The sequence below is a fragment of the Clostridium sp. 19966 genome (assembly GCF_032335695.1).
In the GTDB taxonomy this organism is placed as follows: Bacteria; Bacillota; Clostridia; order Clostridiales; family Clostridiaceae; genus JACTOJ01.
Window position 1 is genome coordinate 1 of record NZ_JACTOJ010000005.1, and the last position, 115,343, is coordinate 115,343.

The 115,343-nt window shown below is 30.1% G+C and carries 111 protein-coding genes, 1 riboswitch and 1 other annotated feature (1 of these 113 running past the window's edge); of the genes, 78 read left to right on the top strand and 33 right to left on the bottom strand.

The genetic code is table 11. The annotated features are described in order from the left end of the window. Nucleotides 1–118 precede the first annotated feature (118 nt). The 6 genes from IAI10_RS06245 (at nt 119) to IAI10_RS06270 (ending at nt 7,848) form a co-directional block, all read left to right on the top strand. Nucleotides 119–2,317, top strand: coding sequence for a bifunctional (p)ppGpp synthetase/guanosine-3',5'-bis(diphosphate) 3'-pyrophosphohydrolase (locus IAI10_RS06245; protein WP_315672432.1), 2,199 nt, complete (start codon nt 119–121; stop codon nt 2,315–2,317). Between the two features lie 24 nt (nt 2,318–2,341). Then, entirely contained in the window at nt 2,342–2,953 is a 612-nt protein-coding gene (locus IAI10_RS06250) for an MBL fold metallo-hydrolase (protein ID WP_315672433.1), read from the top strand. 13 nt (nt 2,954–2,966) lie between these two features. Beyond that, on the top strand, nt 2,967–4,400 hold the full coding sequence (locus tag IAI10_RS06255; protein ID WP_315672434.1) for a coproporphyrinogen III oxidase: 1,434 nt from the start codon (nt 2,967–2,969) through the stop codon (nt 4,398–4,400). Between the two features lie 27 nt (nt 4,401–4,427). Beyond that, the gene (gene hisS, locus IAI10_RS06260; protein ID WP_315672435.1) at nt 4,428–5,678 is read left to right on the top strand and encodes a histidine--tRNA ligase; all 1,251 of its coding nucleotides are present in this window, start codon (nt 4,428–4,430) and stop codon (nt 5,676–5,678) included. 32 nt (nt 5,679–5,710) lie between these two features. Continuing rightward, complete coding sequence (aspS, locus tag IAI10_RS06265; RefSeq protein ID WP_315672436.1) at nt 5,711–7,492, top strand: aspartate--tRNA ligase; 1,782 nt, start codon at nt 5,711–5,713, stop codon at nt 7,490–7,492. Between the two features lie 89 nt (nt 7,493–7,581). Continuing rightward, nucleotides 7,582–7,848 carry a metal-sensitive transcriptional regulator gene (locus IAI10_RS06270; protein WP_315672437.1) on the top strand — a complete coding sequence of 89 codons (267 nt, stop codon included), beginning with the start codon at nt 7,582–7,584 and terminating at the stop codon, nt 7,846–7,848. A gap of 20 nt (nt 7,849–7,868) precedes the next feature. Here the strand turns inward: IAI10_RS06270 and IAI10_RS06275 are convergent, their stop codons facing one another. Then, complete coding sequence (locus IAI10_RS06275; protein ID WP_315672438.1) at nt 7,869–8,303, bottom strand: threonine/serine exporter family protein; 435 nt, start codon at nt 8,301–8,303, stop codon at nt 7,869–7,871. After that, nucleotides 8,303–9,073: a threonine/serine exporter family protein gene (locus tag IAI10_RS06280; protein ID WP_315672439.1), complete on the bottom strand. Its 771-nt coding sequence runs from the start codon at nt 9,071–9,073 to the stop codon at nt 8,303–8,305. The genes IAI10_RS06275 and IAI10_RS06280 overlap by 1 nt, the downstream gene beginning before the upstream one ends. Nucleotides 9,074–9,225: 152 nt before the next feature. On the opposite strand from IAI10_RS06280, the gene glyA reads away from it, so the two are divergent. The 27 genes from glyA to IAI10_RS06415 all read left to right on the top strand — a co-directional run bounded on the left by glyA (nt 9,226) and on the right by IAI10_RS06415 (nt 36,927). Next, nucleotides 9,226–10,461 carry a serine hydroxymethyltransferase gene (gene glyA, locus IAI10_RS06285; RefSeq protein WP_315672440.1) on the top strand — a complete coding sequence of 412 codons (1,236 nt, stop codon included), beginning with the start codon at nt 9,226–9,228 and terminating at the stop codon, nt 10,459–10,461. Nucleotides 10,462–10,556: 95 nt separating this feature from the next. Continuing rightward, nucleotides 10,557–11,321, top strand: a complete 765-nt coding sequence (locus IAI10_RS06290) for a histidinol phosphate phosphatase (RefSeq protein WP_315672441.1) — start codon at nt 10,557–10,559, stop codon at nt 11,319–11,321. A gap of 201 nt (nt 11,322–11,522) precedes the next feature. Continuing rightward, complete coding sequence (locus tag IAI10_RS06295; protein ID WP_315672442.1) at nt 11,523–11,975, top strand: MarR family transcriptional regulator; 453 nt, start codon at nt 11,523–11,525, stop codon at nt 11,973–11,975. Nucleotides 11,976–11,987: 12 nt separating this feature from the next. After that, nucleotides 11,988–12,968 carry a beta-ketoacyl-ACP synthase III gene (locus IAI10_RS06300; protein WP_315672443.1) on the top strand — a complete coding sequence of 327 codons (981 nt, stop codon included), beginning with the start codon at nt 11,988–11,990 and terminating at the stop codon, nt 12,966–12,968. Nucleotides 12,969–12,992: 24 nt separating this feature from the next. Then, a complete protein-coding gene (locus IAI10_RS06305; RefSeq protein WP_315672444.1) occupies nt 12,993–13,211 on the top strand; it encodes an acyl carrier protein in 219 nt (72 codons plus the stop codon). A gap of 45 nt (nt 13,212–13,256) precedes the next feature. Beyond that, nucleotides 13,257–14,198 (top strand): enoyl-[acyl-carrier-protein] reductase FabK, encoded by a 942-nt coding sequence (fabK, locus tag IAI10_RS06310; protein ID WP_315672445.1) that lies wholly within the window; start codon nt 13,257–13,259, stop codon nt 14,196–14,198. A 2-nt stretch (nt 14,199–14,200) separates the two neighbouring features. Next, a complete protein-coding gene (gene fabD / locus IAI10_RS06315; RefSeq protein ID WP_315672446.1) occupies nt 14,201–15,133 on the top strand; it encodes an ACP S-malonyltransferase in 933 nt (310 codons plus the stop codon). 14 nt (nt 15,134–15,147) lie between these two features. After that, complete coding sequence (gene fabG / locus IAI10_RS06320; protein WP_315672447.1) at nt 15,148–15,888, top strand: 3-oxoacyl-[acyl-carrier-protein] reductase; 741 nt, start codon at nt 15,148–15,150, stop codon at nt 15,886–15,888. Between the two features lie 18 nt (nt 15,889–15,906). Beyond that, nucleotides 15,907–17,139 carry a beta-ketoacyl-ACP synthase II gene (gene fabF / locus IAI10_RS06325; protein ID WP_315672448.1) on the top strand — a complete coding sequence of 411 codons (1,233 nt, stop codon included), beginning with the start codon at nt 15,907–15,909 and terminating at the stop codon, nt 17,137–17,139. Nucleotides 17,140–17,158: 19 nt separating this feature from the next. Then, nucleotides 17,159–17,629 (top strand): acetyl-CoA carboxylase biotin carboxyl carrier protein, encoded by a 471-nt coding sequence (accB, locus tag IAI10_RS06330; RefSeq protein ID WP_315672449.1) that lies wholly within the window; start codon nt 17,159–17,161, stop codon nt 17,627–17,629. 9 nt (nt 17,630–17,638) lie between these two features. Next, nucleotides 17,639–18,064 carry a 3-hydroxyacyl-ACP dehydratase FabZ gene (fabZ, locus tag IAI10_RS06335; RefSeq protein WP_315672450.1) on the top strand — a complete coding sequence of 142 codons (426 nt, stop codon included), beginning with the start codon at nt 17,639–17,641 and terminating at the stop codon, nt 18,062–18,064. A gap of 31 nt (nt 18,065–18,095) precedes the next feature. Next, nucleotides 18,096–19,442, top strand: a complete 1,347-nt coding sequence (locus tag IAI10_RS06340; RefSeq protein ID WP_315672451.1) for an acetyl-CoA carboxylase biotin carboxylase subunit — start codon at nt 18,096–18,098, stop codon at nt 19,440–19,442. Continuing rightward, entirely contained in the window at nt 19,442–20,311 is an 870-nt protein-coding gene (gene accD, locus IAI10_RS06345) for an acetyl-CoA carboxylase, carboxyltransferase subunit beta (RefSeq protein ID WP_315672452.1), read from the top strand. The genes IAI10_RS06340 and accD overlap by 1 nt, the downstream gene beginning before the upstream one ends. Beyond that, nucleotides 20,311–21,117 (top strand): acetyl-CoA carboxylase carboxyltransferase subunit alpha, encoded by an 807-nt coding sequence (locus IAI10_RS06350; protein ID WP_315672453.1) that lies wholly within the window; start codon nt 20,311–20,313, stop codon nt 21,115–21,117. Before accD ends, IAI10_RS06350 begins: the two co-directional genes overlap by 1 nt. A gap of 121 nt (nt 21,118–21,238) precedes the next feature. Continuing rightward, entirely contained in the window at nt 21,239–22,222 is a 984-nt protein-coding gene (argF, locus tag IAI10_RS06355; protein WP_315672454.1) for an ornithine carbamoyltransferase, read from the top strand. A gap of 106 nt (nt 22,223–22,328) precedes the next feature. Continuing rightward, on the top strand, nt 22,329–23,582 hold the full coding sequence (locus IAI10_RS06360; RefSeq protein WP_315672455.1) for a replication-associated recombination protein A: 1,254 nt from the start codon (nt 22,329–22,331) through the stop codon (nt 23,580–23,582). Nucleotides 23,583–23,614: 32 nt separating this feature from the next. Further along, nucleotides 23,615–24,439 carry a PRD domain-containing protein gene (locus tag IAI10_RS06365; protein ID WP_315672456.1) on the top strand — a complete coding sequence of 275 codons (825 nt, stop codon included), beginning with the start codon at nt 23,615–23,617 and terminating at the stop codon, nt 24,437–24,439. Between the two features lie 136 nt (nt 24,440–24,575). Further along, nucleotides 24,576–26,579 (top strand): glucose PTS transporter subunit IIA, encoded by a 2,004-nt coding sequence (locus tag IAI10_RS06370; RefSeq protein ID WP_315672457.1) that lies wholly within the window; start codon nt 24,576–24,578, stop codon nt 26,577–26,579. Between the two features lie 267 nt (nt 26,580–26,846). Beyond that, a complete protein-coding gene (locus IAI10_RS06375; protein ID WP_315672458.1) occupies nt 26,847–28,493 on the top strand; it encodes an OPT/YSL family transporter in 1,647 nt (548 codons plus the stop codon). Between the two features lie 18 nt (nt 28,494–28,511). Then, nucleotides 28,512–29,354, top strand: a complete 843-nt coding sequence (coaW, locus tag IAI10_RS06380; protein WP_315672459.1) for a type II pantothenate kinase — start codon at nt 28,512–28,514, stop codon at nt 29,352–29,354. 178 nt (nt 29,355–29,532) lie between these two features. Further along, nucleotides 29,533–30,291, top strand: a complete 759-nt coding sequence (locus tag IAI10_RS06385; protein WP_315672460.1) for a PilZ domain-containing protein — start codon at nt 29,533–29,535, stop codon at nt 30,289–30,291. Nucleotides 30,292–30,409: 118 nt separating this feature from the next. Continuing rightward, nucleotides 30,410–31,702: an SPFH domain-containing protein gene (locus tag IAI10_RS06390; RefSeq protein ID WP_315672461.1), complete on the top strand. Its 1,293-nt coding sequence runs from the start codon at nt 30,410–30,412 to the stop codon at nt 31,700–31,702. A gap of 21 nt (nt 31,703–31,723) precedes the next feature. After that, entirely contained in the window at nt 31,724–32,077 is a 354-nt protein-coding gene (locus IAI10_RS06395; RefSeq protein ID WP_315672462.1) for a hypothetical protein, read from the top strand. A gap of 12 nt (nt 32,078–32,089) precedes the next feature. Further along, complete coding sequence (locus IAI10_RS06400; protein ID WP_315672463.1) at nt 32,090–32,641, top strand: hypothetical protein; 552 nt, start codon at nt 32,090–32,092, stop codon at nt 32,639–32,641. Between the two features lie 41 nt (nt 32,642–32,682). After that, nucleotides 32,683–32,920, top strand: a binding site (T-box leader). 51 nt (nt 32,921–32,971) lie between these two features. Next, nucleotides 32,972–33,994 (top strand): tryptophan--tRNA ligase, encoded by a 1,023-nt coding sequence (trpS, locus tag IAI10_RS06405; RefSeq protein ID WP_315672464.1) that lies wholly within the window; start codon nt 32,972–32,974, stop codon nt 33,992–33,994. Nucleotides 33,995–34,039: 45 nt separating this feature from the next. Continuing rightward, the gene (locus IAI10_RS06410) at nt 34,040–34,321 is read left to right on the top strand and encodes a metalloregulator ArsR/SmtB family transcription factor (protein ID WP_315672465.1); all 282 of its coding nucleotides are present in this window, start codon (nt 34,040–34,042) and stop codon (nt 34,319–34,321) included. Nucleotides 34,322–34,482: 161 nt separating this feature from the next. Beyond that, nucleotides 34,483–36,927, top strand: coding sequence for a DsrE/DsrF/DrsH-like family protein (locus IAI10_RS06415; protein WP_315672466.1), 2,445 nt, complete (start codon nt 34,483–34,485; stop codon nt 36,925–36,927). 130 nt (nt 36,928–37,057) lie between these two features. On the opposite strand, the gene IAI10_RS06420 is transcribed toward IAI10_RS06415, so the two are convergent. Beyond that, nucleotides 37,058–37,765 carry an HD domain-containing phosphohydrolase gene (locus IAI10_RS06420; protein ID WP_315672467.1) on the bottom strand — a complete coding sequence of 236 codons (708 nt, stop codon included), beginning with the start codon at nt 37,763–37,765 and terminating at the stop codon, nt 37,058–37,060. 1 nt (nt 37,766) lies between these two features. Further along, complete coding sequence (locus IAI10_RS06425) at nt 37,767–38,864, bottom strand: LysM peptidoglycan-binding domain-containing protein (RefSeq protein ID WP_315672468.1); 1,098 nt, start codon at nt 38,862–38,864, stop codon at nt 37,767–37,769. 238 nt (nt 38,865–39,102) lie between these two features. On the opposite strand from IAI10_RS06425, the gene IAI10_RS06430 reads away from it, so the two are divergent. From IAI10_RS06430 to IAI10_RS06465, 8 genes are all read left to right on the top strand, one after another. Continuing rightward, a complete protein-coding gene (locus tag IAI10_RS06430; protein ID WP_315672469.1) occupies nt 39,103–39,825 on the top strand; it encodes a lysophospholipid acyltransferase family protein in 723 nt (240 codons plus the stop codon). 465 nt (nt 39,826–40,290) lie between these two features. Then, entirely contained in the window at nt 40,291–42,273 is a 1,983-nt protein-coding gene (tkt, locus tag IAI10_RS06435) for a transketolase (RefSeq protein ID WP_315672470.1), read from the top strand. A gap of 151 nt (nt 42,274–42,424) precedes the next feature. Further along, the gene (locus IAI10_RS06440) at nt 42,425–42,985 is read left to right on the top strand and encodes a guanylate kinase (RefSeq protein WP_315672471.1); all 561 of its coding nucleotides are present in this window, start codon (nt 42,425–42,427) and stop codon (nt 42,983–42,985) included. A gap of 26 nt (nt 42,986–43,011) precedes the next feature. Beyond that, nucleotides 43,012–44,178: a DNA repair exonuclease gene (locus IAI10_RS06445; RefSeq protein ID WP_315672472.1), complete on the top strand. Its 1,167-nt coding sequence runs from the start codon at nt 43,012–43,014 to the stop codon at nt 44,176–44,178. Next, nucleotides 44,175–46,631, top strand: coding sequence for an AAA family ATPase (locus IAI10_RS06450; protein ID WP_315672473.1), 2,457 nt, complete (start codon nt 44,175–44,177; stop codon nt 46,629–46,631). The genes IAI10_RS06445 and IAI10_RS06450 overlap by 4 nt, the downstream gene beginning before the upstream one ends. Before the next feature lie 44 nt (nt 46,632–46,675). Continuing rightward, on the top strand, nt 46,676–47,338 hold the full coding sequence (locus IAI10_RS06455) for a Bax inhibitor-1/YccA family protein (RefSeq protein WP_315672474.1): 663 nt from the start codon (nt 46,676–46,678) through the stop codon (nt 47,336–47,338). 160 nt (nt 47,339–47,498) lie between these two features. Then, nucleotides 47,499–48,086 carry a flavin reductase family protein gene (locus IAI10_RS06460; RefSeq protein WP_315672475.1) on the top strand — a complete coding sequence of 196 codons (588 nt, stop codon included), beginning with the start codon at nt 47,499–47,501 and terminating at the stop codon, nt 48,084–48,086. Between the two features lie 106 nt (nt 48,087–48,192). After that, nucleotides 48,193–49,212, top strand: coding sequence for a polysaccharide deacetylase family protein (locus tag IAI10_RS06465; RefSeq protein WP_315672476.1), 1,020 nt, complete (start codon nt 48,193–48,195; stop codon nt 49,210–49,212). A 141-nt stretch (nt 49,213–49,353) separates the two neighbouring features. Here IAI10_RS06465 and IAI10_RS06470 read toward each other — a convergent pair whose 3' ends face one another. Beyond that, nucleotides 49,354–50,586 (bottom strand): class I SAM-dependent methyltransferase, encoded by a 1,233-nt coding sequence (locus tag IAI10_RS06470; RefSeq protein ID WP_315672477.1) that lies wholly within the window; start codon nt 50,584–50,586, stop codon nt 49,354–49,356. 254 nt (nt 50,587–50,840) lie between these two features. Here IAI10_RS06470 and IAI10_RS06475 point away from each other — a divergent pair, with 254 nt between their 5' ends. Then, a complete protein-coding gene (locus tag IAI10_RS06475) occupies nt 50,841–51,503 on the top strand; it encodes a DUF6483 family protein (protein WP_315672478.1) in 663 nt (220 codons plus the stop codon). A gap of 52 nt (nt 51,504–51,555) precedes the next feature. Here IAI10_RS06475 and IAI10_RS06480 read toward each other — a convergent pair whose 3' ends face one another. Then, complete coding sequence (locus IAI10_RS06480) at nt 51,556–52,584, bottom strand: 3-deoxy-7-phosphoheptulonate synthase (RefSeq protein WP_315672479.1); 1,029 nt, start codon at nt 52,582–52,584, stop codon at nt 51,556–51,558. A 190-nt stretch (nt 52,585–52,774) separates the two neighbouring features. Between IAI10_RS06480 and IAI10_RS06485 the strand changes: the two genes are divergently transcribed. Next, nucleotides 52,775–53,215, top strand: coding sequence for a hypothetical protein (locus IAI10_RS06485; RefSeq protein WP_315672480.1), 441 nt, complete (start codon nt 52,775–52,777; stop codon nt 53,213–53,215). A 58-nt stretch (nt 53,216–53,273) separates the two neighbouring features. Here IAI10_RS06485 and IAI10_RS06490 read toward each other — a convergent pair whose 3' ends face one another. The 3 genes from IAI10_RS06490 to IAI10_RS06500 all read right to left on the bottom strand — a co-directional run bounded on the left by IAI10_RS06490 (nt 53,274) and on the right by IAI10_RS06500 (nt 55,524). Beyond that, complete coding sequence (locus IAI10_RS06490) at nt 53,274–53,867, bottom strand: protein kinase (protein WP_315672481.1); 594 nt, start codon at nt 53,865–53,867, stop codon at nt 53,274–53,276. A 78-nt stretch (nt 53,868–53,945) separates the two neighbouring features. Then, a complete protein-coding gene (locus tag IAI10_RS06495) occupies nt 53,946–54,581 on the bottom strand; it encodes a hemolysin III family protein (RefSeq protein WP_315672482.1) in 636 nt (211 codons plus the stop codon). A gap of 22 nt (nt 54,582–54,603) precedes the next feature. After that, nucleotides 54,604–55,524: a 2-oxo acid dehydrogenase subunit E2 gene (locus tag IAI10_RS06500; protein WP_315672483.1), complete on the bottom strand. Its 921-nt coding sequence runs from the start codon at nt 55,522–55,524 to the stop codon at nt 54,604–54,606. A 451-nt stretch (nt 55,525–55,975) separates the two neighbouring features. Between IAI10_RS06500 and IAI10_RS06505 the strand changes: the two genes are divergently transcribed. Next, complete coding sequence (locus IAI10_RS06505; protein ID WP_315672484.1) at nt 55,976–56,131, top strand: hypothetical protein; 156 nt, start codon at nt 55,976–55,978, stop codon at nt 56,129–56,131. A gap of 59 nt (nt 56,132–56,190) precedes the next feature. Here the strand turns inward: IAI10_RS06505 and IAI10_RS06510 are convergent, their stop codons facing one another. Continuing rightward, nucleotides 56,191–57,216: a branched-chain amino acid aminotransferase gene (locus IAI10_RS06510; RefSeq protein ID WP_315672485.1), complete on the bottom strand. Its 1,026-nt coding sequence runs from the start codon at nt 57,214–57,216 to the stop codon at nt 56,191–56,193. A 189-nt stretch (nt 57,217–57,405) separates the two neighbouring features. Between IAI10_RS06510 and IAI10_RS06515 the strand changes: the two genes are divergently transcribed. Further along, on the top strand, nt 57,406–57,897 hold the full coding sequence (locus tag IAI10_RS06515; protein WP_315672486.1) for a TspO/MBR family protein: 492 nt from the start codon (nt 57,406–57,408) through the stop codon (nt 57,895–57,897). A 109-nt stretch (nt 57,898–58,006) separates the two neighbouring features. On the opposite strand, the gene IAI10_RS06520 is transcribed toward IAI10_RS06515, so the two are convergent. Then, nucleotides 58,007–58,480 carry a hypothetical protein gene (locus IAI10_RS06520; RefSeq protein WP_315672487.1) on the bottom strand — a complete coding sequence of 158 codons (474 nt, stop codon included), beginning with the start codon at nt 58,478–58,480 and terminating at the stop codon, nt 58,007–58,009. A gap of 129 nt (nt 58,481–58,609) precedes the next feature. Here IAI10_RS06520 and IAI10_RS06525 point away from each other — a divergent pair, with 129 nt between their 5' ends. Further along, complete coding sequence (locus IAI10_RS06525) at nt 58,610–58,879, top strand: hypothetical protein (RefSeq protein ID WP_315672488.1); 270 nt, start codon at nt 58,610–58,612, stop codon at nt 58,877–58,879. 3 nt (nt 58,880–58,882) lie between these two features. Here IAI10_RS06525 and IAI10_RS06530 read toward each other — a convergent pair whose 3' ends face one another. After that, a complete protein-coding gene (locus IAI10_RS06530; RefSeq protein ID WP_315672489.1) occupies nt 58,883–59,248 on the bottom strand; it encodes a L,D-transpeptidase in 366 nt (121 codons plus the stop codon). 134 nt (nt 59,249–59,382) lie between these two features. Here IAI10_RS06530 and mnmA point away from each other — a divergent pair, with 134 nt between their 5' ends. Continuing rightward, nucleotides 59,383–60,534 carry a tRNA 2-thiouridine(34) synthase MnmA gene (mnmA, locus tag IAI10_RS06535; protein ID WP_315672490.1) on the top strand — a complete coding sequence of 384 codons (1,152 nt, stop codon included), beginning with the start codon at nt 59,383–59,385 and terminating at the stop codon, nt 60,532–60,534. A 53-nt stretch (nt 60,535–60,587) separates the two neighbouring features. On the opposite strand, the gene IAI10_RS06540 is transcribed toward mnmA, so the two are convergent. The 4 genes from IAI10_RS06540 to IAI10_RS06555 all read right to left on the bottom strand — a co-directional run bounded on the left by IAI10_RS06540 (nt 60,588) and on the right by IAI10_RS06555 (nt 65,905). Then, complete coding sequence (locus IAI10_RS06540; protein WP_315672491.1) at nt 60,588–62,075, bottom strand: DnaJ domain-containing protein; 1,488 nt, start codon at nt 62,073–62,075, stop codon at nt 60,588–60,590. A 21-nt stretch (nt 62,076–62,096) separates the two neighbouring features. Continuing rightward, nucleotides 62,097–63,818, bottom strand: coding sequence for an Hsp70 family protein (locus IAI10_RS06545; RefSeq protein WP_315672492.1), 1,722 nt, complete (start codon nt 63,816–63,818; stop codon nt 62,097–62,099). A gap of 44 nt (nt 63,819–63,862) precedes the next feature. Beyond that, nucleotides 63,863–64,360 carry a nucleotide exchange factor GrpE gene (locus tag IAI10_RS06550; RefSeq protein WP_315672493.1) on the bottom strand — a complete coding sequence of 166 codons (498 nt, stop codon included), beginning with the start codon at nt 64,358–64,360 and terminating at the stop codon, nt 63,863–63,865. A gap of 204 nt (nt 64,361–64,564) precedes the next feature. Further along, a complete protein-coding gene (locus IAI10_RS06555; protein WP_315672494.1) occupies nt 64,565–65,905 on the bottom strand; it encodes an aspartate kinase in 1,341 nt (446 codons plus the stop codon). Nucleotides 65,906–66,086: 181 nt separating this feature from the next. On the opposite strand from IAI10_RS06555, the gene IAI10_RS06560 reads away from it, so the two are divergent. Together IAI10_RS06560 and IAI10_RS06565 are read left to right on the top strand one after the other, a co-directional pair. Beyond that, the gene (locus tag IAI10_RS06560; RefSeq protein ID WP_315672495.1) at nt 66,087–67,046 is read left to right on the top strand and encodes a D-2-hydroxyacid dehydrogenase; all 960 of its coding nucleotides are present in this window, start codon (nt 66,087–66,089) and stop codon (nt 67,044–67,046) included. A 181-nt stretch (nt 67,047–67,227) separates the two neighbouring features. Continuing rightward, a complete protein-coding gene (locus IAI10_RS06565; protein WP_315672496.1) occupies nt 67,228–68,157 on the top strand; it encodes a glycosyltransferase family 2 protein in 930 nt (309 codons plus the stop codon). 27 nt (nt 68,158–68,184) lie between these two features. Here IAI10_RS06565 and IAI10_RS06570 read toward each other — a convergent pair whose 3' ends face one another. Then, entirely contained in the window at nt 68,185–69,474 is a 1,290-nt protein-coding gene (locus IAI10_RS06570) for a glycosyltransferase family 39 protein (RefSeq protein WP_315672497.1), read from the bottom strand. 255 nt (nt 69,475–69,729) lie between these two features. Here IAI10_RS06570 and IAI10_RS06575 point away from each other — a divergent pair, with 255 nt between their 5' ends. The 7 genes from IAI10_RS06575 to spoVAE all read left to right on the top strand — a co-directional run bounded on the left by IAI10_RS06575 (nt 69,730) and on the right by spoVAE (nt 75,571). Further along, nucleotides 69,730–70,392 carry a hypothetical protein gene (locus IAI10_RS06575; RefSeq protein ID WP_315672498.1) on the top strand — a complete coding sequence of 221 codons (663 nt, stop codon included), beginning with the start codon at nt 69,730–69,732 and terminating at the stop codon, nt 70,390–70,392. 16 nt (nt 70,393–70,408) lie between these two features. Further along, nucleotides 70,409–71,554, top strand: coding sequence for an AAA family ATPase (locus IAI10_RS06580; protein ID WP_315672499.1), 1,146 nt, complete (start codon nt 70,409–70,411; stop codon nt 71,552–71,554). A gap of 4 nt (nt 71,555–71,558) precedes the next feature. Beyond that, a complete protein-coding gene (locus IAI10_RS06585) occupies nt 71,559–72,935 on the top strand; it encodes a VWA-like domain-containing protein (protein ID WP_315672500.1) in 1,377 nt (458 codons plus the stop codon). Nucleotides 72,936–72,970: 35 nt separating this feature from the next. Beyond that, nucleotides 72,971–73,594 (top strand): NUDIX domain-containing protein, encoded by a 624-nt coding sequence (locus tag IAI10_RS06590; RefSeq protein WP_315672501.1) that lies wholly within the window; start codon nt 72,971–72,973, stop codon nt 73,592–73,594. Nucleotides 73,595–73,752: 158 nt separating this feature from the next. Further along, nucleotides 73,753–74,205: a stage V sporulation protein AC gene (spoVAC, locus tag IAI10_RS06595; protein WP_315672502.1), complete on the top strand. Its 453-nt coding sequence runs from the start codon at nt 73,753–73,755 to the stop codon at nt 74,203–74,205. Continuing rightward, nucleotides 74,206–75,207 carry a stage V sporulation protein AD gene (gene spoVAD, locus IAI10_RS06600; protein ID WP_315672503.1) on the top strand — a complete coding sequence of 334 codons (1,002 nt, stop codon included), beginning with the start codon at nt 74,206–74,208 and terminating at the stop codon, nt 75,205–75,207. It begins immediately after the preceding gene. 10 nt (nt 75,208–75,217) lie between these two features. After that, nucleotides 75,218–75,571, top strand: a complete 354-nt coding sequence (gene spoVAE, locus IAI10_RS06605) for a stage V sporulation protein AE (protein ID WP_315672678.1) — start codon at nt 75,218–75,220, stop codon at nt 75,569–75,571. A gap of 40 nt (nt 75,572–75,611) precedes the next feature. On the opposite strand, the gene pflA is transcribed toward spoVAE, so the two are convergent. Further along, nucleotides 75,612–76,358, bottom strand: coding sequence for a pyruvate formate-lyase-activating protein (gene pflA / locus IAI10_RS06610; protein ID WP_315672504.1), 747 nt, complete (start codon nt 76,356–76,358; stop codon nt 75,612–75,614). Nucleotides 76,359–76,417: 59 nt separating this feature from the next. Further along, nucleotides 76,418–78,643 (bottom strand): formate C-acetyltransferase, encoded by a 2,226-nt coding sequence (gene pflB, locus IAI10_RS06615; RefSeq protein WP_315672505.1) that lies wholly within the window; start codon nt 78,641–78,643, stop codon nt 76,418–76,420. Between the two features lie 288 nt (nt 78,644–78,931). On the opposite strand from pflB, the gene IAI10_RS06620 reads away from it, so the two are divergent. Continuing rightward, complete coding sequence (locus IAI10_RS06620; RefSeq protein ID WP_315672506.1) at nt 78,932–79,891, top strand: hypothetical protein; 960 nt, start codon at nt 78,932–78,934, stop codon at nt 79,889–79,891. Between the two features lie 75 nt (nt 79,892–79,966). Beyond that, on the top strand, nt 79,967–80,386 hold the full coding sequence (locus IAI10_RS06625) for a CBS domain-containing protein (RefSeq protein ID WP_315672507.1): 420 nt from the start codon (nt 79,967–79,969) through the stop codon (nt 80,384–80,386). A gap of 38 nt (nt 80,387–80,424) precedes the next feature. Here IAI10_RS06625 and IAI10_RS06630 read toward each other — a convergent pair whose 3' ends face one another. The 4 genes from IAI10_RS06630 to IAI10_RS06645 all read right to left on the bottom strand — a co-directional run bounded on the left by IAI10_RS06630 (nt 80,425) and on the right by IAI10_RS06645 (nt 83,525). After that, complete coding sequence (locus IAI10_RS06630; RefSeq protein ID WP_315672508.1) at nt 80,425–81,072, bottom strand: DUF1292 domain-containing protein; 648 nt, start codon at nt 81,070–81,072, stop codon at nt 80,425–80,427. A gap of 10 nt (nt 81,073–81,082) precedes the next feature. Then, nucleotides 81,083–81,733: a PspA/IM30 family protein gene (locus IAI10_RS06635; RefSeq protein WP_315672509.1), complete on the bottom strand. Its 651-nt coding sequence runs from the start codon at nt 81,731–81,733 to the stop codon at nt 81,083–81,085. An 88-nt stretch (nt 81,734–81,821) separates the two neighbouring features. Next, nucleotides 81,822–82,226 carry a hypothetical protein gene (locus IAI10_RS06640; RefSeq protein ID WP_315672510.1) on the bottom strand — a complete coding sequence of 135 codons (405 nt, stop codon included), beginning with the start codon at nt 82,224–82,226 and terminating at the stop codon, nt 81,822–81,824. Nucleotides 82,227–82,973: 747 nt separating this feature from the next. Beyond that, the gene (locus tag IAI10_RS06645) at nt 82,974–83,525 is read right to left on the bottom strand and encodes a PH domain-containing protein (RefSeq protein ID WP_315672511.1); all 552 of its coding nucleotides are present in this window, start codon (nt 83,523–83,525) and stop codon (nt 82,974–82,976) included. A 401-nt stretch (nt 83,526–83,926) separates the two neighbouring features. Here IAI10_RS06645 and IAI10_RS06650 point away from each other — a divergent pair, with 401 nt between their 5' ends. From IAI10_RS06650 to IAI10_RS06670, 5 genes are all read left to right on the top strand, one after another. Further along, a complete protein-coding gene (locus IAI10_RS06650; protein ID WP_315672512.1) occupies nt 83,927–85,165 on the top strand; it encodes an EAL domain-containing protein in 1,239 nt (412 codons plus the stop codon). A gap of 62 nt (nt 85,166–85,227) precedes the next feature. Then, nucleotides 85,228–85,911 carry a response regulator transcription factor gene (locus IAI10_RS06655; protein ID WP_315672513.1) on the top strand — a complete coding sequence of 228 codons (684 nt, stop codon included), beginning with the start codon at nt 85,228–85,230 and terminating at the stop codon, nt 85,909–85,911. 9 nt (nt 85,912–85,920) lie between these two features. Then, a complete protein-coding gene (locus IAI10_RS06660; RefSeq protein ID WP_315672514.1) occupies nt 85,921–87,303 on the top strand; it encodes a HAMP domain-containing sensor histidine kinase in 1,383 nt (460 codons plus the stop codon). A gap of 14 nt (nt 87,304–87,317) precedes the next feature. Further along, the gene (locus IAI10_RS06665) at nt 87,318–88,718 is read left to right on the top strand and encodes a hypothetical protein (RefSeq protein ID WP_315672515.1); all 1,401 of its coding nucleotides are present in this window, start codon (nt 87,318–87,320) and stop codon (nt 88,716–88,718) included. Nucleotides 88,719–88,831: 113 nt separating this feature from the next. Beyond that, on the top strand, nt 88,832–88,966 hold the full coding sequence (locus IAI10_RS06670; RefSeq protein WP_315672516.1) for a hypothetical protein: 135 nt from the start codon (nt 88,832–88,834) through the stop codon (nt 88,964–88,966). A gap of 87 nt (nt 88,967–89,053) precedes the next feature. Here IAI10_RS06670 and IAI10_RS06675 read toward each other — a convergent pair whose 3' ends face one another. Both IAI10_RS06675 and IAI10_RS06680 read right to left on the bottom strand, forming a co-directional pair. Then, the gene (locus IAI10_RS06675; protein ID WP_315672517.1) at nt 89,054–90,367 is read right to left on the bottom strand and encodes a hypothetical protein; all 1,314 of its coding nucleotides are present in this window, start codon (nt 90,365–90,367) and stop codon (nt 89,054–89,056) included. Between the two features lie 229 nt (nt 90,368–90,596). Further along, nucleotides 90,597–90,791, bottom strand: coding sequence for an alpha/beta-type small acid-soluble spore protein (locus tag IAI10_RS06680; protein ID WP_315672518.1), 195 nt, complete (start codon nt 90,789–90,791; stop codon nt 90,597–90,599). A gap of 165 nt (nt 90,792–90,956) precedes the next feature. On the opposite strand from IAI10_RS06680, the gene IAI10_RS06685 reads away from it, so the two are divergent. The 3 genes from IAI10_RS06685 (at nt 90,957) to IAI10_RS06695 (ending at nt 94,621) form a co-directional block, all read left to right on the top strand. After that, complete coding sequence (locus tag IAI10_RS06685) at nt 90,957–92,180, top strand: MFS transporter (RefSeq protein WP_315672519.1); 1,224 nt, start codon at nt 90,957–90,959, stop codon at nt 92,178–92,180. A gap of 55 nt (nt 92,181–92,235) precedes the next feature. Further along, a complete protein-coding gene (locus IAI10_RS06690) occupies nt 92,236–93,183 on the top strand; it encodes an L-lactate dehydrogenase (protein ID WP_396334351.1) in 948 nt (315 codons plus the stop codon). Between the two features lie 70 nt (nt 93,184–93,253). Beyond that, on the top strand, nt 93,254–94,621 hold the full coding sequence (locus tag IAI10_RS06695; protein ID WP_315672520.1) for a hypothetical protein: 1,368 nt from the start codon (nt 93,254–93,256) through the stop codon (nt 94,619–94,621). A 43-nt stretch (nt 94,622–94,664) separates the two neighbouring features. On the opposite strand, the gene IAI10_RS06700 is transcribed toward IAI10_RS06695, so the two are convergent. The 5 genes from IAI10_RS06700 to IAI10_RS06720 form a co-directional block, all read right to left on the bottom strand. Then, the gene (locus tag IAI10_RS06700; protein WP_315672521.1) at nt 94,665–94,802 is read right to left on the bottom strand and encodes a FeoB-associated Cys-rich membrane protein; all 138 of its coding nucleotides are present in this window, start codon (nt 94,800–94,802) and stop codon (nt 94,665–94,667) included. 23 nt (nt 94,803–94,825) lie between these two features. Next, a complete protein-coding gene (gene feoB / locus IAI10_RS06705) occupies nt 94,826–96,589 on the bottom strand; it encodes a ferrous iron transport protein B (protein WP_315672522.1) in 1,764 nt (587 codons plus the stop codon). A gap of 44 nt (nt 96,590–96,633) precedes the next feature. After that, nucleotides 96,634–96,864, bottom strand: coding sequence for a ferrous iron transport protein A (locus IAI10_RS06710; RefSeq protein ID WP_315672523.1), 231 nt, complete (start codon nt 96,862–96,864; stop codon nt 96,634–96,636). Between the two features lie 114 nt (nt 96,865–96,978). After that, entirely contained in the window at nt 96,979–98,433 is a 1,455-nt protein-coding gene (gene gltX / locus IAI10_RS06715) for a glutamate--tRNA ligase (protein WP_315672524.1), read from the bottom strand. Nucleotides 98,434–98,758: 325 nt separating this feature from the next. Beyond that, entirely contained in the window at nt 98,759–98,968 is a 210-nt protein-coding gene (locus tag IAI10_RS06720) for a DUF378 domain-containing protein (protein ID WP_315672525.1), read from the bottom strand. A gap of 134 nt (nt 98,969–99,102) precedes the next feature. Between IAI10_RS06720 and IAI10_RS06725 the strand changes: the two genes are divergently transcribed. Continuing rightward, complete coding sequence (locus IAI10_RS06725) at nt 99,103–99,849, top strand: LytTR family DNA-binding domain-containing protein (protein WP_315672526.1); 747 nt, start codon at nt 99,103–99,105, stop codon at nt 99,847–99,849. 118 nt (nt 99,850–99,967) lie between these two features. Then, nucleotides 99,968–101,236 (top strand): helix-turn-helix transcriptional regulator, encoded by a 1,269-nt coding sequence (locus IAI10_RS06730; RefSeq protein ID WP_315672527.1) that lies wholly within the window; start codon nt 99,968–99,970, stop codon nt 101,234–101,236. A gap of 35 nt (nt 101,237–101,271) precedes the next feature. Here the strand turns inward: IAI10_RS06730 and IAI10_RS06735 are convergent, their stop codons facing one another. After that, nucleotides 101,272–101,739, bottom strand: a complete 468-nt coding sequence (locus tag IAI10_RS06735; RefSeq protein WP_315672528.1) for an Lrp/AsnC ligand binding domain-containing protein — start codon at nt 101,737–101,739, stop codon at nt 101,272–101,274. 233 nt (nt 101,740–101,972) lie between these two features. Here IAI10_RS06735 and IAI10_RS06740 point away from each other — a divergent pair, with 233 nt between their 5' ends. Together IAI10_RS06740 and IAI10_RS06745 are read left to right on the top strand one after the other, a co-directional pair. Beyond that, nucleotides 101,973–102,278 (top strand): hypothetical protein, encoded by a 306-nt coding sequence (locus tag IAI10_RS06740; protein ID WP_315672529.1) that lies wholly within the window; start codon nt 101,973–101,975, stop codon nt 102,276–102,278. 110 nt (nt 102,279–102,388) lie between these two features. Next, a complete protein-coding gene (locus IAI10_RS06745; RefSeq protein WP_315672680.1) occupies nt 102,389–102,850 on the top strand; it encodes a GAF domain-containing protein in 462 nt (153 codons plus the stop codon). Nucleotides 102,851–102,892: 42 nt separating this feature from the next. Here the strand turns inward: IAI10_RS06745 and IAI10_RS06750 are convergent, their stop codons facing one another. Together IAI10_RS06750 and IAI10_RS06755 are read right to left on the bottom strand one after the other, a co-directional pair. Next, on the bottom strand, nt 102,893–103,318 hold the full coding sequence (locus IAI10_RS06750; protein ID WP_315672530.1) for a YaaR family protein: 426 nt from the start codon (nt 103,316–103,318) through the stop codon (nt 102,893–102,895). A 13-nt stretch (nt 103,319–103,331) separates the two neighbouring features. Then, nucleotides 103,332–105,248, bottom strand: coding sequence for an NAD(+) synthase (locus IAI10_RS06755; protein WP_315672531.1), 1,917 nt, complete (start codon nt 105,246–105,248; stop codon nt 103,332–103,334). Nucleotides 105,249–105,504: 256 nt separating this feature from the next. On the opposite strand from IAI10_RS06755, the gene IAI10_RS06760 reads away from it, so the two are divergent. The 8 genes from IAI10_RS06760 to purN all read left to right on the top strand — a co-directional run. Continuing rightward, nucleotides 105,505–105,930, top strand: coding sequence for an NfeD family protein (locus IAI10_RS06760; RefSeq protein WP_315672532.1), 426 nt, complete (start codon nt 105,505–105,507; stop codon nt 105,928–105,930). 15 nt (nt 105,931–105,945) lie between these two features. Continuing rightward, nucleotides 105,946–106,881 (top strand): SPFH domain-containing protein, encoded by a 936-nt coding sequence (locus IAI10_RS06765; RefSeq protein ID WP_315672533.1) that lies wholly within the window; start codon nt 105,946–105,948, stop codon nt 106,879–106,881. 264 nt (nt 106,882–107,145) lie between these two features. Beyond that, nucleotides 107,146–107,245, top strand: a riboswitch (purine riboswitch). A 100-nt stretch (nt 107,246–107,345) separates the two neighbouring features. After that, the gene (locus tag IAI10_RS06770) at nt 107,346–111,116 is read left to right on the top strand and encodes a phosphoribosylformylglycinamidine synthase (RefSeq protein ID WP_315672534.1); all 3,771 of its coding nucleotides are present in this window, start codon (nt 107,346–107,348) and stop codon (nt 111,114–111,116) included. A 21-nt stretch (nt 111,117–111,137) separates the two neighbouring features. After that, a complete protein-coding gene (purE, locus tag IAI10_RS06775) occupies nt 111,138–111,617 on the top strand; it encodes a 5-(carboxyamino)imidazole ribonucleotide mutase (RefSeq protein ID WP_315672535.1) in 480 nt (159 codons plus the stop codon). After that, the gene (purC, locus tag IAI10_RS06780; protein ID WP_315672536.1) at nt 111,617–112,327 is read left to right on the top strand and encodes a phosphoribosylaminoimidazolesuccinocarboxamide synthase; all 711 of its coding nucleotides are present in this window, start codon (nt 111,617–111,619) and stop codon (nt 112,325–112,327) included. Before purE ends, purC begins: the two co-directional genes overlap by 1 nt. 19 nt (nt 112,328–112,346) lie before the next feature. Then, on the top strand, nt 112,347–113,753 hold the full coding sequence (gene purF / locus IAI10_RS06785) for an amidophosphoribosyltransferase (RefSeq protein WP_315672537.1): 1,407 nt from the start codon (nt 112,347–112,349) through the stop codon (nt 113,751–113,753). A gap of 11 nt (nt 113,754–113,764) precedes the next feature. Further along, the gene (purM, locus tag IAI10_RS06790) at nt 113,765–114,763 is read left to right on the top strand and encodes a phosphoribosylformylglycinamidine cyclo-ligase (protein ID WP_315672538.1); all 999 of its coding nucleotides are present in this window, start codon (nt 113,765–113,767) and stop codon (nt 114,761–114,763) included. After that, a protein-coding gene (gene purN / locus IAI10_RS06795) for a phosphoribosylglycinamide formyltransferase (RefSeq protein ID WP_315672539.1) crosses the window boundary here: on the top strand, nt 114,751–115,343 show its 5' portion. The gene runs 16 nt beyond the window's last position; the window shows 593 of its 609 coding nt (coding positions 1–593); the start codon lies at nt 114,751–114,753; its stop codon lies beyond the right edge, outside the window. The genes purM and purN overlap by 13 nt, the downstream gene beginning before the upstream one ends.

Genomic DNA, 115,343 nt, shown 5'->3' on the forward strand with positions numbered 1-115,343 from the left:
ATATAAAAATCCAATTGAAAAAAATGTTACAATATTATATAATAATAGAAAAATCATGGCTGGTTGTTTAACCAGCCTTTGAATTTAGAAAAGATACTTCTAGAGGAGAGTAATCCATATGCTGCAAAAATTGTTAGAAAAAATCGATAATAATTGTGTAAATGTAGATAAGGAATTAATTATTAAAGCATATAATTTTGCTGCGGAAGCGCATAAGGATCAAAAAAGAGAATCTGGAGAGCCTTATGTTATTCACCCTGTAGAGGTGGCCTGCATATTAGCAGATATGGGAATGGATACAGCTACGATCGCAGCTGGACTACTTCATGATGTAATAGAAGATACTCAATATACATATGAGGATGTAACTAGGGAATTCAGCAAAGAAATAGCGGATCTTGTTGAAGGTGTTACAAAGCTTGGTAAGATTCAGTATAAAACAAAAGAAGAGCAGCAAGCAGATAATGTTAGAAAAATGCTTTTAGCAATGACTAAGGATATAAGAGTAATACTTATTAAATTAGCAGATAGATTGCATAATCTAAGAACGTTAAAATATGTACCTCAAGCTAATCAAAAGCAAAAAGCAAAAGAAACCTTCGATATATATGCACCATTGGCTCATAGACTAGGTATGTCCAAGATAAAATGGGAATTGGAAGATTTGGCTTTTAGATATAGTAATCCTGAAGAATATTATGATTTAGTAAATAAGATTTCTGAAAAGAGAGTAGAAAGAGAAGAATATATAAAAGTAATAGAAAATCAGCTTAGAGATAGTCTTTTAAAGTCAGGCATTGATTCAGATATAGAAGGCAGACCTAAACATTTTTATAGCATTTACAGGAAAATGGTAAACAAGAACAAATCAATCGATCAGGTGTTTGATTTAACAGCTGTCAGGATATTGGTTGAAACGGTTAAAGACTGTTATGCAGCTTTAGGTATAGTACACACAATGTACAAACCAATTCCTGGAAGATTTAAAGATTATATTGCTATGCCTAAACCCAATATGTATCAATCCCTGCATTCAACAGTTATAGGACCTCAGGGAAAACCTTTTGAAATACAAATAAGAACTTACGACATGCATAGGACTGCAGAATATGGTATTGCAGCACACTGGAAATATAAAGAGCACATAGAGGATAACGGAAAAGACGATAAGGACTATTTTGACAATAGGCTTTCTTGGCTCGGAGATATAATGGAGTGGCAGAGGGAAACCTCGGATGCAGAAGAATTCATGGAATCTTTTAAAATAGATATGTTTTCAGATGAAGTGTTTGTCTTTACTCCAAATGGTAAAGTCATTGACTTGCCTGCAGAATCAACGCCAATAGATTTTGCTTATAGAATTCATACAGACGTAGGTAATAGATGTGTTGGGGCTAAAGTAAATGGTAAATTGCAGCCCTTAGATTATAAGCTTAAAACTGGAGAAATAGTAGAGATACAAACTTCATCCTACGCTAAGGGACCAAGCATAGATTGGGTGAATATAGTAAAAAGTAATCAAGCAAAAAGTAAGATAAGAGCTTGGTTTAAGAAAATGAAGAGAGACGAAAATGTATCCAAAGGTAAGGATATGTTAGAGAAGGAAGCTAAGAGACAAGGGTTTAATTTTGGAGAATTGCTTAAAGGAGATACCTTAGAAAAGGTACTAAAAAAATATAATTCAAATAATTTGGATGATGTTTTTGCATCTGTAGGATTAGGACTTCTTAATGCAGCTACGGTAATAACTAGATTCAAAGAGAGCATTAAAATAGAGAAGCAGACTCCTGAAGCAGACAATTCTGCAGTACTAAAAAATATAGAAGAGCAGATATCCAAAGCTTCAAACAAGGCTACCAAAGAAAATAATTATGGAGTTAATGTTAAAGGGCTAACAAATGTTTTGATTAGATTTGCAAAATGCTGCAATCCTGTACCGGGAGATGAAATAATAGGATATATAACCAAAGGAAGAGGAGTTTCTATACATAGAAAGGATTGCAAGAATGCAGAAGCTTTATTAAATGATATTGAAAATAAAATTGTGGAAGTGTCTTGGACTGGCACAAAGGTAAGTGGTTATATCACAGAGTTACAGATAAGGGGAGAAGACAGAAATGGACTGTTATCTGATATAATGGTAGTCATAACCGATTCTAAGATACATCTGCATGAAGTAAATGCTAGAAGCTCATCTGATGGATATGCCACAATAAATATTAAAATTAAGATTACTAATGTAGACGAACTAAAGGAAGTTATGAAAAAAATAAAGAAATTAACTGGTGTGGTAGAAGTGTATAGGACAAAATCTTAGTAACTTGATTTTTGGAGGGATGTTATGAAGGTTAATAGATTATCTGTAGGTGTGTTGGGGGTTAACTGTTACCTGGTATTAGATGAAGAAACTTATGAGACAGCGGTTATAGATCCCGGCGGTGATGAGAATACCATAATTAAAGCCTTAGATAAAATAAAAGCTAAAGTAAAATATATTTTACTTACTCATGGACATTATGATCATACAGGAGCTGCTGTTTTTTTAAAAAACAAATACGAGGTTCCATTATATATAAATAAAAAAGATTATGAAATGATACAATCCGATACGGGAGAATTGTTTTATATGCACGATGATGATGGAACCTTAAATACTTTTTTAGATGAAAAAAGTGAATTCTATCTTGGCAATAACAAAATTTTTTGCTTAGAAACGCCTGGACATTCTCCAGGTGGAATGACATTTTTGATGGGTGATATAGCATTTACGGGAGACTCTTTATTTGCTGGTTCTATTGGTAGAACGGATTTTGTAGGTGGAGATTATGGAACTTTAATGAAAAGTGTAGAAACTAAGCTTACAACTTTGCCGGAGAATACAATAATTCTGCCAGGTCATGGTCCAGAGAGCACAATTCAGGAAGAAAAGGAATCTAATCCTTTCTTAGTTTAGGTTAGGAGATGTAATGAGTATACTTATTAAGCTAAATGATTTGAAATACAGATATGATGTATTTCAAATTACTAATATATTTTATCAAAATACAGAAATAGATTTTGTAGATAAAAATGAAGATATTGATATAAGCATATCTGATGGAGAAATAACTATAACTTCTCATGGTACAAATAGGAATTATTCTATTGACGAGTCATTACCCTTTAAGGAAAATGTGAAGATGGCTCTTTATAAATACTTTGTAGCTATAACAAAAGTAGAACACCCTTGGGGAACTCTCATAGGCATAAGACCAGCCAAGATAGCAGGATCCCTAATGAAAAAAGGCTTAAAAGATGAAGAAATTATACAGTATTATGATAAGCATTATGTAGCAAGCAGAGAAAAAACTGAATTATGTATTGAGGTTGCAAGATACGAGAAGGATTTAATAAATAAAAATAAGAATAATATAAGCATATACATAGGTATGCCATTTTGTCCAACAAGGTGTGCCTATTGTTCTTTTGCGTCAAATTCTATAAAGGGAAAAGAACAATTAGTAGGAGAATATCTTAAGGCATTAAGTTACGAGATTAATTCAATAAAAGCGTACATAGAATCAAAACAATTGAATATAGAAAATATATATTTTGGTGGAGGCACTCCTACTTCTGTTACAGAAAAAGATTTTGAAGGCATTATGGAATGTATTTATGATGCTTTCATAAAGGAAAAAAATATAAAAGAATTCACAGTAGAAGCTGGAAGGCCTGACAGCATAACCTTAAGCAAATTGCTTTCTATGAAGAAATATAGAGTTACAAGGATAAGTATCAATCCTCAAACCATGAACGATAAAACTCTAAAACGTATAGGCAGGCTTCACACAGTGAAAGATGTGATAGATAAATTTAATTTAGCAAGAAAATGTGGCTTTGATAATATAAATATGGATATAATATTAGGACTGCCAGGCGAAAATTTAGAAGATGTAATTAATACTTGTAAAAAAATTAAAGAGCTTTCTCCAGAGAGCTTGACTGTACATGGAATGGCCGTAAAGAGAGCATCTAAAATACATGAGGAATTATTAAATAACAAGTTTGATAATAAATTAGATTTGAATGATATAATAGATATGTATGATGTGACACGCAAAACTTCACAAGAAATTAATATGCATCCGTATTACATGTATAGACAGAAGAACATGATTGGCAATATGGAAAACATAGGTTATTGCAAAGAAGGCTTTGAAAATATTTATAATATTCAGATCATGGAGGAAAAGCAGACCATAATAGCTTTAGGGGCAGACGCAGTAACTAAGGTTATATTTATGGAAGAAAACCGATTAGAGAGATTTGCTAATTTAAAGGATGTAAAGGAATATGTAAATAGAGTAGAAGAAATAGTTCAAAAAAAAATTTCTTTATTAAATACACTATATAAGGATTAAATGATATTCATATAAGGAGGATTTTTTATGATACAGGCTCAAAAAGGTACAAAGGATGTGCTGCCTCAGGATTCCTATAAGTGGCAGTACATTGAAGATAAATTAAGAAAAATTGCTGCAGAATACGGCTGCAGAGAAATTAGAACTCCTATTTTCGAAGCTACAGAATTATTTGAGAGAGGAGTGGGAGAAACCACTGATGTAGTTCAAAAAGAAATGTACACATTTAAGGATAAAGGCAATAGAAGTGTTACATTAAAGCCTGAAGGTACAGCTCCGGCAGTAAGAGCTTTCGTGGAAGCAAGCTTGTATAGTGAAGCACAACCTACAAAGATGTTTTACTTTACTCCCGTATTTAGATATGAAAATGTTCAAAAGGGGAGACTTAGAGAACATCATCAATTTGGAGTTGAAGTGTTTGGCGCTCAGTCAGCATCCTTGGATGCTGAAATCATAAGTCTAGCAATGAGAGTATTTAATGAATTTGGATTAAACGAGCTTAAATTGCATATAAACAGCATAGGATGTCCTCATTGCAGGAAAAAATATAATGAAGCTTTAAAAAGCTTTCTATCAGATAATCTAGATAATTTATGTGAAACCTGTAAGAGCAGATTTGATAGAAATCCTATGAGAATATTAGACTGCAAGGAAGAAAAATGCAAGGAAATAACTAAAGGTGCACCTATAATATTAGATTATATATGTGATGATTGCAGAGAGCATATGGATAAACTTAAAAAATGCCTTTCAGCTTTAGATATACAGTTTGAAGTTGATCCTCACATTGTAAGAGGTCTAGATTATTATAGCAAAACCGTATTTGAGATTATAAACAAGAATATTACAGTGTGCGGTGGAGGAAGATATGACACTTTGATAGAACAAATAGGTGGTCCAGAAATTCCAGCAGTAGGCTTTGGCATGGGGCTTGAAAGACTTATTTTAACTCTTGAGGAAGAGAATATAAATATTCCTAAACCAGATTTAATGGAAATCTATATAGGTTCCATGGGTGAGAATGCTTCTTATGAGGCTTTAAAGCTTACAAACCAGCTTAGAAAGCTCGGTGTTAAAGCGGATATAGATCATGTTGGAAGAAGTGTAAAAGCTCAAATGAAATATGCAAATAAAATAAACTCAAAATTTTCAGTAGTTCTTGGAGAAGATGAGCTGGCAAATAGAACTGCAAAACTTAAAAATATGAATACCGGAGATATTTTTGATGTTAATATAGATAACTATGAAGGTATATATAAAATAGTTAAAAATATATAAAATTTAATATATAAAAGTACGGGAGGATAATGATGGCAGAAGCATTAAATGGCTTAAAGAGATCGCTTTTATGCGGTGATATAAGCGAAAAGGAATTGGAAAAATCTATTACAGTAATGGGCTGGGTTCAAAGAAAAAGAAACCTAGGGGCTCTTATATTTGTTGATTTAAGGGATAGGAGCGGAATAATTCAAGTAGTATTTGGAGAAGAAATAAATAAGGAAGCTTTCGAAAAAGCAGATGGCTTAAGATCTGAATATTGCATAGCTGTTACTGGAACCTTAGTAAGAAGAGAAGCACCAAATGAACATATGAAAACAGGTGCTTTCGAGCTTAAAGGATCAGAAATAAAGATTTTATCAGAATCAGAAACACCACCAATATATATTAAAGAAAACTTGGATGCAGCAGAAAATATAAGACTTAAATATAGATACTTGGATTTAAGAAGACCAGATATGCAAAAAATATTTATAACTAGGCACAAAGTAGCAAAAGCAATAAGAGATTATTTGGACGAAAATGGGTTCTTGGAGATCGAAACTCCAATACTTACTAAGAGCACTCCCGAGGGAGCTAGAGATTATCTTGTACCTAGCAGAAATTATCCGGGAATGTTTTATGCTCTTCCTCAATCTCCTCAAATATTTAAACAGCTTCTTATGGTGTCAGGGTTTGATAAATATTTCCAGATAGTTAAGTGCTTTAGAGATGAAGACTTAAGAGCTAATAGGCAGCCTGAATTTACGCAGGTAGATATGGAAATGTCCTTTGTGGACCAGGAGGATGTTATTGCTTTAAATGAGGGACTTATAAAAAAAATCTTTAAAGAAATACTTAATGTAGATGTAAAAACACCTATAAGAAGAATGCCTTACAGAGAAGCTATGGATAAGTACGGCTCTGATAAACCTGACTTGAGATTTGGTATGGAAATCACAGATATAAGTTCTATAGTTAAGGATACAGATTTTGTTGTATTTAAATCAGCCTTAGATAATAATGGCTCTGTTAGAGCTATAAAAGTTGATAATGCAGCAGGTATGGGAAGAAAAGACATCGACAGACTAGGAGAATTTGTTAAGACTTATAAGGCTAAAGGATTGGCATACATAGCTTATAAGGAAGATGGAATAAAGTCACCAATTTCAAAATTCATAAGTGAAGACAAAATAAATGAAATAATTGGTAAACTTGATGCTAAAGCAGGGGATATGATATTTATTGTTGCTGACCGTGATAAGATTGTTTTGTCTGCGCTGGGAGCACTTAGGTTAGAGCTTGCTAAAAAACTTGATATATTGAAAGATAACAAAGAGTACGAATTTGTATGGGTTACTGAATTTCCGTTGCTTGCTTATGACGAAGAGGAAAAGAGATATGTAGCAGAACATCATCCATTTACTATGCCTATGGATGAAGACATTTCTTACCTTGACACAGATCCTTCTAAGGTTAGGGCTAAAGCCTATGATATAGTTCTTAACGGAGAAGAGCTTGGTGGAGGAAGTATAAGAATACATGATACAAAGCTTCAGGAAAAGATGTTTGAGGTTATAGGATTAGGACAGGAAAGAGCTTGGGAAAGATTTGGATTCTTGCTTGAAGCCTTTAAATTTGGACCACCACCACATGGAGGATTGGCTTTTGGGTTTGATAGAATGATTATGTTCCTATGCGGTACGGATAATATAAAAGATGTAATAGCCTTCCCTAAGAATCAAAATGCATACGATCCTATGTCGGAAGCGCCAAATGTTGTAGATGATATTCAGCTTAAAGAATTAGGAATAGCTATAAATAAAAACAATTAAGCACATAAATAAAAATCTGACTTTAACAAAGTCAGTATTTTTATAATATAAAGCTAATTGTTTACATATTTTAATTCGAGGTATAATTTATGGAAGACATAGATTTAAAAAATGATATAATTATACGCCTAAGAAAAATTGAAGGCCAAGTAAAGGGCATAGAAAAAATGATAAACAATGAATGTTGCTGCAAAGATGTTTTGACTCAAATTTCGGCAATAAGAGCTGCCATGAATAAGGTTGGCGGAATGCTTATAGAAAATTATGCAAAAAATTGCATGAAGGGTTCTACAGAATTGGAATTAGAGGAAAATGTGGATGAGTTAGTAAAAACCTTATTAACATTCATGAAATAAAAAAATGAGGACTAGAAAATCTAGTCCTTGTTTTTTGCACATATTTTTATTAGCTTTACGGCAGAAGATACGAAGAGTATTCCAACTGCCAAAGCACCAGCACTCATTATTGTATTTAATCCTGTGCTAAGAGAAGTATACACATCTCCTTTTATAGAGTAATACATGGTATAATACATTCCTCCACCTGGAACCAGAGGTATAATTGTACATAGCACAAATATAGTTACAGGAGCCTTCCTAACTCTTGCCATGATTTCAGAATATATACCTATAAATACTGAAGAGGCAAACATGCTTAATGCAATAGAATCAGTGTATTTAGAACTAAGTAAATATATAAACCAAGATGCGCCTCCACCTATGGCACAAAGAAATAGATTTTTCCCTTTTACATTGAAAATTATACCGAAACCTATAGTAGCAATAGCTGCATAAATAGAATTAATTACCATTAACCTATGCCTCCAAATATACTGATCCATATCTTAAGTATAAAGCCGCTGCCTACCGCAATTCCTACTGCAGTTAAAAATGCTTCTGCCGCTCTTGTAATACCTGCCAATAAATCCCCAGCTATGGTATCTCTTATGGCGTTAGTTATAGCTAGACCAGGAACTAAAAGCATTATAGATCCTATAATAGTCTTATCTAAATTAAAGGCGATATTAATTTTCACTAACAAGCAGGCAAATAATGCTGCCATAGCTCCACCGATTATGTTTATAAAGAAAAAATTTAGTTCCAATTTATTTAGATAAGAAACCATGGATTCTATGATTAAACCTATGAAAAATGCACTTATAGCATCCCCAGTATTTCCACCAAAAATAAGTGTAAAGGTAGAAGCAGCTAAGGCCGAAAATAGTATAGTAGGCAAAGTACCATATCTTTTACTTTCATCAATATTTCTTAGTATTTGAATGGCTTCTTCCTCACTATAATTATGTTTAGAAATATTTCGCGAAAAATTATTCACTAAGCATATTTTTTCTAAATTTACAGTCCTAGTATGTACACGTTTTATTATAGAAGCTGTATTATTACTTGTATCTGATACGCATATCATAATACCTGTGGCGGTAACAAAACTATCTGATAGAGAAAAGCCGTAGGATAAGCATATTCTATTTATTGTATCTTCAACTCTATATGTTTCACCTCCGCTTTCAAGTATTATTCTTCCGGCTTCAGAGGCAATAAAAGCTAATTTATTCGCGTTCATAAGTTCACCCACCTTAATTCTTGTATATTATATCATAAAATATTAAGTTGATAAATGTAACTAATATCTTTATAATTAATATAAATGGAATTATATGTTCAATCATTTCATGAATTAAATAGGTATGCTTTTACTTAAAGGAGGATTATACTATGGATTTTGAAAATTTGAAAAGAACCGATGATGAGATATTTACTTATCTTGAGCAGGAAACAAATAGACAGGAACATAATATCGAATTAATTGCTTCAGAGAATTTTGCCAGCAAAGCTGTTATGGAAGCAATGGGATCACCTTTAACTAATAAATATGCAGAAGGATATCCAGCTAAAAGATATTACGGTGGCTGTGAATTTGTAGATAAAGTTGAAGACTTAGCAAGAGAAAGATTGAAGAATTTATTTGGAGCAGAACATGTTAATGTTCAGCCTCATTCTGGCTCTCAAGCAAATATGGCAGTATACCTTTCTGTATTAACTCCGGGAGATACAGTGATGGGAATGGATTTAAGTCATGGAGGACATCTTACCCATGGCAGCCCAGTTAATTTCTCTGGAAGATTATTTAAATTTGTTTCCTATGGAGTAAATAAGGATAGTGAATATATAGACTACGATGAAATAAAAAAATTAGCACTTCAGCATAAACCAAAGATGATAGTGGCAGGAGCTAGTGCATATCCAAGAATAATTGATTTTCAAAAATTAAGAGGAATATGCGATGAAATAGATGCATACCTGATGGTAGATATGGCACACATAGCTGGGCTTGTAGCAACAGGTGCTCATCCATCACCTGTTCCTTATGCGGATTTTGTTACTACTACAACTCATAAAACCTTAAGAGGTCCAAGAGGTGGAGCTATATTATGCAAGGAGAAATATGCTAAAGCAGTAGATAAAAATATATTTCCTGGAATTCAAGGCGGACCGCTTATGCATGTTATAGCTGCAAAAGCAGTATGCTTTAAGGAGGCAGCTACTGCTGAATATAAAGACTATATAAATCAAGTTGTTAAAAATGCAAAAATTTTAAGTGAAGAACTTATTAAATATGGATTTAGGCTTATATCAGGTGGAACAGATAACCATCTTATGTTAGTTGACTTAACTAATAAAGGTATAACTGGTAAAGACGCAGAAAAATTATTGGATTCTATAGGTATAACTGTGAATAAAAATACCATACCTTTTGAGACTTTAAGTCCATTTATAACCAGCGGTATAAGAATAGGGACACCAGCTGCAACCACAAGAGGTTTTAAAGAGGAAGAAATGAAGAAAATAGCATATTTTATTAACTATGCAATAGAAAACAAGGAAAAAGATTTGACTAGCCTCAGAGAAGAAGTAAGAAGTCTATGTAAGAAATTTCCTATATATAAATAAGAGGAAATATTTGTGGCAATGAAAAATAAATTTTATAAAGATGATGATTATCATCTTATATTTTGGAGAAATAGTTGATTGTTATGGAGAAAAAAATGATATTTGATACTCATGTTCATACTAAAATATCTACAGACTCAGATATGGAGATAGAAGAAGCAATTAAGGCTGCTGGAAATAGAAATGTAGGATTAATTATTACAGAGCATATGGATTTAAACCATCCAGATCCAGAAATGTTTAGATTTAATGTAGATGAATATTTTAATGCCTATGGAAATTATAGAGGTAAATCGTTATTGTTAGGCGTTGAAATTGGTATGACGGAAGAAATCCTCAAGAAAAATGAAGAACTTAATAATTATGATTTTGATTATCTAATAGGTTCAATACATTTCCTGGGAAATTATGACATATATTATAAAGAAGCATATGAAGGAAAAAGCAAGCATGATGTTTATACGGAATATCTTCAAACTATGTATAATAATATTAAATGCCATACATTTATAGATAGTCTAGGACATATTGATTATATTTCCAGGTATGCACCTTATGATGATAAAGAAATTTATTACCATGAGTATAGAGAAATAATTACTGCTATTTTTTCTACGCTTATTGAAAACAACATAGCCTTGGAAATAAATACAAGAAGACTTGGCAATAAATCAGCAGCTGAAAACATTGCTAAACTATATAAAGAATATCATAATCTTGGCGGTAAATATATCACCATAGGGTCGGATGCACATAATGAAAAGGCTATAGCCTCAAATTTTAGTGTAGCCTTAGGTATTTGCGAAAATTGTAATTTGACACATGTATATTTTAAAAATAGAAATATACAATATATATAATTAAAATTAATCTGCTAAAAATTAACTTTATAGATAGTCCGTTTAAATGTTCACTAAAACAAATAAATCGGACTATCTATAGTATGTAAATAAAATTTGAACATAAACTTCCACAGTTGACAGTTTATATTTTTTATAATATACTTTGAATATCAAAATATTTGACAATAAAAACGTATGAAGGAATGGGGTTCAAAAGGTATGGATAAAACTTATAGTGTAGTTAATGAATTATTAGTGGACTTATTTAATGATATATTGCAAATAGAGCAATCTGCTCTAAAAAGTGGACCATTAAAAGATTTATCCGTAACCGAAATACATACAATAGAAGCTATAGGTATGTATGAACCTAGAACTATGTCAGAAGTAGCAGCTGATTTAAAGATAACTGTGGGTACTCTTACAACAGCTGTGAATAAATTAATAAAAAAAGAGTATGTTCGAAGGAATCGAATTGAGGAAGACAGAAGGGTAGTATTAATTCAATTAACTAAAAAAGGTAAGCTGGCATATAGAATTCATGAAAAATTCCATTCCGATATGATAAAGGAAACTATTCAGGGATTAGATACTGAGGAAGAAAAAGTTTTGGTGAGTTCCTTAGAGAAGCTTAATACTTTTTTCAGAGAAAAGTACAATTTAGATAAATAAAGGAGCAGATAAATGAAAGAAGCAATAATATTGGGTACAGGTAGATATGTACCTGAGAGAATCGTCACTAATGATGATCTTTCAAAAATTGTGGATACTAGTGATGAATGGATTAGCAGCAGAACTGGAATAAAGGAGAGAAGGGTATCCACCAAAGAAAGCAATGCTGAAATGGCATATTATGCTGCTCTACAGGCCTTAAAAGAAGCAGACATTAACAATGAAGATTTAGAGCTAATAATTGTAGCAACTATAACTCCAGATACATATACTCCTTCTACGGCTTGTATTGTTCAAAAATTGTTAGAAGCTCATAGGGCAGTAGCTTTTGATGTTAATGCAGCATGCTCCGGCTTTATATATTCATTAAGTATTGCTAAACAATTTATAAGTGCTGGAATATATAAAAATGCACTTATAATTGGCTCAGAACTTCTTTCTAAGATAGTAGACTGGAGTGATAGAAATACTTGTGTTCTATTTGGAGATGGAGCGGGTGCAGCAGTATTGGGCTCTAGTGAAAAAAAAGGCATATATGATGTGATATTAGGAGCAGATGGCAGCAAAGGTGATTCTCTTATCTGTGATGCTATTCCACTTTCAAACGCTTTTACTGATGAAGCTAAAGAAGTTAATAAAGGTAGCTTTGTCAAGATGGAAGGAAGAGAAGTGTTTAAATTCGCTACCAGTAAAATTATTGAAAGCATTCAGATACTTCTGGAAAAGTATTCTGTTTCTATAGAGGAAATAGCATACATAATACCGCATCAGGCAAATTATAGAATAATAGATTTTGCTGCCAAAAAATTAAATGTTGATATATCAAAGTTTTACATAGATTTAGATAAGTATGGTAATACATCCAGTGCCAGCATACCGATAGCTTTAGATGAGATGAATAAAAAATCCATGCTAAAGAAAAACGATAAAATTATAATGGTGGGATTTGGCGGTGGATTAACATATGGAGCTACCCTTGTAGAATGGAGATAAATAAAATTATTTAGGAGGACAAAAATGATATTTGAAAAAGTAAAGGAAATAATAATAGACCAAATAGGAGTTGAAGAGGACGAAATTACATTAGATACTACTTTCGAGGATTTAGGAGTAGATTCTCTAGATTTATTTCAGATAGTTATAGAAATCGAGGAAGCATTTAATATAAGAATAGAAAACACAGATTCAATTAAGAGCATAAAGGATGCTGTAAATTATATTGAAGCAAACAAATAACAAAGTAGGTCAGATGAAAATCTGACTTATTATATAGGAGGAATTATGTTTAATAGTAAAATTTGCGAAATGCTAGGAATAAAGTATCCAATATTTCAAGGAGGAATGGCATGGGTTGCTGAAAGCTCGCTGGCTTCATCAGTAAGCAATGCTGGAGGTCTTGGAATAATCGCTGCGGCAAATGCTCCTGCAGATTATGTTAGAGAGCAGATAAGGAAAGCTAAGGCTCTTACTGATAAACCTTTTGGAGTAAATATTATGCTTCTAAGTGACAATGCAGATGAAATAGCTAAAATGGTATGTGAAGAAGAAGTTAAAGTCGTAACTACTGGAGCGGGAAATCCCGGAAAATACATAGAAATGTGGAAAGAACATGGGATAAAGGTGATTCCTGTGGTACCTTCAGTAGCTTTAGCTGTAAGAATGGAAAGAACAGGTGTTGATGCCGTAATAGCAGAGGGATGTGAATCTGGAGGACATATAGGCGAACTAACAACTATGGCATTGGTTCCACAAGTTGTGAGCAGTGTTAACATACCAGTAATAGCCGCTGGAGGAATAGGTGATGGTCGAGGCATAGCAGCAGCGTTCATGCTTGGAGCTGAAGGTGCTCAAGTTGGAACAAGATTTTTAGTATCCAAGGAATGTGTGATTCACCAAAACTATAAGAACAGAGTTATAAGTGCTAAAGATATAGATACAGTGGTTACTGGAAGACCAACAGGTCATCCTATAAGAGTAATAAAAAATAAGTTAACTAGACAATTCCAGCTTTTAGAGAAAAATCATGCAGAACTAAAAGAATATGAAGAATTAGGTAAAGGAGCCTTGTCAAGAGCTGTAGTAGATGGTGATGCAGATACTGGATCGATAATGGCAGGCCAAATAGCAGGAATAGTAAACAAAGAACAAACTTCATTAGAAATTATTGAAGAAATGTTTAACGAAGCTGATAAGAAAGTTCAAGAAATATATTTAAGGAGATAGAAATGTCTAAGATAGGTTTTATTTTTAGCGGCCAAGGTTCACAATATGTGGGGATGGGCAAGGAATTATATGATAATTTTATAGAATTTAAAGAAATATTTGATAAGGCCAATGATTCATTGGGATATGATTTAAAAGGAATATGTTTTCATGGGCCTAAAGAAATTTTAGACATTACTGAAAATACACAGCCGGCTGTGCTTACTATGAGCTGTGCAATATTAAATATATTAACTGCTAAGGGCATTATACCTGATGCTACGGCGGGCTTTAGTTTGGGAGAGTATTCAGCGCTTGTTTGCAGCAAAGCCTTAAGCTTTGAAAAAGCAGTAAAGCTTGTAGGAAAAAGAGGAAAGTTTATGCAAGAGGCTGTACCTGTGGGAATTGGTGCTATGGCAGCGGTACTTGGGTTAGATAGAGAAAAAGTATTACAATGCTGCAGTGAAGCATCCTCAGAAGGAGTAGTGGAAGCTGTTAATTTTAATTGCCCTGGTCAAATTGTTCTTGCAGGAGAGATAAAAGCAATAGATAAGGCTATGGAACTGGCTATAGCTAAGGGTGGAAAATCGGTAAAATTAAATGTGAGTGCACCTTTTCATAGTTCACTTTTAAAACCAGCAGCTGATAAACTAGGAATAGAACTAGGAAATATAGAATTTAATGATATAGAAATACCTGTACTTACCAATGTAAACGCAGATTATATAAATAACAAAAATGAAATAAAAAGTTTACTTATAAAGCAAGCTATGAGTCCAGTTTATTGGGAGGATATAATTAATAGAATGATTAATGATGGAATAGACACCTTCCTTGAAATAGGACCTGGTAAAACTCTAAGCGGTTTTGTAAAAAGAATTAATAGAAAACTAGATATAATGAATGTTGAAAATATTGAATCATTAAATCAAGTATTGGCAAAAATAAGTAAATAGTTAGTGGAGGAATTATGTTAAAGGATAAGTGTGCTGTTGTAACAGGGGCTGGAAAAGGAATAGGAAGAGCCATAGCTTTGGACTTAGCAGAAAAAGGTTGTAATATAGTTATAAACTATAGAAGCAGCGAAGCTGAGGCATTAGCATTAGCTTCAGAAATTGAAAAATTTAATGTGAAAGCAATATCTGTTAAAGCTGATGTTAGTAAATTTAATGAAGCTGAAATTCTTATTAAGAAAGCTATAGATGAATTTGGGAAAATTGACATTTTGGTTAATAATGCAGGCATCACTAAGGATAATTTAATTCTAAGGATGAAAGAAGAAGACTTTGATTCAGTTATTAATGTTAATTTAAAGGGATGCTTTAATTGCATAAAGCATGTTACACCTTTTATGCTTAAGAAAAAGTCTGGTAGAATAATAAATATATCTTCAATAGTCGGCATAGTAGGAAATGCAGGTCAAGCAAATTATTGTGCTTCTAAGGCTGGTATAATAGGGCTTACAAAGTCTGTATCAAAAGAACTTGGGTCACGAGGAATAACAGTAAATGCTATTGCTCCTGGATTCATAGAAACTGAAATGACAGAGGCTTTGCCTGAAAAAGCAAAGGAAAAGATGCTTGAAAATATTTCTCTAAGAAGATTTGGAACAGCTTTAGATGTGGCTAAACTTGTAGCATTTTTGTCATCTGATGAGGCTTCCTATATAACTGGTCAGGTTATAGGCGTAGACGGAGGAATGGGAATATAATATAAGGAAGGTGATAGTGTGAAAAATAGAGTTGTTGTAACAGGAATTGGATCAATTACACCTATAGGAAATGATGCGAAAAGTTTTTGGGAAAACTGTAAAAATGGTGTTAATGGCGTAGATTTAATCAAATCTTTTGATACCACTGATTTTAAAGTAAAATTGGCAGCAGAAGTAAAAGAATTTGAGCCAGAGAAATACATGGAAAGAAAAGAAGCTAAGCGAATGGATAAGTATTGCCAATTTGCTATAGCCGCTGCAGGTGAAGCTGTAAAAGACAGTGGACTGGATTTAGATAGCATAGATAAAACTAGATTAGGAGTTATTGTAGGTTCAGGAGTTGGAGGAATAAGGACTATAGAACAGGAACATCAAAAACTCTTGGAAAGAGGACCTTCAAGAGTTTCTCCAATGTTTGTACCAATGATAATAACTAATATGGCAGCAGGGAATATAGCCATAAAATATGGTGCCAAAGCAATCTGCAGCAATATAGTTACAGCTTGCGCTACAGCTACAAATTCTATAGGTGAAGCATATAAAGTAATAAAATACGGTGACGCAGACATAATGATAGCTGGAGGAGCAGAAGCTTCCATAACACCATTAGCTATTGCAGGATTTACATCTCTTACAGCTTTAAGTACTAAAAATGATATAAAAAGAGCATCTATACCTTTTGATAAGGAAAGAGATGGATTTGTTATGGGAGAAGGATCAGGAATTCTTATATTGGAAAGTCTAGAGCATGCATTAGCTAGAGGAGCGCACATATATTGTGAAGTTGCCGGCTATGGATCTACTTGCGATGCTTATCACATGACATCACCTGATCCAGAAGGAGATGGGGCTGCTAGATCCATGGAAATGGCTATAAAAGATGCAAATTTGAGTACCAGCGATATATCATATATAAATGCTCATGGTACCAGCACTCCATATAATGATAAGTTTGAAACTATAGCTATTAAAAAATTATTTAAGGAAAAAGCTTATGAAATTCCAATAAGCTCAACAAAGTCTATGACAGGACACATATTAGGAGCTTCTGGAGCTGTAGAAGCTATAGCTTGTGTAAAATCTATTGAAGAAAATTTCGTACCACCAACTATAGGTTATGAAGTTAAAGACGAGGATTGCGATTTAGATTACGTTCCAAATGTTGGAAGAAAATTGCAGGTTAAATATGCTTTATCGAATTCTTTTGGATTTGGAGGGCATAATGCTACTTTGATATTTGGAAAATATTAAGTATCAGGAGATGTAAGATATGGACTTAAAGATTATAGAAGAATTAATAAAAATGATGGAAGGATCAAAGCTTTCATCATTAGAAATAGAAGTAAATAATATGAAAATAAAGATGGGAAAAGACTACAACACATCATCCATAGAAAAAGATATAGTAGTACCATCTTTAAATATTGCAGATGTAAAAGCAAGTAGAGAATACAGTGCTCTAGAAGAGCTAGAAAAAATTGATATTCAAGATGATTTGGAAAATACTTTTGTAATAAAATCTCCTATGGTAGGAACCTTTTATTCTTCATCATCTCCTGATGGTGAACCTTTTATAAAGTCAGGAGATTTAATACATAAGGGTGATACAGTATGCATTATAGAAGCCATGAAGCTAATGAACGAAATAGACAGTGAAGCAGACGGAACTGTGATAGAGGTTCTTGTTAAAGATGGAGAAATGGTTGAATATGGTACTGAATTATTTAGAGTGAGAAAGTAGGGGACTAATATGGATATAAGAGAAATACAAAGTATAATACCGCATAGATATCCTTTTTTGCTTTTAGATAAAGTTACTAGCCTTGAGCCAGGTAAGAAGGCTCAAGGAATTAAGAATGTTACAATGAATGAATACTTTTTTCAAGGACATTTTCCAGAAGAACCAGTTATGCCTGGAGTTCTTATAGTAGAAGCAATGGCACAGCTAGGTGCAGTAGCCATACTTAGCTTAGAAGAAAATAAGGGAAAGATAGCATATTTCGGAGGCATGGATAAAGTCAGATTCAGAAACAAGGTTTTGCCTGGAGACGTTCTTAATCTTGAAATAGAAATGATAAGAGTAAAGGGATCAATCGGTATAGGAAAAGGTATTGCTACAGTAAATGGCAAGAAGGTATGTGAAGCTGAGATGACTTTTGCAATAGGACAAAAATAAAGTATCAGTTTTCATACTCATAGGAGGAATTATGTTTAAAAAGATTTTGATAGCTAACAGGGGAGAAATAGCTGTAAGAATAATAAGGGCTTGCAGAGAACTTGGCATAAGGTCAGTTGCTGTTTATTCGGAAGCTGATAAACTAGCACTTCATACTCAATTAGCTGATGAAGCTGTGTGCATTGGAGCTGCAGCTTCAAAAGATAGCTATTTAAACATTCAAAATATATTGAGTGCAGCAGTACTGACAGGTTCTGAGGCTATTCATCCTGGATTTGGATTCTTATCTGAAAACAGTAAATTTGCTCGCATGTGCAAAGAATGCAATATAATATTTATTGGACCAGATGATATTAGTATTGAACTTATGGGAAATAAGTCAAAAGCTCGTGAAAATATGATAAAGGCTGGAGTACCTGTAGTACCAGGATCAGATGGACCTATTTCTAATGAAATTGAGGCTAAGAAGGTAGCTTTAGAAATTGGCTATCCAGTCATGATAAAAGCTGCTGCTGGAGGCGGCGGCAGGGGTATAAGAATTGTTGAAAAAGAAAATGAAATTGTAGCTGCATTTAATACAGCTAAAGCAGAGGCTGTAGTATGTTTTGGAGATGGAACATTATACATGGAGAAATTCATAGAAGAACCTCATCATATAGAGTTTCAGATATTAGCAGATAATTATGGAAACATCGTACATTTGTACGATAGAGACTGCTCTATTCAACGTAGAAATCAAAAGGTTATAGAGGAAGCACCTGCATTTATATTAACTGATAAAATGAGAAAAGAAATGGGTGATGCAGCTATAAGAGCGGCAAAATCCGTAAATTATAAGAATGCTGGAACAATTGAATTTTTGGTAGATAAGCATAATAAATTTTATTTCATGGAAATGAATACAAGAATTCAAGTAGAGCATCCAATAACTGAATTGATTACAGGAATTGACTTGGTAAAAGAACAAATTAAGATTGCTAGTGGTGAGAAATTAGCTTTTGCTCAAGAGAATATTCATATAAAAGGTCATGCTATTGAATGCAGAATAAACGCAGAAAATCCAAAAGAAGATTTTAAACCTTCTCCAGGAAGAATTAAGGAACTAAATATACCAGGCGGACCTGGAATAAGAATGGATACATTTATATATAGTGGATATTTAGTACCACCTAATTACGACTCAATGTTAGGAAAACTTATAGCATATGGCAGTACTAGAGAAGAAGCTATTGCTAGAATGAAAAGAGCATTATATGAGCTGGTTATAGATGGACCTTCAAATAATATCGATTTCCAATATGATATAATATCTGATGAAGACTTCATAAAAGGAAATTATAATACATCATTTTTAAAAAGTAAGTTGGTGAATGATTGATGTTAAAAGATTTATTTAAGAAGAGAAAATATATAACTGTAAGTTCCGTTGACCTTGATGAGATTAAAAATGAACATAAGCCAATAATTCCGGATGGAATGTGGCAAAAATGTGATAACTGCGGCAAAATAATTTATAAAGATGATTTAGAAGATAATTTAAAGGTATGTACTAATTGTAATCATCATCTTAGATTAAATGCATATGAAAGAATAAACATAACTGTAGATAAAGACTCTTTTGTAGAGTTGAATAAAGATATTATTAGCAAGAATCCTCTTGATTTTTCTGGCTATGAAAAAAAACTAAAGAACTTAGAGAATAGTACTGGATTAAAAGAAGCTGTGGTTACTGGTACTGCTAAAATGCAAGGAATGGATATAGTATTATGTATAATGGATAGCAGCTTTATGATGGGGAGTATGGGGGCTGCCGTAGGAGAGAAAATAACTCTTGCTGTGGAATATGCAACAGAAAAAAAGCTTCCTGTTATTATATTCACAGCTTCAGGCGGTGCTAGAATGCAGGAAGGTATTTTTTCTCTTATGCAGATGGCAAAAGTAAGTGCGGCATTAGCAAAGCATGGAGAAGCGGGACTTCCCTACATAACTGTTATTACTGATCCAACTACTGGTGGTGTAACAGCAAGTTTTGCAATGCAGGGAGATATTATATTGTCTGAGCCAAAAGCACTTATAGGTTTTGCAGGAAAGAGAGTAATTAAAAATACAGTAAAAACAGAACTTCCAGAAGGCTTTCAAAGCGCTGAGTTTATGCTTGAAAAAGGTTTTATTGATGAAATAGTGAATAGAAAAGACTTAAGAGGCATGTTAATAAAGCTTTTGATGCTTCATAAGGAGATGAAATAATGGCACAAATAGACAATAAAAAACGAGCATGGAATAAGGTGAGTTTAGCAAGATCCATTGACAGAGCTACAGCCAAGGCGTATATATATAGCATTTTTACTGATTTTATAGAACTTCATGGAGATAGATGCTTTGGTGATGATAGTTCCATTATTGGAGGAATAGGGTTATTAGGAGATATTCCTGTTACAGTGATTGGTATTGAAAAGGGAGAAAACACTAAAGAAAAACTTGAAAGAAATTTTGGCTGTCCTAATCCAGAAGGATATAGAAAATCTCTAAGATTAATGAAACAAGCTGAAAAATTTAAAAGACCTATAGTATGTATTGTGGACACGCAAGGTGCCCATCCTGGTATAGGAGCAGAAGAGAGAGGACAAGGGGAAGCTATTGCTAGTAACCTGATTTCAATGATTAACCTTAAGGTGCCAATAATATCTATAATAATAGGTGAAGGCGGAAGTGGTGGTGCTTTAGCTCTTGCAGTAGGAGATAGAGTGTGGATGATGGAAAATGCAATATATTCTATTCTTTCACCAGAAGGATTTGCTAGTATTTTGTGGAAGGACGCATCTAGGGCAGAGGAAGCAGCTGATGTAATGAAAATAACCGCAGAAGAATTGTTTAGATTTGGAATAATAGATAAAATTATAAATGAACCATCTGGTGGAATTAAAAAAGATTCCTATAAAGTAATGCAGTTGATTAAAGATACTTTAATAGAAGAAGTAAAAGAAATTGAATTCTTAAACACTGATGAATTACTTAAAAAAAGGTATGAAAAGTTTAGAAAGATAGGAATATAACTGAATAATCTTGCATAATAGCGCATAATTATAAAAAAACTTCGTGCAAAGCGAGGTTTTTTGTTATATAATAAATGTATAAATAAACGTATATTTGTATAATGCAAGAGGGGGAAATTCTATGCCAGTAAACTTACATGGTAAAAGCTTTATTAGCTTACTAGATTTTAGTTCTGAGGAAATTAGATATTTATTAGATTTGGGTCATTCTTTAAAAAATAAAAAGAGAAGTGGAATAAGAGAAAAACTTTTAGAGGGCAAAAATATAGTCTTGTTATTTGAAAAAACATCTACTCGTACAAGATGCTCTTTTGAAATTGCAGCTTATGACGAAGGAGCTAATGTAACATATTTAAATAATTCTCAAATGGGAAAAAAGGAATCCGTTGAAGACACGGCAAAAGTTTTAGGAAGATTTTATGATGGTATAGAATTTAGAGGTTATGATCATGAGATTGTGGAGACATTAGCAAAATATTCAGGAGTTCCAGTATGGAATGGATTAACTGACGACGATCATCCTACTCAAGTTTTAGCTGATTTTATGACAATGGAGGAACACTTAAAAAAACCTCTTAATAGGGTTAAGCTAGTATTTATAGGGGATGGAAGAAACAATATGTCTAATGCCTTAATGTATGGATGCGCTAAAATGGGGATGACCTATGTTATTTATGCACCTGAAGAACTTTGGCCTCAAGATGAAATATTAAAAAAAGCAAAAGAAGAAAGTGATAAAAATGGAGGTAAAATCATAGTTTCAAGCAATATAGAAGATATTAAAGGTGCGGATGCTATATATACAGATATATGGGCATCCATGGGAGAAGAAGATAAAATTGAAGAAAGAGTTGCTTTGTTGAAATCTTATAAAGTTACTATGGATATGCTTAAATATACAGAAAACCCTGAGATTATATTTATGCATTGCTTACCTTCTTATCATGATTTCTCTACGGAAATGGCTAAAAAGTGCCTAGAAGAAAAAAATATAGATATCAGAGAGGTTTCAGATGAGGTGTTTAGAAGCAGGCATTCTGTGGTATTTGACGAAGCTGAAAACAGATTGCATTCAATAAAAGCTATAGTTGTAGCTACATTATAAGAATTAAAAGTTGTTTCAATTTTATACTCTGAAACAACTTTTAATTTTTTATTTGCTTTAATAATGATATACTTTAGTATATATAGCTTGAAAGAGGTGCATATACGTGAAACCATTAGCAGAGATTATGAGGCCGCATTTTCTTGAAGATTTTATTGGACAGAATCATATTTTAAGTAAGGATAAACCTCTTTATAATTTAATCATAAATAAAAGAACTATGAATATGATATTTTATGGTCCTCCTGGAACAGGAAAAACTTCTTTGGCTAATATTATATCAAATTATGCAGATAGAAAATTCTATAAAATAAATGCTACTACCTCTTCCGTGAAAGAGATACAAGAGATAATAAATACTACTAATACTTTACTAGAGCATAAAGGTATAATACTTTACATAGATGAAATCCAATATTTTAATAAAAAGCAGCAGCAGTCAATTCTAGAATTTATTGAAGATGGCAGAGTTATATTAATAGGCAGCACGACAGAAAATCCATATTTTGCTATACATAAGGCTCTTATAAGCAGATGCACTATATTTCAATTTGAGCCTTTGACCACAAATAATGTTATAGAAGGATTAAAAAAAGTAATGAATAAGCTTATTAATGAAAATTATAATATAACGGAATATGAGGAAGGAATTAAGTATATTGCAGATATAAGTCAAGGAGATTTAAGGAAGGCATATACTATATTTGAACTTGCTGTTAATTCTCAAAGTAGAGAGAATATACGGTTAAATTTAGATTTTTTGCATAATTTAAATCAATCTAGTCTCAGATGGGATGCTTCTACTGATGAATATTATAATGTATTAAGTGCATTTCAAAAAAGTATAAGAGGAAGCGCCCCAGATGCCGCAATTCATTATTTATCTAGGCTTATAAAAGGCGGTAATATTGACTCTATAATAAGAAGATTAGCTGTGATAGCTGCAGAGGATATAGGACTTGCCCATCCACAGGCATTAAATATTGTAAATTCTGGAATAGAATTAGTTATTAAAGTAGGGCTGCCGGAAGCTTCGCTTATACTATCTGAACTAACTATATATCTAGCTACATTACCCAAATCAAATAGCTCTATGATAGCTATAAGTCAAGCAATGGGAGATATAGATAAAATTAATATAGGAGATGTTCCTATGCATCTTAAAGATGCCCATTATCAAGGAGCAAATAGTCTAGGGGTTAAGGGGTACATATATCCACATGATTACAATAATCATTATGTGAAGCAGCAATATATGCCTAAAAATTTAGAAACAAAAAAATATTATGTGCCACAGCAAAATAAATATGAAACTAGCATAAAAGCATTTTGGGATAAAATAAAGAATGAAAATTTATAAATTTAATGAACGCAAGTTTATTAGGGGGAATCATGAAACAATATATAATAAGTAAAGTATTAAACAACAATGTAGTAGTAGCTGAAGAAAATAAAGAGAATTTAATACTTGTTGGAAATGGAATTGGTTTTGGCAAGAAAAAAGGTGAAAAAATACTTGAAAACCAAGTGGAAAGTATATTTATAGAAAAGTCTTCTACGCAAAAAGGGTTTGAGAGTGTTTTAAATAAGATTGATAAAGAAATTGTAGGTATATGTGAAGAAATAATATCCATGTGTGAAAGCGAATTAAATATGACTTTAAATGATACGATACATGTTTCGTTGGCAGATCATATAAATTTCGCTTTTTATAGGGTTAAAAATAATATTAAGATTGAGAACCCATTTTTAAGTGAATTAAGGATATTATATTCCAAAGAATATGAGCTGGCAGAAAAAGCTTTAGGAATGATAAATAAAAATTTTCATATTAAACTTCCAAAAGATGAAGTAGGTTTTATATGTATGCATATAAATTCAGCGATAAGCAGAAAACCAGTAGCAGACACCTTAGCCTTTACTAAAAACATTGGTAGCATAATGGAGTTTATTTGCTTGATAATAAAAAAGGATTTAAAAAAGGATTCTTTAGCATATATGAGAACAGTAACACATATTAAATTCGTTGTGGATAGGGTTATAAATAAAAAAACTATCCATAATTATTTGCTTGACAATATAAAAAAGGAATTATATAATGAATACGCATTAGCAATCAAGGTTGCTATAAAAATTGAAAATTTATTTTCTGTAAATGTTTGTGAAGATGAAGTTGGCTATATTGCTTTGCACCTTCAAAGACTCAAGGAAGTATAAGTGGTGTTACTATTAAATTAGGCACGAGCTTTAATTCGACATACTGCATTATGAGTTATGTCTGTTTAAAGTTCGTGCTTTTTGTTTTTCCTAATTACTTTAATATAAATTTTCTAAAGAACGAAGGGGGATAATAATGAATAAAAAGTTTTTTGCATTGCTACAAAAAATAGGTAAGTCATTGATGTTGCCTGTATCTGTGCTTCCTGCTGCAGGACTTCTTTTAAGACTTGGGCAGGCAGATTTATTAAATATGCCTTATGTAGAAGCTGCGGGCAACGCCATATTTAACAATCTTTCTATGATATTTGCAGTAGGAGTAGCTATAGGATTTTCAGGCGGTGAAGGTGTAGCAGCTTTAGCAGCTATTGTTGGAGAATTCATACTTGAAGCAATTCAAAAAATAGCTAGTACTAATGCGGCAGCAGCATTAGCAAGCAGTACAGCTTTAAGTCATCACATGAGTTTAGAAGCTTTCATGAAGACTCAGGAGTATAGTAATATAGTAACAAAAACAACTATAAATATGGGAGTTTTTGGTGGTATAGTTATAGGTCTTATGGCTGGATTTTTGTATAATAAATTTCACGATATAAAGCTGCCTCAGGTATTGGGGTTTTTCGGAGGGAAAAGATTTGTACCAATAATAACCTCTATATCTGCTCTTATAGTAGCTGCAATAGGAGTGCATATCTGGCTTCCTATTCAAGGTGGAATAGACACCTTAGCTCAGGCTGCTAGTGGTTCTATATTAGGGCCTGCATTTTATGCTGCTGGTAAGAGATTGCTTATACCTATAGGGCTTCATCACATATACTATCCGGTTTTCTTATATCAATTTGGACATTATGTTTCAAATGGAGTAACTTATATGGGAGATTCTACTAGATATTTCCATGGAGACCCTAATGCCGGCATATTTATGGCATCTGAATTTCCAATATTGATGTTTGGTCTTCCTGGTGCAGCAATTGCTATGATTTTGGCAGCTAAAAAAGATAAGAGAAAAGAAATGGCTGGTATGATGGTATCTGCTGCTTTCGTTGCTTTTGTTACAGGTATTACAGAGCCTATAGAATATTCTTTCATATTTGTTGCACCATTATTATTTGTATTTCACGTTTTTGCTGCTTTTACTTCTGGAATAATAACTAGTCTTTTGCATATAAGATTAGGATATACTTTCTCGGCTTCTTTTATAGATTATATATTAGGATTTAAATATTCAGGTAATGCTTGGCTGATATGGCCAGTAGGTATTGCATATTTCGCTTTATACTTTGCAGTATTTTATTTTTCAATAAAAGCATTTAATATAAAAACCCCTGGCAGAGAAGATGATGAAGAGCAGAAAGTAGAGCGCATTAATGTAAAAGGAATGGCTAAAGCATCTAAGGTGTTAACAGCAATTGGTGGAAAAGATAACATAAATGTATTAGATGCATGCATTACAAGGTTAAGACTTACATTAAATGATCCATCAGCAGTAGACGAAAAAACATTAAAAGCATTAGGTGCAGCTGGAGTTATGACAGCGGGGGATAGTGTACAAGTAGTTTTCGGTACTGAAGCAGAGAGAATAAAGGACGATATAAAAAAAATAATTGCTAACGGTGGAGTATTTGAGGAAGAGGCTTCTGCAGAAAGTAATGAAGAAGAAGCAGCAAAGCCTGAGCTAAAAGGTGATATAGATATTTATAGTCCTTTAAGTGGTGAAATAGTTGGACTAGAAGAAGTTCCAGATGCAGTTTTTTCCCAAAAAACTTTAGGTGATGGATTTGCCGTGAAACCTTCTGGAAATGAAATTTATGCACCAGCAGATGGTGAAATATCAGTAATATTCCCAACAAAACATGCTATAGCATTAACAACAGATAATGGGTTAGAGCTTCTTGTTCATATAGGAATTGATACAGTTGAATTAAATGGAGAAGGATTTACTGCTCATGTTAATCAAGGTGATAAAGTTAAACAAGGAGATCTATTAATAACAATAGATTCAAAATTTATAGAAGAAAAAGGGAAGAGTTTAATTACTCCAGTAGTTATAACTAATATGTATGCTGTAGAAAATGTTGAAGTAGCATTTGGAACAGCAAATCATGGAGAAAAAGTAGCTACAGTTACACCTAATGATTAATAGTTATTTATATAGCTTTCTAAAAGAGGTCTTTGGCCTCTTTTTGTTTTTGACTGTAAAGGATTTGGCTAATGAAAGACAAAAAGTGATATAATATATAGATGATGTTATAAATTTAAATAATTAATATATTTTTATAGACTAAATAATCGGTATATGATATAGTACAAGTGTGTTAAAAAAATAACACAGATGCCTTAACTACTACTTTTAAACTATAAAATTTATATAACAGTTTAAAAAGCAATTTTAACAGGAGTGAGTTTTATGTTAAAGACAGAAAAAAAAGAAAAGAAGTTTTTAGGAATAGATCAACTATCTTTAAGGGGAATTCTTATAGGTATGTTGGGTTCCTGCATCATTACAGCTAGCTCAATGTATGTAGCACTTAGAATGAGTTCTTTGCCTTGGCCAACGATATTTGTTGCAATATTATCTATGGCTATACTTAAGGCTTTAGGAAATACGAATTTTAATGAAATAAACATAACTCAAACTGCCATGTCTGCTGGTGCTATGGTAGCTGGTGGTATCGCTTTCACCATACCTGGCTTATGGATAACTGGTGTATGGAAGGATGTTAATATAAAAGGAAGTCATTTTTATATGGTACTTATGATATCACTAGCAGGTATGATTTTGGGTACTATATTAACTTATTTATTAAGAAAAAAATTTATAGAGGAAGAAAAGCTGCCTTATCCAATAGGAGAAGCTGCGGCTGAAACTATTACTACAGGAGACGAAGGCGGAAAAAAGGCTAAGGTTCTTTTTGGAACCATGGGTCTTTCGGCTATTTTTACATATTTAAGAGATAATCTAATGGTGATTCCTACGGCAGTCACATCGAAATTTTTATATGCTAGAAATTATTATGTAGGTGTTTGGCTTTCACCTATGGCCATCGGTATTGGTTATATTATTGGATGGTTATACACTGGAGTATGGTTTCTAGGCTCCGTAATATCCTATTTATTAATAGTTCCTCTTGGAACATATTTCCACATATTTGCTAATGCAGCTGATGCTGTAGCTTTTAAAAATACAGTGGGAATAGGATTGATGGTAGGAACTGGCATAGGGATTCTTATCTCTTTCATAATAAAAAGTATAAAAAATAATGAGAAAAAAAGTATAAATACTAAAGGTTTTTTATCCGAAATATCTTACAAGGGAAAAATGCTGATGTTAATATCAACATTAATAGCTTTTATTTTAAGCATACTATGTAACATTAGTGTGATAGCGTCCTTGCTTCTGATAATAGGTGTATTTATTACTTCAGCTATGGCTGCTACTATAACTGGAGAAACAGGTATTAATCCTATGGAGGTATTTGGTATTATAGTGCTTTTGGCTATAAGAGTATTAGTAAATTTAAATGCTACTTCAGCATTTTTAGTGGCAGGTTGTGTAGCTGTTTCTTGCGGATATGCGGGAGACCTTTTAAATGAATATAAGGTAGGCTATAAAATAGGAACAAACCCTAAAGCGCAATTAATCTCACAAATTGCTGGTGGACTTGTGGGTACTGTTGTAGCAGCAGCAGCTCTTTTTGCTATAATAGGGCAATTTGGAGGAGTTGGAGCTGATAAGAAGTTGCCAGCAGGTCAAGCTTTTGCTGTGAGCCAAATGGTAAATGGAATAGGGGATACAAAAGTATTTATTATAGCATTGATTGTAGGCGTAATATTATATTTGCTTAGGATACCATCCATGACTTTAGGACTAGGAATGTATCTTTCTTTTGAGATTTCTTCAGCAGTATTTATAGGCGGATTAATAAGATTTATAGTGGGTAAGTTTAAAAATAATTCTATAGAAACAGGAAATATTGCAGCTTCAGGTTTATTGGGAGGAGAAGGTATAACTGGCGTGGCTGTAGCTATTATAAAGATGTTCATGGCAGGATAACAAAGGAAGGGATGCGGAATGAGTAATATTGTAGGCATAGATGTAGGGGGAAGCACAACAAAGATTGTAGGACTTAAAGATGGAGAAATTTACAGTCCTATGCTTGTAAGAGCAGGAGATCCATTGTCTTCTATATATGGAGCTTTCGGTAAGTTTTTAAACGTAAATAAATTATCAATTCCTAACGTAGATAAAATTATGGTTACAGGAGTTGGAGCATCTTATTTGACAGATAAAATATATGGAATACCTACTGTTAAGGTTGATGAATTTAATTCTATAGGCAAAGGTGGATTATTTATAAGTAAGCTTAATAGAGCCATAATAGTTAGTATGGGAACTGGAACTACTTATGTTATGGCGGATGAATCAGGAGTCACTCATATGGGTGGTACTGGTGTTGGTGGAGGCACATTACTAGGACTTTCAAATACCATGTTAAATGTGAGAGATTTTAATGATTTAATAAAGACGGCACAAAACGGCAATTTAGTTAATATTGATCTAAACATTGAAGACATAACCACGGATATAAATGAAAACTTGCCATTAGATGCAACAGCATCTAACTTTGGAAAGATAAGTGATTTGGCTTCTAAGTCAGATTTAGCTTTAGGCATAATAAATTTGGTATTTCAAACTATAGGGGTAATATCGGTTTTTGCTACAAAAATATATAATTTAAACGATATTGTTCTTACAGGAAATCTAGCAAATGTTCCACAAGCTAAAGAAATATTCAAAAGAGTAGCAGATATGTTTCATGTTAAATTTTATATATCAGAGAATGCCGAATTTGCTACGGCAGTGGGAGCTGCCTTAATGCATAATGAAAAAGAGAAATGTTTTAATATACAATAAAAGTTAGTTCTAAATATACCTCAGAGTTATTAGTCAATATAACTCTGAGGTATATTTTTTTTCGATTAAAATACAGTTAAAAATGTGTAAAGAAATATATGAATAACACGATACTAATAATATATAATTAAAAAATAATTAAAAAAAATGTATAAACGTGGTATGTGGAGGGAGCTTAATGGATAAAAATTATATAAAAGGTGACTTGTTTATAATAACAGACAAACATATAGGACATGATTTTTATTTATATCCTTATACTCAACAGAATGAAGAAAGCACACGAATATCAGAAGAGGAAAATGAAATAAAAAAGCAAGTAACAAATATAAATGATATTTGTAAAGGAAAATTATTAACTATATATAAAAATAATCTATTAGTAGAAACTTATGAATTAAATAAGTCTTTCATTAAAGAAGGAGAAAATATAAATGTGAAATTACATAAAAATGATAAAGCATATGAGTGTTCAATAAAAGTTTTAGGAATTAAACGAGAGGATAGCAAATTACGCTTGGTTTTAGGCTCTCCTATTGTAGAAAGAGAGCTAGATAGAAGAAACTTCTTTAGAATTAAGCTTTCCATGCGAATTAGATATAGCGTTGTTCCCGAAGGACTATATAATAGCCTATTAGATGTTCCTAAAGGCTGTTTTTTAAAAACTAAAAAATCTATTACCTTGGATATCAGTGCCGGTGGAATAAAAATAATATCAGAAGACTATTGTGAAGAAAATAGATATGTTTTGATATCAATATATTTACCGGATAAAATAGATATACTTTGTAAAGTAGTGCGTGTAGAACCTTATAAAAATGAAGGTAAACTGATTTTATCTATGGAATATGTGAATTTAGATGAAATTATCAGAGATAGATTGGTGGAATTTGTAATTAAGAACGAGGCTGCAAGAATTAGAAAAAATAAGAAATAAAATAAGATTGCATTGAAAAAAACCTTATCTTGGATGTATAATATAATTGCATTATTCAACATATGTAAAATTTAATACTGTTTGGTATTAAATTTTCTTTTAGTATAGGAGTGAGTATATGGCAATTGTGGAAGTTATTAAATACAATGGAAGTAATGATGTTTTTGCATGGAAATATCCTAATGAGGAGATAGGAACATGGTCACAGCTTGTTGTTAATGAATCGCAGGAGGCTATTTTATTTAAAGGCGGAGAGGCTTTGGATATATTTACAAGTGGAACTCATACGCTATCAACTCAAAATATACCAATTTTAAATAAAATCATAAATTTACCTTTTGGGGGAAGGTCGCCTTTTACTGCAGAGGTTTGGTATATTAATAAGGGGTTTTCATTAGATATAAAATGGGGAACGGCTACCCCAATACAGTTACAGGATCCTAAATATAAAATACTTATAAAAGTTAGAGCCTTCGGTCAGTTTGGTATTCAAATAGAAAACTCAAGAAAATTTTTAATTAAGCTAGTAGGCACCACATCTTCCTTTTCAAAGGATACATTACTTAAATATTTTAGGGGTTTATATTTGACTAAGTCTAAAGATGCTATATCTTCTTACTTAATAGATAAGCAGATAAGCATGTTAGAAATTAATGCTCATTTAGAAGAACTTTCAGATTATATAAAAGAAAAAATGAAACCTGTTATGGGTGAATATGGAATAACTTTAGTTGATTTTTATGTTAATGATATTAACGTACCAGAAGATGATCCAGGAGTAATTAAATTGAGAGATGCTTTAGCTAAGCGTGCTGAGATGGACATTGTAGGATATAGTTACAATGAAGAACGTTCTTTTAACACTATGGATGATGCAGTTAAAAATAATCATGGATTATCCTCCGATATAATGAGTGCAGGTGTAGGATTCGGAATAGGACAAGGCATTGGAGCTAATGTTGGACGAATGGCTCAAAATATTACAGCAGATCCTGTCAAAAAAAATTGTCCAAACTGTAATGCAGCTATGGATGCTAAACAAAGATTTTGTGGACTTTGTGGCTTTGACACCGAAAAGATGCACAATGAAAAAGTTGCTGCGTCAGACAAGGTAATTTGTAGTGAATGTGGTGCTACATATTCTACAAATTTTAAATTTTGCCCAGAGTGTGGCAATGTATATAATCCATGTCCTAAATGTCATGCAGATGTTAAAGAAGGCGCAAGCGTATGTCATCAATGTGGAGCGAGCATGCCTAAAAATTGCAGTAATTGTGGCTGCTTAATAGAAAATGAAAATATTAAATTTTGTCCAGAATGTGGAACTTCTCTCGTAAAGATATGTTCTAGCTGTGGTGTGGAAATAAAAGGTGACCCTAAGTTTTGTCCGGAATGCGGCAATAAGTTATAAATTTAGAAAGAAGAGTTGTCTATGGGATTAATAAATTTTTTCAAAAAAACTTATGAAAAAGGCGGGGAAAGCGCAGCTGCTTCAAGCAAGGAAATTCTTAAACAATGTGAGAATATGGTGTTTTCCTTAAAAAATACGGATGAATATAATATGTTTTCCGAAGAGTTAAATGATTTATTAGAGGAGATTAAGTATAGTGATGTTACTTCTGAAAAGTATACTAAGGAATTTGAAATTGTTGAAAAAATACAAAAGCTTTCAGAGGATTTAGAATATTATTCAAATAGTATAATTGATGAAAAAAAAGTAAAAGAATCTATAAAAGCTATTGTTAAATTAGTAAAAGAAAGAAATTTTCAGATTAGGCAGCATTAAGGGGGATTTTATATGTCAAATGAATTGATTATTGGACAAGATGTTCTAAGTAAAAGTAAAAAATTTAACAGAAGAATGATATATGGAATAGTAAGCATACTCTTTGGGGTGTTTGGATTTTTTGACGAATTGACTAACAAAACTGAAGGAATGGCAAGTGGAATTTTATTAGCATTAATTTTTATAGTAGTTGGAATAATTGTTTATAGAAAAGCTAGTGCATCTAAAGCATTTATTTCTAGAGTGAGACAATATATTAGTATGCTTCAAAATGATCCTAACACAGAAATTAATCATATAGCGGAAATAAGTTCTCAAAACTCTGATTTAGTAAAAAAAGATATTTTAAAAATGATAGAAGAAAGATACATTATAGGAGCATATATTGATAATCAATCAAATAAAGTGATTTTTAATAATAATGAGGGTACTGGAAAATCAGAGCCTAATAATCGAACTTTTGTTACTGTTAAATGCAGCAATTGTGGTGCAGAAAATCAGATTAAACAAGGAAGTACAGGTGAATGTGAGTATTGCGGATCACCTATAAGTGATAACCAATGAAAATAAATTGACAATTTAGTGATGAAGATTATATAATTATGTTAAATCCTATGATTAGGAAGAGTAGCTAAGTTTAATTCATCAAAGCGAATTGAGAAGGGTGTAAGCTCAATATGAAAACTATAGTGAATGGGCCTAGGAGGAATGTAGGGAAATTTTTTAAAGTACCTATTATCGTAAACTTCACGTTATAGAAGTTAGAGTACAAATGTGCTTGAATATGAGAGGCAGTATTTTGCTGCAAATTAGGTGGTACCGCGAGTTAACTTCGTCCTATTTATTTATAGGATGGAGTTTATTTTTTACTTAAGTTTATTAAGAGGTGATAAAATGGAGAAGGAAATCATATTGACTGGAGACAGACCAACAGGAAAATTACATTTAGGGCATTATGTAGGATCTTTAAAAAATAGAGTAAAACTTCAAAACACAGGAGCATATGATACCTATATAATGATTGCAGACCAGCAAGCCTTAACAGACAATGCCAAAGACCCCCAGAAAATAATTGATAATCTCATAGAAGTTGCATTAGATTATTTAGCTGTAGGGTTAGATCCTAAGCTTTCAACAATATTTGTTCAATCTCAAATTCCGGAGCTTTCAGAGCTTACCATGTACTATTTGAACCTAGTTACGGTTTCAAGATTACAAAGGAATCCTACAGTTAAAGAAGAAATAAAGCAAAAAAATTTCGAGTTAAGCGTTCCAGCAGGATTTTTTGTATATCCTGTAAGTCAAGCTGCGGATATAACAGCTTTTAAAGCTTCTTGTGTACCAGTAGGAGAGGATCAGCTTCCAATGATTGAACAGACAAGAGAAGTGGTTAGGAGCTTTAATTCTATTTATGGGGAGGTTTTGGTAGAACCTAAGGCATTAGTACCTGAAAGTGGTGCCAGCAGCAGACTTCCAGGAATAGATGGAAAAGCTAAAATGAGCAAATCAATGGGAAATGGGATATATCTTTCAGATGATCCAGATACTTTAAAAAAGAAAGTTATGAGTATGTTTACGGATCCAAAGCATATAAGGGTAGAAGATCCAGGTCAAGTTGAGGGAAATGTTGTATTTACCTATCTAGATGTATTTTGTGAAGATAAACAAATTCTTGAAGAAATGAAAGCTCATTATACTCGCGGTGGATTAGGAGATATGAAAATAAAAAAATATCTTAATGAAATACTTCAAGCTGAACTTGAACCAATAAGAAATAGAAGAAAAGAATATGAGAATGATATATCAGAAGTAAAGAAAATATTATATAATGGAAGTATAAAGGCAAAAGAAAAGGCGTCACAGACATTGAAAGAAGTTAGAGATGCCATTGGTATTGAATATTTTAAAAATCTATAAAAAATACTATAGTAATTATTCATACAGTCGGCAGGAGATGATTTTATGCTAGAAAAAGCCAAAGATATATCTGAACTATTAAAGGTGTTAGCTAATGAAAATAGGTTACTTATAGTCTGTAATCTATTAGAGAGGCCTATGACAGTAAGTGAACTTCATGAGAAGATAAATAATTTAACACAGCCTGCGCTATCTCAGCATTTATCAATTTTAAAGGCCAACAAGATATTGGATTCTACTAAAAATGGTTTAACCATAACATATTATATTAAGGATCATAAAATAGAGAATATAATTCATGCTCTAAAAGAAAATTATTGTGAATAGTGCAATCTAATAATTGAGGATATGTAATTTCTTTGAATAAAAGAAGTTGCATATCTTTTATTTTTCTATTGAATATAAAAAAAATTATGGTATTATATAAGTAATTAAGAATATATTAATATTATAATAAATTAATACCTGTATAGATAAGGAGCGTTTTTATGAATAAAAAAGTTTTGATAATTGGTGGCGTTGCTGGCGGTGCCTCTGCAGCTGCTAGGCTTAGAAGGTTGGATGAATTCATAGATATAGTTATGTTTGAAAAAGGAAACTATATATCATTTGCAAATTGCGGATTACCATATTATATAGGTGATACTATAAAGGAAAGAGATAGGTTATTGATTCAAACCCCAGAGAAAATGAAGAATAGATTTAATATAGACGTTAGAATAAATAGCGAAGTCATGGGAATAGACAGCACGAATAAAACTGTTAAGGTTAATAGTAAAGATAAAGGTATGTATGAAGAAAGTTATGATTATGTAATATTAGCACCTGGGGCAAAGGCAATTGTTCCCAATATACCAGGTATAAATAATCCAAAGATATTAACTTTGAGAAATATTGGCGACATGGATAAAATTAAGAATGAAATTGATTTGTCTATAAAAAATGCAGTAGTGATAGGAGGAGGATATGTTGGTGTAGAGATGGCTGAAAATCTTGCTGAAAAAAATATTAATGTGACTTTAGTAGAAGCAGCTCCTCATATATTAGCACCATTTGATACTGATATAAGTATAGTAGCAGAAAAGGAATTAAATGAAAATGGAGTGAATTTAATTTTAGGTGATGGGGTAGAAAATTTTATAGAAAAAGATTCAAGTATAGAAATTGGATTAAACAGCGGCAAAAAGATTTTAGGTGACATGGTTATATTAGCTATAGGAGTAACACCTGATACTAAATTTATTAGAACTAGCGGTATAAATACTGGTAAAAGAGGACATATACTGGTAAATGAAAAACTGGAAACTAATATTGAAGGAATATATGCTGTTGGGGATGCTATAGAGATTATAGACTTTGTTAATAAAGAAAATGCTGCTATACCTTTGGCAGGACCAGCCAATAAGCAGGGAAGAATTGCTGCTGACAATATAGTAGGATTAAACTCTAAATATAATGGGACTCAAGGGACTTCTATAATTAAGATTTTTGATTTAACTGCAGCAAGTACTGGGAATAATGAAAGAACTTTAAAAAGGCTTAATATACCTTATAAAACGGTGACAATACATCCTGCTTCTCATGCCACTTATTACCCAGATTCCTATCCTATGACATTAAAGCTCATATTTGATAATGAAGGCAAAATATTAGGAGCACAAGGCATTGGTCATGATGGTGTCGATAAAAGGATAGATGTTATTGCCACTGCATTAAGATTGAATGGGACAATATATGATTTGACAGAATTAGAACTGGCATATGCACCTCCGTTTTCATCCGCAAAAGATCCAGTTAACATGGCAGGATATGCAGCTGAAAATATTTTAAATGGAAGCATATCTTCAATTTCTGTAGAAGAATTTAAATCTTATGATAAAGATAATGTTATTATTTTAGATGTGAGAACGAATATTGAATTTAATAACGGACATATAGAAGGAGCAATAAATATTCCTGTGGATGAATTACGAGATAGAATGAAAGAGCTGGATAAAGGAAAAGAAATATTAGAGTACTGCCAAGTGGGACTTAGAGGGTATATAGCTTCTAGAATTTTGATACAAAATGGCTTTAAAGTAAAAAATATAAGTGGTGGTTATAAGTCATTTTTATCTCAAAAATTTGTTCCGTCAAAAGACTTTAGAAATAAAGAAGAAAATATGAAATTAAAAAATAATGAAGCTGAAAATGGAAAATATGATAAAACCATTGATGCTTGCGGATTATGCTGCCCTGGTCCTATTTTACAGGTTAAAAGTACTATAGATGAAATAAAGGAAAATGAAGTTTTAAAGGTTAACGCTTCCGATCCTGGATTCTATGAAGATATAAAAGCTTGGTGCAGAAAAACTAATAATGAATTATTAGATATAAAAAAGGTAAATGGTAAAATTACAGCATTTATTAAGAAGAATGTTACTGATGAAGCTGCTTTCACTTCGCTAAATATACAACAAAATAAAGAGAACAAAACTATGGTTGTATTTAGTGGTGATCTAGATAAAGCTATAGCTTCATTCATAATAGCAAATGGAGCTGCAGCCATGGGCAAAAAAGTTACTATGTTTTTTACATTCTGGGGATTAAATATATTAAGAAAATCAGAAAAAACTAATGTAAAGAAGAATTTTATAGAAACTATGTTTGGATATATGATGCCTAAAGGAAGCGAAAAGCTAAAACTTTCAAAAATGAGTATGATGGGAGTTGGAGGCAAATTAATTAGAAAAATAATGAAAGATAAAAATATATCTTCATTAGAAGAATTAATAAAAACTGCAATAGATAATGGGGTTGAAATAGTAGCTTGTTCAATGTCTATGGATGTTATGGGCTTGAAAAAGGAAGAACTTATTGATGGAGTAAAAATAGGTGGAGTAGGATATTATTTAGGAGAAGCTGAAGATTCAAATGTAAATTTATTTATTTAAAATAAAGCAATAAAGTTTCAAAACAGAGCCGAGAATAAAAATATTACCTAGCAAAAACTTTTAAATTGGAAGTATATTTTAAAACATACTTCCGATTTATTTTGTTACTAAAAATAAATCCTTGTAAAAATCAAGATAAAATTTTAATTAATGTTCTTACCATTAATGAATCAAATTTTATATCAGAATTTTGCGAAAGATAGTCGAGAGCTTTTACTAGCGAAAGCTTGTTTCTGTAAGATCGATTTGAGGTCATGGCAGAAAATACATCTGAAATAGTAACTATTTTAACATGCGAAGATAATGAGTCGCTTAGTTTTCCTAATGGATACCCAGTACCATCTAGTGATTCATGATGATATAGCACTATATCTTGTATTACACTTGTATCAATATTTAATCTATGAAGCATCTTAGAGCCTAAAGCAGGATGATATTTTACAATCTCATATTCTTTGAAATCCAAAGATTCTTTTTTGTTTAAAATACTATTAGGTATATATATTTTGCCAATATCATGTAAAATAGCACCTTTTAATATAATGTAGGTCTCATACTCATTAAATCCAAGCGATTTACAAAGCATAGCTGAAATTATTGCTGTATCTAATGAATGGATAAAAGTATAACTATTATGTGCATCTAATTTAGTTAAGGGATAACTTATTTCTTTATCTATTAAGAGGTTATTAATTAATATGTGTATACTTGGATTATCCTGATAAATTTTATAGGATATTTCAGATGCAATATTATTAAAATATTTAGACTTAATATCTATATCAATAAATTTATTTGTCGGAAAAAATTTTTTTATATTTAAAAAATAGTTATTCATATTAATTTTTAGGTATAAATATCTGGCTTCCTATTTGTATATTACTATTAATTATATTATTATCTTGCGTTAATTCATTTATTTTATCCGACAAGTTTTTACTATATACTTTTTTTACAATATCGAAAAGAGTGTCTCCGTTTTTTACAGTATAGCTATATCCTGAAGTTAAATATTGCTCAGGGATTAATATTTTCATGCCAGGTTTTATATCATTCGTATTTTTAAGTTTATTTATAGCTAAAATTATGTGGCTTGCTGCATTATAAGGACAAGTTTCCTTATATTTTTTACATATACTCATTAATGTATCATTTTTTTCTACAGTATAATTTATTGTATTTGACAAACTTGATATTTGAAATCCATTGGTGGAATTATTATTTTTAGTTTGTTGAGTACTTTCAGTGCTTTTAGAAGATGGAATAAATATTTTTTCTCCGATTATTAGATTATCATTGCTGAGATAATTATAATTTTTAAGTGTTTCAATAGCACTGTTTACATTATTTTGGGATAAGTAATTTTTGGCTATTAGGTACAAAGAATCTCCGCTTTTTACAGTATAAGCTGTTCCCGAGGAGATATATTCATCTGGTATTTTTATGCTCATTCCAGAAGTAATATCTTTTACACTACTTAGATTATTTGAATTTAAAATAGCTTTAATAAAGGTATCTTTAGGGCATCCTTTAGAAAGATTTTTATATATTGTATCTATGGAATCATCTTTTTTTACAGTATATGTAGTAACAGAACCTAAATTTGTATTAGTGTTTTTATTGTCTGAAGTAGTTTTATTGGATTCAGTAGTTGCACTTGTAGTATTATCCTGAGAACTATTAGAATTATTGCTAACAGCTGCAGAATCTGATTTGGTATCTGCTGTATTAGTACTAGCACTTGTTCTATTATCTATTACAACTGGACTTTTACCCTGCGAATCATTATTCTTTGCAACATTACTCTGATTGCTTTGAAGGTTTGCATTATTAGAATTATTTGTGTCTGATGTAGCTGCTCTATAAATACTTACACAGCTTATAATTGCACACAAAATAAAAATTATAAATATAATATCTTTTTTCTTAATATTCATATAAACTTCACTCCTGTCTTATATATCAATGATTATTGACAGAAATTCTAAATGATAATCAGCAAATAATAAATTTTTACATAAAATTTTATTGCTTAAGGATTTACTTTATGTTTATAATCTTTATTATTTGTGTTACTATAATGAAATGTAGATTAATACAAAAGAACGAGAATAAAAAGTTGTGCTGCTAAGAAAAGCAAGTTTTTTTATTAATTAAATACTTTGGAGGAAATGAATGATTAAATTATTTTGGTATTCTTATTTTGCTATATATTTATTTTTGCAAAGTACATCTATTCTTAAAGTAAAATATTTAAAATTATTTAAGCCGGAGGAAGTAGATAATTATGTAGATAAAAAAATAAAAAATATAGCAAGACATATATTATATAAGTCCAAGACTATAGTTGAAGTTTATGGGCTTGAAAATATACCTTCAGATCCTGTAGTATTTGTAGGCAATCATGAAGCCATATTTGATGCTTTTGCTATATTGCCGTATATTACAAAATCGGGATTTATAGCTAAAAAAGAGATTCAGAAATTACCTTTAGTAAATTGGTGGCTTAGACAAATACATTCTGTATTTATAGACAGAACAAATGTTAAAGATGGAATCAGAGCAATAAATCAGGGAGTGGAAAATATAAGAAAAGGATACTCTATGGTAATATTTCCAGAAGGGACAAGAAGTCTAAAATCACAGATGGGTGAATTTAAAAAAGGAAGTTTGAAACTGGCTTTAAAGTCAAAAGCTCCGATAGTTCCATTTACTGTGGATGGTACTTATAGAGTTCTTGAAGTAGGAAATAAAGTGAGAGGAAATACTATAAAAATCATGTTTCATCCACCAATAAACATTAATGAAATTTCTAAAGAAGAAGAGAAAAATTTATCCGATATAGTTTATAACATTATAAAATCCGGACTTGATGATTTTAATAAAAGGCAGTGCTAAGCACTGCCTTTGTTTATGTTTCATTAGTGATAGTTTATAATCATAATCCTCCAGTATTAATGAATATTGTAGGTTAAGGTATAACATCACTCCATTCTTTAATAAGCTTTAAAAATATATCTGTTATGGAATCATCCCCTATCTAAGATAAATTAGATGATAAAAGGATCACTCCTTCCATAAGTGTTATAGCTTTGTTATTTATAAAAGCTACAATCTCTTTTTATTATTATACAATATTATAATTTTATCAGTCAATAAATAAATTGAAAATTAGGAAAATTTATTTATTAATATATATACCAATAAAATATATGAAATATATTTAAATTAGTGTAAAATAAATATAAAGTACTATATTGACTATAATAATAGAATAAAGTAGAGTATGGAGTGTGATGGAAAGTTAAACATTCTATAACAATTACTATCTATTTAAAAAATTATGTAGGAGGTAGTTTCAATATGAATAAAAATGAAATTGATAACCTATGTATCAATACTATAAGAATGCTTAGTATAGAGGGAATTCAAAAGGCAAAATCAGGCCATCCTGGATTACCGCTAGGTGCAGCACCTATGGCTTATGCACTGTGGAGTAAAGAGCTAAAACATAATCCATACAATTCAAAATGGGAAAATAGAGATAGATTCATATTATCAGCTGGTCATGGTTCAATGCTTATATATTCTTTATTACACCTTTTTGGCTATGGACTTACAATTGAGGATTTACAGAATTTTAGACAGTTAGGGAGCAAAACACCAGGCCATCCAGAATACGGTCATACTAATGGTGTAGAAGTAACCACTGGTCCACTAGGACAAGGAATTGCAAATGCTGTAGGTATGGCTATGGCAGAAGCTCATTTATCATCCATATTTAACAAAACAGAATTTCCAATAGTGGATCATTATACATATGCTTTATGCGGTGATGGCTGCATGATGGAAGGAATATCATCTGAAGCCGCTTCACTGGCAGGAACGTTAGCTTTAAATAAACTTATAGTTTTATATGATTCAAATAATATTTCCATAGAAGGAAATACGGATATAGCATTTAGAGAAAAGGTTGGAGAAAGGTTTAAAGCTTATAACTGGCAAGTTATTGAGGTATCAGATGGCAATGATGTTGATTCAATAGAAAATGCTATAAATGAAGCCAAAAAAGATAAGTCACATCCAAGTCTTATAATAGTAAAGACTAAGATAGGTTATGGATCACCTAAGGAGGGAACTTCAGGTGCTCACGGTGAACCATTAGGAGATGAAAACATACTAAAAACAAGAGAATTCTATAAATGGAATTATGGAAAAGATTTTCATGTGCCTGATGAAGTTAAAGAGTATATGGAAACTTTGAAGAATGAAGGTAATAAGAAGGAAGAAGAGTGGAAAACTCTTTTTGAAAAGTATAGTAAGCAGTATCCTGATATGGCTAAGTTGTGGGATAGCTATTTCAGCGGAGAATCAATAAAATCTGTCTTTGATGAAAAAGACTTATGGGATTTTAAAGGCAAGATGGCAACTAGAAATTCTTCTGGAGAAATACTTAATAAATTAGCAAATAAAATTCCTAATTTATTTGGAGGATCAGCAGATCTAGCACCTTCAACTAAAACATATATGAAAAACAAAGGTGATTTTTCAGCAGAGGATAGAAATGGAGCAAACTTACACTTTGGTGTTAGAGAACATGCAATGGCAGCTATAGGTAACGGTATTGCAGTACACGGTGGCTTAAGAGCTTATGTATCTACATTCTTTGTTTTTAGTGACTATATGAAACATTCCATGAGATTATCTGCAATTATGAAGCTTCCTGTAACATATGTATTAACACATGATTCAATAGGGGTTGGAGAAGATGGACCTACTCATGAACCAATAGAACAATTAGCAGCATTAAGAAGTATACCTAATTTTACTGTATTTAGACCGGCTGATTCCAAGGAAGCCCTTGTTGGGTGGTATGTAGCATTGACAAAGGCAGATGGTCCTACAGCTTTAATATTAAGTCGTCAAGACTTACCACTACTTGAAAATTCATCTATGGAGGCAGCAAAGGGAGCATACATATTAAAAGATTATAGTGAAGAAACTCCTGATATGTTACTTATGGCTACTGGATCTGAGGTACAATATATTTTAGAAGCGGCTGAAGCTCTAAATGAAAAAGGAATAAAAGCTAGAGTTATAAGTATGCCTTCATGGGAATTGTTTGAAGCTCAAGATGAAGCATACAAAGAAAATATATTACCTAAGAATGTAAGAAAGAGAGTTGCTTTAGAGGCGGCTTCATCCTTCGGATGGCATAAGTATGTAGGCTTAGATGGAAAAGTGATATCCATAGATAGTTTTGGAGCTTCTGGCCCTGGAAGCAAACTATATGAATTATTTAATATAACAACAGAAAATGTTATTAATACAGCTTTAAGCCTATAAGATAAGAAAGAGATTGTGTCAATTAACTGATGCAATCTCTTTTTTTATGCAGCTGTTATTTATGTAAATTACTCACTTGTATAGGAATATTAAAAATGTTATCATATTAGCAGAACGTAAGTACGCAATTTATGATATGGGGATGAAATATTTGATATATAAAGATTTTATAATTTGTATTATAGGAAAATCGGGCAGTGGAAAATCTACTATTGTAAGGCATTATAAAGAAAAAGGGTATAATATTATTGAAAGTTATACAGATAGGCCTAAAAGATTTGATAATGAATGGGGACATGTTTTTATAAAATCATCTGAAGTGGAATTTTATAGGCATGAAATGATAGCATATACTTTTTACGATGGATATCATTATTTTTCTATTAAAAGCCAATACAAAAATAAAGGAATAACATTTTATGTAATAGAACCATCTGGAGTTAAAGCTATAAAAGATAAAGTGAAGGATGCTGAATTATTATTTATATACATAGATGTGGATGAAGCAGTAAGAAAAGAAAGAATGCTTCTTAGATTAAAGGAAAATATATTACTTGATTGTGATTACGAAAAAGTAAATAGAGATATTGAAAAAAGAATAATCAATGATAGAGAAATATTTAAAAAAGTAGACTGCAATATTGTGATAGATAACAATTATAATATGGAGGATACAATCTCTATAATAGATGACATTATTATGACATTATAAGAATGGGACATGATATGGAGGGTCAAATGAGAAATATAAAAATATTACACTGCGGGGATTTACATTTCGATACTGTATTTGCGGAACTTGACGGAAACATGGCGGATACTAGGAGAGAAGATTTAAGAGAAACTTTTGGAAAAATAATTAACGAATGTAAAAGCAATGAAATTGATTTACTGCTTATAAGCGGTGATATTTTTGATAATAATTTAGTAATGTATGAAACTGCAACATTTATATTAAAAAAATTTAATGAGATTCCTAAGACTAAGGTATTTATTAGTCCAGGTAATCATGATGCTTTTACTGACAAAAGTTTTTACTCAACACTACTTTGGCCGGATAATGTACACATTTTTAAACCAACTATGGAAAAGGTAGAAATACCGAATTTAAATACTGTGGTTTATGGGGCAGCTTTTTCAAATCCCTATGAAAAGCAAGGATTACTAAATGAGTTTAATATAAATAATCCTGAAAAGATTAATATAATGGTTATGCATGGAGATTACGTAGGTAACAATGGTAATTCAAATTATAACCCTATTTGTGATGAAGATATATCTAATAGCGGTTTAGATTATTTAGCTTTAGGACATATACATACTTTTTCAGGAATAAAAAAAGTCGGAAAAACTAGTTTTGCATATCCCGGTTGCCCAGAGGGAAGAGGATTTGATGAAATTGATTCTAAAGGAATAATAATAGGTGAGATAAACAAAGATTTAATAAATCTTGATTTTAAAGAAATATGTAAAAGAAAGTATAAAATATTAAATGTTGATATAACAGATTCATCAAATTATGATGATATTGTTTTGAAAATTTACGAAAAACTAGAGTTACATAATGATTTATCAAATTATAGTATAGACTTTGCAGAAAAAGAATTAACCAATAATTTATATAAAATTTTTTTAAGAGGAAATATTGAAAAAGAATTTAAAATAAATATTAATGTATTATATCAAAAACTTAAAGATAAATTTTTTTATTTAAAGCTGATAGATGAAACTGAAGAAATAATAGATTATGATGAAATTTCAAAACAACTTTCCTTAAGAGGAGTATTCGTAAAAGAAATGCTGGAAAAAATAAAATTTGCCTCTAATGAAGAAGAAAAAGAAAAACTGCGGTTAGCCTTAAAAATAGGACTTAATGCCTTAGATCTGAAAGAGGTGATATATTGATAATAAAAGAAATCAAGATCAAAAACTTTGGAAAATTTACCGATTTTAATTTAAAACTTAATGAAGGAATGAATATAATTTATGGAGAAAATGAAGCTGGGAAAAGTACTCTTCAATTATTTATTAAGTGTATGTTCTATGGAATGAATTCGATGAAGAAAAATGTGAGAGAGAATGAAAGAAAAAGATTTCTTCCGTGGAATGGAGAAAGAGCAGAGGGTCAATTGATATTTGAGTATGATGGTATTGATTATGTCATTGAAAGAAGCTTTTCTAATCAAAAAAGAGAAGATAATTGCAACATATATAATCTATTAACTGGTGAGAAAGCAATTTATTTTGATAACTACTGCCCAGGAAAAGATATTTTTGGACTTGGAGAAGAAGCCTTTGAGAAAACACTCTTTGTAAAACAATTGGGTGCAAGAGTGGCTAGAGATAAAGAAGATGAAATAATGAAAAAATTATCTAATCTTAATGAAAGCGCTGATGAAGATGTTTCTTTTCATAAATCTATATCCATGCTGGATGATGAAATCAAGCTGTTAAAAGGTGGCAGAAAACAAGGGAAAATAGAAGAGCATGAAGAAAAAATAAGTAATTTAATAATTCAAAAGCAATCAATTAATAAATCACATTCAGAAAATATTGAATTAAGTTCAAAGCTAAGAGAAGTCGAGAATCAAATTAACATTAATAAATTACGTTTAGATCAGCTTAACTCAAAAAGGCAAATTACTCAAAAACTATTTATTTACTACCAATATAATGAAATAAAAAATGAAAAGAAAAAAATATCAGAAATAAATTATTCTTTACGTAACTTTGAAAGAATTTTTTATAGAGGCTCTATGGAAGAGGCACAGTATGAACTCAATGGAATAAAAGAAGCTATTTTAATACTATCTGAACGTAAAAGAGATTTAAATATGATAAAAAAAAGATATGATGATATAATTTCTCGTAAGGAAGAGCAGGAAATAGAAATAAATAAATTAAAAGGATTTGACACTTTAGATGAGGATGTGGAAGAAAAACTAACACAACTTATACATAAGCAGAATAATGTTAATCTTTATAAAGAAAAAAATATAGAAGTAGACAATATAAGGTTAAAGCAGCAAATGCAGCTAGAAAAGCGTAAAATGAATATCTATACAGCTTTCATAGGAGTAATTCTTATGCTGTCAGCTGTGCTTGCAATAGCACTTAAAAATATTATAGCCGGAATACCAAGCATAATTGGTATCATTTTAACTTCATATAGCATTTTAAATTATATTAATAATAGTATAGAATTAAAAAAATTAAATTATTCAGAGGCTTTATCAAATAATTATAAAGAAACCGAAATAGATGAAGAAGTCGAAAAAATACAGAAATATATTAATTTTTTATTGGAGCACTGCGAAGTAAGAAATATAGATGAATTTTATGAAAAATTAAGAAAATATAAGCGAATTAAAGAAACATTACTTTCAATTAGATTTGAAGATAATAATTGCTTACTAGACTTAAAGAGGAAAGAAGAACAGATAGATATTGTAGTACAGGATTTATTAATAATGTTTTCTAATTTTAATATTCAAGATAATTTAAAATATGATATGGATGATATTGATTCTTTATATAGCATGGTTAGCAACATAGATGATAAGTTATCTGAATACAATAAATTAAAATTAGAATTAGACTCCTGCCAAAATAGATATGCAAATCTTGTGAAAGGTACTGACTTTAACCAGCTAGAACGGCAAATGCAAAATATTTTGTCAGAAATACCTGATTTATTAAAGTATGCAGCTGAAGTAGAAGGCAAGAATACATTTTCTTCTATAGAAAAATTAGATGAAAATATTAAGGCAATTAATATTTCACTGTATGAGTTGAAAAATAAAAAAGAGAATTTAGAAAATAAAATAATGAGTACTGCGGAAGGTATTAAAATAGCTCAAGTAGAGGAAGAAATAGAGAGGTACAGAGAAGAGCTTAAACACTATTATAAAAATTTTGAAGCTATAACTCTTGCCAAAGATAATCTTCAAGCAGCCTTTACAGAAATTCAAAAAAATTATGCGCCAATACTTAATAGTAGAGTAAGCAGCATAATGAGCAGGATTACTAATAGAAAATATGAAAATATTTACATTTCTCAGGGTTATGATGTCACTGTTAAAGATAAATTTCAGGATAAAATTACTGAAATTGATTACCTTAGCGGCGGTACGTTAGATCAGATATATTTTGCTCTTAGAATAGGAATTGCGGATCTAATATTTAAAAAATTTAATGTTCCAATTATATTAGATGATGCATTTATTCAATTTGACGAAATCAGACTAAAAAAAACTATGGAATTTTTAAAAGAATATAGTTTGACTAATCAAATTGTATTATTCACTTGTCAAGAGAATCATAAGAAGTATTTTTATAATGCTGTAATAAGCATTTAAAATATGATATAATAATTTAAGATATCTAATGGAGAGGTGATAATATGGAAAATTCCTTTGTAAAAAGTCAGAATAGGTTTATTTCAAGAACTTTACTTACTATGTCTTTAGGATTACTGGTAACTTTTATAACGGCTATGGCATTTTCTATTGTGATGCCTGAGCCACCTATGGCACTATTTCTAGTAGCATTTATAGGCGAGCTGGTTTTAGTGATTAGCTTAAGCAGAAAAATTCAAAAGTTATCTGTAAATACAGCTAGAGCATGGTTCTTTGTATACTCAATATTAAATGGAATAACATTGAGCACTATATTTACAATATATGGGTTTCAATCAGCATCTAGAGCATTCTTATTTGCAGCTTTAATGTTTTTTAGTTCCTCAATGATCGGTATGAAAACTGAAAAAGATTTGTCAACTTTACAAAGAGTGTTATTTATGGCTCTTATTGGGCTATTGATAATTACTGTATTTCAAATGATATGGCCAATGGAGCAAATGAGTTTATTTATATCATTTTTAGGTATAATAATATTTTGCGGACTTACAGCCTTTGATATGCAAAGAGTTAAATATATTCATCAGAGAGCATATGAGTTTGACGAAGTATATGTATCAAAATTGTCAGTTTTATCAGCTTTAAATCTTTATCTTGATTTTATAAACATATTCTTATATGTTTTAGAATTGTTCCGTAACAACTAATATTTAATAAATAGCAAATCCCAAATCCTAATTAAATTAGTTAATAAAGTAATGTATATATAAAAAACTTTTGTATGTAAGTTTTATTAACTTTTGTATAGGATTTGGGTATTTTTCTGTCTAAAGAGAAATTATAGTATGCACAAAGGGGGAATTATATATGGGGAAAATATCAATGAAAGGCAGTATACTTTTAGCACCAGTCCCATCCGTATTTATAACATCTAAGAATACAGATGGAAAGACTAATGTTTTTACAGTAGGCTGGATAGGAGTGGCCTGTACTCGTCCTCCTATGATAACGGTAGCTATAAGGCCGGAAAGACTCTCTTATGAATATATTAAGAATACCGGAGAATTTGTTATTAACCTACCTAATAGAGATATGGTCAAAGCGTTAGATTACTGCGGAGTAAAGTCAGGAAGGACAAGCAATAAATTTGAGGATATGAATTTAGGAGTGGAAGATTGCAGCAAAGTTTCTGTTCCAATGATAAAAAAGTCGCCGGTCACATTAGAATGTAAAGTAAAAAATATAACACCACTTGGAAGCCATGACTTATTTTTAGCTGAAATAGTACAGGTGAATGTAGAAGAAAGTATTATAGACTTAAAAGGTAAAATACATTTAGAAAAAGCCGATTTGGTGGCCTATAGCCATGGAGAATATTTTTCATTGGAAAAAGATATATTAGGCACTTTTGGATTTTCTGTTAGAAAGAAGAGTAAGCCTAGAAATAAAAAATAATGCTTGTATATGACTAATTTTAAATAAATATATCAAAGTTTGCACATTAAATCCAACTTTTACGTATTATATTATGATATATATAATGGTGATGGGGGTCTTATACTTGAGCAAAAGAAATAGAAAAAAAGTTTATACAAAACGAAGAAAAATATTATTATCATTACTTTTTACTGTTGTTTGTTTGAGCAGTATATTTATATTAATTAGTATTGCAAATGCTGGCAAAACCAAAAGTTCACAGGATGTAGTTAAACAAGTTTATAGTGATAAAAAAAATGAAATTCAGGAATCTCAGGTTAATAGTACTGTAGAAGCTGAGAGTGCATCAAATGATGCACCTAAGGATAATCCTAATACAAACAATGATAGTATTAAAACCTCTGACAACACAAATGTACAGGGTAATGGTGTTAGCAATCAAAGTGTACAAGCTGAATATAATAAAGATAAAAACAGCCAAGCTGTGACTAATAGTAGCAGTTCTAAAGAGCTACTAGATGTTAATTCTTTATATAAAAAAGATGGAATAAAAACTGCATATTTAACATTTGATGATGGTCCATCTAAAACTGTAACTCCTAAAATATTAGAAACACTTAAAAAAAATAATGTAACAGCTACTTTTTTTATTATAGGTAAGATGGCAGAAGAAAGTCCTGAACTTGTAAAAAAAGAATTCAATGAAGGATATTCAATAGGATACCATAGTTATTCTCATAATTATAGTAAAATGTATGGTTCATTGAATGATTTCGAAAATGATTTTAATCATGATGACGCTATAATGAAAAGTATTTTAGGCTCAAATTTTTCTAGTAGAATATATAGATTTCCTGGAGGGGCATTTCAAAATCCTAAATATGTTCCTTACGAAAATTTTCTGAAAGAAAAGGGTTATACTTATATAGACTGGAATGCGTTAAATGGGGATGCTGAAAGCCCTGGAAAGAAAACGCCTCAGCAGCTTTTTACTAGATTTAAGAATACTGTAGAAAGCGGATATAAAGAGGATTTAATTGTTTTAATGCACGATACTTACACAAAAGAATCTACAGCAGAGATACTGCCATCTATAATAGAATATTTAAAAAATAAGGGATATGAATTTAGACAAATACGGTAACAAATTATCTGGATTTTAAATAGCTTTTTTTATAGTAGAAATTTGGATGTAACTATCTAGATATATAGTTTTATTTCTTAAAATTTGACTTTGTTGCACAACTAACTGATTAGTTAGTTGTGCAACAAAGCCTCTTATTTTTTATTTATACATATAGTCTCTTGTAAGTTTATTATTGAAATATATTTTGTTAGGCATCTTACCTAAGAGAACTTGATATACTGATATATTACCTGCTCTAAAAGTAAGAGCGCAGCCTGCCATATATAAAATCCAAGTTCTATATATTCTTTCTGATGCGTAAGATATAGCTTTCTCTTTATTTTCCAACAAATTATTTACCCAGCAATTCAATGTTTTAAAATAATGTTCTCTCAAAGATTCCACGTCATATATCTCATAATTTGATTCTTCCATGATAGTTTGAATTCCACTAATAGTGTGAAGTTCACCGCCAGGGAATATATATTTATCAATAAATTCAGCTTCTTCTTCAGAAACAGTACTTTTAATTGAATGAGTGATACCATGATTAAGAAATAAACCATCTTCTTTAAGCAGTCTATTTAATATTTGGAAATATAATGGAAGATTTTTTACGCCTACATGTTCAAACATGCCTATACTTACTATCCTATCGTATATTTCTTCACCTTTAATATCTCTATAATCCATCAATTCCACAAAACATTTTCCTTCTAGGTGTTCTTCTTTAATTCTTTCACAAACATACTTATATTGTTCTTCACTTATGGTTACTCCATGAGCTTCTACGCCATAATTTTTAGCCGCCCAAATGATTAATGTGCCCCATCCACAGCCCACATCCAATAGTTTTTGGCCGCTTTTTAATTGAAGTTTCTTACAAATATGCTCAATTTTATTTATTTGGGCTGTTGTAATATCATTATCTTTATCTTTAAAGTAAGCGCAAGAATAGGTCATAGTTGGACCTAAGAACAATTTGTAAAAATCATTTGAAATATCATAATGATGGGATATGTATTTTTTATCATTTTCTTTAGTATGAGAAGTTAATGTAGATAAAGGGGAACTTTTTATAAGTATATTAAGTTTTTCTTTTGTAGATAGTTCCATATCACTTAATTCATCCTTAAGCTCAAGAGCTTTAAATATGTTACCTTCGATATCAAAGGATTTATCCATAAAAGCTTCTGCAAAAGTTATTGCACTGGGTTTTAGAAGTATTTTTTTGAATACATCTTCATCATTAAATTTCAAAATGAAGTCAGGGGTATCTGTGTATTTTAATATTTCTCCATCCCATAATAGTACATTAAAATTTTTTGAGGTTTTTTTGAATATATGTTCTATAGCTTCAATAAATTTTTCATCTTTTTTACTCTTTAACATTTTTACCTCCTATGAAATAATTATTTATGAATATAATTATAATATTTTGATTTTTTTTGTGCAAATTACAATTTTAAAAGAGAATAGCCTCTGTAAACGATATAATGAGATTGAATATCAAAATTTAGGTTTTTTTATTATAAAAAATGCATTTTTGACAGAAGTATATTGATTTATGTATAATATACCTATATGTAAATTTAGCATGGAAGAATAGTGACTTAATTAAATTTATATGGAGGATTAATGTTTATATGATAAAAAATGATCTTTTTTCAGAAAAAATGAAAAGGCTAGGGGAAGTAATTGAAAAAATTATTGCATGCAATAAAAATAATCAATATGAGGCAAGCAATGAAATTTTAAATGAAGCCTATAAAGAATTATTGGGTATTGATATGAATTTGGTAAACAGGCTATCTTATGAGGATATAGTAGCTTTTATAGGAGCCTATGAAACTTCTCAATCTATGAAACTAATAATTCTTGGAGAGCTTCTAAATCTAGATGCAAATGTAAAAGATAAAATGAATCAGCATAATACATATATAAATTTATGCTTTAAAAGCTTGTATGCTTATTTAAATTCAATTATGAATGATAATACATCTACTGAAATATGCGATAAAAAGGTAGCAGTACTATTAGATATACTTGATGCTTATGAAATAGATTTTAAATATAAATTGCAAATAATTAAGTACTATGAACTAACAGGTAAGTTTGATTTAGCTGAAGATTTAATTTATGAATTATTGGATAGTGGAGAAGATAAAAATGAAATATTAGACATAGGAATAGGGTTCTATGACTCTATTAAGAATAAGTCAAAAGAAGAGTTGAATAATGGCAATCTACCTCTATCCGAAGTTAATGAAGGCTTGGAAATGCTGCTAAAAGTTAGAAATTCTCAATAAAAAGATGGATATTAATCCATCTTTTTATAATACATATGTAAAATACAGTTTATTATAGGTTTTCGTAAATATATTTTATAAGATCTTCAGTGTCTTCCCAACCAAGACAAGGATCGGTTATTGATTTTCCATAAATATTTTCTTCAATTTCTTGTCTTCCCTCTACCAGATAACTTTCAATCATCAATCCCTTTATAAGCTTCTTTAGATTTGGATTATATTTTCTATTGAACAATATTTCTTTAGCTATTCTAGGCTGCTCAAAATACTTTTTATTAGAGTTGGAGTGATTAGTGTCTACGATAACAGTGGGGTACTTTAATCCACGTTTAATGTAATTATCATATACATCAAGCAAGTTTTCATAATGATAATTTGGTATGCTTTTGCCATTAAAATCTACTGCACCTCTAAGTACAGCATGGGCTAGATAATTTCCTTTCGTATCAACTTCATAGCCATTATAAACAAAAGTATGTTCAATTTGAGCAGCTGTAATTGAATTAAGCATAACTGATATATCACCAGAAGTAGGATTTTTCATTCCTGCAGGTATGCTCATACCGCTTACTGTTAATCGATGCTGTTGATCTTCTACTGATCTAGCACCTATAGCTACATAGCTAAGTACATCTGATAGATAGGTATAATTTTCAGGATAGAGCATTTCATCTGCAGTAACTAAGTTAGATTCTTTTAATACTCTTATATGAAGCTTCCTTATAGCTTTTATACCTTCTTCAAGATCCGGAGATTTTGTTGGATCTGGCTGATGAACCATCCCCATGTATCCTTCACCAGTGCTTCTAGGTTTATTTGTATAAACTCTGGGAACAATCATAATTTTATCTTTAAATTTTTCTTGTAAATATGCTAGTCTATTAGTGTATTCACAAACAGAATCCTCATTATCAGCTGAACAAGGACCTATTATTAATAAAAACTTGGAAGATTCACCTTTTATAATATCAGCAAGTTCCTTATCTTTAATTTTTTTAGTACTTTTTAGTTCGGTTGGAAGTGGAATTTCATTGATAATTTGTGAAGAAGAAGGCAACTTCTTTTTGAATTCAATATTCATTTTATCTCCTGCTTTCTATACTAAAATTAGTGCATTAAAAATTACTTATTTAAAATAATATCATTTAATCGCAGATTATTCAATGTACAATATGAATTCAAAAAACGTATATTTAACCAATCTTATGTTTTACAATAAGTAAATAATGTAGTAAAATTATAACTGTAGAAATTTATGGGAGGGAAAAAATATGCTTATTAAAGAATTAAATAAGAAGGAATCTATAACTTTTATAAGCCTCATTAAAAGTTTAGCAACAGCTGATAAAGAGTTAGGAGAGGCAGAGGCTAATCTAATAGAGGAATACATAGAAGAGCTATCCATTGGAGATGAACTAATTTATTGTGTAAACCTAAAAGAAGCTATGAATATATTTTCTAGTTCAACTGAAAGAATTCGCAATATAGTATATTTTGAATTATTAGGACTAGCTTTAGTAGATGGAAATTATACTGAAGAAGAAAGAAAAATAATAAATTATGTAGCTAAAAATTTTAAAATAACCAAAGAAAAGCAGGATGCATATCTAAATTATTTTAAAAATTTAAAGAACTTTTATGATGTTCATAATGGAGAAGCCGATGGTATTCAAAAGCTAGAAGACAAGGTAGAAAGTCTAATTAATGCATAATAAAAAGTGTGGTAATAGTTTACCACACTTTTGCTAAAAATATGAAAAGTAAAGCAAATTACAAATCACCTTGATTTTCTTTTAAAGTTATATAGCTTATGATTTTGTGATTCCATTTGTTATATTCTTTTGGCTTTTTTTCTTTAAGAGTATTTAGGAAAATATCTAAAACATTAAGCTTGTATAGTCCTTTGCAAAGATGTCTAGGATAATCTCTTTTTTTAGAATAAAATTTCTTAGGATCTATTATCATTAACTCTCCGTCAGGTTTAACAATAATATCCTTACATCGTATATCATTTTTGGAAAATTTTAGTTTTTTAAACTCGTCTAATAAGTCCATTATCTTGAGAGAAAGCTCTCTACTTAACCCATTATGCTTTATATAATTTTTTAATATTTCTCCTTCAACATAATCTCTTATCATATAATTTCCTGTCATACCATAAACTCTTGGAAAATAGCGGCTGTGTTTGATCCTATGTAAAATGTTATATTCCTTTTTACAGCTATCCACAGCATAGCATATTTTTATAACTTTTCTATCTGGAAGGAGATAAACTATTCCGTTATTGCCTTTGCCAAGATATTTACATTCTAATAAATTTATATTAAAGTTTTTGATATAAATTTCATGAGGATTAGAATCCATAATAGACTCCTTTCAAAATTTTTTCAGATATATTTCCTCATGTATATTATGAATTATTTAATGACGTTGTTACATAATTTATATCATCTTTAATACCGAAAAAAAGTGGCATGTACTTCCAGCCATAACGAAAAGATGCCATATAGGGTGATTATATGGAATTTTATCGAAAGAATAAAGCACTGCGCCAAGAGTATAGAGTATCCCACCTATAAGTAATAACCAAAATGAGATGTGCGGTACTCCAAGCCATAATTTTTTTAAAGATATTGCTACCATCCATCCCATAATTACATACATAGCAGTAGAAATTTTATCATATTTACCTACCCAAAGAGATTTAATTACTATGCCTAAAACTGTTAATCCCCATATTACCCCAAATATAGTCCATCCTAAGGGGCTTCTTAGAACTGTTAAAGTGTAGGGCGTATAGGTGCCAGCTATAAGAAGATAAATAGAAGAATGATCAAAGATTCTAAACACGTGTTTTGCTTTTTTATTAGTAATACTGTGATAAAGTGTGGATCCTGTATACAATATAATCAATGTAGTACCGAAAATTGTGTAACTAACTACATGCCAAGCAGTGCCATATATAGAAGAGTGAACTATTAAAATAACTAGAGCTGCTATGGATAATAGTGCACCAATACCATGAGTTATGGCATTAGCAATTTCTTCTCCTAAAGTATAAAAATTTTCATTTTCCATTTTTAACACCCCAATACATTAATTAAATGCCGTCATCCTCTACTACATATTCAGGAGGAGTCAAAAGCTTTTCTGGCTTATTTAATAAACTCTTAAAATATTTTAATGCTTTAACTAAATATACTCCGTCTGCAATTCTTTCATCAACAGATACAACTAAGTTAAGAATTGTTTTAGAACTCACGCTTCCATCTGCATTTAAATGATTTATCTTATTTAGTTTTCCCATAGTTACAAATAAAGAAGTAGTACCCCATTCATAAAGATGATGATTTAGTGCATCATGCCCAATACTGCCTAAATTAGATATGTATGATGTAGAATATAAAGGATCTGTAAGAATAAGGCTCATAGGAATTATTCCCCAATCATTCATTTTTCTCACTGAAGTAGTAACTAAATTTGTTAGTACAGACGGCATCTTTGTTACAAACGCCATGAGCTTGTCATCATTTTTGGAGTTGTCTGATAAGCATAAATCTATACTTTCATTAATCTTTTTTGATATTTCATATATTGTGTCAGTTTTTTCGAAATAAACTTTTGAGTTAGTTTCAATTTGAGCACCATTTTCTATTTTTAAAACTACAAAAGAAAAAGAGATAGCTTTTCTTGCATATATTTTCTTTCCTCCAACAAATCTGTTAAGATGAGGATATTGAGAAATAGTTCTTACTAAAGCCGCTATAACCATTTCAAATGTTCCTACTCGTAAAGAAGAATCTTCCTTATTCAAATTTTTAATAAGTGCTTTAGCATTATCGAATTCAACAGCTTCTGGTGAATAAACTATGCTTCCATTTCTACTTCTAAAAAGATAAGGAAGTATTTGACGCATAGGATCGATATTTCTTAATAGAATTCCATCTCGTCTAAAGTTAATTCCTGAAGTTAATTTTTTAGCTATACTTATTTTATTACTTTGCTGTAAGTTATTATTCATCACTAAACTCCTTATTATTTAAATAGATATATAAATACCAAATTCTATACTATATTATAGGATATTTCATGGCAAAAGTATACTCTAATATTTATAAAATCTCTTCTCTACAGCATTATTACTATATTTTTAGTAGAGTAATATTACTAATTTAATTATCTTATGTAGGAAATTTTTTATTGTAGGATATTTACATATGATTCTAAAACTGTACCACAATTTGAATTAAATTTATATTGAAAAAAATGCAAAAAATCTTTCATTTTTTATACTTGTTTATTTCATATAGGATAATATTGCTAAACTGCATAGTTTAATTATCTTAAATTATGGAATATTCATTGCAAGATACATTTAATTATGAAACAATTCTTGCAAGCTGTTTGAAAAAAGTGTTGCAATAGCTTATATTAAGAGTGTAGAAAAAATTAATTATAAGAGGGTGTTAAAAATGTTAGTAGCAATAATTTTTTACATCATGTTAAATATAGCTTATTTTGCAATTAGTAATGGAATAAATATTAATTTGAGAGAAAAAGATGAAATAGAGGCACCAAAAGGGTTATTTAATGAATACGCATTGGAATATAAAACTACTTTACGTTAAAATTATAAAAATAGGATCTTACGCAGATGCTAAAGATCCTATTTTTATATAAGTGATAATTACAGAACTAAAGTCCAATCTTTAGGAGCTTCTACATCTCCAAATTGTATACCTACTAAAGTATAATATAGTTTTTTAGTTATTGGGCCAACTTTCTTTTCATCAAAGAATACATGAAGTTTCTCATTATACTGTATTCCACCAATAGGTGTGATTACAGCAGCTGTTCCACAAGCACCAGATTCCTTAAATTCATCTAAATTATCTATAAATACATCTCTTTCTTCTACTTCCATATTTAAGTATTCTTTAGCAATAGTCATAAGAGAATATTTTGTTATACTAGGCAAAATAGAAGGTGAGTAGGGGGTAACAAATTTATTATCCTTGGTTATTCCAAAGAAATTAGCAGCTCCAACTTCTTCAATTTTTGTTTGAGTAGCTGGATCTAAATATATACAATCAGCAAAACCTTCTTTAGTTGCCTTTTCATGAGGCAATAAGCTTGCAGCATAGTTTCCACCAACTTTTGCACTTCCTGTTCCTCTAGGAGCGGCTCTATCATAATCTGCTATAGTAAAGTTTACAGGTGTCAATCCGCCCTTGAAGTAAGGACCAACTGGTATGCAAAATACACAGAATAAATACTCATTTGCAGGCTTTACACCGATATTGTCTCCAATTCCAATAACTAAAGGTCTTAGATATAAGGTAGCCCCAGTGCCATATGGAGGCACATATCCTTCATTTGCTTTTACAACCTTTGTAACAGCATCAACAAATTTTTCTATTGATACTTCAGGCATTAATAGCCTTCTACAAGTATTAATCATTCTTTTAGCATTTTCTTGAGGCCTGAATAGTTGAATTTTGCCATCCTTTCTTCTGTATGCTTTTAGTCCTTCAAAGCATTGCTGTCCATAATGAAGAGCAGTAGAAGCTTCGCTTATAGTAAGAGTATTATCTTCTACTAATTTACCATCATCCCATTTTCCATTTTTCCAGTAGGATATGTACCTTAAATCAGTTTTTATGTAGCTAAACCCTAAGTTCTCCCAATCAATATTTTTTAAAGGTTCAGTCATGAGTATCACCACTTTCTAAAATTTATAAATATCTATTAATATATAATTTAATGCAAAAGTAAATAAAATGCAAATAATTATTGCACATATAGAATAATTCATTAATAAATGTATATGCTTTATTGAAGTGAATTTATTTGCTTAAATCATTATCTATATTAAGGTAAAGAATAGTAGGGAGAGGTTATAGTGAAGATATCTCATAGATTACAAAAAATAATTATTTTACTGATGAATATAATTTTAACTGAAGGCATAGCGATTTTAGTTGCTTTTTCCATTAAGGATATAGCTAAAACCTATGATTCACTAAAAAAATCTATTTTTTCACCACCAAACTATGTATTTATGATTGTATGGCCTATCTTATATTTACTAATGAGTATATCATCTAATAGAATTTTATTAAAAAGGAATGAAGACTCAAGAGTAAAAAAGGCAATAATTCTCTATATAGTACAGCTGGGTGTAAATTTTTTATGGACAGCAGTGTTTTTTCAATTCAAACTTTATGGATTGGCTTTTATAGTATCTCTATTCTTAGTTATATTAATTTTTTTCACTATAATAATTTTTTATGGAATTCATAAGATTTCGGCATTTCTTTTGATACCATATCTATTATGGGTTTCTTATGCCTCAGTCCTTAATCTTACAATTTGGCTGTTAAATGAAGCTTAGAAAAATATTTATGAATCAATTTTTTTACGATTATCCCAATAAGCAATTAATAGAAGAGCATAACAGAGAACAAATGAACTCTGTTATGCTCCTTTTTGTTAATTAAGAATTAGCCACAAAAAAATGCATCAACATTTCGTAAACTCATTCCGAAATAGAACCATCTTCTTCCATTCCATCGGAAACCAGCTAGAGAACGTCTACCTACAAATGTCACATACGCCCAAAATCCTCTTCCGTTTTTCGGCCATATATATATAATTCTATTTACACAGGGGCGAAGGGAAAAAGCATCAACAGCTTTGGTTTTACTAGAGGAAACCTTAGCTTCTGATTTAGCAGGAGTATAATTTGGTGGAGGTGCTGTTGGAATCTTTCTAGTGTTGAAATCTACTAAAGGATTATTTGTATTTAGAACTTGTCTATAGGGACAAGTTTCTGGCAAATCATTTGTTTCTAATTCGCATAATTCATTAAAATCAATTAGGTAATTTGTATCCTCTAATTCATAGTCAGTAGATCCATAAGTATTATCTGATGTATAGTTTTCATAATTGCCTTCAGGCAAGTTAGTATATAACATTTATTATCTCCTACACAATATTTACAGTAATAGACTATGATGTATACTAAGCTTTGTTTACAAAATTTATTTTAAATAATATAATAACATTACGGTATAATTGTGTAACTGCATAATTGGGAGGGATTTATGATAAAGATTTTAGGAAAAGTTGTTAAGAATAACAAAATAATAAAAGAACACATAGAGGAATTTGATGATAATAAAAATTATCAAGAAAACCTCAAAGCATGTATAACAAAAATATGTCATGAATTAGATATAAGCAAACCCTATTGGCTTCCAAGCAACCTAGATGAATACAACAATAGAAGCAAATTAGCTTTTGATGAAAATAATTTCATAGAAGATATCAATTTTGATAAATTCATAATCGAAGAATTAAATATTGATAAATAAAATTTAAAATATTTCTACTGTAGTACCTAATGGGACCGTGTTATACAATTCGATAATATTCTCGTTAAAAGTTCTAATACAACCATTGGAAACTGCCTTGCCTATAGATGAAGGATTGTTTGTACCATGAATCCCGTATCCTGGAATACTTAAACCAAGCCACCGCTCGCCGAAAGGCCCGCCAGGCTTGTAAGCTTTATTTATTATTTTATATTTTCCAGTAGGAGTAGGGGTAGCTGGTTTCCCAATTGCTATAGGGTAAGTTTTTATTACTATGTTATTTTTTAGAAGCTTCAATACGAAGTTTTTCTTATCCACTAGTATTTTATATATTTTATCTCTTGATAAAGTATAATATGAATCAGGCATAGTCAATCACCATATAAATTTGTTTTCTTATAATATAATATTTTATAATTATGAAAGGTTTCCTATTAATTAACTATATTAATATGATAAATTCAATGATATACTTTTGATAAACGAAAGGCTGTTGATTAAATATGAGTAATGAAAAGACAAGAGTGATAGTAGGAATGTCAGGTGGAGTAGATTCATCTGTAACTGCTTTGCTTTTGAAGGAACAAGGATATGAAGTCATAGGTGTCTTCATGAAAAATTGGGATGAAAAGGACGATGATGGAGTTTGTACTGTAGTTGAAGATTATGATGATATGAGAAGAGTATGTGATGAAATAGGTATACCATATTACTCTGTTAATTTTGTTAAAGAATATTGGGATAGAGTTTTCACTTATTTTTTGGATGAATACAAGAAGGGGAGAACACCAAATCCCGATGTTATGTGTAATAAAGAAATAAAGTTTAAAGCGTTTTTAGATTATTCCTTAAAGGTTGGTGCTACATTTATGGCTACTGGGCATTATGCAAGAGTTGACTTTAAAGATGGTGAGTACAGATTACTTAGGGGAATTGACAAAAATAAAGATCAAAGCTATTTCTTATGTATGCTTAATCAAAAATCTCTTTCTAAGACACTTTTCCCAGTTGGAGATATGGAAAAGAAGCAGGTAAGAGAAATAGCTAAAAAATATAATCTCAAAACTGCCAACAAAAAAGACAGTACTGGAGTATGCTTTATAGGAGAGAGGGACTTTGATAAGTTTTTAAATAATTATCTTCCTGCAAAAGCTGGTGAAATCAAATCGATAAATGGTGAAGTGGTAGGAAGACATGAGGGACTTATGCATTATACTATAGGGCAAAGAAAGGGACTTGGTATAGGAGGCGTAGGTACAGGAGAGCCTTGGTTTGTTGTAGATAAGGATTTGAAAAAAAACATATTATATGTGGCACAAGGTGAAGATAATCCTGTAAGATTTTCATATGGACTCAAAGCTTCAGATCTGAATTTTATAAGCTTAAAAACAAAACCTAGGATTTTTAAATGTACAGCTAAATTCAGATATAGGCAGCAGGATCAAGGAGTTACTGTTTATTTAAATGAAGATTCTGATTCCTGCACAGTTGTTTTTGATGAAGCACAGCGAGGTATTGCTCCAGGCCAGGCAGTGGTGTTTTATGACGGAGAGGTATGTTTAGGCGGAGCAATTATAAACAAAGTTATTAAAAATAAGGAAAATATTAATAAATTTATGGAAAATTTCGATATAAAAACTGCTATCAATGAATAATAAAAAGTTTTAGATAAGCGTGTATTCACTCTTATCTAAAACTTTTTTATAATCTAAATTTTAAAAATATGAGCTATAATTCTCATAAGTATTATAACTGCAATGACTATTCTAAAGATGCTACTTTGTGACATGCGCTGCTGCATATTCAATTCTAAAACAGAATCTAAATATTTTGAATTAAGCTCATATAAATGGGTATAATTGCTTTTAAAGGATATTATTGAAGATTTGACTTTTTTTCTGCTTAATTTTTTTATTTCTGAAGAAATAACATTAAATTTATCATTTCTTTCTTCAGTAGATAGGTTATTTGTTAGCCATAAATTAACTAATTTTTTAAAAGCAGCAGGAATTTTTTTATCCGCTTGCAGCCTATTGTTACTTTCATATCTATTACTCCAAGCTTCCGAATATTTATATAAGCTATCGAAATATTCATTTTGAAGATTATATAAATTAGGATAATTTTTTTTAAGCAATTTAAGCATGTCTAAGTTTTTGTCAGGATGAGTGTAGGCTTCATCTTTTATTTCTGCAAGTATGTCTTCTATTGATTTTTTATATTCTTCTTCCGAAAAATCCATATAACAGACATTCATATAGATATATCGCACAAAATAATCTTCAAAAAATTCATTTCTACAAAAGACTGCATACTCATCACATAAGTAAATCCTAGATTTTCTTGATTTTAAAAGATTATATGCATCGGTGTAATCTGGATATAAATTCAATAATTGTTCCAATATCAATATAGATAACTTTATTTTAAATGGACCTTTTATATCATAACAAAACTTGCAAATTTCAAAGGCTAAATTATCTTTTTCTTCTTCTACTTCAGACAAAGAAAGAATATCTTTAACTAATAAAGAAATTTTCTCTCTATCTTCTACTCTTATGTAAAATTTAAGCAATTCTAAATAATAATCTAAACTATCTATTCCTTTTGCATTTGACAAAAGAAATTTTTCTGCTTCTTCATTGCGATTTAATTCAATCAGTAAATTAACTAAATAGGCGGCTGCTTCTATATGGGTTGAATCTAATTTTAAAGATGTATACCAGCATTTAATAGCATCTTCCTTATTATTTATTTTTAGATAGGCGTGACCTAAATTGTATGCGTATAAATAATTTTCTTGATAATCATTTGTCAGTTCTTTAAGAAGTTTTATGCATTCATAGTAATTTTCATTATATCCATAGGCTAAAGCTAACTGGTTCTTAATAGCAGCAAGTTTAGGTTCTATAATGAGTATTTTTTTATAATTTTTAATAGCTTCGCTATACTGGTCATTATCCATATACAGATTAGCTGCGTTTAAATACTGCTCAATTTCATCATTATAATTGGAATAGGCATCATACTCTGCTTTTTTATCTGAATTGCTTAAAATATCATAAGCTTCTCTAATTTTATTATATTCTTCTGGATGTTCTTCAGGAGAACATTTTCTAAGCATTTTTGCATAAGCTTTTTTTATTTCTTTTATTTCAGCGTTCTTTTCTATTCCAAGTACTTGATAGTAATCCATAAAGGCCTCCTTATAAGCAATTTACTGCATTTCAAATAATATATCAGTTAACTCGTCATCGTATTTCTGAACTAGGCTTTCATTATTATTAATAATAGCACTTTTAAGTGTCTTTAGAAGGAATTCTATTTTTTGCTTTTGAGGATTTTGAATTTTATCTAATTTTTTTTCGGCTATATTTATTATCATTTTTACTCTTGATGCTAAAGGATAGTCTTCCCAATTATCTAGATTTTCTATTATGCTGTCTAAATACATATTAACATTACTAGAATTTATAATATTAATAACCTTACCAACAGTTTCAGAAGTGCTATTTATTTTTGCTTTTACTTCCAGCATACCATTAAGATTATAGGTGAAGGTTACTTCAATGGATTCCTCACCTTCAGGTTTAGGCGGGATACCTTTAAGCTCGAAGGAACCTATGTTTGTATTTTCAGATACCATTTTTCCTTCCCCTTCATATATTTCTATTTCTACATCAGCCTGATTATCATAGGAAGTATAATATGTTTTTTTCACTGAACAAGGAATCTTTGTATCTCTAGTTATAATTGGATCGAATACTCCAAAGACTTTTCTGCCAGTGCTTAGTGTTTTAGTAATCTTTATGCCTAGAGAATAACTGCATATATCAGTTATTATTAACCCTTCATCTGCATTAATTTGTTTACTAACTATAGCAGCTTGAACAGCAGCGCCTAAGGCAACTGCTTCTTGAGGATTAAAATCGCCTTTTACTCTTGTATCAAATCTATTTATAAGAAGCTCTTTAACTCTTGGAACAATACTAGAGCCACCAACTGCCAGTACCAAGGTTATATCATTTTCTTTAAGTCCAGATGCACGTAGAGCTTCATCTATGATAATATTAGTAGATTGAATTAAACCATCTATTAATTCATTGAATTTTTCTCTAGTAATTTCAATATTAAGTTCTAATGGGTTGCCAAATTTATCTTCAGCAATGAAGGGGAGAGATATATTAGCTTTTTCCATAGAAGATAGCTCTATTTTAGCACGTTCACAAGCTTCTTTTATTCTAGCCGTTGCTTTTAAATTATCTGATAAATCTATATTTTTGTCTTTCTGAAACTCCTCAATAACGTAGTCTTCAAGCTTTTTATCAAAGTCTTTTCCTCCTAAAGCATTATTTCCTCGGCTAGATTTTACATCAAGAATTCCTTCAAAAAATTCCAATACAGATACATCAAAGGTGCCTCCGCCCAAATCAAAAACTAATATGTTTTCTTCAGCGCTCATATTTTCAAGACCATAGGCAAGCGCTGCAGCTGTTGGCTCATTAATAATTCTTTCGATCTTTAGTCCTGCCATTTCACCCGCCATAACAGTAGCTTGTCTTTGCAAATCATTGAAATTAGCAGGAACAGTTATAACGGCTTCTTTTATCTCATTTCCTATATAAATTTCTGCATATTTTTTAAGCTTTTTTAATATCATAGACGAGATTTCTTGGGGAGTATGGATGTTTTCACCTAAAGAAATTTTTTTATCTGTTCCCATAAATCTTTTAACTTCTAAAACTGTACTTTCTGGTTTTAAAGCAGCTTGTCTTTTAGCAAATTCGCCTACAATTATTTCATCATTTTCTGATAAACTTACAACAGATGGAGTCAATTTACTACCTAAATCATTTGGTATTATAATAGATTTACCATCCTTTAGATAAGCAATTTCAGAAGTAGTTGTACCAAGATCTATCCCAATCACGGTTCTCATAAATATTAACCCTCCTTTAAAAAACAATATGTAATCATGATGCTTTATTTAACTGCTATAACTTTAGCAACTCTAATTATATTTCCATTATGAATATAACCTTTTTTTACCATATCTACTATTTCATATTTCTTTTTACTATCATCATTAATAATTTTTATACATTCATGATATTTGGGGTCAAATGTCTTCCCAAGTGCCTCTATTTCGATGATTCCTAGCTGTTTCATTCTGATAGTTAATGCGTCCTTTACAAGGGATATATTAGTAAGTAAAGCTTTATTGTTATTCAATAAAGCAAAATTATATATTTCCTCAAAGTCATCCATGGTTTCTATTGCATACTTTGTTGAATTTTCTTGCCAAAGCTCTAAATTGCTAGCTTTGTTGCTTACCTTTGATATAATATCATTTTTTTCTTTAATTTCTTCATCTAGCATATTTATAGTGAGAATGTTTTTTTTGTTTGCTTTATCCATCTCATTGACTTTGTCCTCTAATTTTTTTATGTAGATAAAAATCTCATCTAATGATATATCCATGAAATCACACCTCCCTGCATAATTTATTAGCATGTTGATGATACGAATATATTAATGCTATTTTACCATTATAAGGATAAGTTGTCACTTCAAAATTAATGTAGTAAGTAACTTGTATAAAAATAGTTCGTAGCCTGCAAAAGTTACGAACTATTTTTATACTATTTAAATTTTAGCATTAAATTATGATGTATTAATCTATTTTTAATAAACAAAACGATTATATATTGATTTAATTGCTGTATCAAAATCTTCTGTTTCAACCCCAACTATAACGTTTATTTCAGAGGAGCCTTGATTAATCATTCTGATATTAACTTGATTTTCTGAAAGGCAAGTGAATATCTGAGAGGCTATTCCTTTTTTCCTAGACATTCCTTTACCAACGGTAGCAATAAGAGCCATATTAGGATATACATCTATGGAATCTGGTCTGCACTGCCTATTTATTTCATCTATTATATCTTCAAGCTTATCTTGAAGTTTTTTATCTTCTATAACTAATGAGACAGAATCAATACCGGAAGGCATACATTCAAAAGGAATACCATTATTTTCAAGTATTGAAAGTAACTTTCTACAAAAACCTAATTCTATATTCATAAGATGTTTTTCAATTGCTATAACTGTAAAATCTTTCTTTCCAGCTATACCTGTAATAGCATGCTGATTGTCACTTTTCTGTGAATCATCAACGATAAGGGTACCTTTATCCTTAGGACGATTAGTATTCTTGATGTTTATAGGTATACCTACTTCCCTTACTGGAAATACTGCTTCCTCATGAAGAACACCTGCTCCCATATATGAAAGTTCTCTTAGTTCCCTGTAGGTGATTACATCTATAGGCTTAGGGTTATCTACAATTCTAGGATCGGTCATCATAAAGCCAGAAACATCAGTCCAATTTTCGTAAAGTACAGAAGAGGTACATTTTGCAATTATAGCTCCAGTTATATCAGAACCACCTCTAGTAAAGGTTTTAATATTTCCATTATGAGTGGTGCCATAGAACCCTGGTATAACAGCATAATTAATATGGACTAATTTAGCCGCTACTGCTTCTTGGGTTTTAGCAGCATCATAAACTCCATATTTATTAAAATACACCAATTCAGCAGAATCAATAAATCGAAACTTAAGAAGCTTAGATAAAATTATAGCATTTAGATATTCTCCTCGGCTTGCAGTATAATCAGCAGAAGCACCTGATTGAATATTATTTTTTATAGCTACAAGATATTCTTCTATGTTTAAATCATTCATATAGCTATATTTTTTAGATAAATCTGATACTATTTCCTTGTACCTATTAGATATTATTTCAAATACATCATTAAACGGAATCCCTTGCTGAACATGCGCATGACATAAATATAAAAGGTCTGTAATTTTGTAGTCGGAACTAAATCTTTTACCAGGAGCAGAAGGGATTATATACCTTCTATTTTTATCTGATTCAATTATGGACTTTACTTTTTCAAATTGTCCTGCGTCCGCTAAAGAACTACCCCCGAATTTTGCAGTGATTGAAGCTTCAAACATACTAATTCCCCCCAAAGAATATAATAAGTATAACAAAATATTTTATTAAAATTTTTATGCTTTTGCAGTAAATTATAACACATAAAAAAAACTATAAAAAGATACTGGTTATAATTTATATAAAAATTAAATAAAATCTGATATTATTATTTTATAAAAATTGTTAAAGGAAGTGGATAGTTTGAAGATTGTTGTTTTAGATGGATATACTTTAAATCCAGGAGATTTATCTTGGGATGGATTTAGGAATCTAGGAGATGTTACAATATATGATAGAACTGATTCAACGGAAACATATGAAAGAAGCAAAGATGCAGAAATAGTCATAACAAACAAAACTATAATAGATAAAAAACTTATAGATAAACTTACTAAGTTGAAGTATATAGGAGTATTGGCTACAGGATACAATGTAGTTGATGTAAGCGCTGCAAAGAAAAAGAATGTTATAGTAACCAATATACCTGCTTACGGTACTGATTCTGTAGCACAAATGATTTTTGCATTAATACTGGACATAACAAATCACGTAAGTAGTCATAATGCAGCTGTTAGACAGGGGGCTTGGAGTAAATCCAAAGATTTTTGCTTTTGGAATAAACCTATAATCGAACTTAGTGGAAAAACTATTGGAATAATTGGATTTGGTGCTATAGGTAGAAAGGTAGCAGATATAGCCCAGGTGTTTGATATGAATGTTATAGCTTACAGCAGAACAATAACAGACGAAAGCAAAAGGAAAAACTTTAAGTGGGTATCATTAAATTCAATATTTGAAGAATCCGATTTTTTAAGCTTAAATTGTCCGTTAAATAATGCAACTAAAGGAATTATAAACAGAGATACTTTAAATAAAATGAAAAAAAATGCAATATTAATTAATGCTTCGCGTGGACCGCTAATTGTTGAAGAACATTTAGCAGAAGCTTTAAATAAGGGAACAATATCAGCTGCAGGATTAGATGTTCTAAGTGAAGAACCGCCTTCAAAAGATAATCCTTTAATAAAAGCTAAAAATTGTGTATTAACACCTCATATAGCTTGGGCGGCAAAAGAAGCAAGAATGAGGCTTATGAATATAGCTGTAAGCAATCTTAAAGCTTTCCTTAATGGAAATCCAGAAAATATCATAGAAAGCTAAATACATTGGTTATTATCACTTATAAAATATATTAACATGAATTTTGTAAAAAAAATTGAAATAATTGCAACTGTAATCTATAATAGATAAAGTTGAATCTTTTTATAACTATTTTATTAAATATGGTAATTGAGTTAAATCTTAAACTTTGTATTAAATGATAGATAAAGGAGTGAATTTATTGAAGGTTGCAATTATAATCCCATGTTATAATGAAGAGCTTACAATAAAAAAAGTTATTTCAGATTTTAGAAGAGAACTTCCAGATGCAGATATATATGTATATGACAATAATTCAAAAGATAATACATATGAAATTGCAAAAGACAGTGGAGCTATAGTAAAAAAGGAGTTTAGACAAGGAAAGGGTAATGTGGTTAGGTCTATGTTCAGAGATATAGATGCAGACTGCTATGTTATGGTAGATGGAGATGATACTTACCCTGCAGAATTTGTACATTCACTTATTGAACCTATAAAAAACAAAGAAGCAAATATGGTGATAGGGGACAGACTTTCTAACGGTACATATAAAAATGAGAACAAAAGAGCCTTTCACAATATGGGCAATTTAATGGTAAGAGGACTTATAAATAAGCTTTTCAGCAGTGATATATATGATATAATGACTGGATATAGAAGCTTTGATAAAGAGTTCGTAAAATCCATGCCAGTGCTGAGTTCAGGATTTGAAATAGAAACAGAAATCAGCATACACGCTTTGGACAAGAAATTTATAATTAAGGAGATTCCTATTGACTATAGAGACAGACCTGAGGGAAGCGTTTCCAAACTTAATACCTTTAACGACGGTATAAAGGTATTAAAAACAGTGTTTACTCTTTTTAAAGATTACAAGCCCTTAATATTTTTTACCTTTTGGACTATTATATTTTTTATTTTAGGACTATTAGCAGGTACTCCAGTAATAATTGAGTTTTTAGAAACTCACTTTATTAGCAAAATGCCCTCAGCCATACTTGCAGTTGGATTAATTATTTTATCAATGCTTTCGCTGATATGTGGATTAATATTGGATACTGTAGTAAAGCAGCAGAAGAGAACTTATGAGCTGTATTTGAATTTATTACATAATGAAATAAAAAAGTAGATGCTTTATAAAGCATCTATTTTTTTATTAATTAATTATTTGATTTTCTGATTTTCCAGCACTAATTCGTTCTTTTATTGAAAATACAGCATAAGCAGCCATAATTATAAAATACGGTGCAGCAGGATAGAAATATCTTCCCATAGTAAAGAACGGCAAATAATCAATATCAAAATATATGACAATGGCTATAAGAAGTATTGGAAGCTTATTGTTACTTTTATTTTTAAAGTAGAATAAAGAACCTATAACAGCTAGTATAAGCATTAAGAAATGATAAAGTCCAGCCATTTCATAGCTTATTCCAAAAAGTGGCTTCCAATAAAAAGGAAAATTAATTTGGGCCCAAGATTTACCTATAGTGTACCAATATATAAATTTTAAAGGTTCTTTAGGAAACAAATTTTTTAGTCTATATTTAGATATAGCAACTTCTGTTGCATTGCTTTGTAATTCAGTTTGAGTCCCTTCACCATAGTGAAATTGTTTATAGTTCAGTCCATCAGTTTTTTGTGTACTTTGATCATAATTAATATATGTACCTTGCAGCATAGGGTTACCTGATGCCATAGTAAGAGGAATAATCTGATGGAAAACTTTATAATTCCTTATCCACCAAGGGCTTAACACAGCGCAAAACACTAGTGTAACCGCTAAGCCATATTTTACGCAATCTATAAATCTAGCTTTTTTTATTATCCACATAATCAGTATTAATATAGGATATGTAGCTATTGCAGGTCTAAAAAGGGTAGATAGCCCCCAAAATAATCCTGATATTAAATAAAACTTCATTTTATTTTCTTCTAATGCGTAAATAGAAAATAACACTAGGCACAAAACAAAGAATTTAAAGAAAGTTTCTGTAAGTACCAAGTTTGCTGTGTAGATTTCCGCAATATAGAAAGTATCAAAAATTACTGCTAAAATTGCTATTTTGCTATTAAACATTTTTCTTCCAATATAGAATATAATCAACAAAGATACAGTTTGAAGAACAGCTTGAACAATTCTTAAAGCAGTTATTCCACCATAAAACCCAAAAATTTTCATTAAGAATGCTAAAGCAAAAGGAAGCCCTGGCATCATGAATACTGTGGAAGTTGGTGGATGATGATATGTGTAGATTCCTTGTTCTAAAAGTATTTTGGCACTCCTAATAAATTTTACATCATCATTATCTGGGCTATAAATATTACCTAATAATGTACTATTTCCATAATAGAAAATAGAAACAAGAGTCATTAAAAATAATAAAGCACAACAGGATGCTAATATTATTTTTATTTTTTTACTTTCATTTTTTAGAGTAAACAAATTAATCACCATCATTTCCATTGTTTTACTTAATATTTACTAAAATATTTTATCACATGGGGGTCGTATTTGTATATAAAAATAGCTGCCTAGAAATTATTTCGTACTTAAGAAAGGAACGCCTAATAAAAATACATAACAATATGTATCAATGCATAATTAATATTTATTAATAAAAATGATTATTTTTATTTGAAAAGTTGTCCACACAAAAATAATTGTATATAATAACTATAAAAGGTTGGTGACTTAAAGATGAATATAGAAGATATAAATTTAAATGATAAAAATAAGTGGGATGCGCTGAAGAAAAGCATTTGGAACATTGAATATATTGATAATCCATCCGAAGACATGAGCATTTATTGTGTAAAAAAAGCTTGGAATACTCTTAAATTTATTCATGACCCGAATGATAATATAATAAAGGAAGCATTAAAAAATAATGGATGGGCTATTCAATTTGTAAAAAAGCCAAGTTTAGAACAAATGCTTTTAGCTGTTGAAAATAACTGGGAATCGATTAGATTTATTGATGACCCTACGGAAGAAATTCAACTAGCAGCTATAAATAAAAGCCATAGTGCTATTAAATTTATGAAAAATCCTTCATTCAAGTCAAAACTAGCAGCTATAATAAAAAATCCTGAAGCAATTAAAAATTTTGACTATACTGAAAGTGAATTTATTGATTTTATAAAATATAATATTAATGTTTTAAAATATGTGTCAAATTATGATAAAGATAAAATAATTGACGCTATACAAACTGTGATTTCTAAGGATAATATTACAAAAGCATATATATATGATTACATAAAATTAAATAATTTACAGATAGATAAGGACAAATTTATATACGATAACGGAAGTGCTGTGAGCAAAGAATATTATGTGGACTTAAATTTAGATTTATAGACAAGAGGAGAGAATTATGAACTTTAGCGATACATTAAAATGCGTGAATATAATTTTAGAAAGCGGTGGTGTTCCGCTTATTGTAGGGGATAGCGGTATAGGTAAAACATCTCTTGCAAAAAAAGTAAGCCTTATGATGAATTATGAGTTAATTACTATAGACGCTAATCTTTTGAAAGAAGGAGAAATAGGTGGACTTCCTACTATAGAAGACTATTATGCTTTTGATGGTAAAACAAAGCAAACAGGAAAAAGAACAGTATATGCAGTGCATTATAAACTGCAAAGAATAGATGAAATATTAATGAAAAATAAAGATAAAAGAATATTGTTATTTATTGATGAAATAAATAGATGCGATCATGCGGTACAGCAGGAACTTATGAATATCATACTCAATAGAGAAATCAATGGCTATAAACTCCCTAAAAATGTATTTATTTTATCAGCTATGAATCCATCTAATAAATACGAAAATATATCAGATAATGAATATCAAGTGGTAGAAATGGATCCTGCACAAGAAAACAGATTTGTTTGGCTTGAGATGGATACAGATGTACAAAACTGGCTAGAGTGGGGAAAATCTAAAGATGAAAATAAGGATTATGAATCAAATATTCACGATGATGTATTAGAATTTATATCAGCTTTTCCTCAGTACTTGAATAGACCAGATTCATTAGAAACTGTAAAAGCTACTCCAAGAAGTTGGGAAAGAGTATCAGATACCTATAGACTATATCTAAGGAAAAAAGATCAAATTAAAGAAAACATTTTATTCAATATAATAAAGGGAAATGTAGGAGCTGCTATAGCTCAAGAATTCTTAAGTTTCTTAGAAAACAGAAAAAAAATTATAAGGGTAGAAGATGTATTCAATAATAAGGAAATAGATGAAAACTTACTTATGAATCTTAGAACAGAGAACTATGAAACATTGTTTTTATTCGCAATAAATTCATTGAATTATATAAAAAATTCTGAAAAAAAAGATTACTTGGCCGATAGATTTTCTTTGATATTACAATACTATCCTAATGATTTGAGACTATCCATAATGAAAAAAATAAAAAATGATTATACCTGCATATATAATTATTTTTTAGATAATGATAAATTTATTGAAGCATATTTTAAAATATATATAAGGGACAAATAGCAGCATGGATAAAAAAAGTTTAGATAATCTAAGATCAAAAGTATACGCAGTATTATTGGAAAATCAAAATGATGTAGAGAATTTGGACAAAGGCATATTTAAGTTAATTGATAGCTTTATGCAGGAATTCATATTAAATATGATAAGAAGTAATTCAGGTTTTTTTGCAACTTTTATTATAAGCTTTAAAAGGGAACTAAACTTTAATATGGAAGAAGCTCTTTCTACGGTACCAGAAGGAAATCATTTCGTATTGTATCTAAATCCTCTTGTTTTCTTTGAGTGTAATATGGATGAAATGGAAGCTTTGATAAAACACGAAGTTTATCATATATTAAGTTTGCATCATGCAAGAGGCAGCAGACTAAAATCTGTTTATAGCGAAGTAGCAGTAAATTTGGCAATGGATTTATGTGTAAATCAATATATTCCCAATCTACCAAGTTGGTCCAATACATTAATTAGCGTAAGTAATTCATTTAATGTTGATTTGGAAGAAAATGCGACTTTAGAAGAATATGCTGAAGTAATCCAAAAATCAATAAATAAATTTAATAAATACAAAAATAATATTGCAAATACTGGTAATAATGATATAAAATTGAATATATTAGATAAATTTATTAATCTTCATTCTATTTGGAAAGGACAAGAGCAATATGATGAAGGACGCATAAAAAATATTATAAAAAATATAATAGAAAACAATATAAATACCTCTGCCCCTGAAAGCATAAAAGAACTCATTGATAACGTAAATGAAAAAAAGGAAATAACCTGGCAGAGATATTTGTCTAAAATGATAGGGAGTATACCGGCAGGGCATAAAAAAACTATTACAAGGCGAAATAGAAGACAACCTGAAAGATTAGATTTAAGAGGAAGCTTAAATGACCATTGTCCTGAATTAGTTATAGCAATAGATATAAGCGGTAGTATGACTGACAAAGAAATAAGAAAAGTCTTATTGGAAATCAAAGGTATGCTGAAAAATTATTCGTCGAAAATAACTGTTATAGAATGTGATGATAAAATTAGAAATGTGTATAAAATAAAAAAAATGCAGGATATTTCTCAAAAACCTATATGCAGCGGATATACAAAGTTTTATCCTGTATTTAAATATATAAAAGATAATTTTAATAGAGATACTATACTTATTTATTTTACTGATGGATTAGGTGAAGATAGTATGGACGAAGAAATATATCATAAAAATACTATATGGGTAATTACATCTTCCGAAAGTAATTTGTCTTTAAAAAAATATCCTGGAATTAAACTCAAGTTTTCTTATAGAAAGCAAAAACATGATAATACTCTTCCACTAGAATATTTAAAGAGTGAAATGAAGGATATAAGATCAGAGTGGGCTAAGTAAGCACACATAGTATATATTTTATAGAGGTGTAATTTATGAAGGAAGAATATATAGACGTATTCGATGAGGATATGAATCTCATAGGTTGTCAAGAGAGAAATGAGGTTCACAAAAATGGATTTTGGCATCAAACTTTTCACTGCTGGATAGCTCAAAAGGAAGCAGAAAAAAACTATGTTATTTTTCAAATAAGACAAAATTCCAAAAAGATTTTTCCTGGATTATACGACGTATCCTGCGGGGAACATCTTTTAGAAGGAGAATCACCCCAGGATGGAATAAGAGAAATTGAAGAGGAACTTGGAATAAAAGTAAACTACAATGAATTAATTTATATAGGGATGTGCAAAACAGAAAATAAAGGTGAAGATTACATAGATAGAGAATTCACCCATGTGTATTTATATTTGACAGATAGAAATTTAGATGCTTTTCATATAGATACTGATGAAGTAAGTGGTCTTATAAGAGTTCCCATAGATAAGATATTAGACTTATTTTATGGTAAAATATTAAGTGTAAAAATTGATGGCTTTAAATATGCATATGATAATGAATTAGTAAAAATAGGTGGAGATGCGTTAAGAAGTGAGTTCGTTCCTATCAGTAATGAATATTGCTTAAATATAATAGACAAATTTATAAAGCTAGTAAAATAAATGTGCTAATATTTAAAAATAAAAGTTCAATTAATTGGATAATTGAGCTTTTATTTTTTGCCTTTTAATACTAATCATATCCTATAAGTAAAAAAGTATAAATATTATAATATGATTTATACTATGGTTATAACAATTAAAAAGGATGTGTTATACCTATGAGTGAAAAAGAAGCTTATAAAGATTGTGCTAAAACACACGAGCCTAAAAGACCTATTTTGATTAATTGTTTAAAAGCATTTTTAGTAGGAGGATTTATATGTGCATTTGGACAAATTCTTCAAATGTTTTTTATTAAATATCTTAATTTTACGGAAGAAAATGCGGGTAATCCTACTTCGGCTGTTTTAATAATAATTTCAGTCTTGTTAACAGCGTTAGGAATTTTTGATCATATAGGGCAATGGGCTGGAGCCGGAACTGCTATACCAGTGACAGGCTTTGCAAATTCTATGGCGAGTGCGGCAATCGAACACAAGACAGAAGGCTATGTTCTTGGCACCGGAGCCAATATGTTTAAATTAGCTGGAAGTGTAATAGTATTTGGGGTATTTAGTGCATTTGTTGTCGCAATAATTAGTATAATTATTAAATGGTTAGGTGGGATGTAAATGTTAAAGGGTAAATCTACTTTTATTTTTGAAAATAATCCGGTAATATTATCATCTTCCGCGGTTGGAGGACCATTTGAAGGAAAATCAAGATTAAAAGATGATTTTGATTTCATATTTGATGATTTATGGATGGGAGAAAACAGTTTTGAAAAAGCCGAAAAAAGACTATTAGAAAAAGCTAGTGATATTACATTAAACAAAGCAGGAATAAAAAAAGAACAAATAAATTTTTTTATAAGTGGAGATTTATTAAATCAAATAATAACTAGCAGCTTTGCTGCAAGAACATTAGGGATTCCTTACATAGGCATATTTGGTGCTTGCTCCAGTTCTATGGAAGCATTAGCTCTAGCTTCTCTTTTAATTAATTCAGGAAATGCTGATTATGTTTTAGCTGGAGCTTCCAGTCATAATACTGCTGCAGAAAAACAATTTAGATATCCTACTGAGTATGGTGGTCAAAAACCGCCAACTGCACAATGGACTGTCACTGGTTCTGGAGTAGCTTTAATATCAAAACAAGGAAATGGGCCTAAAGTGACTAGCGCAACCATAGGAAAAGTTGTTGATCTTGGTATATCTGACCCATTTAATATGGGAGCAGCAATGGCACCAGCTGCTGTAGATACTATTCAAACACATTTCACTGAAACTGAAAGGCCTTTAGATTATTATGACTTAATAGTTACTGGAGATTTAGGGAAAGTTGGATATGATATTGCTAAAGACTTATTTAATCAAAAAAGCTTCAATTTACCTTTGGAAAGATATTTTGATTGTGGATTATTAATTTATAACGATGATCAGCAGGTATTTTCTGGAGGAAGTGGTTGTGCATGCTCAGCTACCGTTACATTTGGTCACCTGATGAATGAAATGAAGAGTGGGAAGCTAAAAAAAATATTAGTGGTAGCAACAGGTGCTCTCATGTCACCTATGTCTTATATGCAAAAAGAAAGTATACCTAGCATAGCAAATGCAGTTTCAATAGAAATGTAGAGGTGATGATATTATGAAAATATTTTGGGCTTTTATAATAGGCGGCTCAATTTGTGTAATAGGACAAATAATGATGGATGTTTTTAGAATGACACCAGCACATACTACTACAACCCTAGTAGTGGTAGGGGCTATACTCGGAGGAATGGGCATATATGAACCACTAATAAAATTTGCAGGAGGAGGAGCTACTGTACCCATCAGCAGTTTTGGTAATTCATTAGTAAAAGGCGCCATGGTAGAAGCTGAACAGCATGGAATTATAGGCGTACTTACAGGTATATTTGAAATAACAAGCAGTGGTATATCTGCAGCAATAATATTTTCTTTTTTAGCGGCACTTTTCTTTAAACCTAAGGGATAGAATGTCAAAAAAATACAAGGGATAATAGTACCCTTGTATTTTAACATGAAAATTTTAATTTAGATTTCATTTCTGTATTTAAATACTTGTATAAAACATTTTCTTGATCTTTTGCTTCTTCTTTGCTCATAGCGGAAACACCATCTAATCTATAATTTATATTAAGAGCTTTATATTTGTTAACACCAAGAGTGTGGTAGGGAAGAAGCTCTATGTTTTCTACGTATTTTAAACTATTAATCTTTTCAGCTAAGCTTTTCATATGTTTTTCTCCAGTAGTTACTTCAGGTACCATAACATGACGTATCCACAGTGGGATTCTCATTGATTGAGAAATTTTTAAAAAATTCTCTGATTCAGTGATGCTACCTCCTGTCAAAGATTGATAATCTTTAGAAGAAGTATGCTTTATATCAAACAGAATTAAATCAGTGTATTTTAATATTTCTTGATAATTTCCAAGTCCTTGTCCGGCAGTATCTATTGCTGTATGAATGCTGTTTTCTTTGCATAGTTTTAATATCTCTAATAAAAATTCGGGTTGAAGAAGTGGTTCACCACCAGAGAAAGTTACACCACCTTTAGATTTACTAAAATATGGTTTGAAACGCAGTATTTTCTTTATTAAATCTTGAGAATCTATTTGTAAAGCTTTGCTATGAAACCAGGTATCAGGATTATGACAATACATGCATCGCAGATTGCAGCCTTGAAAAAAGATTACAGTTCTAATACCCGGACCATCAACCAATCCCATGCTTTCTATTGAATGGATATTACCAATCATATTCATCCTCCTAAAACTAGTGTAAAATATGGAGCCTATGTATGATAGGCTCCAAAATATTATAGAGTTTCATGGAAGGTTCTGTTTATTACTTCCATTTGCTGATCTTTAGAGAGTCTCGTAAAGTTAACAGCATATCCAGAAACTCTTATTGTAAGTGTAGGATATTTTTCTGGATTTTCCATAGCATCTATCAATGTTTCTCTCTTAAGAACATTCACGTTTAAGTGATGAGCACCTTGTGAGAAATAGCCATCCAGTGTAGCTGATAAATTATTTATTCTTTCGGATGGATTTTTACCTAAAGCATCTGGAATTATTGAAAAAGTATTTGAAACTCCGTCCTCGCAGTTAGGGGAATATGGGATTTTAGCTACTGAATTTAATGAAGCGAGAGCCCCCTCTTTATCTCTTCCATGCATTGGGTTAGCACCAGGAGCAAAAGGAACTCCGGCAGCTCTTCCGTCAGGTGTAGCACCAGTCTTTTTGCCATACACTACATTAGAAGTTATAGTTAATACTGAAAGAGTGTGCTTTGCGTTTCTGTAAGTAGGATGTTTCTTTAGCTCTGAAGAAAATTTGCTGGTAATTTCTACTGCAATATCGTCAACTCTATCATCGTCATTACCATATTTAGGGAAATCTCCTTCTATTTCAAAGTCTACGGCTATACCATTTTTTCTAATTGGTTTTACCTTAGCATATTTAATAGCACTTAAAGAATCTGTAGCTACAGATAGTCCAGCAATTCCAAAGGCCATAAGTCTTCCAACCTCTGTATCATGAAGTGCCATTTGTCCTGCCTCATAAGCATATTTATCGTGCATGTAGTGAATTATATTCATTGTATTTACATATAAGCCAGCAACTTTCTCTAATACTTTGAAATAATTTTCTTTAACTTTATGATAATCTAATATCTCATCTTCTATTTTATCTATTCCTTCTAAAACTAAAGTGCCTTTCTTTTCATCAACTCCGCCATTTATAGCATATAATAAAGACTTAGCTACATTACATCTAGCGCCGAAGAATTGCATCTGTTTTCCAACTTTCATAGCAGATACGCAGCATGCAATAGCATAATCATCACCATATAATGGTCTCATTACATCGTCATTTTCATATTGTATTGAATCAGTTAAAATAGACATTTCAGAACAATACTTCTTAAAGTTCTCAGGTAACTTTTCAGACCATAAAACTGTCATATTAGGTTCTGGAGCTGGATCTAAGTTAGTTAGAGTATGCAAAAATCTATAGGATGATTTAGTAACTAATGGTGTACCATTAGAGGATATACCACCTATTGATTCTGTAACCCAAGTAGGATCGCCTGCGAACAAATCATTATATTCAGGGGTCCTTAAATGTCTAACAAGCCTAAGCTTTATTATAAACTGATCTATAATTTCTTGAGCTTCTGTTTCAGATATCAAACCATTCCTTAAATCTCTTTCAATATATATATCGATAAAAGTACTTGTCCTTCCAAGAGACATAGCAGCACCATTATTTTCTTTAACTCCAGCTAGGTATCCGAAATAAAGGAATTGAACAGCTTCCTTTGCATTTTGTGCAGGAGTAGAAATATCAAATCCATATTTGGCTGCCATAGATTTTATGGCTGATAAAGCTCTTATTTGTTCGCTGACTTCTTCTCTTTTTCTAATCAATTCATCTAGCATATCACCTTTTAAGGTTTTTAAATCTTTCTTTTTTTCAGCTATTAAGAAATCAATGCCGTACAGCGGAATTCTTCTATAGTCACCAATTATTCTTCCTCTTCCGTAAGCATCAGGAAGTCCTGTTAGGAGGGCAGCAGACCTAGCAGCTCTTATTTCCTCAGTGTAAGCATCAAAAACGCCTTGGTTGTGAGTCTTTCTATATTTGGGGAAATATTCTGAAATATCATCATCTAATTTATAACCATAAGCTTCTAGCGACTGTTCCACCATTCTCCAACCACCAAAAGGATTAACAATTCTTTTAAGAGGAGCATCTGTTTGAAGTCCTACTACAACTTCATTTTCTTTGTCAATATATCCCGGATCATAATTATCTATACCAGATACTTTATCTGTAGCCACATCAATAATACCTTTTTTTATTTCTTCTATTATTAAATCTCTTGACTTTTTCCATACAGCTAAAGTCTTTTGTGTTGGTTCAGATAAGAAATTTTTGTCTCCGTCGTAGAATGTGTAGTTTTTTTGTATAAAGTTTCTTACATCGATAGATTCGGTCCATGTACCTTCGTTAAAATCTTCCCATTGTTTAAACATAAGTAGCCTCCTTAAAATATTCTATATTATATTTCTATCATATAATAGAAATTAAATCAACACAAATATTTTAATACAGAAAAATAAAACAAGTATAACATAATTTTTGTTTTTTAATAATATTGCTAAAACACGCACTTTGTGTCATGAAAATATATATAAAACAGATTTTATATTAATATAATACAGATTATAATAAAATTTGTTTGATAATAAGAATTATTCCTATTCATAGTTATGAAATTAAAAACATATTTTATAGTAAAAATAATAAAAAAGGTGATCAAATTGGCACTAAACAAAGCTGCTATCCCTGTTTATCTAAATACAGGGATATTAAACAATCTTTTTACTGTAGTGGTTCAAGAATTCATTGAAATAAAAAGCTTCAGTACAAAAGATGCCATAAGTATGCATTTTAAAACTCCAGTTAGCGAATTATCCTATGATATATTCGGAAAATACATGCAGGGAGATTTTGATATTCAGATTCAAAATGAATTTGTTAAACAAAGAACTGAAGAAACAATATCTACTACCATAGTAATATTAAAAAAACTGCAGGATATATTAGCTCAACAGCAAATGTTAAAAAATTTTACGGGTACCAATCAGTTTGAGGGAATAGATGAAAATGATTATGTTGATTTCAGTTGTAATATGTCAAGAAATCCAATAATGGATAATATGAGAAAATTTATACAAACTTTTGAGCTAGCTAATATATATACTCCTCAACAAATGAATACATCAGCTGCCAATAAAGAAAATGAGAATGCTGCAGATACAACAGCATTGACTAATCTTATATCTCCATTGTCAAATATAAAAAGCGAGAATATGTTGAGTTTTTTAAAAAGTACATTAAATAATCATGTAGAACAGCGATGCTTAAGATATTTAGCAACCTCTATAGAAAATACTAACTTTAACGCTATAATACCAATGAAATATCAAAGCTTTCTTGATAATGAAGATTATATTCTTAACGGAAAAGTTAGAATACTTGGGAAGGTAGTAAAAAAGTATGATGCTCCAACTGAGGATGGAATGATGAGAGGAGGGGAGAATGATAGTATAGAAAATCATTTATTTAATGATGAAATATTTGACTATTTTGATTATGATCAACTTCAACAAATATATTGCCCATTTTTAAGAAGGAAACCGGAAATGAAGAACTTTGACTTAAAATCAAATAATATCCCTATAAATTATGAAATTTTGCCCATAGCAATATATATATAAATTATATATAATAGAATTGCTGACAAGCAATAAAACTAGTTTGTATATAAGGATGAAAACGGAAAGGATTTTAGTATGAATATTGCATTTTTTTTAACACCTAAAAGTGATGTAATATGCGAAAATATAAATTCCACTATGAGGCAAGCTATGGAAAGAATGGAATTTCATAGTTACACTGCTATTCCAATAATAGATGATAATGGAAAGTATGTTGGCACGTTAACAGAAGGAGATTTATTATGGAAATTAAAAAATACACCAGACTTAAATTTTCTCAATTCTAGCAAAATAAAATTGACAGATATTAACAGAAGAACATTAAATAAGGCGGTTTCTATAAATTCGGATATAGAAAGTTTGCTTTCATTAGCAGTAAATCAAAATTTTGTTCCTGTGGTTGACGATGAAGGAGTATTTATAGGTATTATAAAAAGAAGTGATATAATAAATTACTGCTATAAAAAAATAGCGCAGAAGTCTGCATTAAAATAAGAATCAGCTGATTTTAAAAAATCAGCTGATTCTTATTTTTATAAATTGTTTTCAACTATAGAAACTATGTTGTCAAATTCCTCTTCGTCATTTATTTCCCCATACTTATCCTCTGATATGCCAGGGTAATAGTAAAGAATGAATTTATCATCACTAGTCATGCTGTCAATTACAATATACTTTTGATTCTTTATGCAATCTTGTAGCGTAGCCTTGACCATAAATCTATCTTCTTTTCCTGTCTTGTCATTAGTTAAATTTATTGTAAAATTGGTTGGATTGGTTAAATTTACATTTTGTCTGTCACAAAATACTATACTAGAATTTTCTCTACAGCCAGAACAAGAATCAAATTTACAATCTTTAGGACATTTTAAGCAACTACATTCAGAGCATTTTTCTAATTGAAGCAAGTTTTCTTGATTACTTTTTTTAAAATCTTTTAGTAAATCCAAAGAGTTGTCTTCTTTAAAGATACCAAGAAATCCTTTAGGCTTTTCAGAGTTCACGCTGTCAATTAATTCAATGTATTTCTTTACAGTATTTACTTTATTAATATATTTTCTATTTTTAGCTGTACTAGGCTCTAAATAAGGTAAAACACTATCGATAGCATATGTTATATCCACATATATTTTACCATAATAAGCTTTTTCTTTTTCTAAAAATTTTTCTTTATCATTCATTTATTCACCATTAATTTTGTTTATACTTAGCAAGCTCTGCATCAAGATCAACAGTATCAAGCTCTGCAAATTCGTTTTCCAAGGAATCTTCAGCTTTTAAGTCACCAAGCCCTTCAGCTAAAGCTTCTTTCTTTTGTATTTTTCTTTCAATATCGTCAATATTAATCTTATTAGTTTTTGTTTGTACATTTGCAACTATTTCATTAACTTGCTTTGCAGCCTCTGCATTTTTATATCTAGCTTCAGCTTCATCACGATAAGTTCTGGTGTCAGAAATTTCTTTCTCTAAATTCTGAAGATTCTTTTTTAACGCTTCTGCTCTTTGTTTAGCTAATTCATAAGAACTCTTTAAATTATTAAAGTTTTTTTCGCAATCAAGTTTTCTTTGCAAAGCTTTTTTAGCTAAATCTTCATTGCCTTTAGCTAAAGCTAATTTCACTTTTTCTTCATAATCTAACATGTCTTTTTTGGCATCTTCCATTTGCTTTTCTATCACATGTACATTGCCTAAAACTTGAGCAGATGATAATTTTGCCTTACTAAGACTTTCCTCCATATCTCTTATTTTTTGATTAAGCAATTCTACTGGATTTTCCACCTCATCTAATGCATCATTTACCTTTGCTCTAAACATGTTTGAAACTCTACTAAATACACCCATTGTTATACCTCCTAATATTTTCTTCTTCTTAAAATTTTAATTATTATGAAAATAATAATAAGAATTATTATTATTTTAATTAACCTTCCTAAAAAACTGTAACTTGAATAATGGCTGTTGCTTCCGAAAAACGGAATAGGGATTGGTATATAGCTTCTCCTTCCACTGGAACTATAGCTACTGCCACCATAACTGCTTCCATATGAACTACTATTTGATGAAGAATTATTGGTATTATTTGCGGCATTGCTGCCTTTAGTAGTGGTGGAAAAGGATCCTGATCCATATGCCTTTGATTGAGAAGCACTTGAGGCTTGGCTATTATTTTTTGCAGCATTACTACCTTTAGTAGTAGTGGAAAAAGAACCTGATCCATATTTCTTTGAGCTAGAAGAACTACTGCTGGAACTTTTGAAACCGGAAGATTTGTATCCTGAGGAGGATCCTCCTTTTGCATAAGTAATATAGCCCAACGTAGAAAAAATTTTTTCATGCTTTAAAGAAAAACCACTTACTAGATTTGAACTAATAAATATAATTAGTAATAATACTGTAAAAGCAAATCTCTTTTTTCTTATTTTCAGCACCTCCTAATCAAAACATAAAAAGAATTTATAATGATATTATATGGTATTTATTATCGTATAACAAGTATTTAAATACCTTTCATTTGCACATATATCTTAAAAAAATATATATTTTCTAAGTTTATCTAATAAATTCTTCAATTTACGTGGTTTTCTATATATTGTATATCAATATAGTAAATTACCATAAATATAATTATACAGAAAAATTTCAATTTTTAAAAGCCATCATAGTAATTTTTGATATATACATATTTAAAAGTAACAATCTAAAATTTTTAGAATAGTATATATTAGATTAGGATATATGCTACTTAAGTTAAAAAGGAGGTTTTAGTATGAGCCACCATCATAGGAATTGCTGTTGCGATCCGTGTTGTGATCCATGCTGTGATCCATGCTGTTGTCAAAATCAATGTGCTACACCTAATATAGGCTTTTTTCCTAATGCAGGCTTTTTGGGAAACTGTGGCTTTGGTAGTGGAGTGTGGATATTAATATTAATAGCTATATTTTTCTGTTTGTGTAGACCAAGATGCTAATTAGGTTTGCAATAACTGAGCTGCACTTTTATTAATTACTAATTTGTAAAGTTACAAGTCTTCGATAATTTATACACATGATAAAAAAATACCCGTAAAAACGGGTATTTTTTATTGCAATAATTTGTTTTTTTGCTGAAAGGGAAGGTAAGTATAAGGTATTTCCAAATATTTAATTTGTGGAGCTGATGATTCATTTACAATATATTCTACGCATAAATTGCCTGTACCAAAAATTCTTTGAAAGAAGTTTTGAGAAATAGTTATTCCTATGATATCGTTGAATTTATTTTCGTCAATACTTCGATTGAAAGGGAAGTAAAAGGATTTTACTACGATTTTATTAGAATTTCTGTCAAATATGACAGTTCTTTTTATTTCATAAAATAATCCAATAGATTGTATGAATGTTGAAAATGATACTATTACTAATATAATGTAAACAAGATATATAACTGAAAGTTCTACGACTACAAGTATATTATCTAATGATGTTACATAAGAGATAAAAGAATCTATTGAATATTTTGAGTATATAGAAGATCTTAGGGCACTACAAATTAAAAAAATAAAAAGATTAATAGCCAAGATTATTACATTCCTTATAAAATCTCCTGAAATACCTTTAAAAGAACTCTTAATAATGAATTTATTATTTTCCATTATATCTCTCCTTTATGTTTGCCTGTACAATAATATATTTTACATTATTTTTCTAAATACTTCTATAAAATTTAAAATAAATTTTAACTATATTAGTTTATGAATGCATGTCTGTAAATATGATTTATGAAACGTCAATCTAAATTAAAGAACAGAAAGGTATATAGAAATCTGGGAAATGCAAATTGTAGGATTCTATTGTAAACGTAATATCATTACATTTAATACATTAATTTAAAGATAAATTATATAAGTTACATTTAGAGTATTTACATAACTAATAATAAGGGACTATAATTAAAAACATGATATATTGATTATTGTAGCTTTAAATAATATAATTTGCAATTTAATTGCTAGTAAATCTATATAAAAAAGTAAGTTTTGTGGAGGATGATGTTATGTCTAGTATTGATATAGAAAAACTTAGAGGTATTATAAAAAATAAAAATATAGAAGTACATTATCAGCCTCTTGTCTCTATAATTCGTAAATCTATAATAGGGCTTGAAGGTCTTAGCAGAGGAATATTGAATGGAGAATTAATCCCTCCATTAGACTTATTTGAATGTGCTGCTGACTCAAAAGAGAGGGTATCTCTCGATAGATTGTGCAGAGAAAAAGTTATGGAAAATTTCGAGAAATATTATCAAAAGAATAAGGAATTACTCCTTTTTGTCAATATAGATGGTTCAGCAATAACTGAAGACATACTTGAAGAAGATTTTATAGTTAATTTAATTAATAAATATAATTTAAAATCAGAAAATATTGTATTGGAAATAGTAGAATCAAAAGTTATAGATAATGAACTTTTAAGAAAATTCATACAAAATTACAGGGCATATGGATTTCTGATAGCATTAGATGACGTTGGCTCAGGAAATTCTAACTTGGATAGAATTTCTATAGCAAAGCCTGATATTATAAAAATTGATAGGGCTATTGTAAATGATATGCATAGTGATTATTATAAACAAGAAGTATTTAAATCATTAGTAAGTCTGTCAAAGAATTTGGGTGCCTTAGTTGTTGCAGAAGGTATTGAATGCGAGGAAGAAGCTATTAAAGCTATTGAACTAGGTGCTGATTTATTGCAAGGTTATTATTTTGCCAAACCTGAAGATATAGATCCTGTTCAATTAAAAAATTATAATGTTCCTGTAAGAAAACTGGCTAATCATTATTCAAAATATCTTTCAGAAAAAATCAGTATTCAGAAAAAGAAACATAGAGAATATGCTGAAATTACTAAAGAAGTCCTAGAGGAAATTTCACAGTATGAAGAAAGACGGTTTGATTTTCAATTGTTAGAAATAATAAACAAGTATCAAGTTTTTGAATGTCTATATATTTTAGATCCATCTGGAATTCAAGTTACAGATACTATAACTCAATTCGCAAGTTTTTCAAAACATAAAGGGCTCATATTTCAACCTGCAAAGAAAGGTGAGGATCACTCATTGAAGAAGTATTACTTCTTCCTTAGAAATATGAAATTAAGCAAATACATTACGGAACCTTACATATCGCTAGCTAGCGGTAATTTATGTATAACAATGTCTTGCGTCTTTAAGAATGTTGAAGGTCATAAATACATTTTATGTATAGACTTAAACCCAGATTATTTATATATGTAACAAATTAATTATTAATTGTTATAATAAATTTGTCGTCATAAAAATTATAAAGGGGTTTTACCATGGGAAAAAAGATTATTATAATAGAAGACGAAAGCGCTATAAGAGGATTTATAAAAATAAATTTGGTTAGAAATAATTTTACCGTGATTGAATCAGAGGATGGAGAAAAAGGTCTTAAATTAGCAGACATAGAAAAACCTGATATTGCAATTGTAGATTTGATGCTTCCTGGAATCGATGGCTATCAAGTCTGCAGCACTCTTAGAAGTAAGTATGCTAAAATTGGAATAATAATTCTTACTGCTAAAAGTCAAGATATGGATAAAATTGTTGGGTTAGAAATGGGAGCAGATGATTATATGGTTAAACCATTTAATCCTACAGAACTGGTTCTAAGAATAAAAGCCATAATAAGGAGAATGGAGACAGAAGATAAGGACGAAAATATAATCGAAATGAATCCTTTTAAGATTGATATTTACTCTAAAAAAGTATTTAAAAATGATAATGAATTAGAATTAACTCCCACAGAATATGCCTTAATAACAGTTTTTGTTAAAAATCCTGGCAAAGCGTTTACAAGGGATGAATTATTAAATCTTATATGGGGATATAACTATATTGGTGATTCTAAGATAGTCGATGTTAATATAAGAAGATTGAGAAGTAAGGTTGAGGATAATTCATCAAGGCCAAAATACATAGAAACTGTCTGGGGTACAGGATATAGATGGAATATTTAAGGAGAAAAGATGAAAAGTATTAGAAATAAGCTTACGTTTAATTTTATGCTTATAATTATAGTAACTGTGCTTATACTTGAAATATTTTTGATAAACATTGTCAGGTATTACTATTATAATAATATACAATCTATTTTGACAAATCAAATAGAAGTTTCTTCGCAATTTTATACTAAATATTTTTCTAATCGCAGTATGGAAGATCTTGTATCCAACAATATAGATGTTTTCTGGAAACAAACGGATGCACAGGTTCAATTGGTAGATTTAAATGGCAATATACTAATGGATTCATTGGGCGTTGTGCATAAAGATAAATTGAGCACTACTGATTTTAACAAAGCTACTAAAGGACAGTTGGGAGTGTGGACTGGCAATGTAGACTATTATAATGGGAAAGTTATGGCTGTAGCAACTCCACTTAAAGCAAATAATAAAATCATAGGTATAATAAGATTTGTTTCATCTCTTTCAGATGTTAATAATCAAGTTATAAAAGTATCTATACTGTTTTTAACCATAGGAATATTAGTTATCATTATAGTTGGAATAGTGAGTATTTTCCTAGCTGATTCTATAGTTGAACCTTTAAAGGAAGTTACTAGGGCAGCAGAAAAAATAGCTAAAGGTAAGTTTGAAACTAGGAGTGTAAAGAAAAATGATGATGAAATTGGAAAGCTTTCAGACACTCTTAATTATATGGCTGAAGAAATAATTAAAAAAGACCAATTAAAAAATGAATTCGTTTCATCTATGTCTCATGAACTTAGGACCCCATTAACTATAATAAAAGGATGGGCAATAACTCTCAATTCAGATGATTCTAGAGAAGAAGATGTTCTTAAAGACGGATTGACCATAATTGAAAAAGAAACTGAACGTTTAACAGCTATGGTGGAGGAATTACTTGATTTCTCAAAATTTGTATCAGGTAGGATAGTTCTAAGAAGAGAAGATATAGTTATAAAAGACTTAATTTGCATGATTGAAAAATATATGAGTCCAAGAGCTCAGCGTGAAGGAATAAAATTTATTGTTCAATGTGATGCTGATATTAGTGTTTCTATAGATAAAAATAGAATAAAACAGGTATTAATTAATATTCTAGATAATGCTTTTAAATTTACAGAAAATGGCGGAGAGGTGTCTTTGTTATGTTTTGTAAAAGAAAAAGAACTTTTTATAGAGGTTCGTGATACTGGTTGTGGGATAAGTCAAGAAGAACTTCCTAAAGTTAAAGAGAAGTTTTATAAAGGTAAAAGCAGTAAATCGAGTAATGGTATTGGACTCAGCATTTGTGAGGAAATAGTAAACCTGCATGGTGGTAATCTAACAATTACAAGTGAACTGAATAAAGGTACCAATGTTATTGTAGATATTCCTTTAATATAGAGGAGCTTATTAATATGAGAAGAAATAGAGTTGTTGTATTTTTTTATGCGTTTTTATGTTTATTATTAAGTCTTTTAACAGGATGCGATGGCATCAACGAATATAGCTTTGCAAAAATTAAATCTCCGCAAGTTAAAGAAATAGCTATACAAGGAACTTGGAAAGTGACAAATATAAAAAAAGTTGATGAAAATATAGATGCCTCTCTTAAAATTGATGATCATCTTTATTTCACCAATCAAATGGTTATTATAAAAGATCAGAAATATAATAATGTTAACTACAAATATAAAGATGTAAATGTCTATCAATACATGCTATATAATTATAAAGTTAATTCAGACTTCATAAATTTAAAGACTAATAGTAATGGAATTCTTTCTCTATCCACTGATGACAGATTATTGTATGAATTTATAACTATAGATAATAAAAATATTTTAATGTATGGTAACAATACTTTATATTACTTAAAAAAGGATGATGGATTTGATATAAAAAATATAAAAATTCAGGAAAATGGAGTTCAGAAAAAAAATGACATGGATAAAACTTCTAAAGGAAGCTCTGGTATATTGCTTGGTATAAGATCTGGAGATTCTAGTTATAGAACTATATGGATTAGTTATAAGAATGATGCTATAGCTGATTCAATAGAATGTAAAAATCTTTTAGTACCTAGAAATAAAGGCTTCTGGGTGGTAGGGCTAAAAGAGGTAGGAAATAAGAGAAATATATTTGCAAGCCGTATAGAATCTTATAAAAATAATAATATAGAATATAATTCAATCAATACAAATATAACAAATGATATTATATCTTATGTTGGAAATGATTATATTTTTCTTGAGTATACAAATGGAGTTAGAGTGTTGCCAATAGATAGCTTAACAACTAAAAAAGGATTGAAAATTTCTGATATTTTAGGACAAAGCGGTAAAGAAAATATGGAAACGTCCTATAATGCAATGGTTTCTAATAATTCTCAACTTAAATCAGATACAAAGCCAAATGAAGAAGATTTTGTATTAGTTAGAAAGAATGGTCATTGGATAATGCAAGGAAGAGTCTATGATAAATCCAGAGATAATTTTTGGTCATATGATATGAATCTAATACCGCCAGCTAATATGGTAAGATATGATGAATTAAGCATTAGCTGGAATAAGGTCTTAGAAAGAGTTCCAGATGCAATAGATATATTTACATCTCCCAATAATCAATTAGCTATAATAGTTAATCAATCTGAAATTGAGGTGTTTAAGATCGTCAATGGCGGATTAGATAGTAATCCTCTATCCCAAATAAATTTAAAGAATGATGAACATATAATAATGGCCGAGTGGGCTTTAGATGAATATGTAGATAGTTGGCAGCATATGCTCTCAAGTATTAATGATGTTCCTAATAAATAAAATTTTATAAAAATAGAGTTAGTTAAATCTGGCTCTATTTTTTTAGTATATTTTTATATTTAAGTGAAAAAAATAATTTATATAGTTTTATAAATTATTAGGAGATGATTAATATGACAATGTATAGAGGTGAGAAACATAAAAAAAGTGGGAAGCATGACGGAATTAGACCTGTTGACAGAGTAGAGAAAAGAGACAAAAAATCTCCACCGCAATTTGAAAATCATAATGGAGAAAAAATAGATTAGTATTGTTAATTAGAAGCTAAATAAAAAGTGTATACCTTATGACTTCATGAAATCTAATAAACATAAGGTATACAAAGTATAAAATCTTTAGCTTAATAATTCTAAGATATCAATTAAATTTGCATGAGATACTTTTGAAACTTTTTTATATTTATATGAAATTTTTTTATTGAAATTTTTCATATAAATAGTTGTAAAAGGGTAATATTTTTCTAAATTATTATTGAATTCTTTAGTAAAAAGTTTTTTGTTTCTCGCAACTGTGAAAAAAATAGTAAGCAAGCAATTTTCTTTTATAGTTTTTTTTATATTACTTATATAAGGGGAATTATAGTAATCTAAAATAGAGAGCACCTCATCTATGTAGTTTATCAATTTACATGCTAATTTGTCTAAGTTTGTACACTGTTCAGGGTGGCTGAATATAGTTTTATGCGAATTAGTCTTATCAATTTTAATATCTTGAAAATCATCTAAAAGTTGCAGTAAAACCCCAAAAGAAAAAGAAAAAATAATATCTTGTAAGCTAATATTGCTTTTTAATAAAAAGCCATCGCTTAATACAGATGTACCACCTTTTTTTATTGTGTTTAATAATATTTGTTTATTGTTTTGATTATAAATATTTCTTTGGTTATCTATGCTTTTAGCTTGATGAAGATTTATGCTATGCAAGCTCTTATATAATGCATTATTATTACATCTTGGAAATTCCAGTTCTATGTTTTCAATAAGATTAAATACTTTTGCCTCATGTTCACTTGATGAAAGTACAAATTTTCCCATCAATCTATTTTTAATGCTGCTACAAAACTTAATTTTATGTTCATACGATATGGATTTTTTGTCTAATAGATTATCTGTATATGGGTATAATAGACTGTAACTAAATACAGATGGGGTAATTTCAAGCTTCAATGAAAAAACGGTTTGTAATAAATTCATAGTCCATACATTTCTTAATGCTTGCGAGATTTCATTAGATCTTATAGTACAATCAAATTCTCTTGCCTTGTTAATAAACAATGTAGTAGATCTTATAAAATCATATGGATAATTAGGACTGATAGGATAATTAAAAAAACCAGTTTGCTTGCAAAAATTTAACATATAGCTTTTAAATTTGGTGCCAATATAGCTATCATCATGATTATAATTAGAAATTTTGCAAGTTGTTATAAGATTATCGAAAAATTCTTCTGTTATTTTTTCATTAGCTTTCTTGCTGTTAGCAATATAATTTAGTTTACCTATATGGTAGGTGCTTTCGCTGCACTTAAGCCATTTAACCATTGACAGCTTGGCTAACGACTCAACAAGAATAGAAAATACGTCTAAACAGCTATTGCTTTTTTCTTTTTCATATATATCAATTAATTCATCAGTTAATATTTTGCACATAAAATTACCTTTTCTATAAGAGTTATATTTTAAGAATTTATACCTATATGATATTTTATATTTATAAAAAATTCAACTAAAAATTTGCAATGAATAAATTTCTTTAAATTTTTTCGGCAATGCTGTATAATTTTATTTATAAATAATAAGCAATAAAGACCAATCTATGTGAACTAAGATAGGCCTTTATTACTTGAATTTTCTACCATTTATATAAAGGTAAATAAGTTTACTTTATATTTTTTTCGAAAGCTTCAACCATCTTTTTGGTCATTTGGCCACCAACGCTTCCGTTTTCTCTAGAAGTTAAGTTACCATTATAGCCTTCATTTAAATGAACGCCTACTTCATTAGCGGCTTCCATTTTAAACTTTTTTAGACCTTGCTTTGCTTCTGGAATAAGTGCTTTATTGCTTTTTGCCATAGTAATTCACCTCCTTTGTAGTACAAATATAGCTTTAGCAATATTTAAATTTTTATTCAATGATATAAATAACTAATGTGGTATCTTTCACTATATAAATCAAAAGTTACGGTAATTTGTTTTTTTAATAATAAAATTATACATAAATTAGAATTGGAGATAATTATGTTCAAAAGTTTTAATAAATATCTGGGATTAACAAAAGAAATTTATACCTTAGCTATATCAAAAACCATAAATAGCATGGGGAATTTTGTATTACCTTTATTAACACTTATACTTACAGAGAAAGTGGGACTTAGCAAAACAGAAGCTGGCATATACTTATTAATATTAAGCGTAAGCTATGTTCCTGGATTAATAATTGGCGGAAAAATGGTTGACATTGTTGGAAGGAAAAAAATAATAATAATTTTTCATACATTAGCAGCATGCGTGTATTTAGGATGCGGTGTTATAAAACCATCAATTATTATGGTATATTTACTAATACTTGGTGCATCTCTATTGGCTGCCTCAATGCCGGCTTATGATGCTCTAGCTGCAGATATGACTGATAATAGCAACAGAAAAAAAACATATTCTCTTCTTTTTATGGGACATAATTTTGGATTTGCAATAGCACCAGTGCTAGGAGGATTTCTTTTCAAAAATCATTTATCATTAGTATTTATAATAGATGCTACTAGCACATTCTTATCGGTAGCATTAATAACTATATTTGTAAAAGAACCTAAGACATTTAAAAATTCAACCCAACTACATAAAGATGCTAATTACAAAGACAAAAGTCTAATATTTTTTTTAAAAAATACCCCTATTGTGGCTGTATTTTCTGCGTTGCTATTTTGCTATCAATTCGCTTATTCCCAATGGGGATATACTATGCCGCTTCAGTTAACCGAATTATTTAAAGACAAAGGAGCCTATTATTATGGCATAATAGCAGGATTTAATGGAATATTAATATTAATATTTACACCCTTAGTTACAAAACTTACATATAAGCTAAATATTCTTAAAGTAATATCTTTAGGTGGAATTCTTTATTCAATAGCTTTTGGTGTATTAATTGAAGCTAAAAGCTTGCATACATTCTTTATTACTGTTCTCATAATGACCTTTGGAGAAATGATGGTAACAATAAACAATTCAACTTTTATTACCACAGTGACACCTCCATCTCATCGAGGAAGAGTTAATGGGTACATGCAAATAATGCTTGGAGCAGGTTTTTCCCTGGGACCTTTTATGATGGGAATAGCATTAATATATATAAGTATAAGGAGTGTATGGTTAATTATTTCTATAGAGGTTTTAATAGCTGCTATATTAATGTTATTTTTAGGATCAATATGGGAAAGAAACGGTATTGATAATCGTTATTAATTAATGTATAATATTACTAGAGGATTACATATATTTAATAAAAGGGAGTGTTGTTATGAAAAATATGGGAACAAAAATTTCTATAATCGGAGCAGGTTTTGTCGGATCAACATCAGCTTTTGCTCTTATGATGGGTGGTTTAGCATCTAATATAGTCATAGTAGATATAAATAAAGAAAAGGCGGAAGGAGAAGCAATGGATTTATCTCATGGGGTACCCTTTGTGAATCCAGTAGATGTAATATCAGGTGATTACTCTGACACCAAAGATTCAGATATTGTAATAATAACTGCAGGAGTGGGGCAAAAACCTGGGGAAAGCAGACTAGATATGATAGGTAAAAACTTAAAAGTTTTTAAAGCCATAGTTCCAGAAGTAGTTAAATATAGCCCAAATTCAATTTTATTAGTAGTGTCTAATCCAGTTGATATACTTTCCTATATAACCTATAAGCTTTCTGGCTTTCCTAAAGAAAGAGTTATTGGATCAGGAACTGTATTAGATACTTCAAGATTTAGATATCTATTAAGCGAACATTTTGATGTAGATGCTAGAAATATTCATACTTATATAATGGGTGAACATGGAGATTCTGAAATAGCTACCTGGAGTCTTACAAATATTGCGGGCATGAATGTGGAAGAATTCTGCCAAAAGGCTTGTGGAAAATGCGATGGAAAATTCAAATATAATATTTATAATGATGTAAAAAATGCTGCTTATGATGTTATTCAAAAGAAGGGAGCTACTTACTATGCGGTGGCTCTAGCTGTAAAACGTATAGTGGAAGCTATTTTAAGAGATGAAAAATCAATTCTGACAGTATCAACTCTTATGGAAGGGCAATATGGAATAGAGGATATTTATATAGGAGTTCCAAGCATAGTAGGAATAGATGGAGTATCTAAAATTCTAGAAGTTCCGCTAGCGGAAGAGGAATTTTTAAAATTAAAAGAATCAAGTTCTACTTTGAAGAAGGTTCTTCAAGAAGCTCATATATAATAAAAAAACCCATCACCTATGGATTAGGTGAGTGGGTTTTATAATGCTATTTTATTATGGAAGTGTTATTTTGTATTTTAAAGAAATTATCTCACAAAAGATTTATAATATAATTGATATGAATGTTGAAGATGTAATAGAGGAAACCGAAAATCCTATTTTTGGTGACTATACTTTGCCATGTCATTTAATTGCTAAAAAGATTAATCAAGCCCCAAATTTGCTTGCAGAAAAAATAAAGGCAAATCTAAAAGCTGTAGAACTTGAAAGAGTAGAATGTGTAGGAAGTCATATTAATATTTATATAAAAAAAGATATCTTAGCTGAATATACTTTAAATAAATTAGCAAGATATAAAGATTATAAGCCTTTGAAAACAGGAAAGAAAATATTAATTAATTCAAGCTTAAACTTTTATAAAAAATCTAATTTTATAAATAACAAATTAAACTTAGTAATATCAGAAGCTATTTATAGAACTATGAATTTTAGTGGTTATGAATGCGAGCAGCTTTTTAGTGTTTATGATTATGAAATTAACTCTTACTATGAAGATTTTCTATTTAACAAAAAATACAAGTGTACCTATTTAAATGCACATAATAAAGAATTAATTAGCATAATAAATGAATTGAAAATAAAATGCAGGCAAATAGAAGTAAAAAAAGGTACAGCTCTAATAATACCTTTAGAGGAATATAATCTATCACCTATAGTATTGTGTATAAATGATAAACTTATTTTTAACAAATCAGTAGATTATCTTCAAATTAAATATATTGAAAAACTGTACAATGATTACAAATTGATAAATATTGTTCCTAGAAAAAATTCAGATCACCTAAAAAAGTTAGAAGCTTGCTTATATAATAAAAATACTAATATTAAACTAAATAGCTTACTTATTGGAAAATTTAAGTTTAAAGCTCAAGGATCAAAAGATAATGGTAACGACTTTTTTGTCATATTAAAAAGTAAAATTAGAATTAAGTATATCGACGTCAGTATTAATGATATTGATACTATTTGTAAAAATTCATTTATATTTAACTGTTTATATTTTTTAAACGATAGATTTATATATTTTGATATAGATTACATGACGGATTATAATAATAAGAACTATATTTTTATACAGAAAATATATACATATTTAAAAAATAAAATTGATCGTATTGATAATAAGTGTGAATTATCCCTAATTCAGGAGGAAAGATATTATAATATTATAAAACATATATATAAATTCCATACTGTTATTCAAAAAAGTGCTGAAAATATTAATCCATTCTTTATAGTAGATTTTGCTATTAAACTTGCAGAAAAATTATATATTATTTGTAAAGATGATTATTCAAATGAAGTTATAAAATTAATCAGTACATCTTTGATTATATTGGATACTTCAATGAAACTTATAGGAATTAATCTGTTGTAAAATAAAAATTAGCATTAAACAACTAATTGTTTAATGCTAATTTTTATCTTTTTATCTTATATTTATTGCACTTTGATGAACAATTACCACAATTACACTGACCTTTAGCACTCTTTTTTATATTCTTATAAAATATTACTGCAGCTAAAAGTATTATAATCACTGTTACTAGAATTTCCATAGGATTACCTCCATTGATATATTCTAAAATATTACTGTTAAGATATTATACACTAAAAAGGAAACTAGCCATGCCAGTGATAATTGATAGGCTATGGATATACACATCCATTTATAACCATATTCCTTTTTTAAAGTGGCCATGGCAGATACACATGGAGTGTACAGCAGCACAAAAACAAGGAAGCTATAAGCTGATATAGCTGTAAATGTATTAGGAAGTATAGTAGATAAATTGCTGCCATAAATTACTCCCATGGTTCCTATAACAACTTCTTTTGCCATAATACCAGAAATTAATGAGACCGAAGCCTGCCAACTAGAAAAACCCAATGGAGTAAAAATTGGAGTTATGAATCTTCCTATGGAAGCTAAAAAGCTACTATTCATATTTGTTAAGCCATGAAAATTAAAATTAGATAAAATCCAAATTAATACGGATATAGAAAAAATAATTGTACCAGCTTTTCTTAAAAATCCCTTACCTTTATCCCAAGTGTGAATCATCAAATTTCTTAGTTCTGGGAGCTTATATTCTGGAAGTTCCATTAAAAATGGCTCTTCATCTTTCTTTAATAATGTATTCTTAAAAATTATAGATATAATAAATGCCATCACCACTCCTAAAAGATAAAGAGAACCTATTATTAAAGCTTGTCTTTTAGGGAAAAAAACTGAAGCAAAAAGAGCATAAACAGGCAATCTAGCATTACAGGACATAAGTGGAACAATCAGTGCGGTTAATTTTCTGTCCTTCTCGCTTTCAAGAGTTCTAGCAGACATTATAGCTGGCACTGAACATCCAAATCCTATTATTAATGGAATAAAAGCTTTACCTGATAATCCCATTTTTCTCATAAGCTTATCCATAATGAATGCACCTCTAGCCATGTATCCGCTATCTTCAAGAAAAGATATACAAAGAAATAAAACCAAAATAATTGGTAAAAAAACTATGATTGATCCTACACCGCTAATTACACCATTGATGATTAATGAGCTGAACCAATTGCTAGAACCAGACAGAGCATTAGTCAAAAACGGTATTAATTTGTCATTAAGTAAGCTGTCTAATAAATCTGCTAAAGGTTGACCTATCCAACTGAATGTAATTTCAAATATAAAAAACAGGCAAAATATAAATAGTGGATATGCCAAAAATTTATTTAGAAATAATTTATCTAATTTTTCAGTAACAGTTATTCTAGATTTATTTTTATTTACTAGTATATAATTTAGATTTGATTCTATGAAATTATAGATATCATCTTCGCTTTGTAAATGATAGTCATTATTGTCTATTTGCGGCAAAAAATTCTTATTTGATAACGCATTTAAAAGTGTATCAATTCCTACATTTTTAGAAGCTGCTATTGGCAACACCTTTATATTGAATTTAGCTTCTAGTTCTTCATAATTTATTACCATACCCTTAGCTTCTGCTGTATCTATCATATTTACCAATAGAATCATAGGAATATGAAATTCTTTTAACTGCATAGTCAGATATAAATTTCTACTTAAATTTGATGCATCTATGATATTAAGTATAATGTCCACTTTTTCGTCAGTCAAAAATTGTTTAGATACTTTCTCTTCATTAGAGTAGGTATCCATGGCGTAAATACCAGGCAAATCTACAATTTTTATATCATTATTCAAAAAACCTTCTTTTTTTTCTACCGTTACACCAGCCCAATTGCCAACATATTGATTTGAGCCAGTCAAAGAATTAAAAAGGGTAGATTTACCTACATTTGGATTTCCTATTAGTGCTACAGTTATCATTGTGTCCTCCCTAATATATAAGTTACCATAAATAAGTGAATTTGCTAATCAAGTTCGCTATGTATATATATTTTTTCTGCATCAGCCTTTCTAATAGCTAGATTGTTGCCTCTAAAATTAATTATTACAGGATCGCCTAAAGGAGCAATGCTTATAATTTTAATTTCGGTTCCTTTTATGCAGCCTAATGAAAGGAGCCTTTTGGTTAATAGCTCATCACACAAAATTTCTTCTACATGAGCAGTTTTTCCAATTTGTAATTGTAAAATATTCATATCCACCTCAGCAATGAAAATCATTTTCATTAAAATAGTAGCATAATCTATTAGGCTTGTCAATGCTAGAATATCAGTAAAAAACAAAGGTTGAATCATCTCAACCTTTGTTTTTTATGATAATTTATTTATACCAATTTTTAATCTACTTAAAGATTCTTCTTTACCTAAAATATCTGCAAGCTCAAAGGCTCCACCAGGGGTAAATTGTTTCCCTGAAAGGGCAGTTCTTATTGGCCATAACATTTGACCATTTTTTATTCCAAGTTCTGATATTAGATTCATAATGCTATCATGTATTTTATCAACAGTCCATTCATCTAACTTTTCTAATATTGGGTAAGCTGCCTCTAATGCGGTCTTTGAATTTTCTAATGTAGTCTTCATTTTCTTGTGCACATACATTTCATTATCGTATTCAGGTAAAGCTTCGAAGAAGTCAATCTGTTCAGGTATATCACTAAAAACTTCACTTCTTGTATGTAACAATTCTGTTATTTTAAAGAGGTCAATATTATCCTTCTTTATTACACTTTTGTAGTAAGGTAGGGCAAATGAATGAAATTCTTCAATAGATAATTTTCTTATGTATTCGCTGTTCATCCATCTTAATTTAACTGAATCGAATATTGCTGGAGATTTATTTATATTTTTATAGTTAAATACCTTACATAGTTCCTCAAGAGAAAATATTTCATCAGTAGTACCCGGGTTCCATCCAAGCAAGGCTATATAATTAAGAACAGCTTCCTTAAGATAACCTTTATTTATAAGATCTTCAAATGAAGCATCTCCATTCCTCTTACTTAGCTTTTGGTGTGCATCTTTCATTATAGGCGGACAATGAACATAAACAGGCACTTCCCATCCAAATGCTTCATAAAGCCTATTATATTTAGGTGCCGAAGATAAATATTCACTTCCTCTTACTACATGGGTTATTCCCATAAGGTGGTCATCTACAACATTTGCAAAATTATATGTTGGTAGTCCATCAGATTTTATTAAAATCATATCCTCTAGTTCAGAGTTATCTACAATTATCTTTCCATATATAACGTCATCAAAAGTTGTAGTTCCTTCAGTAGGATTATTTTGTCTAATAACATATGGTATGCCTTTTTTTAAGTTTTCTTCTATTTCTTCTTTAGAAAGATTCATGCAGTGCTTGTCGTACTTAAATGGACGCTTTAGCGCTTCAGAATTAGTTCTAAGCATATCAAGTCTTTCTTTAGAACAGAAACAATAATATGCTTCTCCTTTTTCAATTAATTTTTTAGCATGCTCGAGATAAATAGCTTTTCTTGCACTTTGAACATAAGGGCCAACAGGACCTCCGATATCTGGTCCTTCATCGTGTTTTAATCCAGTTTGTTCAAGCGTTTTATAAATAACATCTAGTGCACCTTCTACAAATCTTTCTTGATCAGTGTCTTCAATTCTTAATAAAAAATCACCATTATCATGTTTAGCAATAAGATAAGCATATAGGGCTGTTCTAAGATTTCCTACATGCATATATCCTGTAGGGCTTGGTGCAAATCTAGTTCTAACTTTATTTTCTGACATAACTTTCACTCCTATATCTTTGAATAAAAAACCTCCTAAAAGAGGAGGTTAAATACAAGTAAATTATCATTAATAATATAACACATTTATATTATATCATAAAAATTTAATTGTCAATAAAAGCTATATTTAATAAGGATATATATATAATAAGAAACTTTTTTCATTATACAAATTATGATTTATGAAATATAATTTTATAAGAAAATAGGATAGAAAATAAAGAAATATAAGAAGAGAATGAAAGCATTGACAAGCGAACGAATGATTGTTAGTATTTTGTTAATAAAGGCCACAATAGGTTAAATATTGCGGCCATCTGTGATTATCTATCCTCTGCAAAATTGTTTTCTCTTGCAAAGAAAGAAATTGAATATAAACCAGCTATACCTACAAGAGCGTAAATTATTCGACTGAGTGTAGTCATATCACCAAATAAAGCTGATACTAAGTTAAATTGAAAGAATCCAATTAAACCCCAGTTAACAGCACCTATAACTACTAGTAAAAGTGCTATAGCATCTAAAGTTTTCATAATGATCTCTCCTTTGTCTTAGATTTTATAATTATTATCTGCTAAATATATAAAATTATTAGTGCTTATTTTGCCATCATTAGTGTAATATTTATTGTGCCTACAAAAATATTATCAATAGGAGGATTCTGCAAATGATTGAAATTATTATATGTGAAGATTTAAGTAGCCAAAGGGAAGAAATATATAATATTGTGTCAGATACTATATCTGGTTATGATAATATGAAGATAGGATTAAGCACATCTCATCCAAAGGATGTACTTAAATATGTTGATATGAACAATTTAAGTGATGCCATATATTTTTTAGATATAGAATTAGGAGACGATATTGACGGATTTCATTTAGCTAAAGAAATACGTAATAAAGATAGGAATGGGCATATAATTTTTATTACAACTCACTCTGAAATGACCTCATTAACATTTAAATATAAAATTGCAGCGTTAGATTACATAATTAAGGATGATTTTTTAAAAATAAGAGACGGTATAACAGATTGTATAAATGAAATAATTAAATTAAATAATGCTATTAAAAATGAAGATGTCAACGATTTTATTCATATAAATTGCGGGAGCAGAATAATTAAAATAAAAAAAGAAGATATATTATTTTTTGAGACATCCGAAAAAATACATAAAATAAATATACATTTAGAAAAAAAACAAATAGAATACTATGGCACGATAAAGGAGATAGAAAAAAAACTTGATAATAATTTTTTTAGATGTCATAGATCATTTCTAATAAATTTAAATAAAATTAATTATATAGATAAAGAATTTAAAAAAGTAGTAATGTTAAATGGCGAAATGTGTTATTTATCTAATAAATATACCAAAGAATTATTAAATAAGTGGTATAGTAGGGTTTAATTATCTAAAATATGTCATAAATTGATGATATTTAATCATAAAACGCTAAATTTTTTGAAAGAAAATGCTGTAAAATTAAATTGTCAAAAGTTTTCTGCTAATATCGGGGGGGAGCAATTTGAATCAATTTAATAATGGAGCAATAATTAAAAATTATAGAACTATGCTTAAAATTTCACAAAAAGAACTTGCTGGAACTAGAATGTCTCACAGCATGATTAGCCTTATAGAAAGCGGCAAAATACAGTTAACTACAGTAAGTGCTGTAATACTAGCTGATAGTCTAAATAATATAGCAGCTCAGAAGGGGATAGAATTAAATTTAAGTTTAAAGGATATTTTATCAGATAATAAATATGAAATGGTAAATAAATATAAAGAGGAAATAAATGAAGCGTTAATTGAAAAAGATTTTCAAAAATTAAATAGAATATATGAATCTGCCAAAAATGATAATATGTTTGATATTATGGCGGAAATAAAAATCATCACAGGTGATAATTATTTTTCAAATGAATCTTACGAAGATGCTTTAGAATGTTATAAAAAGGCTGAACATTATTTTTCATTTATGCAGGATAGGCAAAATACATCAATCTCAATTATTTATATTGCTAGATGCTATAATAAGCTTGAAAAAAGCGAAAAAGCGGAAACATTGCTAGAAAATTTAAAATATGATTATGTTAATAAATGTTCTAATCAAAATCTTATTAATATTTGTAATTACGAATATACATATGCACTTATACAAAACAAAAAGTATACAGAGGCTGCTAAAATCATAGATAATATTATTAAGAATAAAAGTTTTTCTGCTTTAGTAAAAAGTGACTTTTACTTATTTAAAGCCGAAATTTTTATTAAAGAAAATAAATATATTGATGCTATGAAAATATATAAGAAAATATTAAATTTAGATATACAAGATAAATATATAATATATCATCATATGTCCATAATAAATATATTAGTTGGAAATATAGAAGAAGCAAAGTTAAATATAAGCTTTTGTATAAATTTATTATCTAGCAGTTTGGGAAAATCGAAGGCTAAAATAGCACTTACTCTAGCTGAAGATTATTGGGAAAATAAAATTGAAGAATATTCTATACCTTATTATGAATTTTCTATAGCTAATAGCAATATTGATGATGAAGAAAATAATAAGATAACTTCTTATCAAAAAATATTTAAAATATTAAAGCCAAGCAACATAAAACAGTTTCAAAAATATTCTTTGCAAATCGAAGAAATGATTAATGATAAAAAAGATGATAAACATAAACTTAATTACATTGTTATATTAACTGAATACTATATTAAAACCAATCAAATTTATTGTCTTGAAAGATTTATAAATACTATAGAAACAAAAGTTATATAAAAATAAAAAGAGATTATATAATCTCTTTTTATTTTTTAAAATTGTATATTTCTATCTACTGGCTGAGATAGGGAAATGAAAGTATCAGTTCTTTGAATACCATTAATTACATGTACTCTATTCATTAACAAATCTTGTAAGTGAGATATGCTCTTGCAAATTACTTTTATAAAAATAGAATATTTACCAGTAGTATAATGTAATTCAACTATTTCTTTTATCTTTTTTAGTTCTTCTAAAACATAAGAAAAAGAAGAGGATTTGTCCAAATAGATACCAACGAAACAACATACATCATATCCTAGCTTAGATGTATCTAATAATAATTTAGTACCTTTTATTATACCCATATCTTCCATTTTTTTCATTCTAACATGTATAGTACCACCGCTGACATGACACATTCTTGCTATTTCTAAATATGGTGTTCTGGAATCTTTTATTAGTATTTCTAATATTTGATAATCTAATTCATCCAATTGCGGATTGGAGTATAAACTCATAAGCTCACCTCTTTATAAATATGTACTAAAGTAAAAATTGAAATACTTACTCATTAATTATAACAGAAAAAACTGATAAATTAATAAAAAAATATAAAAAAAATAAGAAAAATAAGAAAAATTTTTATTTTAACAGTAATAGATGATAATTAATTTATAAAGTTAAATGCAAAAATGAATTTACTAAATTCGAAAATTAATATAAAATATAGTATTAGAGAGGGGGATTAGATTTGATAATATTAATATTAGAAATGTTAATTATAATGATTTTCAGCTGGGCTGCTTTTAATTTATTAAAACTATTTGTTCTTGATAAATTAAATGTTAATAAGTGGATAATCTTAATCTGCACGCTGCTAGTGTATATTTTAGGAGTAATTTTTAAAACAAGTGGATTTTTATCAATAATACATCTTATTGTAACTTTAATTTTAGTGTTTTGGTTTGTAGACATAACATTTTACAATAAAAAAACTAAAAAGAAAGAAATAAAAATTAAACCTAAAGCTAAACCTAATAGAGTAAAAAAGAAATAAATTCATGAATTCATAGGGTATTCCTATGAATTTTAATATATTTAGAATAAAAAGATAAAGATACTTATAAAGGAAGTGTTAAATTGATTAACTCAGATATAATTAATAGTATGACTGATGAAGAAAAATATAGATACATGAATTTATTAATAGAAGGACAGCTAAAAACAGAAGATGACATCATTGCAAATTTGAGTAACATATCTGCTATAATAAAAAGCGCTATAGATAGAGTTAATTGGGCAGGATTCTATCTATTAAAAGATGATGAACTTGTATTAGGACCTTTTCAGGGATTAGCAGCATGCTGCAGGATAAAATTAGGAGAAGGTGTATGCGGAACAGCAGCTTTAAATAATATGATTCAAGTTGTAGATGATGTACACAAATTTGATGGTCACATAGCTTGTGACAGTGCATCAAATTCAGAAATCGTAATTCCTATAACAAAGAACGGAAAACTTTTTGGTGTACTTGATATAGATAGCCCTGAATTTAAACGATTTGGAGAATTGGAAGAAACTTATTTTACTAAAGCTGTAGAAATCATGATTGAAAACTTAAATATATAATAAAGAGCTGCTTAATAGCTGATTTTAAGCAGCTTTTAAAATTTACTTATATATATCAACAACTAAGCCTGTAATTTCATCAACAGTACTTGCTATTTTTATAGTATCTTTTTCATCTTGTAAAAACATTTGTGTCAATTCTTCTAATTTTTTATCGATCGTATCCACTGTAATAAAATACTGTGTTTGCCAAAAACTAATATCTTTCTTCAAATCATACATATAGTTAAGCACAGAATTTAAATACTCTTTAACAAGGTTTTTGTAATTTTTAACATCTATGTAAGTCTTAGAAATTATTAATCTTTCGCCTTTCTTTTTTATGTCTTTAAGCATTTTTTTTAATTCTTCTTCACTTTTTCTTTCACGTGCAAAACTAAAACTTTGAGAAAAATCTTTTTTTGAACTGATATTTCTCTTTTCGTCAGATTTTATTGTAGAACTGTTTCTTAATCCCTTAATTTCCAAATAACATCACTCCCTATAATATGTATTTCATCCATTCGTTAAAATCAGCATCTGAAGGCATTCTCCAATCTCCTCTTGGAGATAAACTTATAGTTCCTACTTTAGGCCCATCTGGAATTGCGGAACGTTTAAATTGTTGAGTAAAAAATCTTTGGAGAAATTTTTTTAACCATTTTTTTATGGTATCACTATCATAAATGTTTCTAAAAGCTGAATTAGCTAATAATAAAATTTTGTCAGGAGATGCTCCTAGCTTTATGAAATAGTATAGAAAGAAATCATGTAATTCATATGGTCCAACTATGTCTTCAGTCTTTTGAACGATTTTATTATCACTGCTTTTAGGCAGCAATTCTGGACTTACAGGTGTATCTAAAATATCTCTAAGGATACTAGCTACGTTATCATCCATCTCAAATTCAGCCACATAGCTTACTAGATATCTTACAAGAGTTTTAGGAATAGAACAATTTACACTGTACATAGACATATGATCCCCATTATAAGTGCTCCATCCTAAAGCAATTTCAGATAAATCACCAGTTCCAACTACGAGGCCTCCAACTTTATTTGCTATATCCATAAGAATTTGAGTTCTTTCTCTAGCTTGAACATTCTCATATGTAACATCGTGAACATTAACATCATGTTCTATATCCTTAAAATGCTGCAGCGAAGCATCTATAATATTTATTTCTTTAAAAGACGTATCCAGCATTTTGCAAAGAGATACAGCATTATTATAAGTTCTATCAGTGGTTCCAAATCCAGGCATAGTTATAGCATATATATTTTCTTTATCTATGCACAGCATATCGAAAGTTTTTATTATAACCAAAAGAGCCAGGGTAGAATCTAATCCGCCAGATATACCTATTACTGCCTTTTTCATACCAGTATGAAGCAATCTTTTGGCTAGTCCTGCAGTCTGGATATTAAAAATTTCTTTACACCTTTCTATTCTTTTATTTTTATCCATGGGCACAAAAGGAGTCCTGTCAACAAATCTATCGAAGTTAATATTAGAAATATCCTTGAATGCAAATTTAACTTCATTAAACTTAGATTTCTCCATTTTATTTTGAGCAGAAAAACTAGTATTTTTTATTCTTTCAGCTTTCAATTTATCAATGTCAATTAAACAGGTTAGGATTTGACTTTCTCTTTGAAATCGTTCATTCTCCTGTAATAGCAATCCATTTTCCGCTATAAGCATATGACCGCTAAAAACTAAATCAGTAGTTGATTCCATTACTCCGCTGGAGGAATATAAATATGCACAAAGGCATCTTGCGCTTTGTGAATTAACAAGGTTTTTTCTATAATCAGATTTACTTACTAGCTCGTTAGATGCAGATAAATTTGCAACTATATTAGCACCCGCTAAAGTAGAATATGAGCTTGGTGGTATTGTAACCCATAAATCTTCGCATATTTCCACTGCAAATTTATATAAACCAGAACTAAATATTGTATTAATTCCAAAAGGTATGTTTCCTTGAAATGGAAGCTCTATTATTTCATTAACAATGTTAATTCCCTCAGAAAACCATCTTTTTTCATAGAATTCAGTATAGTTTGGTATAAAACTTTTAGGAACTATACCTAAAATTTTACCTTCAAATATGCATACAGCACAATTATATAAGCTATCTCTAAACACTATGGGAGCACCTACAACAATTAGCATATCCTTATCTATACTATATTCACACAAATCCTTTAAGGCATTGATTGACTCTGTAATTAACGTTTCTTGTAAAAAAAGGTCAGCACAAGTATAAGCAGTTATTGATAGTTCTGGAAAAACTAAAAATTTTGTTCCATATAAAAATGCTTTATCTACGCATTCTTTAATTTGAATAACATTGTAAGAAATATTCGCTACCTTTACTAAAGGGCAAGCCGTTCCAACTCTAATATAATTCATATATTCACATCCTGTCTTAATTTCATAATAAATAAACTAACAGCATATAAAATTTGCATAGTTACTTTAAATTAAATTCTTATTTATAAATTATACATTTTTCTTATTACTTTAACAACGTACAGAACACATTTTCTAGAATTATGATAAGAATTGCTATTAATGATTTATATTCTTTACAATGAAAACGAATATAAAAAGTTAAATATATGTAGTATAATTAAATTAATACAATCAGTTATTAGGGGGAGGTATGATGAATTATTATCTTGTACTATGGATAGTAGTAGCTATATTAGCTTTTATAGCCGATCTTATAACAAGTGCTCTGCTTTTTATATGGTTTTCAGCAGGCGCTGTACTAGCTATAATTTCTAACAAACTAGGGTGTTCTTTTGCTATACAATTAATAATATTTATTGCAACTAGTACTTTGCTTATGGCTGTAGGTTACCCTTTAATTAAAGATACTATAAAGAAAACTGTTAAAAAAACTATTACTACAGAGCAAGGGTATGTAGGAAGAGAATTAAATGCGGATAAGGACATTAATGAAAAAGCTATAATAAAAATAGACGGAATATATTGGACAGTAAAAAACGAAGGAGAGAATATAAAAAAAGGTGAACGAATTAAAATAACTAATATAGAAGGCAATAAAATTATTGTTAAAAAAATGTAGGAAGGATGGATTTATATGGGATGGTTTATAGGGCTTATTGTATTAATTGTGATATTAATCGTATTATCATCTTCCATAAAAGTGGTTAATACGGGATACGTTTATGTATTAGAAAGAGTAGGGCAATTTTATAAAATCTTAGAACCAGGATGGCATTTTGTAATACCTTTTGCTGATTATGTAAGAAGACGAGTTTCAACTAAGCAACAGATACTAGAGATAGATCCTCAAAATGTTATAACTAAGGATAATGTAAAAATATCTATTGATAACGTTATATTCTTCAAAGTTATGAACGCTAAAGATGCTGTATATAATATTGAAAATTATAAAAGTGGTATAGTATATTCTACTATCACAAATATGAGAAACATAGTAGGAGATATGACCTTGGATGAAGTACTATCTGGAAGAGATAGAATAAACATGAGGCTCCTTGAAATAATTGATGAAGTTACTGACGCTTATGGAATAAAAATATTATCTGTAGAAATAAAGAATATAATACCACCTAAGGAAATACAAGAGGCTATGGAAAAGCAGATGAAAGCTGAAAGAGATAAAAGAGCTGTAATACTTCAGGCTGAAGGAGAGAAACAGTCGGATATAGCAAAAGCTGAAGGAGAAAAGCAAGCAAAAATTTTAACTGCTGAAGCTGAGAAAGAAGCTAATATAAGAAAAGCAGAAGGATTAAAGGAATCTCAACTATTGGAAGCTGAGGGAAAAGCTAAAGCTATAGAAGCTATAGCTAATGCTCAGTCAGAAGCTATAAGAAAAGTTAATGCTGCCATAATTGAATCCGGAACTAATGAAACAGTAATAGCATTAAAACAGATAGAGGCTCTCCAAGAGATGGCAAAGAATCCTGCTAATAAGCTTATACTTCCTAATGAGGCTATTTCAAGTTTAGGGAACATAGCAGCCATCGCAGAAATCTTAAAAAATAAATAGTGTTTAAATTCTATATTTTTATGTATTGAAAAATATAGAATTATGATCAGGAAGCTGTAAACTATTAATAGAAAATGATAGATACAGCTTTTTATAATATTTAAGTATTTTTTAATAAAATTTTGATAAATTCTTATTTATATAATGAGAATAATATCGTATTAATTATTTTTTATAATATGATATTGTTCGATATGATACGAACAATATATGATATATAATTTTAATTATTGACTTTTTTACTGCTCAATGATACTATAATATCAAAAGTTAATAAATTTTATCCATATATTCCTGTTAATATGGAACAGGAGTTTCTACAAAAAGCCGTAAACTTTTTACTATGGGTAAATCCTTGGGAACGTAGAAATTTTATTGTTACCTCTTTTTTTCATGCCGTAGGATTTACTCATACCTACGGTCTTTTAAATTTTGTTTTTAGTGAAGATAAGAGGAGGAAGCATATGAATAATTTAGTGCAACGAGTTTACGTTGAAAAAAAATCTGGATTCGATGTAGAAGCACAAAATCTTTTTATGGACCTTAAGGAGAATTTAAACATCCATTCTATAAATTCAATAAGAATATTAAATTGCTATGACATATCAGGGTTATCTAAAAATGAATTTTTAACATCTGTAAATTCAATTTTCGCAGAAAAAACTGTAGACAATATCTATATAGAAGAGCTCCCTAAAAAAGAAAATGAGTATGTTTTTGCTACTGAATATTTACCGGGTCAATACGATCAAAGATCTGATTCAGCCATTCAGTGCATTCAGCTGATAATTAAAGGAAAGCGACCTATTGTACATACCAGCAAGGTCGTTCTAATTTCTGGTAACATCACTAAAGATGACTCTGAAAAAATAAAAAAATACTATATAAATCCAGTGGATTCAAGAGAAGCAGAACTTTTTAAGCCTGAAAAGCTTGAACAAGAATACGATATTCCTGAAAAAGTAGAAGTTTTAAATGAATTTATCACACTGGATGAAGCATCCCTTAAAAAACTTCACCAAAAATTAAATTTAGCAATGACAATAAAGGATCTTAGCCTTTGCAAGGATTACTTTAAAAATATTGAAAAAAGGAATCCAACTATTACTGAAATTAGAGTGTTGGATACTTATTGGTCAGATCATTGCAGGCACACTACTTTTTCTACTGAGATTCAATCCATAAATATTGAAGGTGGAGAATTTTCATCGCCAATTGAGGACAGCTATGAATTATATAAAAAATGTAGAGAAAGTGTTAACACTGGAAAAGTTGAGAAACCTATAACATTAATGGATCTTGCTACTTTAGCTGCTAAAGACCTTAAGAAAAAAGGCTTATTAATAAATTTAGATGAGTCCGATGAAATAAATGCTTGTAGTATAAAAGTTCCAGTTAATATAGATGGAGTTAATGAAAACTATCTTATAATGTTTAAAAATGAAACTCATAACCATCCAACTGAAATAGAGCCTTTCGGAGGAGCTGCTACTTGCTTAGGCGGAGCTATAAGAGATCCTTTATCCGGCAGGGCTTATGTATATCAAGCTATGAGAGTAACTGGAAGTGGTGATCCCAGAAAGAAGCTTTCTGAAACATTACCTGGAAAGCTTTCACAAAAGAAGATAACTACTGAAGCAGCTCACGGTTATAGCTCCTACGGAAATCAAATAGGACTTAGTACTGGAATGGTTACAGAAATATATGATGAAGGCTATATTGCAAAAAGAATGGAAATAGGAGCTGTTATAGGTGCTGCTCCAGAGAAAAATGTAGTTAGACAAATTCCAGCACCTGGTGACATTGTTGTGCTTTTAGGTGGAAGAACAGGAAGAGATGGCTGTGGTGGAGCCACAGGTTCATCTAAAAAGCATACTGAAAAGTCAATTTCAGAATGTGGTGCAGAAGTACAGAAGGGCAATCCTCCTACGGAAAGAAAAATTCAGAGGTTGTTCAGAAGAGAAGAAGTAAGCACATTAATAAAAAGATGTAACGACTTTGGGGCAGGTGGAGTTTCTGTAGCTATAGGAGAGCTAGCAGATGGACTAAAAATAAATTTAGACTTAGTACCTAAAAAATATGAAGGTTTAGATGGAACAGAACTGGCTATCTCTGAATCACAGGAGAGAATGGCCGTAGTTATAGCTCCTGAAAATATTGAAAAATTTATAAATTTTTCTACTGAAGAAAATCTTGAAGCCACAGTGGTAGCAGAAGTTACTAACAACAATAGATTAACTATGTTGTGGAATGATGAAGTAATTGTAGACATTGATAGAAACTTTCTAAATACAAATGGTGCTAAGTCTTATACTGATGTTAAGATAAATGCTCCAGGCAAAATAGATGAATATTTTAAAGCAGAAGCTGAGAAAAATATTAAAGAAAAATGGTTCTCTGTTATGGAAGATTTAAATGTGTGCAGCCAAAAGGGACTTTCTGAAAGATTTGATAGTACCATAGGAGCTGGCACAGTGCTTATGCCTTTTGGAGGTAAATATCAGTTAACTCCAGCTGAAGCTATGGTTTGTAAAGTTCCTGTATTAAAGGGAAATACCAGTACGTCCACAATAATGTCTTTTGGTTTCAACCCGCAACTTGCTAAATTAAGTCCTTTTCATGGTGCTTTGTATGCTGTAGTAGAGGCAGTATCAAGAGTAGTGGCTGTTGGAGGTAATTATAAAAATATAAAATTAACTTTTCAAGAATATTTTGAAAGACTAGGCGAAAGTCCAGAAAGATGGGGTAAGCCATTCGCAAGTCTTCTAGGCGCATTTTATGCTCAAGAAGCATTAGAAATTGCTGCTATTGGAGGAAAAGACAGCATGTCTGGAAGTTTTAATGATCTAGATGTTCCTCCTACACTAACAGCTTTTGCAGTAGATGTCATAGAGGATAGTCATAATGTGATATCACAAGAATTTAAAAATGTAGATAGTAGAGTTATACTTATTAAAACTCCTATAGATAAAAATATGTTACCTGATTTTCAAAAACTTAAGGAAAACTATATTGCTATAAATAAGATGGCTAATAATAAGTTAATTAAATCTTGTCATACTATAAGATATGGTGGAATATGTGAGGCCATATCAAAGATGTGTTTTGGTAATAAAATAGGTTTCAGTTTCAATTCTTCAACATTTAGCGAAGATTTATTTAGCCCATTATATGGTTCTTTCTTATTAGAAGTTGGGAACAATATTGATTTAAGTAAATTTATAAAAGAGGACTCTTACTTAGAAATTGGAAGTACTCAAGATAAATCTTATATAACTATCAATAATATAGAAATGGGATTAGAAGATTTAATAGAAAAATGGAGAAGTCCATTAGAAGTTGTATTTCCTTGCGAGACAAAGGAAGAAAAAATTGCCTATACCCCAAATGTTTATTCAAAAGTGGAAATCCAAAAATCTCCAACTATAAAACTAGTTTCTCCTAAGGTGTTTATTCCTGTTTTCCCTGGTACTAATTGTGAGTATGATTCTACTAGAGCCTTTGAAAGGGCTGGTGGAAATGTGACTACTTTAGTATTCAAAAATAATACATCCTCTGATGTAGAAGATTCAGTAACTGCTATGGAAAAATGCATAAGAAATTCTCAGATACTTATGATTCCTGGAGGATTCAGTGCAGGAGATGAACCTGAAGGTTCAGGCAAATTTATAGCTAATGTGTTTAGAAATCCTAAGCTTAAAGATGCTGTCATGGATCTTATAAAAAATAGAGACGGATTAGTTCTTGGAATTTGTAACGGATTCCAGGCATTAATAAAACTAGGATTGGTTCCCTACGGAGAAATATTAGATATAGATGAGAATTGCCCAACGTTAACCTACAATAATATAGGACGTCATGTATCTTGTATGGTTAATACTAAAATTACATCGAATTTATCACCTTGGTTTAATAACGTTAATGTTGGAGATATTTATAAAATCCCTGTTTCTCATGGTGAAGGAAGATTTGTGGCACCTAAAAAAGTTATAGAAAGTTTACTTCAAAATGGTCAGGTAGCAACTCAATATGTAGATGATGATGGGAATGTTACAAGTTCCATGCCTTATAATCCTAATGGTTCTATGTTTGCTATAGAAGGAATAACAAGTCCAGACGGAAGAGTGCTTGGGAAAATGGGACACAGTGAAAGAATAGGCGAAAATATTCATAAAAATGTTCCAGGACTAAAGGATCAGAAAATATTTGAAGCTGGTATAAATTATTTTAAATAGTAGATTAATAGGAGGAGTAACATGAAAGTTGCAATAATTTTCGGAAGCAAATCAGATAAAGAAATTATGAAAGGTGCAGCTACTGCACTTAAGGAATTTGGAGTAGAATATAAGGCATTTATTTTATCTGCTCATAGAGTTCCAGAAAAATTAATGGAAGTTTTAAATAAGCTAGAAGAAGAAAATTACGATTGTATAATAGCAGGTGCTGGTCTTGCAGCTCACTTACCAGGAGTAATCGCATCGCATACTACAAAACCTGTAATAGGAGTACCTATAAATGCAGCGTTAAATGGAATGGATTCACTCCTTTCAATAGTCCAGATGCCTAAATCAATACCTGTAGCTACTGTTGGGATAAATAACAGTTATAATGCTGGAATGCTAGCAGTACAAATGCTTTCATTAAAATACGAGGATTTAGCTAAAGAATTAAAAGAATTTAGATTAACTATGAAAAAGAAATTTATAGAAGAAAATGAAGAAGGAGTTGAATTTTAATGGAAAATTTAGAATTAATGTATGAAGGAAAAGCAAAGAAGGTTTTTAAGACTGATAAGGAAAATGAGGTTGTTGTTTACTATAAGGATGATGCTACAGCTTTCAATGGAGAAAAAAAAGGTCAGATAGATTCAAAGGGAGTTATGAACAATACTATTACATCTATGCTATTTGAATTACTTGCTGAGCATGGAGTAAAAACACATTTTATAAAAAAATTGAGCGATAGAGAACAGCTTTGCAAAAAGGTAGAAATTGTTCCTGTAGAAGTTATAGTTCGTAATGTAGCTGCCGGAAGCATGGCAAAAAGACTTGGTTTAAATGAAGGTTATGAATTAAAGACTACGGTTTATGAAATTTGTTATAAAAATGATGATTTAGGAGATCCATTAATAAATGATCATCATGCTGTTGCAATAGGTCTTGCTTCTTTTGAAGAATTAAATAAAATATATGAAATCACAGCTAAGGTAAATGAAGTATTAAAAGAATTCTTCTTAAAATTAGGTATTAAATTAATAGATTTTAAATTAGAATTTGGAAGATATAATGGAGAAATAATATTAGCAGATGAGATATCTCCAGATACTTGCAGATTCTGGGATGCAGTAACTAATGAAAAGCTTGATAAGGATAGATTCAGAAGAGATATGGGTAATGTTAAAGAAGCTTATATAGAAATTTTAAATAGAATTACTAAGAGCAAATAATTTTAAAGGGGCTTATGGTATGAAAAATGAGTTAATAGATAAATTCAAGGAAGAGTGCGGCGTTTTTGGAATATATTCTAACGATGATTTAGACGTGGCTAATATTACATATTACGGTTTATATGCACTTCAACACAGAGGTCAAGAAAGCGCTGGAATAACAGTTTCAGATGGGAAATCTCTAGAGTGCCATAAGGATATGGGATTAGTCTGCGATGTGTTTAACGAAAATAATTTAAGTAAACTAAAAGGTAAAGCTGCTATTGGACACGTAAGATACTCAACCACAGGCTCTAGTACCGTTGCCAACGCTCAGCCTCTTGTATCAAAATCCAAGTTAGGATCAATGGCTATTGCTCACAATGGGAATTTAGTAAATGCTGATGTAGTTAGAGAGTTATTAGAGGATGGAGGATGTATTTTTCAGACATCTATAGATACTGAGGTAGTTCTCAATCTAATAGCTAAAGGCGCCAAAAAAGGAATTGAAAATGCAGTTTTTAATGCAGTTCAGGCAATAAAAGGATCTTTTGCAATAGTTATTTTAACAGAAGATAAACTTATTGGTGTAAGAGATCCCAATGGCATAAGACCTTTATGTATAGGAAAAATTGATAATAGCTATATATTAACTTCTGAAAGCTGCGCTTTGGACTCTGTTGGTGCTGAGCTTGTTAGAGATGTAAATCCTGGTGAAATAGTAATAATTGATGAATCAGGTCTTAAATCTATTAATCCTTCTGAAAAGACTAAGTGTGCTACTTGTACCTTTGAATATATTTACTTTGCTAGGCCAGATAGTATAATTGACGGAGTTGATGTATACGAATCACGTGTAAAAGCAGGTAAGATTTTATACAATGAGTCTCCAGTGGAAGCAGATATAGTAGTTGGAGTTCCTGATTCAGGCATAGCAGCTGCTGTAGGATATGCTGAAGCCTCTGGAATACCTTTTGGCATAGGATTTATAAAAAACAAATATGTTGGAAGAACTTTTATAGCTCCATCTCAGGAACTTAGAGAAAGAGCTGTATCATTGAAATTAAATGTTTTAAAGGTTAATGTTGAAGGTAAAAGAGTAGTGCTCATAGATGACTCTATAGTAAGAGGAACTACCAGCAGAAAACTAGTAGATGCACTTCGTAAAGCTGGAGCAAAAGAAGTTCATTTTAGAGTTTCTTCACCAGTAGTCAAGTATCCTTGTTATTTTGGTATAGATACACCTTACAGAAAAGATTTAATTGGAGCCAATTCTACTATTGATGAAATTAGAGAAACCATAGGTGCCGATTCACTCGGATATATAAGTATCGATGGAATTTTAAAATCCATAGGTAATAAAGAAGATTATTGTTTAGGTTGTTTTAGTGGAATATACCCAGTAGCTACACCAATAGAAAATTCTAAAGAAAGAATGGAAAATTAGGAGGAAGCAAAATGATTACTTACAAGGATTCAGGAGTAGATATAGAAGAAGGATACAAATCAGTAAATCTTATTAAGAATTATGCTGCAAAAACTCTAAGCTCTCATGTGTTAAATAGTATTGGAAGCTTTGCTTCCTTAGTAGAGATACCAGAAGGCTATAAAAAACCAGTTCTTGTATCAGGAACAGATGGTGTTGGCACAAAACTAGATATAGCTTTCAGATTAAAGAAATACGATACAGTTGGAATAGACTGCGTAGCTATGTGCGTAAATGATATACTATGTCACGGTGCAAAGCCTTTATTTTTTCTTGACTATATAGCTTGCGGAAAACTTGAAGCTAAAGTGGCTGCAGAACTAGTTAAAGGAGTTTCAGATGGCTGTTTAGCCTCAGAAGCTTCCTTAGTTGGTGGCGAAACTGCAGAAATGCCTGGTTTTTACAGAGAAGGGGAATATGATATAGCTGGTTTTGCTTTAGGTGTAGTAGATAAAGAAAAAATTATAGATGGTTCTAAGATTAGTGAAGGTGATACATTAATTGGTATTGCTTCTTCTGGAATTCACAGTAACGGTTTTTCATTAGTGAGAAAATTGTTTCAAAATCTAGATGAAGAATTTGATGGTAAAAAAATTGGCGAAGTTCTATTAACTCCTACAAAAATTTATGTTAAGCCGGTATTAAATTTACTAGAAAAATATGATATAAAAGGGATGGCACATATAACTGGAGGAGGATTTATTGAAAATGTTCCAAGAATGTTTAAAGATAAATTTACAGCAGTTATAAAAAAGGATAGCTACCCAATTCCGTCTATTTTTAATAAGATGATAGAACTTGGGGCTAGTGAAGAACATATGTACAATACCTTTAATATGGGTATAGGTTTTGTATTATGTGTTAAAGGAGAAGATGCTGAAAAAATAATAAAAGATTTAATAAGTTTTGGAGAAAAAGCTTACAAAATAGGCTATGTTAAAGCCGGAGGTGAAGGGGTTTGCTTAGAATAGCAGTTTTAATTTCTGGAAGTGGAAGCAACCTTCAATCTATTATTGATGCTATAGAAAACAAAGGACTTAATTGTAATATAAAATATGTTATATCAGATAAAGAAAGTGCCTATGGAATTGAAAGGGCTGAAAAACACGGTATTAAAACTTACGTTTTCAATAAAAAAGATTATGCAGACTGCCTCTCAGAAAAAATATTTGAAGTGATAAAAGATGATGTAGATTTTATTGTATTAGCAGGATTTCTTTCAATACTTAAAGGTGATATTCTTAAGCACTTTAAAGATAAAATTATAAATATACATCCATCTTTAATACCAAGTTTTTGCGGGAATGGAATGTATGGAATAAAAGTTCATAAAGCGGCTATAGATGCAGGAGTAAAGGTATCAGGATGCACTGTTCATTTCGTAGATGAAGGTACAGATACAGGACCAATAATTCTTCAAAGAACTGTTCCAGTTTATTATGAAGACGATGCAGAAACTCTTCAAAAAAGAGTATTAGTAGAAGAGCATGTAGCTCTTCCTTCAGCACTGAAACTTATTTCTGAAAATAAGGTAAGTGTTGAGAATAAAAA

What these genes read in the sequence shown, in the direction of transcription:
- gltX (WP_315672524.1), bottom strand. Translation starts at nt 98,433, where the DNA reads ATGTCAGAAAATAAAGTTAGAACTAGATTTGCACCAAGCCCTACAGGA.
- IAI10_RS06390 (WP_315672461.1), top strand. Translation starts at nt 30,410, where the DNA reads ATGGCAATTGTGGAAGTTATTAAATACAATGGAAGTAATGATGTTTTT.
- IAI10_RS06655 (WP_315672513.1), top strand. Translation starts at nt 85,228, where the DNA reads ATGGGAAAAAAGATTATTATAATAGAAGACGAAAGCGCTATAAGAGGA.
- purF (WP_315672537.1), top strand. Translation starts at nt 112,347, where the DNA reads ATGAAAAATGAGTTAATAGATAAATTCAAGGAAGAGTGCGGCGTTTTT.
- IAI10_RS06475 (WP_315672478.1), top strand. Translation starts at nt 50,841, where the DNA reads ATGATAAAAAATGATCTTTTTTCAGAAAAAATGAAAAGGCTAGGGGAA.
- IAI10_RS06525 (WP_315672488.1), top strand. Translation starts at nt 58,610, where the DNA reads ATGATAAAGATTTTAGGAAAAGTTGTTAAGAATAACAAAATAATAAAA.
- IAI10_RS06580 (WP_315672499.1), top strand. Translation starts at nt 70,409, where the DNA reads ATGAACTTTAGCGATACATTAAAATGCGTGAATATAATTTTAGAAAGC.
- IAI10_RS06340 (WP_315672451.1), top strand. Translation starts at nt 18,096, where the DNA reads ATGTTTAAAAAGATTTTGATAGCTAACAGGGGAGAAATAGCTGTAAGA.
- purM (WP_315672538.1), top strand. Translation starts at nt 113,765, where the DNA reads ATGATTACTTACAAGGATTCAGGAGTAGATATAGAAGAAGGATACAAA.
- IAI10_RS06385 (WP_315672460.1), top strand. Translation starts at nt 29,533, where the DNA reads ATGGATAAAAATTATATAAAAGGTGACTTGTTTATAATAACAGACAAA.
- IAI10_RS06650 (WP_315672512.1), top strand. Translation starts at nt 83,927, where the DNA reads ATGTCTAGTATTGATATAGAAAAACTTAGAGGTATTATAAAAAATAAA.
- IAI10_RS06295 (WP_315672442.1), top strand. Translation starts at nt 11,523, where the DNA reads ATGGATAAAACTTATAGTGTAGTTAATGAATTATTAGTGGACTTATTT.
- IAI10_RS06530 (WP_315672489.1), bottom strand. Translation starts at nt 59,248, where the DNA reads ATGCCTGATTCATATTATACTTTATCAAGAGATAAAATATATAAAATA.
- IAI10_RS06725 (WP_315672526.1), top strand. Translation starts at nt 99,103, where the DNA reads ATGATTGAAATTATTATATGTGAAGATTTAAGTAGCCAAAGGGAAGAA.
- IAI10_RS06520 (WP_315672487.1), bottom strand. Translation starts at nt 58,480, where the DNA reads ATGTTATATACTAACTTGCCTGAAGGCAATTATGAAAACTATACATCA.
- spoVAD (WP_315672503.1), top strand. Translation starts at nt 74,206, where the DNA reads ATGTTAAAGGGTAAATCTACTTTTATTTTTGAAAATAATCCGGTAATA.
- IAI10_RS06660 (WP_315672514.1), top strand. Translation starts at nt 85,921, where the DNA reads ATGAAAAGTATTAGAAATAAGCTTACGTTTAATTTTATGCTTATAATT.
- IAI10_RS06735 (WP_315672528.1), bottom strand. Translation starts at nt 101,739, where the DNA reads ATGAGTTTATACTCCAATCCGCAATTGGATGAATTAGATTATCAAATA.
- fabD (WP_315672446.1), top strand. Translation starts at nt 14,201, where the DNA reads ATGTCTAAGATAGGTTTTATTTTTAGCGGCCAAGGTTCACAATATGTG.
- IAI10_RS06690 (WP_396334351.1), top strand. Translation starts at nt 92,236, where the DNA reads ATGAAAAATATGGGAACAAAAATTTCTATAATCGGAGCAGGTTTTGTC.
- IAI10_RS06490 (WP_315672481.1), bottom strand. Translation starts at nt 53,867, where the DNA reads ATGGATTCTAATCCTCATGAAATTTATATCAAAAACTTTAATATAAAT.
- IAI10_RS06495 (WP_315672482.1), bottom strand. Translation starts at nt 54,581, where the DNA reads ATGGAAAATGAAAATTTTTATACTTTAGGAGAAGAAATTGCTAATGCC.
- pflB (WP_315672505.1), bottom strand. Translation starts at nt 78,643, where the DNA reads ATGTTTAAACAATGGGAAGATTTTAACGAAGGTACATGGACCGAATCT.
- IAI10_RS06745 (WP_315672680.1), top strand. Translation starts at nt 102,389, where the DNA reads ATGACTGATGAAGAAAAATATAGATACATGAATTTATTAATAGAAGGA.
- IAI10_RS06760 (WP_315672532.1), top strand. Translation starts at nt 105,505, where the DNA reads ATGAATTATTATCTTGTACTATGGATAGTAGTAGCTATATTAGCTTTT.
- IAI10_RS06550 (WP_315672493.1), bottom strand. Translation starts at nt 64,360, where the DNA reads ATGGATATATCATTAGATGAGATTTTTATCTACATAAAAAAATTAGAG.
- feoB (WP_315672522.1), bottom strand. Translation starts at nt 96,589, where the DNA reads ATGATAACTGTAGCACTAATAGGAAATCCAAATGTAGGTAAATCTACC.
- IAI10_RS06445 (WP_315672472.1), top strand. Translation starts at nt 43,012, where the DNA reads ATGAGAAATATAAAAATATTACACTGCGGGGATTTACATTTCGATACT.
- IAI10_RS06505 (WP_315672484.1), top strand. Translation starts at nt 55,976, where the DNA reads ATGTTAGTAGCAATAATTTTTTACATCATGTTAAATATAGCTTATTTT.
- IAI10_RS06555 (WP_315672494.1), bottom strand. Translation starts at nt 65,905, where the DNA reads ATGTTTGAAGCTTCAATCACTGCAAAATTCGGGGGTAGTTCTTTAGCG.
- IAI10_RS06575 (WP_315672498.1), top strand. Translation starts at nt 69,730, where the DNA reads ATGAATATAGAAGATATAAATTTAAATGATAAAAATAAGTGGGATGCG.
- IAI10_RS06545 (WP_315672492.1), bottom strand. Translation starts at nt 63,818, where the DNA reads ATGAGAACCGTGATTGGGATAGATCTTGGTACAACTACTTCTGAAATT.
- IAI10_RS06770 (WP_315672534.1), top strand. Translation starts at nt 107,346, where the DNA reads ATGAATAATTTAGTGCAACGAGTTTACGTTGAAAAAAAATCTGGATTC.
- IAI10_RS06540 (WP_315672491.1), bottom strand. Translation starts at nt 62,075, where the DNA reads ATGGATTACTATCAAGTACTTGGAATAGAAAAGAACGCTGAAATAAAA.
- IAI10_RS06420 (WP_315672467.1), bottom strand. Translation starts at nt 37,765, where the DNA reads ATGAATAACTATTTTTTAAATATAAAAAAATTTTTTCCGACAAATAAA.
- IAI10_RS06585 (WP_315672500.1), top strand. Translation starts at nt 71,559, where the DNA reads ATGGATAAAAAAAGTTTAGATAATCTAAGATCAAAAGTATACGCAGTA.
- IAI10_RS06500 (WP_315672483.1), bottom strand. Translation starts at nt 55,524, where the DNA reads ATGAATAATAACTTACAGCAAAGTAATAAAATAAGTATAGCTAAAAAA.
- IAI10_RS06635 (WP_315672509.1), bottom strand. Translation starts at nt 81,733, where the DNA reads ATGGGTGTATTTAGTAGAGTTTCAAACATGTTTAGAGCAAAGGTAAAT.
- fabK (WP_315672445.1), top strand. Translation starts at nt 13,257, where the DNA reads ATGTTTAATAGTAAAATTTGCGAAATGCTAGGAATAAAGTATCCAATA.
- IAI10_RS06255 (WP_315672434.1), top strand. Translation starts at nt 2,967, where the DNA reads ATGAGTATACTTATTAAGCTAAATGATTTGAAATACAGATATGATGTA.
- IAI10_RS06375 (WP_315672458.1), top strand. Translation starts at nt 26,847, where the DNA reads ATGTTAAAGACAGAAAAAAAAGAAAAGAAGTTTTTAGGAATAGATCAA.
- hisS (WP_315672435.1), top strand. Translation starts at nt 4,428, where the DNA reads ATGATACAGGCTCAAAAAGGTACAAAGGATGTGCTGCCTCAGGATTCC.
- IAI10_RS06305 (WP_315672444.1), top strand. Translation starts at nt 12,993, where the DNA reads ATGATATTTGAAAAAGTAAAGGAAATAATAATAGACCAAATAGGAGTT.
- IAI10_RS06765 (WP_315672533.1), top strand. Translation starts at nt 105,946, where the DNA reads ATGGGATGGTTTATAGGGCTTATTGTATTAATTGTGATATTAATCGTA.
- IAI10_RS06350 (WP_315672453.1), top strand. Translation starts at nt 20,311, where the DNA reads ATGGCACAAATAGACAATAAAAAACGAGCATGGAATAAGGTGAGTTTA.
- IAI10_RS06275 (WP_315672438.1), bottom strand. Translation starts at nt 8,303, where the DNA reads ATGGTAATTAATTCTATTTATGCAGCTATTGCTACTATAGGTTTCGGT.
- IAI10_RS06510 (WP_315672485.1), bottom strand. Translation starts at nt 57,216, where the DNA reads ATGACTGAACCTTTAAAAAATATTGATTGGGAGAACTTAGGGTTTAGC.
- purE (WP_315672535.1), top strand. Translation starts at nt 111,138, where the DNA reads ATGAAAGTTGCAATAATTTTCGGAAGCAAATCAGATAAAGAAATTATG.
- tkt (WP_315672470.1), top strand. Translation starts at nt 40,291, where the DNA reads ATGAATAAAAATGAAATTGATAACCTATGTATCAATACTATAAGAATG.
- IAI10_RS06710 (WP_315672523.1), bottom strand. Translation starts at nt 96,864, where the DNA reads ATGAATATTTTACAATTACAAATTGGAAAAACTGCTCATGTAGAAGAA.
- IAI10_RS06430 (WP_315672469.1), top strand. Translation starts at nt 39,103, where the DNA reads ATGATTAAATTATTTTGGTATTCTTATTTTGCTATATATTTATTTTTG.
- IAI10_RS06480 (WP_315672479.1), bottom strand. Translation starts at nt 52,584, where the DNA reads ATGAATATTGAATTCAAAAAGAAGTTGCCTTCTTCTTCACAAATTATC.
- IAI10_RS06590 (WP_315672501.1), top strand. Translation starts at nt 72,971, where the DNA reads ATGAAGGAAGAATATATAGACGTATTCGATGAGGATATGAATCTCATA.
- IAI10_RS06415 (WP_315672466.1), top strand. Translation starts at nt 34,483, where the DNA reads ATGAATAAAAAAGTTTTGATAATTGGTGGCGTTGCTGGCGGTGCCTCT.
- argF (WP_315672454.1), top strand. Translation starts at nt 21,239, where the DNA reads ATGCCAGTAAACTTACATGGTAAAAGCTTTATTAGCTTACTAGATTTT.
- pflA (WP_315672504.1), bottom strand. Translation starts at nt 76,358, where the DNA reads ATGATTGGTAATATCCATTCAATAGAAAGCATGGGATTGGTTGATGGT.
- IAI10_RS06250 (WP_315672433.1), top strand. Translation starts at nt 2,342, where the DNA reads ATGAAGGTTAATAGATTATCTGTAGGTGTGTTGGGGGTTAACTGTTAC.
- IAI10_RS06485 (WP_315672480.1), top strand. Translation starts at nt 52,775, where the DNA reads ATGCTTATTAAAGAATTAAATAAGAAGGAATCTATAACTTTTATAAGC.
- IAI10_RS06625 (WP_315672507.1), top strand. Translation starts at nt 79,967, where the DNA reads ATGAATATTGCATTTTTTTTAACACCTAAAAGTGATGTAATATGCGAA.
- IAI10_RS06680 (WP_315672518.1), bottom strand. Translation starts at nt 90,791, where the DNA reads ATGGCAAAAAGCAATAAAGCACTTATTCCAGAAGCAAAGCAAGGTCTA.
- trpS (WP_315672464.1), top strand. Translation starts at nt 32,972, where the DNA reads ATGGAGAAGGAAATCATATTGACTGGAGACAGACCAACAGGAAAATTA.
- fabG (WP_315672447.1), top strand. Translation starts at nt 15,148, where the DNA reads ATGTTAAAGGATAAGTGTGCTGTTGTAACAGGGGCTGGAAAAGGAATA.
- IAI10_RS06720 (WP_315672525.1), bottom strand. Translation starts at nt 98,968, where the DNA reads ATGAAAACTTTAGATGCTATAGCACTTTTACTAGTAGTTATAGGTGCT.
- IAI10_RS06370 (WP_315672457.1), top strand. Translation starts at nt 24,576, where the DNA reads ATGAATAAAAAGTTTTTTGCATTGCTACAAAAAATAGGTAAGTCATTG.
- fabZ (WP_315672450.1), top strand. Translation starts at nt 17,639, where the DNA reads ATGGATATAAGAGAAATACAAAGTATAATACCGCATAGATATCCTTTT.
- IAI10_RS06245 (WP_315672432.1), top strand. Translation starts at nt 119, where the DNA reads ATGCTGCAAAAATTGTTAGAAAAAATCGATAATAATTGTGTAAATGTA.
- IAI10_RS06470 (WP_315672477.1), bottom strand. Translation starts at nt 50,586, where the DNA reads ATGTTAAAGAGTAAAAAAGATGAAAAATTTATTGAAGCTATAGAACAT.
- IAI10_RS06365 (WP_315672456.1), top strand. Translation starts at nt 23,615, where the DNA reads ATGAAACAATATATAATAAGTAAAGTATTAAACAACAATGTAGTAGTA.
- IAI10_RS06425 (WP_315672468.1), bottom strand. Translation starts at nt 38,864, where the DNA reads ATGAATATTAAGAAAAAAGATATTATATTTATAATTTTTATTTTGTGT.
- accB (WP_315672449.1), top strand. Translation starts at nt 17,159, where the DNA reads ATGGACTTAAAGATTATAGAAGAATTAATAAAAATGATGGAAGGATCA.
- IAI10_RS06630 (WP_315672508.1), bottom strand. Translation starts at nt 81,072, where the DNA reads ATGAATGATAAAGAAAAATTTTTAGAAAAAGAAAAAGCTTATTATGGT.
- IAI10_RS06685 (WP_315672519.1), top strand. Translation starts at nt 90,957, where the DNA reads ATGTTCAAAAGTTTTAATAAATATCTGGGATTAACAAAAGAAATTTAT.
- purC (WP_315672536.1), top strand. Translation starts at nt 111,617, where the DNA reads ATGGAAAATTTAGAATTAATGTATGAAGGAAAAGCAAAGAAGGTTTTT.
- IAI10_RS06290 (WP_315672441.1), top strand. Translation starts at nt 10,557, where the DNA reads ATGATATTTGATACTCATGTTCATACTAAAATATCTACAGACTCAGAT.
- IAI10_RS06270 (WP_315672437.1), top strand. Translation starts at nt 7,582, where the DNA reads ATGGAAGACATAGATTTAAAAAATGATATAATTATACGCCTAAGAAAA.
- coaW (WP_315672459.1), top strand. Translation starts at nt 28,512, where the DNA reads ATGAGTAATATTGTAGGCATAGATGTAGGGGGAAGCACAACAAAGATT.
- IAI10_RS06675 (WP_315672517.1), bottom strand. Translation starts at nt 90,367, where the DNA reads ATGTGCAAAATATTAACTGATGAATTAATTGATATATATGAAAAAGAA.
- IAI10_RS06280 (WP_315672439.1), bottom strand. Translation starts at nt 9,073, where the DNA reads ATGAACGCGAATAAATTAGCTTTTATTGCCTCTGAAGCCGGAAGAATA.
- IAI10_RS06395 (WP_315672462.1), top strand. Translation starts at nt 31,724, where the DNA reads ATGGGATTAATAAATTTTTTCAAAAAAACTTATGAAAAAGGCGGGGAA.
- spoVAC (WP_315672502.1), top strand. Translation starts at nt 73,753, where the DNA reads ATGAGTGAAAAAGAAGCTTATAAAGATTGTGCTAAAACACACGAGCCT.
- IAI10_RS06700 (WP_315672521.1), bottom strand. Translation starts at nt 94,802, where the DNA reads ATGGAAATTCTAGTAACAGTGATTATAATACTTTTAGCTGCAGTAATA.
- accD (WP_315672452.1), top strand. Translation starts at nt 19,442, where the DNA reads ATGTTAAAAGATTTATTTAAGAAGAGAAAATATATAACTGTAAGTTCC.
- aspS (WP_315672436.1), top strand. Translation starts at nt 5,711, where the DNA reads ATGGCAGAAGCATTAAATGGCTTAAAGAGATCGCTTTTATGCGGTGAT.
- mnmA (WP_315672490.1), top strand. Translation starts at nt 59,383, where the DNA reads ATGAGTAATGAAAAGACAAGAGTGATAGTAGGAATGTCAGGTGGAGTA.
- IAI10_RS06455 (WP_315672474.1), top strand. Translation starts at nt 46,676, where the DNA reads ATGGAAAATTCCTTTGTAAAAAGTCAGAATAGGTTTATTTCAAGAACT.
- IAI10_RS06460 (WP_315672475.1), top strand. Translation starts at nt 47,499, where the DNA reads ATGGGGAAAATATCAATGAAAGGCAGTATACTTTTAGCACCAGTCCCA.
- IAI10_RS06665 (WP_315672515.1), top strand. Translation starts at nt 87,318, where the DNA reads ATGAGAAGAAATAGAGTTGTTGTATTTTTTTATGCGTTTTTATGTTTA.
- IAI10_RS06300 (WP_315672443.1), top strand. Translation starts at nt 11,988, where the DNA reads ATGAAAGAAGCAATAATATTGGGTACAGGTAGATATGTACCTGAGAGA.
- glyA (WP_315672440.1), top strand. Translation starts at nt 9,226, where the DNA reads ATGGATTTTGAAAATTTGAAAAGAACCGATGATGAGATATTTACTTAT.
- IAI10_RS06670 (WP_315672516.1), top strand. Translation starts at nt 88,832, where the DNA reads ATGACAATGTATAGAGGTGAGAAACATAAAAAAAGTGGGAAGCATGAC.
- IAI10_RS06755 (WP_315672531.1), bottom strand. Translation starts at nt 105,248, where the DNA reads ATGAATTATATTAGAGTTGGAACGGCTTGCCCTTTAGTAAAGGTAGCG.
- IAI10_RS06400 (WP_315672463.1), top strand. Translation starts at nt 32,090, where the DNA reads ATGTCAAATGAATTGATTATTGGACAAGATGTTCTAAGTAAAAGTAAA.
- IAI10_RS06410 (WP_315672465.1), top strand. Translation starts at nt 34,040, where the DNA reads ATGCTAGAAAAAGCCAAAGATATATCTGAACTATTAAAGGTGTTAGCT.
- IAI10_RS06645 (WP_315672511.1), bottom strand. Translation starts at nt 83,525, where the DNA reads ATGGAAAATAATAAATTCATTATTAAGAGTTCTTTTAAAGGTATTTCA.
- IAI10_RS06640 (WP_315672510.1), bottom strand. Translation starts at nt 82,226, where the DNA reads ATGAAAAAATTTTTTCTACGTTGGGCTATATTACTTATGCAAAAGGAG.